The organism is Bacillus sp. BK450, from assembly GCF_004364885.1.
GTDB classification, from domain to species: domain Bacteria; phylum Bacillota; class Bacilli; order Bacillales; family Bacillaceae; genus Bacillus; species Bacillus safensis.
In genome coordinates this window covers 749,731-865,073 of the sequence record NZ_SOBQ01000002.1, presented here as the reverse complement: position 1 = coordinate 865,073, position 115,343 = coordinate 749,731, and the positions used below count along the sequence as shown (strand labels likewise).

Here is a 115,343-nt window from a genome sequence, read left to right as displayed (position 1 = left end):
AAAAAATGAGTAAGTCAAAAGGAAATGTGGTCAACCCAGATGATATCGTAGAATCTCATGGTGCGGATACATTACGACTTTATGAAATGTTCATGGGACCTTTAGATGCATCAATTGCTTGGTCTGAAACAGGACTTGATGGCGCTCGGCGTTTCCTTGATCGTGTATGGCGTCTTTTTACAAATGAAGATGGTTCACTCAGTGATAAAGTGACAGAGCAATCTGGCGGCGCATTAGAACGCAGCTATCATGAAACAGTTATGAAGGTAACGGATCATTATGAAGGCTTGCGTTTCAATACAGGAATTTCACAGTTAATGGTGTTTATCAACGATGCCTATAAGGCGGATACACTGCCGAAAGAATATGCAGAAGGCTTTGTAAAGCTTCTTTCTCCAATTGCACCGCATTTAGCAGAAGAGCTTTGGAATAAACTTGGTCATGAAGGATCTATTTCTTATGAAGCATGGCCTCAATATGATGAGTCAAAGCTTGTCGACGATGAAGTAGAAATTGTTGTACAGCTTAACGGTAAAGTAAAAGCAAAATTAACCGTTCCTGCTGATGCAACAAGGGAGCAGTTAGAAGAGCTTGCGAAAAATGATGCACGTGTAAAAGAACAGCTTGAAGGGAAAACCATTCGTAAAGTGATTGCAGTTCCTGGGAAGCTTGTCAATATTGTTGCGAACTAATGATGACACCCATCGGTATGAACCGGTGGGTGTTCTTTATTTCCCGGGACATAATTTTGTCGAAAACAAGGTGATTCCCGCATCGGTCTCGTATTTTAACAGGTGATCAAGAAAATGAGGAGTGACATCAATGGAAAAGGAAAGCAAACGTGAACAACTGCTCAGTCTGTTAGGAGAAATGCCAGAACGTCATCGCGTGGAGGCTTATACGTTAAAAATGGAAGAACGTGAATCATATGTGGTTGAAACTCTCATTCTCTCTATGAATGGTGTAGAGGAAGTCCCTGCTTATTTCGTGAAACCGAAGGATACGGTGAAAAAAAGACCCGTTGTGCTGTTCCAGCATTCACATGGCGGGAATTACGTGAATGGGAAGGAAGAGCTGTTAAAAGGTGATCATTATTTGCAAACGCCTTCATATGCAAAAGAGTTTACGTCTAAAGGATATAGTGTACTGGCCATTGATCATGCAGGGTTTGGTGAGAGAAGAGGAAGAACAGAAAGTGAAATTTTTAAGGAAATGCTTTTAACAGGAAAAGTGATGTGGGGCATGATGCTGTATGAAAGTATGTGTGCGATTGATTATTTGCTGTCTCGATCTGATGTGCTGGCGGACAGGTTAGCTGTCTTTGGGATGTCAATGGGCGGTCTTCTTTCCTGGTGGACGGCTGCACTTGATGAGAGGGTCAGTGTGTGTATTGATCTTTGTGCACAGGTGGACCATCATACATTAATTGAAACGAACAATTTGGACAGACATGGCTATTATTACTATGTACCGAGCTTGGCGAAGCATTTTACAGCAGCGGACATTCAAGAAATGATTTTTCCGAGACCGCATTTAAGCTTAGTTGGAAAACTTGATCAGCTCACGCCTGCTGAAGGCGTTGGAAGGATTCAAAAGGTATTGAATCAAACCTATCAAGCTGCTTCATTGAAAGAACGTTATCAGCTTACCCGTCTTCATGCAGGTCATTTTGAAACAGCCGCTATGCGTCACGAGGCGACACGATTTTTGAAAAAGTGGCTGTAATCAAGAAACGCTTGGACATACTACGTCAAAAGAAAGGAGGAGACAGATGAAAAAAATCACCATCATTGGCGGATGCGGTGTGATTGGACGTCTTTTAACAAAAGCGCTCTCTGCTGAGTACAGCGTCACGATTATTGATCTAACAAGCTGTGTAGAAGGAGTCATTTTAGCCGATGCAGCGAATGAACAGAATGTATATGAGGCAATTCCGCGGGATACAGATGTGATCTTGCATCTTCTAAACATGCACATGACGCATGATGTGATGGATCATGAAGAATTTGCAAAAATGACTGATATTTTTTGGAGGAGTACCTATTATATGTTTCGTTCAGCCGCGCGGCTTGGCATACGAAAAGTCATTTTTGCAAGCAGCAACCATGTGACGGATCGTTATGAAGAGGATGGACGCTCCTTACTTGGACGGCAGATTACAACTGACGATGTGCCTGCGACTAAAAATGTCTATGGCATTTTAAAGTTTGCTTCCGAACAGCTGGGACGTTTGTTCCACGATCAATCGGGAATGTCTGTCATCAATTTAAGAATTGGAACAGTTGTAACAGATGAGATGAAGGCATTGCACAAAAAGCAAAGAACAAAAAGAACTCTGCTGTCACATGAGGATCTTACAGGTATGATAAAGGCAGCGGTTGAATCGGATATTCCCTTTGGGACCTATTATGCAGTATCAGAGAATGAAGAAAAGCCGTGGTCTACTGAGAAAACGAAGCTGGAGTTAGGCTATGAACCAGATGTCAATACGACGGAAATCCTCGAAGAAAATGATCGAGCATAAGGCATAATCATGTCATGAGCTAATGATCTTATTCTTTTGTTTCATGAGCATAAAAGCACGGCTGATATGATCTATCCAGTTGGTCTGTCAAAATGATTATAGACGCTTTCTTCCCCCGTTTGTTACATTTTAATCACGATATCGTCACAGGCTGCAGCTTACTTTCAGATGGAATGATAACGCTTTCAAAGAAAGGGCGTGATGAACATAGATCGTTCTATTAAAGGCCGATTGTTCAATTTATTTAATTACTCTTTTCTACTCATGTTCGCATTAATATGTGTGCTTCCGTTCATCCATGTCATTGCCGCCTCTTTTGCAACAGTAGAAGAGGTCATCACGAAGAAATTTATCTTGTTCCCGACGACGTTTTCTCTAGAGGCATATCGATACATTTTCTCTACAGATATTGTGTATCGCAGCCTCATTGTGTCCATTCTTGTGACACTCGTTGGAACAGCTGTCAGCATGTTTTTGTCCTCGCTTATGGCATACGGGCTGTCTCGTCAGGAGCTAAAAGGCCGAAGAACACTGATGTTTCTCGTTGTTTTCACGATGCTGTTTAGCGGAGGTATGATTCCGACGTTTATTGTGGTGAAAACACTTGGTCTGCTTGATACGTATTGGTCACTTATTCTACCGGTTGCAATCAATGCGTTCAACTTAATCATTTTGAAAAACTTCTTTCAAAACATACCGGCAAGCCTTGAGGAATCAGCGAAGATGGACGGTTGTAACGATTTAGGGATTTTCTTTAAAATTGTGCTCCCACTTTCTTTGCCTGCCATTGCTACGATTTCACTTTTTTATGCCGTGACGTATTGGAATACGTACATGACTGCCATTCTGTATTTAAATGATTCAGTGAAGTGGCCGATTCAAGTGCTGCTGAGACAGATTGTCATTGTCTCAAGCGGAATGCAGGGAGATATGTCGGATATGGGCTCATCCACACCACCGCCAGACCAGACGATTAAAATGGCTGTCATTGTTGTGGCAACCATTCCGGTTCTGCTTGTCTATCCATTTATTCAAAAGCATTTCAACAAAGGGGCATTACTAGGTTCTGTAAAGGGTTAAAAAGATGGAACAACGGAGGGATCTTATGGGGAGAAAGAAATTATGGCTGATTGTGTTTGTTCTGTTATTTGCAGCAAGCGGTATTCTGTCAGCATGTTCAAGTAAAGGGGCAAACTCATCAGATGAGAAGGTTGATTTAGACAAAAAGGTAAAGCTGACATGGATGGCGATTTTGTATCATCAGCAGCCGCCGAAGGATTCCGTTTTAAAAGAGATTGAGAAGCTCACAAATACAGAGCTTGATATTACATGGGTACCTGATGCTGTGAAGGAAGATCGTTTAAATTCCGCACTTGCAGCAGGGAATTTGCCACAAATTGTGACGATTCAAGACATTAAAAATTCGTCTGCGATTAATGCGTTCAGATCAGGCATGTTCTGGGAAGTCGGTCCGTATTTAAAGGATTATCCAAATTTAAGTAAGATGAACGAACTGATTAATAAAAATGCTTCTATAGACGGTAAGCTTTATGGGATCTATAGAGAAAGACCACTTTCAAGACAAGGGATTGTCATTCGAAAGGATTGGCTTGAAAATTTAAATTTGGATACACCAAAAACATTGGATGATCTGTATGAAGTAGCCAAAGCCTTTACGGAAAAAGACCCGAATCAAAACGGAAAAGCCGATACAATTGGCTTTACGGATCGGAACGATTTAATTTATGGCGCATTTAAAACGCTTGGTTCATATGAAGGAATGCCAACAGACTGGAAAGAAGAAAACGGGAAATTCACGCCTGACTTTATGACAGATGAGTACATGAATACAATGAAATACATGAAAAAGCTGCGCGACAATGGCTATATCAACAAAGACTTCCCAGTGACAAGCAAAACACAGCAGCAGGAATTATTCTCACAAGGAAAAGCAGGTATCTATGTTGGAAATATGGTAGATGCCGTGAACTTGAGAGATGATGCGACAGATAAAAACATGAAAGTAGATATTATCAACCGAATCAAAGGCCCAGATGGCAAAGAACGTGTGTGGGCATCAGGGGGGCATAATGGCATCTTCGCATTCCCTAAAACAAGCGTGAAATCAGAGGCGGAATTAAAGCGGATTTTGGCCTTCTTTGACCGTATTGCCGAAGAAGATGTATATGGTCTCATGACGTACGGTATAGATGGCAAGCATTATAAGAAAGAAGAAGGGAATACATTTGTCAGGGAAGAAAGCCAAGTGAAAGGCTGGCAGACAGACGTACAGCCGCTTGTCAGTCTTGTAGGAATTGATAAACGTTACTTGAAAAATAAAGGGGATGCAGTTCGTTCTAAATATGAAGAGCTAGAAGAAGACAATCAAAACATCATCGTTGCCAATCCTGCTGAAAGCCTGTATTCAGAAACAGCATCAGAGCGTGGGAACGAATTGAAGAAAATCATCGATGATGCGACGTATAAGTTCATCCTTGGTGACATCAGTGAAGATCAATTTAAGAAAGATGTAGAGAAGTGGAAATCAAATGGTGGGAATAAAATCATAGAAGAATATGAAGCTTCCTTTAAAAAATCAAAATGACCAATAGGAACACCCCCGCAAAGAAAAAAAGCGGGGGTGTTTTCATTAAAAGTCGAAGTTATCTGGATCTGGACCGATACGTTTGTTTTCATTTAAGTCAGAAAGACGTTTCATATCTTCATCAGATAAGACAAAATCAAATATATCAGCGTTTTCCTTTAAACGATGTGCTTTCGTTGATTTTGGGATGGTGATGACACCTTTTTGTACATCCCAGCGCAAAATAATTTGAGCAGGTGTTTTACCGTATGTGTCTGCGAGCTCTGTGATCAGCGGGTGATGCAGCAGTTCACCCTGCATCAGCGGTGACCAAGCTTCCATTTGAATTCCATGAGAGTTCAAATACGTATAGAGTGTTTCCTGCGTTAGTTTTGGATGAAATTCTACTTGGTTGATCGCTGGTTTGATGTCTGCATCTTTTAATAGCTCGTCTAGGTGATGCGGCTGGAAGTTGCTCACTCCGATGGCTCTGACCTTTCCTTCACGATACAAGGTTTCCAGTGCACGCCAAGCTTCTTTGTATTTTCCTTCAACCGGCCAATGGATTAAATACAGATCAAGGTAGTCAAGCTGAAGCTTTTTTAAGCTTTCTTCGTATGCATTTAGAGTAGATTCATATCCTAAATCGGCATTCCACACTTTTGAGGTGACAAAGATGTCCTCACGGCGCAGTCCTGTTTCTGCTAAACCAAGCTGTATGCCTCGTCCAACACCTTCTTCATTTCCGTAAATAGCCGCTGTATCAATACTGCGATAGCCTAATTGAATGGCTGTTTTGACAGCATCAACTAATTCAGCTCCATCTTCCACCTTGAATACACCAAGGCCAAAGCCTGGCATGAGGACCCCATTGTTTAATGTTTTTGTACTTTGTAAATGTTCCATCATAAAAACTCCTTTAAATGGTTTGTGTTTGTTCTTTTTGTTCCATTTGATAGCTGATCATCGTAAGAATGGCTGCGATGAGGACCATGATGCCGCCGATCCATCCTGTATGCACAAGACCAAGTGTATCTGTCACGATGCCTCCTAAAAATGATCCAATGGCAATACCGGCATTAAAGGCAGCGATATTCATAGCTAATGCGACGTCGACCGCTCCAGGTGTGTATCTTTCTGCAAAATCAACGACAGCTACTTGCAGCCCAGGCACATTCATGAAAGCAAACAGCCCCATCAGCATGACGGTTCCAATGCCTAATACTGTGAATCCTGCAGTGAAGCTTAGGATAAACAAGATGATGCTTTGAATAATAAACATATAGATCAGTGCTTTTATTGGCTGTGCATTAGCAGCTTTTCCGCCAATGACATTTCCGGCTGCAATCGTGATTCCGTATAAAAGAAGGATCAAGGCCACAGCCCCAGGCGCAAGACCTGTCACATGCTGCAAGAGAGGAGATAGATACGTGAAGACGACAAATGTTCCTCCATACCCTGTGGCTGTAATGACAAATAAAAGCAAAATTCTTTTTGTTTTTAATAGGACAGCTTGATCCTTAAAAGATGTTTTCACACCCTGCTTTAATTGAGACGGCACAAGAAAATAGTTGGATATCAGTGCGATCAGACCAATGATCACAATCACACCAAATGATGTCCGCCAGCCGAACTCGTGACCAAGAAATGTCCCGAATGGCACACCTGTCACAGTCGCTACTGTTAAACCAGTGAACATAAAGGCAATTGCGCTTGCCCGTTTTTCTTTCACGACAAGGCTTGCAGCAATCGTAGAACCGATGGACATGAAGATTCCATGGGACAAGGCTGAAATCACCCGGCCGATTAACAGCACTGAAAAAGTCGGGGCAATGGTGGCAAGTGTATTACCAATCAAAAAGACGAGCATAATGAGCAAAAGCAATGTCTTTCTTTTCATCGTGGAAGTAAGGGAAGTCAATATAGGCGCGCCAAATGTCACACCAAGTGCATATAAAGAGACAGTCCAGCCCGCCTGACTGACGCTCACTCCAAAGTCCTCTGAGATCATTGGCAAAAGACCGACACTAATGAACTCAGTTGTTCCTATAGCAAAAGCACTAATCGCTAGTGCGAGAAGAGCAAAATGGTTTTGCTTTTTTTTCATAAGTAAGTTCACATCCTTCTGTGATGAAATTTTGATAGACGAAGCCGATCGGCAAGAGTTATTATCTAACATAGATGACGAAAAAAAAAGTACGTACTTTTTTGTAATATAGGTACTAAAAAGTGCCTGTTCGTACAAAGAGGAGTGAACATTCGATGGAAAAGAAAAAATATAATATCTCTGTGGAAGCAACGCTTGAGGTCATAGGCGGGAAGTGGAAGTGTGTGATTTTATGTCATTTGACACACGGGAAAAAACGGACGAGCGAATTGAAGCGGCTCATGCCAAACATCACACAAAAAATGCTGACGCAGCAACTGAGAGAGCTTGAAAGTGATGGGGTCATTAATCGGATTGTCTATGAACAGGTGCCGCCTAAAGTGGAATATGAATTAAGTGAATACGGACAGTCGCTCGAAAGAATTCTCAATGCGCTATGCGATTGGGGAGCAGCTCATATTGAACGTGTGTATGGAGAGCCGCTTTCCGTGCTGGAAGACAGCATCTTAAATGAACAGTTTAAATAAAAGAGTCCCGCTTTCTTGTGAGAGCGGGACTCTTTGTCTTACATGCCTTTTTTCTGGTCGCGGTATTTCCCAGGAGTAGTACCTTCCAGCTTTTTAAAGGACCGGATGAAATTTTGCGGGTTTTTATATTTCAGTTTTTCCGAAATTTCTTTGACGAACATATCGGTTTCTACTAGCCAGTTTTTAGCGACATGGTGTCTGTAGGAAGAGAGATATTCACTAAAGGAGATATCCATTTCCTTTCTGAAAATGCTGCTTAAATAATTGGGATTGTAATGCAGGCGTGTGGCGATTTCATCCAATGTGAGATCTGAGTCGAATTCTTGATGAATAATATGAATGATTTTTTCTGAGATGTTTTTGTATTGTGAGTCTTCACGTGCAGCAAGTTGGTCAATAATTGGCCGAATGATTTCATGTTTCAGCCATGCTTCTGTATCTTCAAAGGTTTTAAATTCAAAAATCGTATCATAGAGCATTTTGTTATCTTCGACTTCAAATAATTCAATGCCCAGCAAATGCATTAGCTCAATTAAATTGTTTAAAAAACGAGCGAGGGCGATATGGTATTCGTGCGGTCCTGCATTTTTAGAAAAAATGGATTGCAGGAGCACATGTAAATAGTGATCCGCCTTGCCTTGATCGCCAGCTTTCATCGCATCAAATAAATCATGTTGCAGCTGCTTTGGAAAATGGGTTTTGAACGTCTTTCCTTGCTGAATATGCTCATATAAGATAATGGACTTTTTCTCTGCTTTGAGTCTGTATTTTAAGGCTTCTTTTCCTTCAATGTAAGCATGTTTTGCCATCGTGAGTTCTTTAAACTGGCGGCTGATTCCGATGCTGATCGATAAACCAAGCTCTTCCTCGATACGCTGCTGAATGGTTTCTGCTAATTGGTTTAAATATTCAGTAAACTCTTCTGACTTTGAGTGGTTGAGGATAATCGTCGTTTGATGCTGATTGACAACGGTTGGCTGAAGGTGCTCCTCTTGCGGAATAATCTGCTCGATCAGTCCATTGATCGCAAATAAAAGCAAGTCAGCATCTTTTTTTTCATAAGGTGTTCCTTTTAATGTATCGATTTGGGTCACAAGCATGGACAAATGAGACCAGCCCTGAGGAAAGCCTAAGCTTTGGAACCGGTTGTTAACTTCTTCATCTGTCAGCTTTCCAAGCAGCAGCCGTACCATAAAGTATTGCTGTAAGTGTGTCACTTGCTGCTCAATCCGTTCCTCTAAATCATTGTTTTGATCTTTCATTTGTTTAATACTCGATTCAATCAACTCAAATTCATTTTGAAAAGGCTGTTTTTGCAAAAATGATTCATTGCGTGCAAATGACTCGTATAATAAGCGGATTGGTTTATAAAAGTGTCTAGAACCGAACCATGAAAATAGTAATGAAAGCGCTAACAAAATAGTGCAGATAATAAAGGTAATCCACCCGATTGATTTCGTTTGCTGCTTAAGTTCTGGAATAGAAACAAAGGATAGGTACGTCCATTCATTATAATCTGATTTTTGAAATGTGATTTGATAGTTGAGTTCGTCGATCTTCATATCAAATTGCCCTGATCGTTTTTCAAGTGAGAGCACATGTTTGACGATATCTTGATGTTTCAGCGATTCACCAATTTGTTCTTTGCGATTATGTAGCAGCACTTTTCCGTTTGTATCGATCACAAACATACTATCTGATTGAGAGAAGTCAGGCATGTTATCAGCAATGACGCAGCTTGGAATGCTGGCGACAGCGATTCCCTTTTTTTGAACGCTGTTCATAGGCAGTTGTTTGATTAAATTCACATTGTACTTACAAAAGGATGCTTTTCCTTCTTTTGTCGCAACAAGTGGATTATTCTCTTCAAGTGCCCAGCTGGAGTGACTTGGTATATTGAGGTAAGAGGTCAGCGCTTTTTCTTGGTCTTCGCTTGTGACATGATAAAGCCCTGAATTGTTCATGTACCAGTCTTCCATTTTACTGACGAGTGTAATATTGGAAAGATCGGTGTCGAAGGTTTGCAGGTAATTCAGTTCCTGCTGTACTTGATTATAAAGCTGGAATTGGTCTGGATTTAAAGGTTCTGCCAGTGTTTGAAGGAGAGGCGGCGAACTGACATAGTGAGTGAGAGAATGATCAACAGTTTTTAAAATATGCTCAATATTGGATTGCGTTTGTTTAACGCTGTCGAGCTTTTCATTTGAGATATTTTCAAGTGCTGTTTTTTGCGAATGCTGATAAGAAAAAATGCCGACAATGATAACAGGAATCGTACTAAGTATGAAAAAAAACGTCACAAGCTTGTAATAAAATTTATACTGCCTTCTTTTCATAAAACCCCCCATTTCAAACGAAACAATCTTTTCCCCTTAATTTATTAATCCAAAAATCTGGTAGGTTTGTCAATAATCATTTTCTGAGATTAGGATCATTTTCTTATGTTTTATGTAACGTTTTGAGTAGCATCACCTATGAAAATATGATCTGTTGATATGATTGTAGACGGATTTTTCATCCTTAAGATACAGTTAACACATGCATGAGCATGAGGGGAGGCTTTATTAATGAAAACAGAGGATGTCACTGCCAAGGGTGTGCCTGCGGCAGCTTTGAAAAGTGAAAAAAGAAAGCGCTTACTTAATCAATTGCTAAGTCAAAAATTTTTGTATTTAATGATTTTGCCGGGGCTCATTTATTTTATTGTTTTTAAATATGTGCCAATGTGGGGGCTCATCATTGCCTTTCAAGATTACCAGCCGTTTCTCGGCATTCTTGGCAGTGAGTGGGTTGGCTTCAAACACTTTATTCGATTGTTTACAGAACCAACATTTTTCATCTTATTAAAAAATACGCTGATTTTATTTGCCATGAATGTCGTGATTTTCTTTCCAATTCCGATCTTATTAGCTCTTCTTTTAAATGAAGTGAGATTGGCATTGTTTAAGAAATTTGTACAGACGATGATTTATATCCCTCACTTCATGTCATGGGTGATTGTCGTGTCCTTATCTTTTGTTTTGTTAACAGTAGATGGCGGGTTAATGAATGAATTGATTGCTTTCTTTGGAGGAGAAAAGATTAATTTCCTTCTTAGTCAGGAATGGTTTAGACCGATGTACATTTTACAGGTAATCTGGCGGGAAGCAGGATGGTCAACAATCATTTACCTTGCGGCGATTACAGCGGTAGATCCGCAGCTATATGAAGCAGCAAAAATGGATGGGGCCGGGAGACTGAGACAAATGTGGCACATCACACTTCCTGCCATTAAAAGTGTCATTGTGGTTCTGCTTATTTTAAAAATCGGTGATACGCTTGAGCTTGGCTTTGAGCATGTCTATCTATTACTGAACGCAACGAACCGGGAAGTAGCAGAGATTTTTGATACGTACGTTTATACAGCAGGTCTTAAGCAAGGACAATTCAGCTATAGTACCGCTGTTGGTTTATTTAAAGCAGCCGTTGGACTTATTTTGGTCATGCTGGCAAACCGTTTAGCGAAGAAATTTGGGGAAGAAGGTATTTATTAAAAAGGGAGATGAGGAAGAATGACTTTATCGATTGAAAAGGGATCACCGCTTGAGCATGCAGAGAAATTAGCACAAACCATTATGAAAGCGTATACACCGATTGAGCTGCCACCAGCTGGAAGATGGCATTATCATCAAGGGGTTTTCCTTTGCGGCGTCATGAAGCTATATGAGGCAACAGGGAACGAGGCGTATTTCGATTATGTGAAAAACTATGCGGACTCACTCATTGATGAGTACGGAAATTTATTATTTCGCAGGGATGAGCTTGATGCGATTCAAGCAGGACTCATTTTATTCCCTCTTTACGAACGAACGAGAGAGAAGCGGTATGTGCTGGCGGCGGAGAAGCTGCGCGGACTTTATCGTACGCTAAACCGCACGTCTGAGGGCGGATTTTGGCATAAAGACAATTATGCTTATCAAATGTGGCTCGATGGTCTCTACATGGGCGGTCCTTTTGCCTTAAAGTATGCTCAGCTTAAAGGTGAAGAGTCACTAGTGGATATGGTCATCCATCAAGAGCATCTCATGAGAAAACATACAAAAGATGAACAAACAGGTCTGTATTATCACGCGTGGGATGAACGAAAAACGATGCCATGGGCTGATCAAAAGACCGGCTGTTCCCCAGAGTTTTGGGCAAGATCGTTTGGCTGGTATGTCCTTGCATTAGCAGATATGATCGAGGATCTGCCAGGGCAGCATGAAAGGCGGAAGGTGTGGAAGGAAACGCTGACAGACATGCTGGAAAGTGTGGCAAAGTACCAGGATCAAAAGACAGGTCTCTGGCATCAAATCATTGATAAAGGAAATCACAGTGACAATTGGCTTGAAAGCTCGGGGTCGTGTTTATTCATGTACGCCATGGCAAAGGCCATGAATGAAGGGTATGTGAGCCCCCGTTATGTTGATCATGTGGTCAGAGCATATCAAGGCTTGATTCAGCATAAGACGGCTGAGAAAGAAAATGGTGATTTTACCATCCATGATATTTGTATCGGAACATCTGCGGGATTTTATGATTACTACGTTGGAAGAGAGCGTAGCACAAATGACTTGCACGGGGCAGGCGCTTTTATTATGGCGTTAACTGAGCTAGAAAAGCTGTCTGTTTTTCAAAAGGCATGAGGAGGCAAAAAAGAGCCGCCGTATGGCTCATCAGTTTCATCGCTGCCATTTGTTTATCTGCTTGTCAGGGGAAAACAAACGGGATCGATGTCCTGATTTTTTCTGATATGTCAAAGGGAATGAAAGATCAATTAGTGGAGAAGGCTTTTCAGCCGGAACAAGAGACTTATAGCGTTCACATCTTTCCGGCGATTCCTGAAAAGCTTCTTGTTGAAATTACCTCAAAAGAGGGGGACGTGATGCTTGTTCCAGAAGAAATGTTTAGAACGTATGATGATCCTGAAAGTTTTCAGCTGCTGGAAGAGATGAAAATAGGCGATCAAGCAGCAGGACCATATACGGTCGAGGACAAAAAAACAGGGAAAACGGTCGATTATGCAGTTCAAATCAATAAAGGAAAGAAAAAACTCAACGGCTATCCCTTTCAATTACACCGAGATATGGTCGCTTTCATTCCCGTGTATGCTGACAAGACGGAAGAGGCACTGTCTCTTATGAAACAGCTTCGTGAAAACCAATAGAAAATGAGGTGGGGAATGTGAAACGGGTCGTGATTTGCGGGCTGAGCCATCGTGCGTTCAATATGTTTATTCAACCGCTCACAGAGGATTTCAATGAGCATTATCGGATTACAGGGCTCCTAGATATAGATCTTCAGCGGTATACACTTTGTCAGGAGCGTTTTCCATCACTCCGGGGCGTTTCGTTTTTTCATGAAGATGCATTTGATCAGATGGTCAAAGAAACAAAACCAGATATCGTCATTGTGGCAGGCAGGGATGACACACATGTCACATATATCATGCAGGCACTTGACCATGATCTAGATGTCATCACCGAAAAGCCGATGGTGACAACAGCAAAAGACGCCAAAAAAGTGATGGAAAAAGAGGCAGAAAGTAAAGGGAAGGTCACGGTCACCTTTAATTATCGCTACAATCCTTTCCATCGAAAGGTAAAAGAACTGATTCTAGACGGGAAAATTGGAAGGGTCACATCTGTTGAACTGAGCTGGCTTATTGATACGTATCATGGTGCTAGTTATTTCAAAAGGTGGAACCGTACACGTCAATTTTCTGGCGGACTGTCCATTCATAAGTCGACGCATCATTTTGATCTGGTCAACTGGTGGATTGATCAAAAGCCGAAACAAGTATTTGCCTACGGGGCGCTGAACTATTACGGCAGCGAAAGCCCTTGGAATCCCTTGCAGGGGGAGGAAAATAGATTTTGTGGAACATGTCATGTGAAGGATATATGTCACTATGAAGCAAGGTGGAATCCGCGGGTTGAGCGCTCGAAGGTGGAGGACGACCATATTGAATCCGGTCAGGAGCAAACGCAGCAGTACTCAAACTATCGCCCGGATGCCTGCATTTTTGATCAGGAAATAGATATTGAGGATACATATGTGGCGTCAGTCGCTTATGATCAAGGGGCTCTGCTCAGCTATTCGATTCAATTCTCAGCCCCATATGAAGGCTATCGTCTGGCCATTAATGGGACGAAGGGGCGTATTGAAACAAATGAGTTTCATGTGCCATCAAGAATTCCATTTCAATTCCCAGAACAAACAATTTCTTATTACCCGATGTTTGGATCAAAGGAGACGATTGAAGTTGTAAAGCTACCAGGCGGACATGGCGGCGGAGATCCTCTGCTATTGGCTGATTTATTTATAGGAAAAGATCCATTGATTCACTATGACATCTTAGCAGGAGCAGAGGCAGGAGCTTATTCGATTGCTCTTGGGGAAGGCATGTGGCGCTCTGTCACAGAAAAACGCCCAATTGAAATCGATGAATTGTTTCATAAAGAGACGGTGTAAAGAGAAAGAGAGGAGGGGAAAGAGATGGATCATGACGGTTCAATGAGCAGAATGCTGAGGATGTGTGAGTGGGTGATGAGACTCGCCTATACGAATTTGTTATGGCTTTTGTTCACCATTCTAGGGCTTGGCGTTTTTGGCTTGATGCCCGCGACCACTGCGTTATTTTCCGTGATGAGAAAGTGGATTCAAGGTCATGAGCAAGTCAATGTATTCCGCACTTTTTGGAAGGTATTCAGGGAGGAGTTTGTACGCTCTAACATCATTGGAGTGGTGTTATTCATCATTGGAACGATTATTTATGTCGACCTTGCTTATATTTATCCGACGAGCTGGCTCTTACATGTGCTTCGCTTTGCTATATATATTTTCGGTTTTCTGTTTATTGTGAGCTTATTTTATATTTTTCCGCTGCTTGCTCATTACGATTGGAAAAAACGTCTCTATCTGAAATTCTCTCTTCTGCTTGGTATCTCATACTTGCAATATACACTCTCTATGCTTGTTTTCTCGGCTGTGCTGTTTGTTCTGTTTGCTTATTTACCGGGAATCGTGCCGTTTTTTAGTGTGAGCATACTCGCCTACGGTCATATGTGGCTGGCCTATCAAGTCTTTAAAAAGGTAGAGTTTGAAATTGAGCACGAGACAGCCGAAGTGAAAAAGCGGTTGCCGTCTTTCCTTCAATCGAAACGGGTGAATACGCAGTGAAGTGAATCATTTGCTATAATGGTGTCACCGTAATGAAAAGGAGAGATGAGAGTCGTGTCAGTGAAAGAAATTTCAATAGAAGAATTAAAACAAAAGCTGGAGCAGGAAGATGCCATTCAGCTTGTCGATGTACGTGAGGATGAAGAGGTAGCAGAAGGGATGATCCCGGAAGCTATTCACATTCGAATGGGCGATATCCCTGAGAAGCTGGATGCATTCGATCAAACGCAGGAATATTATATTATTTGCCGCTCTGGTAAACGTAGTGAAAATGTCTGCTATTACCTAGAAGATCAAGGCTACCAAGCGACAAATGTCGTTGGCGGGATGCTGGCTTGGACAGGAGAAACAAAACCGAAGCTGTAATAGAAGGCCTTTCATCTTAACGATGAAAGGTTTTTTTGTTCATATGCCTCTCTCTATGTGCATAAAGATAGAGTAGCGAGAGAAGGGAGAGTGGCATAGGTGCTAAAGGTAGCTGTATTTGATGAAGAGCATGAGAAAGATTTGCAGAGCGAAATTAATCATTTTTTAAAAGGAATGGATGACGACCAAATCATTGACATCAAGTACAATGTAGCGGTGATCTGTGAGCAGGGAGGGGAACAGCTCTACTGTTTTTCTGCACTCATTTTATATAAAAAATAGACGGCATCAAAAAAGGACCTGCTTGAAGGGTCCTTTTTCCTTGGTTAGCTGGCGTCAATATATAACCGGTGCTTGTTGCAGTGAACACATTGAAAAAGGTAGCCTTGTAAGTCTCCTCCGTTGACGAGCCATTTCTTTAAGTTCTCTTTTGTTAATCCTTCTCCGCTGCAAATGTCTTCGATATCCTCGGCGAGTTCTTCCTCTAGATGTTCAATCTCTTTCCAGCCGACATACTGAACGATTGCGCAAAATCTCTTTCTTTCTCACAAACAGGACATGTCGTATGCTCTTTTTTAATTACGTTTAATGAAACTGGATCTGGGTTGTACTTGAACGTAGGTAACGTCATATAAACCTCCATTATGTAGAAAGTGATGATTCATCACTATTTTAAAGGAATCCTTAAGCTCGCGACAATCTTAAATTGTATATATAGAAAAAAGCCGTTCGAATAAGGAACGGCTTTTTCTCGCTTGCGATTATGCTTTTTTTACTCTTGGACTTCGTGGTTTATTGACTTGATTGGTTTGTTTGATGATTCTTCGTTCATCATTTAGTGATTTATACAGCGAGACAATCATCAATATGATGACAACGGAGAACGGTAAGGCTGCGAGCTTGGCTGTATTTTGCAAGGCTTCAAGTCCCCCTGAAAATAAAAGCACAGCAGCAACAGCCGATTGGATAATGCCCCAGCTGACTTTGACACTGCCAGAAGGGTTCAATGATCCGTAGGTTGTCTGCATTCCAAGCACAAATGTAGCTGAATCAGCCGATGTAATAAAGAATACGGCGATTAAAATGAGTGCTAGAATCGATGTAATCATCGCCAGCGGATATTCATTCAGTACACCGAAGAGCATCGTTTCAGTTGAAAGACCTGCAACATCGACAATATTCTTTTGCTGTAAGTCCATCGCAGATACACCGAAAATCGAGAACCATAGGAAGACTAGGATAGAGGGAGCGACTAAGACACCCACTAAAAATTCCCGAATCGTTCGTCCGCGTGACACTCTAGCGATAAAGATCCCGACAAATGGAGCCCAAGAAATCCACCAAGCCCAATAAAAGATCGTCCATCCATTAATCCACTCTCTCTTTTCAGGATCATTTGGAGATAGACGGAAGCTCATTTGAACGATATTGGATAAGTATTGCCCAATCGAGTCAGTAAATGAATTTAAGATAAAAACAGTTGGACCTGCCAAAAGTAAGAAAAACATCAGAACAGCTGCTAATACCATATTGATATTACTTAAGTATTTAATGCCTTTTCCAATCCCGCTTAAAGCAGATGCAAGGAAAAGCACCGTCACAATGATAATAATGATCAATTGTGTGCTAAAGGCAATTGGAATATGAAAAAGATAATTCAATCCACCATTTATTTGTGCCGCACCTAATCCTAGGCTTGTTGCAACACCAACCACGGTTGCAAATACCGCAATACAATCGATGGTTTTACCGATCCATCCGTGAATTTTATTTCCTAAAACGGGCTGTAGTGTTGCACTGATTAAACCAGGTGCATCTTTTCTAAATTTAAAGTAAGCAATGCAAAGTGCAACAATGGCATAAATAGCCCATGCATGAAGCCCCCAGTGGAAAAATGTATAGCGAAGGGAATCGCGGAAGGCCTGCGCAGTTTCAGTCTCCCCTGTTGGTGACTGAATAGCATAGTGGCTGATCGGTTCAGCTGCTCCGTAAAAAACAAGACCAATTCCCATACCGGCACTAAATAGCATAGCAAACCAAGAAAATAAACCAAATTCAGGCTCTTCCCCCGGTTTTCCTAGCGTAATCTTACCGATTGGGCTGAAGATAAAGAATAGACAAAAGCCGACAAGCAGTGATACCACTAACAAGTAATACCAGCCAAAGTCATTTGTAATGTATGTTTGAATTTGATCTGTGACATTTTGCAATGTGTCTGGAGAAAACGCTCCCCACATCACGGCAACAAATGTGATCGCAATCACAATCCAAAATACACTTGATACGTTTTTCACACCATCTCACTCTCCTGTTGTTCTACACGTTTAAGCAGAGGACTTCGCTTAATATCCCCTAACTCAACTTATTTCAAACAAAAAGAGGCGAGCTTCTCACTCGACCTCTACTTTACCGTAACATGTTTTGCTTCCATTTATCAACTATCGATATGGGAAGACGATTTTTCCTCAATCCGTTTGCGAAGACGGTAGACATATTCTTTTAAACATACGGCGAAAATGGTAAACGCCAAAACAATGGCGACTTTTAACGGGGTAATGGACAGCTTCAAGAAAACAGCGGCTGTCAAACTGATAACGACCGCAAGAACAATCGGTAATGCACGTCTGATCATTGATCTCTCTCCTTTGCTTCTAGTGCAGCATTCATGCCGGCAAGCCTGCCTGTCACAAGTGCTGATGTGATATTGTAGCCGCCTGTGTAGCCATGGATGTCTAAAATTTCTCCACAGAAATAAAGACCTGGCATTTTTTTAGACGCCATTTTCTTCGGTTCAATTTCCTTCACAGAAACGCCGCCTCCTGTCACAAATGCTTTGTCCAAGGATAGCGTACCATTTGCATGCACAATAAAATGTTTGCAATCATGGGCAAATGCACGCAGTTTATCCTTGGCTAGACCAGAGAATGTGTCTTGTGGATCAATCCCGTTCCGTTCTAACAGAAACAATAAATAGCGTTCTTGCATCCAAGACTTGAGGACATTTTTAATGGCTTTCTTCGGTTCATCTTTAAGGTCACGATGAAGCTTCTGGAACAGCTCCTCGTCATTCAGCTTCGGATATAAGTCTATTTGCAGGCGGACTGTCGGTTGTTTTTTCAATTCCTTCACAACAAATCCGCTGCATCTAAGAACAGCTGGACCTGATAAACCAAAGTGAGTAAAAATCATATCCATGACATGTGTGACGACGGGTTTCCCTTTTTTATTTAAAACACTGACAGCCACACTTCTTAAAGAAAGACCTTGAAGCACTTTTTCTTTAATAAATCGTTCATCGGATGTGACCGGTACCTCTGTTGGGAAGAGCTCTGTAATGGTATGACCGGCTGCTTCTGCCCATGCATAGCCGTCACCAGTAGAGCCGGTATGCGGCACACTTTTTCCACCGACAGCAATGACGACAGACTTACTTGAAATTTTTTCATCATTATTTGTAACAATTCCAGCTGCTTGTCCGTCTTGATACAGAACTGTTTTAATTTTTTCGTTCGTTCGAATGGTGACATTGAGGGCTCGGAGCCTGGCTAGAAGGGCATCCACAACAGATTGTGCTTTGTTTGAGACAGGGAACATACGTCCATGGTCTTCTTCTTTTAGTTCAATGCCAAGGTTTTCAAAAAACGAAATAATATCCTCGTTGTTGAACTCAGAAAATGCACTATATAGAAAACGGCCGTTTCCGGGAATATGTTTGATGATTTCTTCTACTGGAAGGCGATTGGTGACGTTACAGCGTCCGCCGCCAGAAATGGCCAGCTTTCTGCCAAGTTTGTTTCCTTTGTCAATTAACAGAACAGTCGCACCGTGCTCTGCTGATGCAATCGCGGCCATCAGCCCAGAAGGTCCGCCGCCAATGACAATGACATCATAATGTTTCATGTTACATTCCTCTTTCTACTTTCAGTCATTTTTCTATTATAACGAAGATTAGGGAAGGCTGAAATATGAATTGATTGGTTTTGTGACTTCCGTATTGGATTTGTTACCTGTGTATTGAATTGATGTGGTAAAATAGTTAAGTTGAATATTCATTAGAAAAATGGTGGTTAAGCGCATGTCTAATAAACTGCTTCGTGGTACGTTGGTTTTAACGATAGGGACGTATCTCTCTCGAATTCTTGGTATGATTTATTTAATTCCATTTAGCGCAATGGTTGGAGCTACTGGTGGTGCGCTATTCCAATATGGATACAATCAGTATACGATCTTTTTAAGTATCGCTACGCTTGGTTTTCCAACAGCGGTATCAAAATTTGTTTCCAAATATAATGCGATCGGCGATTATGAGACAACAAGAAAAATGTTCAGGGCGGGTATGTCGGTCATGCTTGTCACCGGGATGATCGCCTTTTCTATTTTATATTTGTCCGCACCGATTTTTGCCAAGATTCAGCTTGGCGGATCAAATGAAACAGGCGGTTTGACTGTCGATCAAGTAGTATATGTGATTCGAATGGTCAGCTTAGGTCTTTTGGTTGTACCGATCATGAGTCTTGTACGCGGGTTCTTCCAAGGACACTCCATGATGGGACCGACAGCTGTTTCCCAAGTGATTGAACAGCTTGTCAGAATCATCTTCCTATTAACGGCGACGTTTATTATTTTAAAGGTGCTTGACGGCGGGCTTGTCATTGCTGTCGGATATGCAACATTTGCGGCTCTGATCGGTGCATTTGGCGGTTTATTCACGCTTTATTTATATTGGCTGAAGCGGAAGGACCGGCTCTTGGCCATGCAGCCGAATACAGGCGCTCACTCTGATTTATCTTATAAGCAAATGTTTACAGAGCTGTTTAGCTATGCGGCGCCGTATGTATTTGTTGGACTTGCGATTCCAATTTATTCTTATATCGATACAAACACAATTAACAGAGCGATGATTGCATCCGGACATCAGGATATTAGTACAGCGGTATTGTCCATTGTGACGTTATATTTACCGAAGGTCGTGATGATTCCTGTGTCACTTGCCACAGCGTTTGGCTTAACATTGATTCCGACGATTACGGAATTATTTACAGCACGTAATTACAAGCTGCTCAATAGACAAATTGATCAGACGATGCAAGTCATTTTATTTTTCGTGCTGCCTGCTTCATTTGGTATCTCGGCATTGGCTGGACCGGCTTATTGGTTTTTCTATCCGTCTGTTCATCCTGAGATTGGGATCTCCATTTTGTTCTGGTATGCACCTGTTGCATTATTGTTTTCTTTATTCACCATCAATGCAGCGATTCTGCAAGGGATCAACAAACAAAAATTTGCGATCGTCAGTCTTTTGTTAGGGATCATTATTAAAACGGTTCTGAACATCCCGCTGATCAGCTGGCTGCAAGGAAATGGTTCTGTATTGGCAACAGCATTAGGCTACAGTGCGTCCATCTTGTATATGTTTATCATGATTAAACGCCATGCCGGCTATTCGTTCCGCAGAATTTTCAAACGTTTTATTCTCATTGGTATTTTAACGGCGATCATGGCTGTCGTGGCATATTTGACAAGTCAGCTTGTGAACCAAGTAATTTCTTATGAAGACGGAATTTTACAAGCGGGTATCGTCATTTTGATTTCCATGATCACTGGCGGCGGTGTGTATATGTACTTGTCTTATAAGGTGGGATTACTAGAGCGTGTACTTGGCAGCCGTATGCCGAAATTTTTAAGAAAAAAGAGTTAAGAAGAGGTAGATATTCATGAGGCTTGATAAATTACTTGCTAACAGCGGCTTTGGTTCAAGAAAAGATGTGAAAAAGCTTGTCAAAGCCCGGGCGGTCACAGTGAATGGAGAAGTGGCAAAGCAGGTGAAAGATCATGTTGATCCATCAAATGATGAAGTACTCGTACACGGAGAGCGTGTAGAATATAAAGAATTCATTTACTTAATGATGAACAAGCCAGACGGGGTGATCTCGGCGACTGAAGATCTGCGGGATGAAACGGTTGTCGATTTACTTGAGCCGGAGGATATCGCAAGGGAGCCATTCCCTGTGGGGAGACTGGATAAGGATACGGTCGGTCTCCTTCTCCTCACAAATGATGGACAGCTTGCTCATCAATTACTTTCTCCAAAAAAGCATGTGCCAAAAACGTATGAAGTTCATTTGAAATATCCTTTAGGAGATCAAGACATTAAGCGTCTTGAAGAGGGCGTTGTCATCTTAGATGATTATCACACGAAGCCGGCAAAGGTGGAAGTAGATGCAAATGAAGAGGAAGATACACGCATCCGTTTGACGATTACTGAAGGGAAGTACCATCAAGTGAAGCTAATGGCGCAAGCGGTGGGAAATGAAGTGATCTTTTTAAAAAGGCTCTCGATGGGGGCTGTCTCTTTAGATGAAGAACTAGCACCCGGAGAGTACCGTGAATTGACGGATGAAGAATTAGACAGCTTAATGAATCGTGAATAACATAAGAACAAAAGAAAAGAACCGGCATATCGCCGGTTCTTCAGCGTGTAGACAAACCCTCGCATTCTTTGTCAGTCCTGCGCGCTGGTGCTCACGAATGTTAAATTCGCTCCGCGCCAGTGCTCGTTCTTCCTAGACTTCAAAGGTTTTCTATCACGCTGTAAAGAAGACAAAGGGCTAAAATAAAAATCATTTTAGCCCTTCGTCAACAATTTGCAAAAGAAAAGAACCGGCATATCGCCGGTTCTTTTTGTTATATGGACAATTCATTATACGCTTAAGATGATATTTTTACTTTTTTTCTCGTTGTTTCCCATTTGCCTCTGCTTGGACTATGAACAAGATCGTTATAGGCAAGCACGTTTAAGTCTCTTTGAATGGTTCTAGGTGTGATCCCGAATTCATCAACCAGCTCTTGTGTCGTCACAAGACCTTTCTCTTGAATGAACATATAGACTGATTTGATTCGAGTCATCATACGGTTTGTTGAAGGTTTCAAAAAACCACTCCCTATCAATAAGATCGGATGGACTTGACTAACCACAACTTACTACACTAAAACTGCAAAATAAGGACAAGCAACAATGGTAAATGTTCGTGTTTCTTAATGTTTTATTCTATTATACACGTTATTATGCATCTAGTTCCACCAAAAAGTCAACTTTACGTGTTTTTAAACTTGTCTTCATGAAATAAAATATGGTATATATCATGATTTGAATCCGGTTACAACCCAATAATGATAAGGGATACGATTGGAGCTGGCATTTTCAAATTCCGAAAAATAAACACAGAAAATTTACAAAATAAAAAATTCAGTGAAGGCAAAAAGGCACATTCCATGTGAGGATGTGCCTTTTTTGTTTCTGTTATCCTTCTAAGAAAAAGAGCTGAATGAAAAATAAGACCGCAAAGATGAGAACAAGCACATGTACTTCTCTCCATTTCCCTTTTGCCAATTTCACAAGCGGATATGAAATAAATCCAAGTGAAATTCCTGTAGAGATACTAGAAGTCAGCGGCATCGAAAGAATAACAAGGAAAGCAGGGAATGCCTCATCTAGTTCGTTCCAGCGAATGCGTGACACCGAGTTCATCATCAAGCAGCCAACAATGATTAAAACAGGTGATGTGATCGATGGTAAAGAAGAAATAGCTTGAACGAGCGGGCAAAAAAATAATGCCACAATAAACAGTGCAGCGACCGTTAAAGACGTCAGCCCAGTTCTTCCGCCAGCAGCTACTCCTGATGATGATTCAATATAAGCAGTGGTTGGGCTTGTACCAAACATAGAACCAACCGTCGTTGCAGCAGAGTCAGCGAGCAGGGCTCTGCGCACTTTTGGCAGCTGGCCATTTTTCATTAATCCCGCTTGTTCGGCAACGCCGATCATCGTGCCTGTTGTATCAAAAATCGTCACCAGTAAGAAGGAGAAGACGACAGCATACAAATGATGAGAGAACACGTCACCAAAGGCAGCGATTGGATTTGTAATCAGCATGCCTTCAGGCAGTGCAGGGATGTCCATCAGTGTTTTAGGGAAATGAAGCTGGCCGGTTGCGAGCGCAATCAATGTGGTCGCTAACATGCCGATAAACAGTGCACCATTTATTTGAAGAACCATTAAAATAACCGAAATCATTAAGCCAACAAGCGTTAAAATGACAACAGGCGAGCTTAAATTGCCAAGCTTCACAAGGTTTTCTGGATCAGCAGCGATGATCCCAGACTGACGGAGGCCGATAAATGCAATGAAAAGCCCGATTCCTGCTGTAATACCGTACTTTAAATTATCTGGAATGGCTTGAATCAGTTGTTTTCTAAGGGATGTTAACGATAAAATAATAAAGAGTATACCAGCAACAAATACCGCACTAAACGCTGTTTGATAGCTGATGCCGCCACCGCCGACAACGGTAAAGGTGAAATAGACATTTAGCCCCATGCCTGGTGCAATGGCAATCGGATAATTTGCAAATAGTGCCATCCAGAGCGTACCGACAACAGCAGCGATGATTGTTGCAGTAAAGACTTGGTCAAAAGGAATACCTGCTTTTGAAAGAATTCCCGGGTTGACGGCAACAATATAGACCATGGTAAAGAATGTCGTCATACCAGCGATGATTTCTTTCTTTATGTTGGTTTGATTTTCTTTTAACTGAAACATAAAATCCTCCATTTACGAACATTATTACAAAACAATTAATATAATATTCGTTTTAAGGGTGGATTGCAACCTTTTTTCAAGGAGGAATGGAAAAATGAATTGGGAAGCTGAAGTAATACGAAAAAAAGACGACTTGATTCAGGACACACAATCTTTTTTACAAATTGAAAGTGTCCTTGATGAAGAAGGCGGCAAAGAAGGAAAGCCATTTGGTGAAAAAGTCGATGATGCCCTCAAGTATATGCTGAAAAAAGGGGAAGACGAAGGCTTCACAGTCAAGAATGTCGACGGCTATGCAGGTCATATTGAATACGGGGAAGGCGAAGACATTGTAGGTGTGCTGTGTCATGTGGATGTGGTGCCTGCTGGCGACGGCTGGACAACCCCGCCATTTTCAGCTGACATCAGAGAAAATAAAATCTTTGCACGCGGGGCTATTGATGACAAAGGCCCAACCATGGCGGCATTTTATGCGCTGAAGATCTTAAAAGATACTGGTCTGCAGCTGTCGAAAAAAATTCGAATGATCATTGGAACAGATGAAGAAAGCGATTGGCGCTGTGTGGACCATTATTTCAAGCATGAGGCGATGCCGCAAATCGGATTTGCACCAGACGCCGATTTTCCGATTATTCATGCGGAAAAAGGGATTATTGATGCCACCCTGTCATTTACATATCAACAAACAGCGAATCATCAGCGCTATACGCTAAAGCAATTTACATCGGGTATGAGGCTCAATATGGTGCCAGATGAGGCAGCTGCTACTGTGACTTGTGCACAGGAACACGATGCTGAATTAATAAAAACAGCTTTCGAAGCCTATCTTGCTGATCATCAATTATCTGGTGAGGTAAAAAGCGCAGCGGATGGACTGCATTTTACATTAAAAGGGGTATCTGTTCATGCCATGGAGCCGGCGCATGGGACAAATGCGGGCATTCATATGGCGAATTTCTTATGCGGACACGAATTAGATGAGCAGGGACTTGCCTTTACTTCCCAAATCAACGCTTTATTTGATCAGGATACAAGAGGACAAAAGCTGGGAATTGCTTGCAAAGATGAGATTAGTGGAGATTTGACGTTGAATGTTGGGACAATCCGCTATAAACAGAATGAGGAAGCAAAGCTAGGGTTAAATGTCCGCTATCCAGTGACAGCAGACGGCAAGGACGTCAAAAAAGGAATTGAAAGCATCAAAGGTGCGGCTCTTCTAAAATTCGAAGACAGTCCTCCGCATCACGTCTCAAAAGATCATCCGCTTGTGAAAACCTTGCAGCGGGTATATGAGGAACAAACGGGAGATCCTGCAACCCTTATTGCCATTGGGGGAGGAACGTATGCGAGATCTTTAGAAGCAGGCGTTGCCTTCGGACCTTTATTTCCTGGCAGACCAGACTGCGCCCATCAAAAGGATGAATATATTGAAATTGATGACTTGCTGAGAGCAACAGCTCTTTATGCACAAGCCATGTATGAATTAGCAAAATAGAAATTGGAAAAGAGAAGAGGGGATTCAAAGTGAAAAAAATGTTCTTATGCTCTTCATTCAAAGACAGCTATTCTCTCTTATCTGACTTTGCGGGTGAATCTTTAAAAGGGAAGCGCGTGACTTTCATTCCAACGGCAAGTGCTGTAGAAGAAGTCACGCACTATGTAAAGGCAGCGAAGGAAGCCTTTCAGCAATTAGGGATGCAAATTGAGACTGTGCAGATAGATGAACAGTCTGCTGAAGAGATCGCGCAGATAATTAAACAAAATGATGTGATGTACGTTTCAGGAGGCAACACTTTTTATTTATTGCAGGAGTTAAGAAAGCATCGTCTCGATGACGTGTTGAAAGAAGAAATCAACAACGGCAAGCTGTACATCGGAGAATCTGCGGGGAGTATCATCATGGCGCCAAGCATTGAATATATCTCCCTGATGGATGATCAAAAGAAGGCGCCGGAGCTTTCATCATTTCAAGGTGTCAATGAAATAAGCTGCTATCCAGTACCGCATATGCATAATGCCTATTTAGGCGAGGCTGCGCAGCAAATCACAGAGAAGTATCAGCAGACGCTCGATTTATGTCCGCTTACTGATGAACAGGCTTTACTGATCAGAGGGGAACAGGCTGAGGTGAAATCAGTCAAAATATCTTAACCGTGAAATGAAGAAAAAGGAACAGGGATTCATTGCCCTGTTCCTTTTTTAATCTTGAAAAACATCACTTGATAAGTATCGTTCGCCCGTATCTGCTGTCATACAGATCACAATTTGATCTGCCGGCAATTGCTTGGCTGTTTCAATGGCTGCATAGCAAGCCGCCCCAGAGGATGGGCCTACTAAAATTCCTTCAAGCTTAGCAAGCTGCCGTGTGATCTGATAAGCATCTTCGTCACTTACTTGCACGATGTCATCATAGACGTGCTCGTTTAAAATATGGGGGATAAATCCTGGGCTTGTGCCAACGAGTTTATGCTTCCCAGGTTTCCCGCCAGATAAGACAGGGGAACCCTTAGGCTCTGCCACACGGATGGTTAAATGAGGGAATGCCTTTTTTAATTCCTCTCCAGTTCCTGTAATAGTACCGCCAGTTCCAGCTGTTGCGACAAAGGCTCCAAAGGGCTGTCCAAGTTGTTTCACAGCTTCCATAATTTCGACTGCTGTTGTGCCTCTATGTGCATCTGGGTTCGCTCTATTGTCAAACTGCATGGGAATAAAGCTATGAGGAATTTGAGCAGCCAGTTCCTCAGCCTTGCGGATACAGCCTGGCATTTTTTCTTCTCCTGGGGTTAAGACGACGTGCGCCCCGTATGCCTTCAAAATATTGATTCTTTCCTTTGTCATCGTATCAGGCATGACAAGGATGGCTTTGTAGCCTCTTGCGGCGGCATTCATGGCTAAACCAATCCCTGTATTCCCGCTCGTAGGCTCAATAATGGTTGTTCCTTTTGTGAGCTTCCCTTGTTTTTCTGCTTCGATGAGCATATTGTAAGCCGCGCGGTCTTTTACACTTCCGCTGGGATTAAATGATTCTAGCTTTAAGTAAACAGCCGCCGCATTTTCTGGCTGAAGCCGCTGTAATTTAACAAGCGGTGTATCGCCAATCAGCTCCGCTATATTTTGTGCAACTTTCATCAGATGACACCCTTTCTTCTCATTCCGCATTTCTTTAGTTATACTATCATCAATGGGGATTCGTAAAGTTTGTTAAAAAAGGACAGGTGATATTGTGTCAGAAAACCGTCATTATTTTATAGGGATTCACATCCCTGAACAACTTGCGCATCAAATCAAACAAGACATTGATCAAAGGAGCGGACTGTTCTTTCAAAAATGGACAGCACCACATGATTATCATGTGACCCTTATCTTTTTAGGCTCCATTCCAGAAGAGCGTTTAAAAAAGATCATCCACCTGCTTGACATCCTTTCAAATGAAGCGTCTGCATTTCCACTAGAGCTGAATGAGGTAGGGCAGTTTGGTGCGAAAGAACGCCCAAGAGTCTTTTTTGCAAAGCCTCATGAAAGTGAGCCGCTCATGCATTTAAGAGAAAAGGTAAAGGAAGCCGTCTTGTCAGCAGGACACCCTGTTGAAAAGAGACCGTTTCATCCGCATATGACGATTGCGCGCAAATGGAATGCGGATGATCCTTATGAAAAGCAAGCACCATTACGCAAAGAGCCATATGTGATGGAGGTTTCTCGTATCACTTTATTTGAAATACGTCCGAAAGAAACCCCTCGTTATCACGCAATCAAACAATTTACACTACATAAATGATTCTAGAAGTTGGAGTGAGCAGCAGATGGCGCAAATAATCAAAATTCAAGATTATATATCACGATATGAACAAGACCCGCATCACTATATCAATCAATTCAATCGGTTGAAAAAACAAAGATGGGATGAGTTAAAAAAGGCTTCAAAAGAGGAGGCGCAGCAACCGTTTGATCAAATTCTTCAACAAGCGCCAGAACAAGAGGAAGAAAAGAGAAAGAAATTCTCCTTAAAGAGAAAGCAAAAAGAAGCCGATATGAAAAAGGAACGGGACCTGAGTCTTTTTAACGAGCCGACAGATATAGAGCAAGGGGTTTTCAGAAACGTTCCTACCGATGAAACGAAGCTGATTCACTTTTTTAAGGATCATCTCTTTGAAGTGCAATTAAAATGGGCGAGTTCGACGATTTCACATATTTCAACCGTTTCCCATCATATTCGGTATGATGAAAAGCTGCGGATGCTTGCAAGGCAGCTTCCGGATTCTTATTTTGTGATGTACAAGCCGGTGCTGCTCATTCAAAAAGCTGAGATGGAATTATGTCCGATACTCATCACGCCGCTCGAAGTGATCTGTTTATCCTTCTTAGAGGCCGAGCCAGACAGCGTCTATATTGGAACGAAGGAACGTTTTTGGGAAAAACGGGCGACTGGGAAAGCTGTACAGTCTGTCTTGAATCCTTGTGCAAGCCTTTTGCGCTCTGGCACCGTCGTGTCAAAGATCTTACAGCAAAGTGGTGTAGACCTTCCTGTGAAAAAAATCCTCATCAGCCGAACCTCTTATATTGATTTACCTGAAGTTCCATATGGGATGGAGGTTATCGATAAGAAGAAGGCAGAAGAGTGGTTTGAAAAGCAGCGGAAAAATACGGCGCCGACAAAGCATCAGCAATTTAAGGCGACAAAGGCATTGCTTGCTTATGGTGAATCAGACAGCAAAAGAAGACAGGAATGGCTCGATTAAAGGCATGATGGAAGGTCACGAAAAATGACACCTGAGTGGAGCTAATATATGAATGAATGGTACTTTATCGTTAATCCAGAAGCAGGACATGGAAAAGGACTCCGCACATGGAGGAGCATAGAGAAAGAATTACAAAAGGTGGAAGTCTCTTATCGATCATTTCTCACCCAGCATGAAGGCCATGCCGAAGTTTTGGCAAGACAAATCAGTGCCATGCAGGATGACAGGCTGAAGCGCTTGATTGTTATTGGCGGTGACGGCACCATTCATGAAGTACTGAATGGCTTAAAGGAAATCGATCATGTGCAGCTTAGTTTTGTCCCTGCTGGTCATTGGAATGATGCTGCGAAGGGTCTCGGTATCCATCGTCATGATGTCCTAAAAGAAGTGAGAAAGCAAAAGAGAATGCTCACCAAAACATTTTCTCTCGGCTCCTTTCAAGATCATGCCGAAAGTCCGCAATCTGTTCTCTTTCTCAATCATATCGGTGTGGGGTTTGACGCACATGTACTGAGGAAAACGGTGCATTTTAGAGGGAAGAAGTGGCTGAAACGGCTGGGGCTTGGCTTTATCATCTATCCTCTGTCATTTCTCCATTCTTTATGGTCGTTTAAGCCCTTTGATCTTGCGCTATTTATTGAAAATGAGAAGAAAGTCTTTCGCCAAGTGTGGTTTGTGATCGTATGTAATCACCCGTATTATGGGGGAGGGCTGGAAGCAGCGCCGGAAGTGAGTGCAAGGCAGCCAGGTTTTCAAACGATGGTTGTCACAGATTTGAATCCATTCAAAGTCCTCTTGTTTCTAAGTGCAATGGTGTTTCGAAAGCACCTTGGGATGAAGGGGGTTACCCTGTTTCAGCATGAGGAAGCGTTTTTAGAAGCAGATGAAAAAATCTTATTTCACGCAGATGGAGAAGTGATCGGCGCAACGCCTGTCTTTGTAAAGGCAAGTGAACGATCCTTAAAATTACGTGCTTAAATAACTTGCGGTATATCCGCAGTCAAAGAACCGTGAAAAAAGCCTTCTTTTTCGTAAGGTTCTTGTCCTGATTTTTTAGTTTTGCTTGACGAGTATAAGAAGGTAACGATAAAATCTATAGGACGGCTATTGTTTAGCATCTCATTCTCAATAGCTGTCCTTTTTGTTTTTATGATCATATAAATAAAAAAAGAAACAGCCAATTGATCCTCAATCGGCTGAATTTTGTCGACTAAAAAAGCAAGATTTAAAATATTTTAAGAAATGATGGGTTGAAAATTGATATGAACTGGTTGGGACAAATATTAGGTAGCGAATGGCACATCTCTCCGGCTGGAGGCGCTACGGGAGATGCGTACTTCGCAACACACAATGACCAAAAGCTATTTTTAAAACGCAATACGTCACCGTTTCTTGCGGTTTTGTCAGCTGAAGGCATTGTGCCGAAGCTTGTCTGGACAAAACGGATGGAAAATGGAGATGTGATTACTGCACAGCACTGGCTGAGCGGCAGAGAGCTGAAGCCAAAGGACATGAATGATCGTCCTGTAGCAGAGCAGCTAAGAAAAATTCATACATCAAAAGAATTGCTCGATATGCTGAAACGATTAGAGAAGCACTCTCTAGACCCAGAATCCATTCTGATGCATCTGAAACAGTCCATATTAAACGAGCAAATTGATTCACAAGACATTTCGCGTGCCATCCAGTATTTAGAGAAGCATGTGGAGGCTGTCCATTTTGAGGACAAGGTCGTCTGTCATTGCGATCTCAATCATAATAATTGGCTGCTGACAGATGAAAACCAGCTTTATTTGATCGATTGGGATGGGGCGATGATTGCAGACCCAGCAATTGATCTTGGACCGCTTTTATACCATTATGTTGAGGAAGAGAACTGGGAAAGCTGGCTCTCTATGTACGGCGCCCCGCTGACGGACAATTTGCGAAAGCGTATGGCGTGGTACGTGCTCGCTGAAACCGTATCGTTTGTCGTTTGGCATAAACGAAAAGGGAATGAAAAGGCGCAAAAAGAAGTGCAAGCGGAGCTAAATGCACTCTTAAAACGGTTAAACATCCATTAAGACAGTGGAATGTTCTCGACCCACTCAGACAGATGTGATTGATGCTCCTCAATATGTGCATCAATTGAACTGACAGAGGTGCCCTTTTGGCTGTAATCATAAATATCTGTTAACAGCTGACGAATGTCAGCATCCAGATCTTCTTTTGCCAGCATTAATTGAATCACGCGTCCCACCTGTTCATATTCTGCAACAGTCCCGCAGCAATCCAGCTGGTGATCGGTTAAAATATCTTTGATTAATTGAAGCTGATGTTGACGGTTTAAACCCATACAAATGCTCCTTTCCTGCGTGTCATTTATGAGGTTAAACTGTGCATTCAGCGTCCAATTTATACATGCGGCAGACCAGCTCAAGCGAAGGGCTGGTCTTTTTATATGGACATAGAAGATGCTGTCTTGCGGGTCCTTATGTTTCATGGTATCTTGATAAAATGTAAAGAAAATAGAGGTGTATCAAATTGAGAATGCGACATAAACCATGGGCTGATGATTACTTAGCTGAGAATGCTCATATTGCTTTAGCAAGTCCCGAGCAATATAAAGGGAAATGGCATGAGCTGTTTGGAAATGATCATCCAATCCATATCGAAGTTGGGACAGGGAAAGGGAGCTTTATTGCTGGAATGGGCAAGCTTCATCCTGATATCAACTATATTGGCATTGAATTATTTAAAAGTGTTATTGTGACGGCAGTAGATAAAGTCAAAGAGACAGATGTTGAAAATGTAAAGCTTTTGAACATCAATGCTGAGACGCTGACAGATGTGTTTGCGGAAAATGAGATTGACCGGGTATATTTGAATTTCTCTGATCCGTGGCCAAAAGCAAGACACGAAAAGCGCAGATTGACGTTTAAAACCTTTTTAGAGCGATATGAACATATTCTCCGTCCAGGCGGTGAGTTACATTTCAAAACAGATAACCGCGGGTTATTTGAATATTCCTTAAAAAGTTTTTCTGCATATGGCCTTCTTTTAACGTATGTCAGTCTCGATTTACATGAAGACGGCTTAGAAGGAAACGTGATGACTGAATATGAAGAGAAATTCTCGTCTATGGGACAACCGATCTATCGATCAGAAGTCAAATTCCCAGAATAACAAGTGATATCAAGCTGGCTGCAAAGAAAAATGGCAGCCAGCTTTTTTTATGAAAAGATTGGTGCATGCGATTTTTGGCTGTATTTGCTACGATAGAAAAAGGAGGGATGACAGCAATGGAGACAATGAAAATAGGTGAAATGGAACTATTTTGGTTAAACGGGGGAGATACGCACATGGACGGCGGAGCGATGTTCGGTGTCGTGCCAAAGCCATTATGGTCAAAAAAATACCCGGTAAATGACCGCAATCAAATTGAATTACGATGTGATCCAATTCTTATTCGGTGGAAGGGTCTTCATCTGTTAGTGGATTCCGGCATCGGATCAGGGAAGCTGACAGATAAACAAAAACGCAATTACGGCGTGACAGAGGAAACCAAATTGGAAGAATCTCTGGCAGCCCTTGGCCTGCGTCCATCAAATATTGATTACGTATTGATGACACATCTGCACTTCGATCATGCCAGCGGATTAACAAAACGTGAAGGCGAAAGGCTCGTGTCTGTTTTTCAGCAGGCAACAATCATCACATCGAAAGTCGAATGGGATGAAATGAGAGCGCCGAACATTCGCTCAAGAAATACATATTGGAAAGAAAACTGGGAGGCTGTGGCAGATCAAGTGGTCACATTTGAAGAAAGCATCGAAGTGACAGAAGGCATCGAGCTGCATCATACTGGCGGACACAGCAATGGTCATAGCATTTTAACGCTCACAAGTGAGGGTGAAACAGCGATTCATTTAGCTGATATCATGCCAACACATGCTCATAAAAATCCACTTTGGGTTTTGGCATATGATGATTACCCAATGACCTCGATTCCAGCCAAGCAAAAGTGGCAGGCATTTGCAGAAGAAAAAAATGCGTGGTACTTGTTTTATCATGATGCCATTTATCGTGCTGTAAAATGGGATGAAGATGGGCAGATCACACACGAAATCAAAAGAGAAACAGGAAGATAAAAGATCATCTGTATGTTTTTTTCGCCTTTCACACAAAATAACGACAAAATGAACTTGTGAAAGGAAGAGTGCAGGTGAACCAATTTTATCGTGTACATGGTGATGTGATCGAAACACCATTAAGAGGGATGGAAGTCATGTCAGTCCCTTATTTAAACAAAGGGGTTGCATTTACAAAGGAAGAGCGGGAGGAGCTCGGGTTAAAGGGATTTCTTCCGCCTAAGGTCTTAACCTTAGAGGATCAGGCAAAGCGTGCATATGAGCAGTTCAAGGCACAGCCGGATGATCTAGGGAAAAATGTGTATTTAACATCACTTCATGATAGAAATGAAGTGCTTTTTTACAAATTACTTAATGAGCACTTGGCGGAAATGCTTCCAATTGTCTACACGCCGACTGTAGGAACGGCTATTCAGCGTTATAGCCATGAGTATCGAAAGCCAAGAGGTCTGTATTTATCGATTGATGATCTGGAAGGCATGGAGGAGATTTTTGCCTCTTATGGTGTCGATGAATCAATCGACTTAATCGTTGCAACTGATGCAGAAGGCATTTTAGGCATTGGAGACTGGGGCGTTGGCGGGATTGCCATTTCAGTTGGGAAACTTGCTGTTTATACAGCTGCAGCAGGCATTGATCCCAGCCGCGTGCTGGCAGTAGTGCTTGATGCCGGAACGAACCAGGAAAGTCTCTTGAATGATCCGCTTTATGTTGGAAATCAGCACTCCCGCGTTCGAGGAGAGCGCTATGATCAGTTCATTGATCAATATGTCGAGCTTGCCCGCGCTACTTTCCCAAACGCCCTCCTTCACTGGGAAGACTTTGGGACAAAGAATGCCCGTGCGATATTGGAAAAATATAAGGATCGTATTTGTACATTTAACGATGACATTCAAGGGACTGGCGCCGTTTCACTTGCTGCAGTGCTAGCATGTGCAAAAGCTTCGAAAGTTCCGCTGAAAGATCACCGTATTGTTATTTTTGGAGCGGGTACGGCAGGTATTGGCATAGCCGAGCAAATCCGTGATGCGATCGTCAGAGACGGAGTCAAAGAAGAGGAGTCCTACGATCATTTCTGGTGTATTGATAAAACGGGGCTGCTCACAGATGATTCACCTGACATTCAGCCATTTCAAAAGCCGTATGCAAGACGTTCTGACGAAGTAAAGGATTATGCCCGTAATGGTCCAAAGCATTCGATTGATCTATTAGAGGTCGTCAAGCAGGCGAAACCAACGATCTTAATTGGCACCTCGACTGTCGGAGGCGCTTTTACAGAGGAAATTGTAAAAGAAATGGCGTCACACGTGGAGCGCCCTGCGATTTTACCGATGTCGAATCCGACCCCTCTTTCAGAAGCAAAGCCGCAAGATCTGATCGAGTGGACTGAAGGACGTGCCCTTGTGACAACGGGAAGTCCATTTGCTCCTGTCGAGTATGGCGGTGTCACATATGAAATTGGACAAGCGAATAATGCCCTTGTCTTCCCAGGACTTGGTCTAGGCACAATTGTGTCAAAAGCCAGGTTGATGACAGACAGTATGTTTGTTGCGAGTGCTGAAGCCATTGCAAGCATGGTCAATGTTGGGAAGCCGGGTGCAGCGATGCTGCCAAGTGTCGATCAGCTTCGAACCGTTTCAGCGACAGTGGCCGTCCGTGTGGCGCAGGCAGCAATTGATGAAGGAATAGCAGAAGAAACGCCTGATGATCTTATTCAGGCTGTGCAGGACGCTATGTGGCATCCTGTGTACAAAAAAATCAAAGCCATATAAAAAAAGCTTCGCAAGGACACGTCTTTGCGAAGCTTTCTTGATCAAGCAACAGAATCAATGACATCCACGATCATGCCAGTTTTGGCATCAATCATCACTTCATACTGTTCAAGCTCGCCAAAGGCAGAGCGGGTGATGCCAGATTTGTACACATCAATCGTTTCACCATTTACGGTATACGGTTCTGGTACAGTATAAATCCAAGAGCCATCAATAGGGCCGCGCTGTTTAAAAGCAGATTTCACAATTTTTAATGCTTTTTCAGATGAGATATACGTAGGGAAAAATACTTTCTTTGCAACAATTGCAGCGGCTACGCCAATACTCGCACCAATCAGAACATGTTTTAACTTCAACGTGCTGCACCTCCGTATTGCTGTTTTTTCCATTATACAAAACTTGTCCATTGATGTTAAGGAATCCGAATACTTGAAAGCATATTCAAAATTTCTGGAGAGATACTTGGAAAACCGAAAGAATTCTTATAGTATAAAGTGAGTGTTATTTTTATAGGAATATATATGGTCATTACATAGAAACGAGGTAAACTGTAGAATGAACGAAGAAACATTGTCGCTTTTCCGAAATTTAACAGAATTACAGGGAACTCCAGGAAATGAGCACCATGTGCGTGCTTTTATGAAAAAGGAACTTGAGAAATATTCTGATGAACTCATTCAAGACCGTCTTGGCGGAGTGTTTGGCGTACGCAAGGGGCAGGAAAACGCACCGAAAATTATGGTAGCGGGTCATATGGATGAAGTCGGATTCATGGTCTCATCGATTACGAAAAACGGGATGATTCGTTTTCAAACACTTGGCGGCTGGTGGAGTCAAGTCATGCTGGCGCAGCGTGTGGACGTCCATACCGATCACGGGCCAATTCCTGGTGTCGTCTCTAGTACACCTCCTCACCTTCTGACGCCAGAACAAAAAAGCAAGCCTGTGAAGCCGTCAGATATGCTTATTGATATTGGTGCAGACAGTGAAGAAGAGGCGAAAGAGCTTGGCGTTCGTCCAGGACAGCAAATCGTTCCTGCAACGGTTTTTACGCCAATGGCGAATCCAAAAAAGATTTTAGCGAAGGCTTGGGATAACCGCTATGGCTGCGGCCTTGCAATTGAATTATTAAAAGAATTAAAAGACGAAACACTTTCATGTCAGCTGTACTCAGGAGCAACTGTTCAAGAGGAAGTAGGGCTTAGAGGGGCTGAGGTAGCTGCGAATATGATTCAGCCAGATCTTTTCTTCGCTTTAGATGCGAGTCCTGCAAACGATGTGACAGGTGACAAAACACAGTTCGGCCAGCTTGGAAAAGGTGCACTTCTGCGTATTTTTGATCGGACAATGATTACGCACCGCGGAATGAGAGACTTTGTGCTTGATACTGCTGAGACAAACAACATTCCATATCAATATTTCGTATCACCGGGTGGTACGGACGCTGGACGTGTTCATATTTCAAACCAAGGTGTGCCTTCTGCCGTCATTGGGGTTTGCGCACGCTACATTCATACAAGTCATTCTGTTTTGCATGTGGATGATTACGCAGCGGCTAAAGAGTTAATTGTCCGCCTTGTTAAAAATTGTGATCAAAGTACAGTGGATACTATTTACCAACAAGTATAAATAGAATAGAAAAAGGCTGCTTCTTCAATGAGAGCAGCCTTTTTTCTTATTGCTGTTCAAACACATAAGATAACGCCTTGATCGCTTGGTTTACGGTTTCCACAGTGATATTTGCTTTGTTTGAGAGTTCTTTTAACGGATGGTGCAGCTCTTTTGGACGGATTAAAATAAGAGGTTTCCCTTTTGCAATCGCAGCAGATGCATCCATGGCTGTGTTCCACTGTTTATATTTCTCACCAAAGCGTGCAATGACGACATCTGCTTTGTTTAATAAAATTTCAGTACGAAAATTGTTCAAATCAGAAGCTGCATCATCTTTGAAAATGGCATTCGGCTGCTCACCTAAAATATCCTCGCCGATGTTATCTGAGCGGTCATGATTCTCCATTGGACCGACATATGTCACTGGCAGCTTCAAAGATTGGCTTTTCTCCTTGATTTCATCACGCCACTGGCTATGAATTTCTCCAGCTAAATAGACAGTTAATTGCATAACGATCTCCTCCTTTTGTACAAACTTAGTAAAGGTTTGTCCTGTTTCTTTTCATGTTACACAAGAAGTGCTTGATAAAGCAAAAAAAATATGATTATGATATTCATGGTAGAGACTATTTTTCATCGTAAGAATACTACATATAATGGGAAGGACAGGCCTCTTCGTCTTTCCTATGAGAAAGCAGGAAGACGACGTTGATGACTTATTTGAAAAGAAAGGGGATCTCCCTTTCGCCAAAGGTGTATTTCATTGATGCACTTTCTTATATGGCTTTAGGTCTATTTGCTACATTAGTGGTAGGTCTGATTTTAAAAACAGCAGGCGGTCTGTTATCACTTTCTCTCATTGTGAAAATGGGTACGCTTGCTATGGGTCTGATGGGACCGGCAATTGGCGTAGCAGTTGCTTATCGCTTAAATGCTTCTCCATTAATCATTTTTGCAAGTGTTGTCTCAGGTGCCGCTGGAGCAGAGCTTGGGGGGCCTGCTGGAAGCTTTGCCGCAGCATTAATTGGTGTGGAACTCGGCAAGCTGGTCAGTGGTGAGACAAGAATTGATATTATTTTAACGCCGCTTGTCACCATTATCACTGGCTTTTTCACCGCTGCTTTCATCGGACCTGGGATTGAAGCCATGATGACAGGGCTCGGCAGGCTCATCATGTGGGGGACAGACCAAAGCCCGCTGATCATGGGCATGCTAGTAGCGACCATTGTTGGACTTGCCCTCAGTTCTCCAATCTCAAGTGCTGCACTTGCGCTTATGCTTGACTTAAGCGGAACAGCTGCTGGTGCTGCAACGATTGGCTGCTGTGCTCAAATGGTTGGCTTTGCTGCTGCAGGCTTTAGAGAAAATCGCTTTGGCGGTCTTGCGGCTGTCGGCATTGGAACGTCAAAATTGCAGCTTTCGAACATTGTGAAAAATCCCCTCATTCTGATTCCGCCGACGATTGCTGGTCTCATTCTCGCGCCAATTGGTATTATTGGCTTTGGGATGGTCAATAATGCGGCAGGAGCGGGAATGGGAACGAGCGGCCTTGTTGGACAGCTCATGACCCTGACCGTCATGGGGTTTCATCCATCTGTATTTTTGGCGATAGCTCTCTTGCATATCGTTGGCCCGGCAGTGATTAGTTTGGTAGTATCAGAATGGATGAGAAAGAAAGGCTATATACAATTCGGAGATTTAACCATACAAACTGGAGGAATGAAACATGAAAAAAATTGAATCAAACGAAGAATTACAAAAAGTGATTCAAGAAGACTTAACGGTATTGCTATTTTCAGCTGACTGGTGCCCGGACTGCACATTTATTGAGCCATTCTTGCCAGAGCTTGAAGCAAACTACCCAGAATTTGAGTACTTCTATGTTGATAGAGACAAGTTCATTGATACTTGCGCAGAGTGGGAAATTTACGGCATTCCAAGCTTTTTAGTCTTTAAAAACGGACAAGAGATTAACCGCTTTGTCAGCAAAGATCGTAAGACAAAGGAAGAGATTGAAGCATTTTTAACAGATTCTCTTTCTAAATAACGAAAGGAGAGTCTAAAACGATGGCAAAAATGACATCAAGACAGCTTGCGAATGAACTCAAAAGCCGTCTAACGAACGACAGCTGGTCACACCAGTTTGACCGGGAAAAAGATACGCTTCGTATTGAAGATAAACAAACAGGCAAAGGCATCACACTAGAGCTCCCGCCAATTATTGCAAAGTGGGAAGTAAAGCCTGATGAAACCATCGATGAGATCGTTTATTATGTGAAAGAAGCGCTGAGTGCGATGAAAGGCGAAGCGCAGCACATTTCAGGAAAAGAAAAGCAGATCTATCCAGTCATTCGTTCCACTTCCTTTCCTGAGGCATCAAGTGATGGAATTCCCCTCGTGTTTGATGAACATACAGCAGAAACGAGAATCTACTATGCACTTGATCTTGGAAGCACCTACCGATTAATTGATGAAAAGATGCTTCAAAAGGAAAACTGGACAAAAGAGCGAATCAGAGAAACCGCCAGCTTCAACGTCCGTTCGCTAGAAACTGTAGTGAAAATGGATGAAGTGGCAGGCAACCGGTTTTATTTCTTCCGTGCAAATGACGGATATGACGCCAGCAGACTTTTAAATGAATCGTTATTACAAGAATACGCGCAAAAAATAGAAGGACAAATGGCGATTTCTGTTCCCCATCAAGATGTATTCATCATTGCTGATGTTCGCAATGATTCAGGCTATGATATTTTAGGACAGATGTCGATGAGCTTCTTCGCCAGCGGTACGGTTCCGATTACCGCATTGTCATTTTTATATGATGAGGGGAAGCTTGAACCGATCTTTATACTTGCAAAAAGCAGACCAAAACAGCAGTAGAAGGGAATTTTGAAGAATGAACGTTTTTTATAATGCAGAAGGAGTAGGCGACACACTCCTTATTTCATTGAAAGATGTGACGAGAGAAGAAGTAGGTCATGAGACGTTTGGAGATGTTGTACGAATCTTCAATCAAGAAACAAAAGAAACAACAGGCTTTAATATCTTCAATGCATCCACATACATGAAAATTGAAGAAAACGGATCTGTCCCGCTTTCTGAAACCATTGTTCAAGATATCAATGAAATTTTAAACCGCAACGGTGTCAGTGAAACGTTGACTGTGGATCTATCACCAAAATTTGTTGTCGGCTATGTGAAGGAAAAAGAAAAGCATCCGAACGCAGATAAATTAAACATTTGTCAAGTTGATGTGGGCGATGAAACCTTACAAATCGTTTGCGGTGCACCAAACGTTGACCAAGGCCAATATGTCGTGGTGGCGAAGGTCGGTGCAGTGATGCCAAGCGGTATGGTCATCAAAGATGCTGAGCTTAGAGGCGTTCCATCAAGCGGCATGATCTGTTCAGCGAAAGAGTTAGATCTTCCAGACGCACCTGCTGAAAAAGGGATTCTTGTTTTAGATGGAAGCCATCAAGCTGGCGAACCCTTTAAAGCGTAACCTCCCATAAACGGGCACATAGGAGCGAAGAATGTGTTATACCAAAAGTCACTAAGTACGTACTTAGTGACTTTTTTTCATCTACAGACAGCATGAACAGCAAAAGCGGCACTTTTCTCGCTTTTCTGCATGAAAAAGCAATGGTATACTAAAAATCGCCCAAGAAAACGTAAGGGGAGTTAAAGTGAGTGATAAATGATGAGTTGGTTAGATAAATTTTTTAGTGTATTTTTAGGAGAAGAAAAGAAAGAAGAAAAAGCTGCAAGACCTGAAGAAGATCTAGCTGCACCAAAGCAGCCAGCTTTTGAACCGCATAAAGAATATAAAAAAATCGAAGATACGAAAGTGTATTATGAATATCCAAAAGGGAACTTTCGCTTTCCGCTCGTTCCAGATGAACCTCAGCGCGATGGAGTGAAGCCGGAGAGAAGACGCGCCAAACCAAGCCAGTCAAAGACCAGACAGACAACCTATCAGCCTAAACAAACGCTTCAGCCTGATATGAATAAAAAGCCATTCAAGCCAGAGCAAATTCCATCACCGATCTATGGCTATCATCAGGATATGCGTCCAAAACGGGCAGATGCAAAAGAAGAAACAGCTTCAGTTCAAAGGAAAGCAGCAGAAGAAACGGCGCAGCGTGTCACACTGTTATCAGAAGAGGCAGAGCGTGAACGGAATGTCAGACAGCAAATGAACATCCCGTCAATACAGAAAGAAAAACGTATCGAGGAAATGGCTTCAGCGTCAGCAGAAGAGAGAGCAGATAAGGAGCCAGCAGTAACCCCGCATACATTACAAGAGGAACTCGCTTATCAAGATCATGTTCAATCGACGATGGAACGTTTAACTGACGAGCCTTTCATCCAGCCAGAAGAAAACGAGCCAGAAGATCATCATGAAGCTGATTTACATAAGCAGCAAGCCGAAGTCTATCAGAAGCAGCCGGTAGAGTCTGAGCCGGAACAGGCTGTTTCTAGTGATGAAGAAGAAATAAAGGACGAGCCTGTCGATCAGTTTGAAGAGCATACTGAGGAAATAGAGACGTTGACCTTCGAAACACCGGAACCTTCGCAGCCAGCGATTGAAATGGAAGTAGACCTTCCAGCAGAAGAAGCGGCGTTAACAGAAAACATTTCAGCAGAACCGGTGGAAGAAGTAGAAGCTGATCCAATAGAAGACAAACAAGAAGAAGCGCCAGCGGCAGCATTTGAAGAAGCTGAGCCAGTCAAACATGACCTGCAGGAAGTACAGCTGGTCCAAGAAGCTGAAATTGAAGAAGATCAAGCGATGCCAGTAGAACAAGTAAGAGAGGAAAAAACTGCATCTGAACCGGCAGAAACGGTTATAGAGCAGACAGAGCAGCAAGAACAAACGCAGGAAGTCAAGAAAAAAGAACCAAAACAGACATCTCCGCAGCCACAACGCACAAGCGGTCAAACCTCTACAGTTCCTTTTAATGTCATGATGTTAAAAAGCGACCAGCGCGTGCAAGGGCAAAAGAAAGCAGCCGATACACAAGGATATGTTTTTCCAAGCCTCGCCCTTTTAGACGTACCGCCAGCTCAAAAAGAAGAGGACGGGACATGGGTGAAAGAGCGGGCTGAGCTGCTCAATGCGACACTTAAAAATTTCAATGTAAGAGCAAGTGTGGTTCATGTCACACAGGGCCCTTCTGTGACAAGGTTTGAAGTACATCCAGAACCAGGTGTCAAAGTGAACAAAATCACGAACCTGTCAGATGATATTAAACTTAGTTTGTCCGCAAAGGATATTCGAATTGAAGCCCCGATTCCAGGAAAGAACACAATCGGGATCGAAGTGCCAAACCTGCACAGTAAAATGGTGTTCTTAAGAGAAATGATCAGAAGCAGTGCGTTTAGAGACAATCCATCTCCTTTAACAGCGGCACTCGGATTAGATATTTCAGGCCAGCCTGTCGTGGTTGATCTGCAAAAAATGCCGCATGGATTAATTGCTGGAGCAACTGGTTCAGGAAAAAGTGTGTGCATTAATACGATTTTAGTGAGCTTAATGTTTAAAGCATCACCAGATGAAGTGAAAATGCTCTTAATTGACCCTAAAATGGTTGAATTAGCGCCGTATAATCACATTCCGCATCTTGTGAGTCCCGTCATTACCGATGCCAAGACAGCAACAGCTGCTCTGAAATGGGTAGTGGATGAAATGGAAAGACGCTATGAACTATTTGCACACTCTGGCGTGAGAGAAATTAAACGATTCAATGAGCTTGTGAAAGAAAAACAAATGGGTGAAAAACTGCCTTATCTCGTCGTGGTGATCGATGAGCTGGCTGATTTAATGATGGTCGCACCAAATGAAGTTGAAGAAAGCATCTGCCGAATTGCTCAAAAAGCAAGAGCATGCGGTATTCACTTATTGATTGCGACACAAAGACCGTCTGTGGATGTGATTACAGGTCTCATTAAAGCCAATATCCCAACAAGAATTGCGTTTTCTGTTTCAAGTCAGGTGGATTCAAGAACGATCATTGACATGGCAGGTGCAGAAAAGCTTCTCGGAAAAGGGGACATGCTCTTCTTAGAAAATGGCTCTGGCAAGCCGACAAGGCTTCAAGGGAACTTTGTATCAGACCGTGAGATTGATCAAGTGGTGGCACATGTGAGAAAGCAGCGCAAGCCCGTGTTCCTTTTTGAACAGGAGGAACTAATGCTGCAAGGCTCTGCGATTACAGACGAAGATGAATTGTTTATGGATGCCTGCCGTTTTGCCATCGAGCAGAATAGCGCTAGTACATCAAGTTTGCAGCGAAGATTTAGAATTGGCTACAATCGTGCAGCCAGGTTGATTGACATGATGGAGCGCGAGGGCATGATCTCTGGTGCGAAAGGCAGTAAGCCAAGAGAAGTGCTCATGACGCTGAGTGACTTAGAACAGTTGATCTAAACAAACCACTTCATTTTTTTCGTAAACATGGTATGATAGCACATAGGTGCAATTTTGTAATTGGACGCTTTTCGCATGTCTGCCAGAACGCTTTTTTATGTAAAATAAGCGGAAACAGGTGTTAGAAATGGGAAAGTTGTCGGATACTAATCATAGTTAATATTGATTAGAATAGGAAGATCGAAAAAAAATCTTTATTTGGAGCTGCGATCTGTGATCAGCTAGAGGCAAAAATCACAAGTTGCAAATTGAAATGAGCGTCATATACTGTAAGTCAGATAGACGTTTGTTGGAGGTACAATTATGACTGTTTATCATTTTGTTGGAATAAAAGGGACAGGTATGAGTCCACTGGCCCAAATTCTTCATGATACTGGGTATACTGTCCAAGGATCGGATATCGAAAAACATATCTTTACACAAAAAGCATTAGAAGAACGAAATATTAAAATTCTACCATTTGACCCTGATAATATTCAGCCAGGGATGACGGTCATCGCAGGAAATGCATTCCCTGATACACACCCTGAGATTGAACGTGCCCTTTCTGAAGGGATTCCTGTCATTCGTTACCATAAATTCCTTGGAGAATACATGGATTCATTCACAAACGTTGCGATTACTGGTGCTCATGGAAAAACATCGACAACAGGACTGCTTGCTCACGTCATGCAGGCAGCCAAACCTACTTCGTACTTAATCGGTGATGGATCTGGAATGGGGAAAGAAAACAGCGAGTATTTTGTCTTTGAAGCATGCGAATACCGCAGACACTTCCTCAGCTATCATCCAGATTATGCGATCATGACCAATATTGATTTTGATCACCCTGATTATTTCTCGGATATTGATGACGTGTTTGATGCATTTCAAAACATGGCGCTTCAAGTGAAAAAAGCGATTATTGCCTGTGGTGATGATGAGCATCTGCCAAAGATTCAAGCGAAGGTACCTGTTGTGTACTACGGTTTCAACGAAGAAAATGATTTCCAAGCTCGCAATGTTGTGAAAAATACGGAAGGCACTACATTTGATGTATTTGTACGCAATACGTTTTATGATACCTTCTACATTCCTGCCTACGGAAATCATAATGTCCTCAACTCGTTAGCTGTCATTGCATTATGTCACTATGAGTCCATTGATGTAGAGCTTATCAAAGGCGCATTAACGACATTTGGCGGTGTGAAACGACGCTTTAATGAAAAAGTGGTCGGTGAGCAGGTCTTAATTGACGATTATGCACATCATCCAACTGAAATTGAAGTCACGATTGAAGCAGCTCGCCAAAAATATCCGGACCGTGATATTGTAGCTGTCTTCCAGCCGCATACGTTCACACGTACACAGCAATTCTTAAGTGAATTTGCTGACAGTCTAAAGAAAGCCGACTATGTCTACCTTTGTGATATTTTCGGTTCAGCCCGAGAAAACATTGGGAAGCTGAGCATTGAAGATTTACGAGAAAAAATCCCGCAGGCCCAATTAATTGAGGAAGAAGATACATCTGTGCTGAAAACGCACGAAGATGCGATTCTGATCTTTATGGGAGCAGGAGACATTCAGAAATATTTGCGTGCTTATGAAAAAGTCGCTGTATAAATGCTTTAAAAAAGTGCCGTTTCACACGGCACTTTTTTTATTTTGATAAAATGTGACAAATGGGCTAATTGTGTCAACATGTGCCGCTTTTTTTCGTTCGCTGTGGACAGGAATTAGCGAATAAGTGTAGAATTATTATTCAATCGGTCATTCTAGGCGATGTTTGAATGATACAACGAGAGGGTAATGAATTGAATATGCCCGCAGCAAAGGAGGTATCAGATGATTATTATTCTATATCTAAGCGTTGCACTAATCGCAATTGCTTTCCTCATTCTTGTCATCTATTTGTCCAAAACATTAAAATCCTTACAGCTGACATTAAAGAATGTTGCATCAACTTTAGAAGGTCTTGAAGGTCAGATGCAAGGCATCACCACAGAGACAGCACAGTTGCTACATAAGACGAATCAGCTTGCTGAAGATATTCAAGACAAATCGGCAAAACTAGGCACAGTTGTGGATGCGGTGCAGGGAATTGGCGGCTCGATCAACCAATTTAATACAAGCATAAAGCAGGCAGCTGGTGCGGTTTCTTCATCCGTTGAAAGAAATCAAGAAAAAGTGACGGATGTGGTTAGCTGGAGTAACGCAGCACTTGAAATTTATAAAAAATGGAAACAGCGTAAACACCAAAAATAAACCATATTCGCATAGGAGGAATAATCATGAGCAAAGACGGAATCAATAGCAAAGACTTTTTGATCGGAACACTTATTGGTGGAATTGTTGGTGCAACAACAGCATTATTTTTAGCACCGAAGTCAGGGAAAGAGCTTCGCGATGATTTGAACACCCAAGCGAATGTTTTAAAAGAAAAAACAGATCGACTCGCAACAGATGCAAAAGAAAGAGGCACTGAATATGTGACGATTGCGAAAGATAAAACGTCTGAATTGTCTCAGCTTGTAGCAGAGCAGTCAAATCAGATTTTAGACAAAGTGAAAGACATAAAAGACCGTGCTGCTGGTAAAGCTAATCATGTGAAAAGTGAAGCAGAAGATGCGGCAGCTGATTTAGCAAGCGAAGCATCAGATGTAGCTGATGAAGCAAAAGTACGAGCACAAGAAGCAAAATCAGAAATTGAAGACGGCATCAAGGATGTCAAAGAAAAAGTAGAACAATCTACTAAAGGCTAACCCTCACTGCTCGAAGTGAAGAAGGAGAACATCATGTCAAAACAACTCATTGAAACAGAAGAACAGTTTGATCAACTAACGAATCAAGATGGGACCTTTGTCTTTTTTAAGCACAGTTTGACATGTCCGATCAGCCAAGCGGCTTTTCAACAGTTTGAAGCATTTGCGTCTGCACATGAAGACGTACCTGCGTATTTCTTACAAATTCAAAACACGAGAGAGCTTTCATCCTATGTGACGGAAAAGTCTGGAGTAAAGCATGAAAGTCCGCAGGCACTCATCTTTAGCGGTGGAAAAGTAAAATGGCATGCTTCTCACTCAAGCATTACAAAAGAAGCGCTTGAACATAATCTGTAAAAGAAAGAAACGTCAGCAGCGGCTGACGTTTTTTTTATAAAAAAGGTTTACTTGAACAAAAAGTATGCTATAATCTTACATACGATACTTTACCACTTAAAAGCGTTTGGGTAATAAAGAAAATTTTCGTGACAATTCCGAAATCTTTGTTTATAATAAACCCTATCATGCAAGAATGAAAAAATAAAAAGCGAGAGCAGGCAGAGGAAAGGATGACAAAAATGAGCAACAATGAATTAGAAAAATTGAGGCAGCAAGCAGATGAACTAAATCTTCAAATCTTAAAACTGATCAATGACAGAGGAAACATTGTCAAAGAAATTGGAAAAGCGAAAGAAGCGCAAGGTGTCAACCGTTATGATCCTGTCAGAGAGCGCACAATGCTGAACCAAATTCTTGAAGAAAATGATGGGCCATTTGAAAATTCAACGATTCAACATATTTTCAAAGAGATTTTCAAAGCAGGTCTAGAGCTTCAAGAAGATGACCACAGCAAAGCACTTCTTGTTTCTCGTAAGAAAAAACCAGAAAACACAATCGTGAATATCAATGGGGAAGCGATCGGTGATGGAAAGCAGCGTTTCATCGTTGGACCATGTGCCGTTGAAAGCTACGAGCAAGTCGCAGAAGTAGCGGCAGCAGCGAAACAGCAGGGATTAAAACTACTTCGCGGTGGCGCATTTAAACCTCGCACAAGTCCATATGATTTCCAAGGACTTGGTGTAGATGGTCTAAAGATTCTAAAGCGTGTAGCGGATGAATACGGTCTTGCTGTCATTAGTGAAATTGTCAATCCTGCTCATATTGAAGAAGCGATTGAGCATATCGATGTCATCCAAATTGGGGCACGTAACATGCAAAACTTCGAACTATTAAAAGAAGCCGGTTCCGTGAAGAAACCAGTTCTTTTAAAACGCGGTCTTGCAGCGACCATTTCAGAATTCATCAATGCAGCTGAATACATCATCGCCCAAGGAAATGATCAAATCATCCTTTGCGAGCGCGGTATCCGCACATACGAAACAGCGACAAGAAATACACTAGATATCTCGGCAGTGCCAATCTTGAAACAAGAGACACATTTACCAGTCTTCGTTGATGTGACGCATTCAACTGGACGTAGAGATCTTCTCCTTCCAACAGCAAAAGCAGCTCTTGCGATTGGAGCAGACGGTGTCATGGCAGAAGTACATCCAGATCCATCTGTTGCTCTATCTGATTCAGCGCAGCAAATGGACATTCCACAATTCGAAAAATGGTTAAATGCGTTAAGACCACTTGTCAACATTCACGCGTAATCATAGATAGAAATAGCCGCCGGATGACTGCCCGGCGGTTTTTTTATGGAAAAAATACCATGAGGATTGGGAATGAAAGGAAGAAAGCACATTGCAAGTCCAAAAAGTGCTTGTTCACAATGTTTTCATTTTTAAAATTCGATAGAATCTGCTAAGATCATTGTCATAGCTGGCGTTCTCGATGATTTTTTATGAAATATGATTCAAATTACAGGTAACAAGCTGATTAAAGTTTGTTTAATTTAGTTATAAAAAGAAAGGGAACGTTTTCATATGACAAAAAAACGTGTATAATTTCATAAAAGAATGTCATTTTGATGTAGATTGAAAAATTATGTGTCTCTTTTCATCGTTTTAATGACAAATAGGATATTATTTTCCTCGTATCTGACATGTCTCTATCCAATTGGTGAATGCTATAGATATGAAGTGTATTTGAAGGAGTGATTTATGTGAATAATGTTACAATATATGATGTAGCAAGAGAAGCAAATGTAAGTATGGCAACGGTATCACGCGTAGTAAATGGTAATCCAAACGTAAAACCAACAACAAGAAAAAAGGTGCTTGAAGCGATTGATCGCCTTGGCTATCGTCCAAATGCAGTGGCACGAGGCCTTGCAAGTAAAAAAACAACGACAGTTGGGGTCATCATCCCTGATATTTCTAGTATCTTCTATTCAGAATTAGCACGCGGTATTGAAGATATCGCCACGATGTATAAATACAACATCATTTTAAGCAACTCAGATCAAAATACGGATAAAGAGCTTCATTTGTTAAATACGATGCTTGGCAAACAAGTAGACGGAATTGTCTTTATGGGCGGAAACATCACAGATGTGCATGTGGAAGAATTTAAGCGCTCTCCTGTACCGATTGTGCTTGCAGCATCTGTTGAAGAACAGGCTCAAACACCATCTGTTAACATCAACTATGAGCAGGCGATTTATGATTCCGTTCAGCTGTTAGTTGAAAAAGGACATAAACGAATTGCGTTTGTTTCTGGTCCAATGTCAGAGCCAATTAATTCCGTGAGAAAGCTTGCAGGTTATAAGCGTGCGCTTGAAGAAGCGGGTATCGCGTTTGACGATGCACTTGTCGCTGAAGGCGATTACTCTTATGATTCTGGAATTGAAGCACTTGCTCATCTGCTTGAGCAGTCTGACAAACCGACAGCTGTTATCGCAGCTACAGATGAAATGGCGCTAGGTGTCATTCACGGAGCACAAGACAGAGGAGTCTCCATTCCTGAAGATTTAGAAGTGATTGGCTTTGATAATACAAGACTTTCTCTCATGGTGCGTCCTCAGCTGACAACAGTTGTTCAGCCGACATATGATATTGGTGCTGTTGCCATGCGACTGCTCACAAAACTGATGAACAAAGAACAAGTGGACGATCAAATTGTTGAGCTTCCGCACAGAATTGAAGAAAGACAATCAACAAAATAAAACAAAAAAAGCAGGCTTACCTTATGAGGGAAAGCCTGCTTTTTTCATGCCTTTTTCTTTTCTCTTCTAACAGGCATAAGTGCTTTTTCTACTGTTTGAGCATTTTTTTCTGTGATTTCTGCTTTTCTTGGGATCGGTGGATATAAATCGTCAGGATCTTTCCATGTAGGTGGAAGGGTAACAGGCGATTGCTTATTCCATGCCTGAATCCAGTCCTGAGGGAGCTCATCTGGCGGTGTAATGCCTTTCATCTCAAGCCAAATGCGGCTCCACGCTCTTGGAACGACGCGCCAAATATCATATCCTCCTCCGCCAACAGCGATCCACTTGCCGTCACAATATTGATGCGCAAGCTCATGAGCAAGTCTAGGAATTTCTTCATATATTTTCATGGTGGCAGATAAATGAGTTAACGGGTCATAGTAATGTGCATCTGCCCCATTTTGCGTTAAAATCACATCTGGTTTAAAAAAAGCAGCAATCTCAGTCACTGCTGTTCGGTATGCTTCGAGGAACGATTCATCTTCCGTAAATGCATCTAGCGGAATATTATAGGCGTAGCCATAGCCTTTATCGTGGCCTCTTTCCTGTACTTGTCCGGTTCCAGGGAACAAGTAGCGTCCCGTTTCATGAATGGAGACTGTACATACCTCTGGGTCGTCATAGAAGCTGAACTGGACACCATCGCCGTGATGAGCATCCGTATCAATATATAAAATTCTAGCGCCATATGTCTTTTGAATATATTGAATCGCCACAGAGCTGTCATTATAAATACAAAAGCCAGATGCACGCCCTTTGAATCCGTGGTGAAGCCCGCCGCCAAGATTGAGGGCATGCTGTGAATGACCGAGCATCACTTGATCAACCGCTGTTAATGTTCCGCCAACAAGAAGAGATGCCGCCTCATGCATGCCTGCGAACATTGGTGTATCCTCAGTGCCAAGACCGTAGCGTTCACCCTCTGCTGTAGACAGCTTTCCTTCACTTGCCCGCTGCACAGCCTGGATATAATCTGCTGTATGGACGAGCTTTAATTCCTCCAGAGTAGCCATACGCGGTGCGACGATCTCATCCTCTGTTAACGCCTTCATTTTTTGAAGAAGATCATAAGTTAAGTAGACCCGAAGCTGATTGAAGGGATGATCTTGGTTAAATTGGTACGTTTGAAAAGATGGTGAAAAAACAAAGGTCGCTTCCTTCATTTGATCGTCTGCTCCATAGGCCAGAGCACTTTATAGCCTTTTGCGCGAATCAGCTTCGTTACATGATCTGCATGAATGGTTTGAAGGCGGAAGACGAGTACTTTAGATGCCTCATTGGCATGCGGGTACACAAGCACACTCAGCAATTGAATATGCTGCTCCTTTAAAATGGCCGTAATGTCTGCGAGGCCTTCTGTCATTTGCTCGACTTCAACCTCTAAGTGCGACCCAGGCTGATCTGCACCTGTCAGTCTTACAAACGTACGAAGCAGATCTGTTTTTGTGATAATGCCTACAAGCTTGCCGCGTCTCACCACTGGAAGACAGCCAATTCCGTGCTCAAAAAAGACACTTGATATCTCCTCAACGAAATCAAGCGGGTGAGCCGTGATCGTCTCTAATACCATGATCTCTTCTACCGGCCGCTGAATAAAGAGCTTCCTTTTCTCTGTTTCAAAAATACTTGGACTGGCATTTTTAATATCCCGATCTGTCACCATCCCAATGACAGATCCTTGATCAGATACGATCGGAATATGCCGGATGTGGTGTGCACTCATTTTTTGAATGGCCTCTTCAATCGTATCGGTTTTTCGCAGCGTGATCACATCACGCTCCATAATTTGTTCAATCATCATTGTTTACCAATCCCCTTTGCCAAAAAAACGAATTGAACGTTAATACATAAAGCGCTGATGGAAGCGAAGACGATCGAAACGCTCGATCGAATCAGGACTCACATGTTTCCCAATTCTGGCCATTAAACAATTGGCTGGATGTGAGCTAATCTCTGGCTCGTCTGTTGCAAACCAGACAAGACCGCCTGCGTTCATCATTTTCTCCATCATTTTGCGGTACTCCCAAACGTTTTTCTTTGTCCCCTTTAAATCCCAATGCCAGTAATATTCAGTTGTAATGATGATGTAATTCTCCATTTGCTCATCCATCATGCTCACATCAAGCAAATGCTTGCCAAGTGAGCATCCTCTAAATGGAGGAGCGACCTCAATCGCGCCAAGCTCAATTAAATTATCCATTTTGCCCTCTGACCAGCGCTCAAGTGGATCAGGATACAAATACGTGACATAGCCTACGACAAGCTCATTCGCTCTTGCAATGATAATACGTCCTTCTGGAAGATCTGCTATTTCAACAAGTGCTTGTTTCTGTTCCTCAGGCGTGCGAAATGCCGTTAGTCCTTCATGAAACGTATAGTTCGCAAGCTCTGATGCAGGTACCGGTCCTTCAATCAGGATGGAACCTGTTTCTCGCTCAATGGTTTTTGAATAATAAGTTTTAGGATGCTCCACGTATCCACCGCCCCTAATTCTAGTGAGTCGTCTCTATTCTATCTTAAATCTTGCAATAATTAAAACGGTTTCATTAGAAGTTTTTTAAAAATTGAGAAAAAAAGTCATCTATACTATAATGGTCATTGTAAACGTATGCAAAGGGGGACTGTTTGATGAAATTGGAAACGCTACCATCAGTAAAAGGGGATTATCATTTAAATGATTATGAGCAGGCATACAAAGATTTTTCATGGGAGGAAGCTAGAAAAAACTTCTCCTGGTATGAAACAGGAAAAATAAATGCAGCCTATGAAGCGATTGACAGACATGCGGACTCGTTTCGTCAGAACAAGGTGGCGCTTCACTACAAAGATTCACAGCGGGATGAAAAGTATACGTTCAGGGATATGAAAATCAACACAAATAAAGCGGGAAATCTATTCAGAGAAAAGGCACATGTAGAAAAAGGGGATCGCGTGTTTATCTTTATGCCAAGATCACCTGAGCTCTATTTTCTTCTGCTTGGTGCAGTTAAAATTGGAGCGATCGTTGGCCCGTTATTTGAGGCATTTATGGAAGGTGCTGTCAAAGACCGTTTAGAGAATAGTGAGGCAAAGGTAATCGTGACAACACCTGATCTGCTCGAGCGAATTCCATTTGCAGAGCTTCCGAAGCTTGAATCTGTCGTCATTGTCGGCGGTGAAAACGAAGACGTCGATGGTGTGCGGACAATTCACTATGAAAAGGCGTTTGAGGAGGCAGCAAAGGAGCTTGAGATTGAATGGATGGATGAAAAAGACGGCTTCCTGCTTCATTACACATCAGGATCTACTGGTACGCCAAAAGGTGTGCTTCATGTCCATGGTGCAATGGTCCAGCAAGGCCAGACTGGTAAATGGGTGCTTGACTTGAAAGAAGATGACGTTTACTGGTGTACAGCTGATCCAGGCTGGGTTACAGGCACAGTGTACGGTATTTTTTCACCGTGGTTAAATGGGGCGACGAATGTGATTTTAGGCGGCCGGTTTAATCCTGATACGTGGTATGAAACCATTGAATCACTCGGTGTAACCGTTTGGTACAGTGCCCCGACCGCCTTTAGAATGCTCATGGGGGCAGGGGATGATCTCATTCAAAAATATGACCTCAGCTCGCTCCGTCATGTTTTAAGTGTGGGAGAGCCGCTTAATCCAGAAGTCATCCGCTGGGGAGATGCTGTTTTTGGCAAGCGAATTCACGACACTTGGTGGATGACAGAAACCGGTGCCCAGCTGATTTGTAATTATCCATGCATGGACATCAAGCCAGGCTCGATGGGAAAACCAATTCCAGGCGTAGAAGCGGCAATTGTCGATAATGCAGGAAATGAACTTCCGCCATACCGGATGGGCAACCTTGCGATTAAAAAAGGCTGGCCTTCTATGATGCATACGATCTGGAACAATCCTGAAAAATATGAATCTTACTTTATGCCGGGAGATTGGTATGTTTCAGGAGATTCAGCTTATATGGACGAAGACGGATACTTTTGGTTCCAGGGACGTGTCGATGATGTCATCATGACGTCAGGAGAGCGGGTCGGACCATTTGAGGTGGAAAGTAAACTGGTCGAACATCCAGCTATTGCGGAGGCTGGTGTCATTGGAAAGCCAGATCCGGTCCGCGGTGAAATTATTAAAGCATTTATAGCGCTTAGAAGCGGATATGAGCCGACAGATGAGCTGAAAGAAGAGATTCGTACATTTGTGAAAAAAGGACTCGCAGCACATGCGGCACCGCGAGAAATTGAGTTTAAAGACAAACTGCCGAAAACGAGAAGCGGAAAAATTATGAGACGTGTGCTAAAGGCGTGGGAGCTGAATTTACCTGCTGGCGACCTTTCGACAATGGAAGATTAAATTTTTTCATCAGTTGACTTGATATCAAAAGTGTGTTAAAAATGACATTAGTTGAATATGAAAAGGTTTTGACTGAGATTCAGTAGAATGATCTTTCCCTGTTGAAGAGAGCTGACGGATGGTGCGAGTCAGTACAAAGAGATATTCGAATTACCCTCACGAACCGCTTTTACGAAAAGGAGCATGCCCTGATTAGTGAAAGAACGGATCTGTCCGTTATCAGTGTAAGTGAAAAGACGAGATTTTTTGTCTTTTAAGCAGGGTGGTACCGCGATATATATCGTCCCTTCGTTCATTCGAAGGGGCGTTTTTTTGTTGAATTGTAAAAAAAGGAGATTTGAAAATGAGTCAATTGATGGAAGAGCTATCGTTCAGAGGATTAATTCAGCAGCAAACAGATGAAGAAGGTTTAACAAAATTATTAGCAGAAGAAAAAATCAAACTATACTCCGGCTTTGATCCGACAGCTGACAGCTTACACATTGGTCATCTATTGCCAATTTTAACATTACGCAGATTCCAAGAAGCAGGTCATCATCCGATTGCTCTTGTTGGCGGCGCAACTGGACTAATCGGCGACCCTAGCTTCAAAAAAGCGGAACGTTCACTAAATCCAGCAGAAATCGTCGAACAGTGGTCAGAAAAAATCAAAGGACAGCTGTCTCAATTTCTTGATTTTGAAGCAGGCGAGAATCCAGCCGTCATCGTGAATAACTACGACTGGATCAGCCAAATGAATGTCATCACGTTCCTTCGTGATATTGGAAAGAACTTCGGTGTAAACTTCATGCTGGCAAAAGATATCGTGAGCTCACGTATCGAAACAGGGATTTCTTACACAGAATTCAGCTACGTCATCCTGCAGTCTTTAGACTTCTTAAACCTTTACAGAAATGAAAATTGTAAGCTTCAAATTGGCGGAAGTGACCAGTGGGGAAATATCACATCTGGACTTGAGCTAATCCGTAAGTCTGAAGCAGAAGGGGCAAAAGCATTTGGTCTGACGATGCCGCTTGTCACAAAAGCAGACGGCACAAAGTTTGGTAAAACAGAAGGCGGCGCCATCTGGTTAGATAAAGAAAAAACGTCTCCATACGAGTTCTACCAATTCTGGATCAACACAGATGACCGTGATGTCGTGAAATACTTAAAATACTTTACGTTCTTATCAAAAGAAGAGATCGCATCGTACGAAGAAAAAGTGCAAACAGCACCTGAAAAGCGTGAAGCACAGCGCCGTCTAGCAGAGGAAGTGACAACACTTGTACATGGCCGTGAATCACTAGAACAGGCTGTTAACATCTCAAATGCGCTATTTAAAGGTGAGATCAAATCTCTTACAGCTGAAGAAGTGAAAGTAGGCTTTAAGGATGTTCCATCAATGGAGAAAAGCAGCACAGAAGAATTAACACTAGTCGATATCCTTGTGGAATCAAAGCTGTCTCCATCAAAGCGTCAAGCACGTGAAGATATCACAAATGGTGCTGTCTCCATTAACGGAGAGAGACAAACAGATAAAGATTATGTTCTTTCCGCTGACGACCGAATTGAAAATCAATTTACTGTTTTAAGAAGAGGGAAAAAGAAATACTTCCTCGTGACTTATAAATAAAGTATGAAACAGTAAGCATCATGGAAAAGCACCTCAAATGTTCGTATACATTGAGGTGTTTTTCTTTTTTATGTAGAAGTAGCTCATTCGTCTGCTTCTTGTTCAAGGTGTGAATCTTTGTTTGTATAAGCATGTTCTACCTTACAAATTCGGGTTGTATAGGATTCATACCAATCTTTTTTCCCCTTTTTTTGAACACGCTGATGTGCTGTATGTGCTTTCCATTCTTTGATGGCTTCTAATGAATCCCAGTAAGAGACAGTGATTCCAACACCATGTTCATCTCGTACACTTTCTATTCCAAGAAATCCATCTAGATCCTTCGCTAATTCTTCCATTTTTTGAGCAGCCGCATCGTATTGTTTCTGTTCGACATTTGTTCGTTTTGATGTGAAAATCACGGCATAATAGGGTGGTGCAGGTGTTTGAGTAAATAGCATCTAGTAGAACCTCCTTAGTCTATTGATATTATATATGAAAGAAAGAAGGTCTCGTAGTCTTTTTGTTTGAATTTAAAAAAGTCCAAGGTGCTTTTTGATTATTTATATTTTTGTAAAATCATCTCATAAACATTACCTTGTTCACTTTTCTGACATATTTTTCTTGTATAAAATAGAGTCGTATAAGATGAATAAGGGGGAATGAAAGTGATGTTTGTTAAGAAAAGGAGTTTGCAAATTCTCATTGCGCTTGCATTGGTGATTGGTTCAATGGCTTTTATCCAGCCGAAAGAGGTGAAGGCGGCTGAGCATAATCCGGTTGTGATGGTACACGGCATTGGCGGTGCCTCTTATAACTTTTTTTCTATTAAAAGTTATTTGGCCACACAAGGCTGGGATCGAAACCAATTATATGCTATCGATTTCATAGACAAAACAGGAAATAACCGCAACAATGGTCCGCGTCTATCCAGATTCGTCAAAGATGTGTTAGACAAAACGGGTGCCAAAAAAGTAGATATTGTGGCTCATAGTATGGGCGGAGCGAACACATTATACTATATTAAGAATCTAGATGGCGGCGATAAAATTGAAAACGTTGTCACAATTGGTGGAGCAAACGGACTCGTTTCAAGCAGAGCATTACCAGGCACAGATCCAAATCAAAAAATTCTTTACACATCTGTCTACAGCTCAGCTGATCTCATCGTCGTCAATAGCCTCTCTCGTTTAATTGGCGCAAGAAACGTTCTGATCCATGGTGTTGGCCATATCGGTCTATTAACCTCAAGCCAAGTGAAAGGGTATATTAAAGAAGGACTGAACGGCGGAGGACAGAATACGAATTAAAAAAACGAAAAGACAGCGGCATATGCTGTCTTTTTTGATGTCAACTGGCATATGGCAGTTAGAGATATTGAAAAGGGTGGCAAAACGATGATACAGAAACAGACCATCGTACATAGCTGAATAAAAACATGTACAAAACGTCCACCATTCCTTACACTACATGTAGTGAACGGGAATTTTTTCGGAGGTGGGCGTTTGTGAAAACGAATCAAAAGGCTTTCATTATTGTCGATGTACAAAAGGCATTCGAGCATGAAAAATGGGGAGAACGCAATAATCTAGAGGCAGAGGAGAATATTAGCCGGCTATTGACGTTTTGGAGAGAGAAGGGCTGGAAAGTGATTCATATTCAGCATACATCCGACAATCCGGACTCTGTATTTCATCCAGCAAATGAAGGGCACCTTTTCAAAGATATGGCTAAACCGCTAGAGGAAGAAACAGTGATACAAAAGAAAGTCAACAGCAGCTTTATAGGGACAAGCTTGGAGGAACAACTAAGGTCAAATCAGATTGACACGGTCGTAATTGCAGGACTCACAACACCTCACTGCGTATCAACAACCACAAGGATGAGCGGAAATCTTGGCTTTGATACGTATCTGATCTCAGATGCAACAGCCGCCTTTGGACTAACAGATCAAAACGGTACATATTTTGACCCAGATACGATCCACCGGCTCTCACTTGCCACCCTGCATGATGAATTTGCGACTGTCATGACAACAGAGCAGCTTATCGCAAAATGGACAACTCCCGAATGAACGTTTGAAAGCTCCTAGAAAGAAATCTAGGAGCTTTTTTTATGCTAAGTATATGTGTCCAACGATTGTTTTCGTTTTTTACGTGAGTAAACGAGATCAATCTCAATAAATAAAAAACTGACAAAGAATGATAAAATCAATACGCCGTCATCCCCTATCGATACATTCATTAAGTTTAAGTAAAGGACATACTTGATAGAGAGATGTAAAACGATCCAAGAACTCACCCATTCCAAAGCATAAGTGAGCCATACAGGAAGTTTAAGGAGATAAGCAAGTCCTTTTCCTATGAATAGAAGAACAGGTGACCAAAAAACGACGATAACACTCACGAACAAAGAGAAAGAGATCAAAGAAAAATACGAATCATACGTGATGGTTTCTCCAAAAAGAAAATTCACGCCTAAAACAGTGATGTATAGCAATACACTTGGAACCGAAATCACAAAGCAGATAGAAAAAAAGAGCAGGAAGATAAACAGACTTGCAGCAAATCTATTGGGCGGCTCATCTATAATCTGTTTTTTTCTTAGAAGAGAATAGGCAATCACTGATAAGGTTAAAAATAAGAATAGAATGATCGTGATACTATACATGGAACTCCCCCATCTAAGGACTATAGAAGACCATACGACTGATATGTCATCTATCATGATTGTACCAATAGAAAAAAGGCACTTCAACGAAATATTTCCTATATTTGTATATAAAAAATGAGACAGGTTTAGTTGAAGTAAGAATACAGGGGACGGTCGAGGAAAAGAGGTGATTGGAAATAGGAGGTTTCTTCCAATGATCTTATGTACAAATGTACGGCTTACTCAAAGGTGGTCTTGGCTAAATCCCCTTGAAAAGGGGTGACGCCAATGTCAAACTTTTCAAGCATTAAAACCCGAAACAAAAAACCCTAGAAATCCTTGAACAATCAAGGGATCTAGGGTTTGTTTGCTCTCTTAGAGAAGTAATGAAATTAACGAGAGTAGAACTCAACGATTAGTTGTTCGCTGATTTCAGGCGCTAATTCAGAACGCTCTGGAAGACGAGTGAAAGTTCCTTCAAGCTTTTCAGCATCGAAAGAAAGGTATTCAGGAACGAAGTTGTTTACTTCAACTGATTCTTTCACTACTGCAAGGTTTTGAGATTTCTCACGAAGAGCAATCGTTTGACCTGGTTTCACAGAGAAAGATGGGATGTCTACACGGCTTCCATCAACAAGGATGTGACCATGGTTTACTAGCTGACGCGCTTGGCGGCGAGTACGAGCAAGGCCAAGACGGTATACTAGGTTGTCAAGGCGAGTTTCAAGAAGGATCATGAAGTTTTCACCTTGTTTACCAGGAAGTTTAGCAGCTTTGTCATATAGTGTACGGAATTGACGTTCGTTGACACCGTACATGTGACGAAGCTTTTGCTTCTCTTGTAATTGTAAACCGTATTCAGAAAGTTTTTTGCGTTGTCCTGGACCATGTGGGCCTGGAGCGTAAGGGCGTTTTTCAAGTTCCTTACCTGTTCCGCTTAATGAAATGCCTAAACGGCGGGAAATCTTCCAACTTGGACCTGTATAGCGAGCCATAATGTGACTCCTCCTTATTGTTTTTATTTGTGAAAAATAAAAACCGTCTGTTCTTCCTCTTTTTCGTCATTATGTTTTCATGCATCCTCGCTCCAGCAGCAGGGAGTTACAAGATGCACCTTCATAATATAGAAGGAACAAAATGATACAAAAAAGCCGAACAAAAAGGCTGCCATATTTCACACAAACTCTATTATATGACGCTGGGTAGGAGAAGTCAACCTATTTAGAGGCAGAGGTGACGTTCTCCATTATATAAAGAAACATAAAAAAGCAGACAATGTGCCTGCTTTTTCAAAATGATTACGCATCCGTAGAGACAGATAACGCCTGTTGGAGAATGTCTGTAAATTGAATAAGATAGGTCTCATCTACTTCACTGAAGCGGTCTTTCACAGGGCTGTCAATATCGAGTACCCCAATGATCTGTCCATTGACCTTGAGCGGAATGACTATTTCAGATTGCGATGCGGCATCACAGGCAATATGCCCAGGGAATGCATGGACATCAGCGATACGCTGCACTTCACCTGTCGCAAAGGCTGTACCGCAAACACCTTTTCCAGAAGGGATGCGCACACATGCAGGCAGTCCGTTAAATGGTCCAAGCACAAGCTCGCCGCCCTTTGCTAAATAAAACCCTGCCCAATTGACTTCAGGAAGTGAGTGATAGAGTAGCGCAGCTGCATTTGCCAAGTTGGCAATCAGATCAGGTTCACCATCTGTAATGGCTTCTACCTGTTTGACGAGCAATTGATAGTCTTTTGAAGGATCGCCAGACTGTTTTTCGACATGAAACATGAAAATCTCCTACTTTCTATCTTAAAAATACATAACTTGCGTTTCGCATGTGGGATTTGTCGAGCAATTGTAAAAGGAACTTCTGCCTTCATCTTGAAGTATGTACACATGAAGAGGGGTGAGCGGATGAAAACATCAACAACTGTGCAGACAAAAGACCGTATTATGGATGCTGCCATCAGACTTTTTAACCAAAAAGGATTTTCTGGAACCTCTGTCCGTGAGATTGCGAAGGAAGCAAACGTCAACGTTGCCCACATTTCTTATTACTTTCAAGGAAAAGGAGGGCTGCTTGAGCAGCTCGTATCCGATTTTTATGAAGGCTACATTCACATGATTGAATCACATCTCCATCACATGGAAACTCGTCATGCAAAAGAATGCTTACTACATGTGGTTTTTGATATTTTATCTTATCAGCACAAGCACCGTCAATTAACCCGTTTCGTTTATCGGGAGGTGACAATTGATTCGACACTCATCAGAGAAATCATGTCGACATATTTAACAAAAGAAAAGTATTTGTTTCAGCTTATCATTGAAAAAGGAAAAAGCACCCATGTTATTTGTGAGCAGCTGTCACTCGCATCCTTTATGATTCAGCTAAAATCACTTCTCATGATGCCATATTTACAGCCGCAATATTTAACAGAGGTGCTTTATTTGAACCCAAGTGAGCCGTATTTCTATCAAATGTACTTTAAGGAGCTGAGCCGCTCGCTTCATTATCTGTTAGAACCAAAAGAGCCGGCACTAGATTCTCATCTAAACCTCATGATGTCCTCGAATTGATCATACGCATATCCGAGATCTTCCGCTTGATGGGCATCAGAGCCGAATATGAGCGGAATTTTTTTCTTTTTTGCAAGGTCAATCATCCATTGATCTAAATAGATACTTCTGGCATATGTTTTACGAAGACCTGATGTATTAAAATCTAAGGACATGCCTTTTTTTGCCGTTTCTTCAAGGCAAAGGGTGACCTTTTGACAAAGTTCAGGTGACATTTCATATGGAAAAAGCTGTTTGAATTTCTGGACAAGGGTGATATGACCGATTCTCTTTGGCTTATATTGGCCTAAAGATGATAGAATAGAGGAATGAATTTGGTCATAGTAGCTTTGGTAGACCTGTTCGATGCTGCCATAGATGCTTATTAGCTGCTGGAAGGCATGCTCGTCAAAATCAAGGCAAATATAATCATCGCCAGCAGGAAGAAAGTGAACAGATAAAATGGCGTCGTCTAGTTCTGGACCGTAGCAGTCTAAAAAGGTTCTTGTTTCCTCTTCATACGCTTTGATATAGTCAACCTCAAGCCCAGTTTTTACTATTAATTGCCCTTTGTATTCTTGTTTCAGCTGAGCCAGTTTTGTTATATACGCTTCAAGGTCTTGGAGCTTCATGGCACTATCCTGCTCAGGTGTTGGATCTTGAAACGATGGAGGCAGCGGGGCATGCTCGGTAAAGGTTATGGAATCAAATCCCTTTTTGATGGCTTTTTCAATATAAGAATGAAAAGGATCAAGCGAGCCGTGCGGGCAAAACGGTGTATGTAGATGTGCATCTTGTTTCAGCATGTCGTCACCTCTTGTCGATTTTTTGAAAAACGTGATGTTTATCAGCGAAAATAATGAAAAATCATGACCAAAAATGCTGGTTACATGGTATCATAATAACAATGAAAACGACAGCTTCCGCATACATAAAAGCAGGTCACATTGATACGTGTGATCAAATGATAGAAAGCGCACAAATACTTTCTTGAAAAAACATACATAAAACCGTGAATGGATGGTATTGGAAAACATACGATCCTGCTTATAAAAAACAAATGCAAAGCGGACACGAAAGGGTTCTCAGGTCTACTCGGGACACTTTTACCCTGACATCACTTAGATCACAACAAGGGGGCTCATTATGGAGTTTATCATCGGTTTAATTGTCATTTTGCTTGCTTTGTTTTCAGTCGGTTATTTCCTGCGAAAAAATATATATAAAGAGATTGACCGATTGGAAGCATGGAAAATTGAAATTTTAAACAGATCAATTGTAGAAGAAATTTCAAAAATCAAACATTTAAAAATGACCGGAGAAACAGAGCAATTTTTTGAAAGATGGCGTGCAGAGTGGGACGATATCGTCACAGCCCATCTTCCAAAGGTAGAGGAGCTATTATATGATGCAGAAGAGTATTCTGATAAATATCGATTCTCCAAAGCCAAGCAGGTTCTAACGCACATTGAGGACTTGCTGAGTGCTGCTGATTCGAACATTGAAGACATTTTAAAAGAGATTGCAGACCTTGTCACAAGCGAGGAGCAAAATCGCAAGGACATTGAAAAGGTCAAAGAACAATATCAAACAGTTCGAAAAAATCTGCTTGCGTACAGCCATTTATACGGCACCCTTTATGACAAAATGGAACAGGACTTAGACGAGGCATGGGAAGGGATCAAGCAGTACGAGGAAGAGACAGAAAACGGCAACTATATGAAAGCAAGAAAGATTTTGCTTGAACAAGACCGCAGACTCGATCAGCTTCAACTGTATATCAATGATGTACCGAAGCTCATTGCAGACTGCAAACAAACCGTACCAGGCCAGCTGACGAAGCTGAAAGACGGATATAAAGAAATGACAGACAAAGGCTACAAACTCGAGCACATCCAGATCACTAAAGAGCTTGAGAACTTAAACAAACAGTTAACTCGTGCGGAAAAACTGCTGATTGATGAACTCAATTTGGATGAGGCATCAAGCATTCTGCAAATGATTGATGATGCCATTCAGACGCTGTATGATCAGCTGGAAGCGGAAGTAGAAGCAGGTCAGGAAATCAAGAGCAAAATGCCTGAGCTGACGGAAGCATTTGAAAAGCTCGAGCAGGATCACACCCAAACAAAGGCAGAAACAGCTCTTGTAAAAGAAAGCTACAAACTGACAGCCGGAGAGCTTGATCAACAGAAGGCGTTCGAAAAACGCTTAGAAGAAATTGAAAAGCTCATGAAACAAATCCGCGAGAAGCTTGATCGTGACCATGTCGCATATTCATTATTAATGGATGAGATCAATCAGCTTGAGACCTTTATCGATGAAGCAAAAGCATTGCATGATGCGTTTAAAGATCATCTTCAATCATTAAGAAAAGAAGAGCTGCAAGCGAGAGAAACACTGGCTGAGCTTAAAACGATGCTGACAGATACAGTGCGTCAGCTGCAAAAAAGCAATATTCCAGGTGTACCTGCTGACATGAAAGAGCAGGCTGAAAAGGCGCAGGAGATGATTCAGCAAGTGCAGCAGCAGCTGGAGAACCTGCCGCTCAACATGCCAGCCGTGAATGGGCAATTAAAAGAAGCCTCTGACACAGTGAGAAATGTTGTGGATGAGACGGAAGAAATGCTCACTAAAGTGGATCAAATTGAACGAATCATTCAATACGGCAATCGTTTTAGAAGCCAAAATCATATTCTTTCAGAACAATTAAAAGAGGCAGAGAGAAGATTTTATGCGTACGATTATAGCGGTTCATTTGATGTAGCAGCAGCTGCAGTGGAAAAAGCATCACCTGGAGCCGTTCAGAAGCTATTAGCTCAGCAAGAAAAAGAATATCAGCATCAATAAAAAAAGCTGAAGTCCATTAATAGGACTTCAGCTTTTTTTGTATTATGACGCCTGTTTCTGGCGTTCTTCTGAAGCAGAAGAAGTGAAAAGTGAGATCAGGAATCCAATGACAACTCCAAGTATCGCAGGGACAAGCCAGCCAATGCCAAGATCATAAAAAGGCAGCACTGTTTGGAAGATGTCTTTTACTGGACCGATTGGAAGTTTTGCTGCTGCTAAGCCGTCAAATAAGCTGACGCACCCTGTTAAAATTAACGAGAGAACATATACGGGTCTTCTATGTCCAAGCCATTTATCAGCAAGTGATAGAACGATGATCACAATGGCCAGCGGATAAATCGCTGTTAAGACTGGAACAGAGAAAGCAACAATATGAGCAAGTCCAAAGTTAGAAATAATGAAACTAAATAATGTAACAAGTGTCACGACCATTTTATAAGAAAGCTTAGGAAGTAACTTTGAGAAATACTCTCCGCATGATGTGACAAGACCGATACTTGTTGTTAAACAAGCGACTGTAATAGCAGCTCCTAACACAATATTTCCTAGACTGCCGAAAAGGAATTGAGAAGACTGAGCTAAAATTTTGCTTCCATCTCCAACGAATCCAATGGCATGTGTACTAGAAGCACCCAGATACGCAAGTGACAGGTAAACGAAGGTTAATCCAGCAGCTGCAATCAAACCTGCTTTGATACAAGCAGAAGCCAGTGCCTTTTTACTTGTCACACCGCGTCCTTTAATGGCGTTGATGACAACAATTCCAAATACAATAGAAGCAAGAGCATCCATTGTTTTATAGCCCTCTAGAAATCCTTTGAAAAATGACCCGTTGCTGTAAGAGACATCAGGTGTGCCAATGACGCCCATCGGCGTTAGAATGGCTTTGACAATAATAATGAAAATAATTGTAAATTTAATCGGTGTTAACACTTTCCCTACACGATCCACAATCTTCGTTGGATTTAGAGCAAGATAATAAGTAATACCAAAAAAGACAAGTGTGAATATAAGAAGTGAGAGCCAAGCTGGTACACCTGCTAAAAAGGGTAATGCACCAATTTCATATGAAACCGTTCCTGTACGAGGAATAGCGAAAAGCGGCCCGATAGATAAATATAAAATGACGGTAAACGCTGTTCCAAAAGCCGGGTGGGCTTTATCAGCTAATCCTTTCGCATCTCGACCTGTTAAAGCGATCGCAATAATCCCTAGAAGAGGTAAACCGACGCCTGTTAATAAAAATCCGCCCATTGCTTTCCACACATTTTGCCCAGCATATTGTCCAAGTTCTGGTGGATAAATCATGTTACCGGCGCCGAAGAATAGAGCAAACAGCATAAAACCTATGATAATCGTATCTTTCGTCGACAAAGTTGCCTTCATTGCATTTAAAGCCTCCATTGTTATGTTGAAATATTCTGTTAATTACTTGCTAAGTAACCGTTCATCATTAACATTCACTAATTATAAAGGATGTACGCCTGATGTCAACATGTGTTTTCATACAAAAGTCATGAATTTTTCTATTTTAGTATATGAAGAACAATAAAAAACATCCCCTTCCACAGAAGAAGAGGATGTTTTGGTTCACGATAACTAGGAGGCGAGCTGTTTCGGCGGACTGGTAAACATGGAAATAAGTAAACCAATCACAGCACCGAGAATAGCTGGTATTATCCAGCCAATCCCTAAATCGTAAAACGGAACGATTTCACCTAAGATCTTAGGCAAGCCGCCTAGATTGACTTTGGCTGCTAATAATCCATCAATGATGGCGAAGAAACCAGTAAAGATGAGAGATACGATATAAATGATTCTTCTACCGTTAATCCAGCGGTCAAGGAATGACAATAAAATAATGACAATGGCCAATGGATAGATGGTCACAAGAACTGGAACAGATAGAGAAATAATTTGTGCCAATCCAAGGTTTGCAACCAGTGTACTAAATAAAGAAACAATTAGAACGACTGTACGGTACGAAAAGCTAGGGAAAAGCTTTGAAAAATATTCCCCGCAAGATGAAATAAGTCCAACACTCGTCGTTAAACAAGCAAATAAAATGGCTGCGCCAAGAACAATGTTACCAGCAGAACCGAATAAAAAGTTGGCAGAAAGTGAAAGAAGCTTGCCACCTTCATTGGCTCCAACCATGCCCGTCGCATCAGGGCTTGAAGCACCGACATAAGCAAGTGAAATGTACACGAGTGCCAGTCCAATAGCAGCCACGAATCCTGCTTTAATACAAGCTGCTGCAAGAGATTTACGCTCCGTAATGCCTCTGTCTTTAACGGCTGTTACCACGACGATCCCAAAAACGATAGAAGCAAGAGCATCCATTGTTTTATAGCCTTCTAAAAAGCCAGTGAAGAGCGGGTTTGCTTTATATGTTGCATCAGGAGCACCGATCATTCCCATTGGCGTAGCAATGGCTTTAATGACAATAATGGCAATAACCGTTAATAAGATCGGTGTTAAAATTTTACCAATTCGATCAACCAGCTTTGAAGGATTTAACGCGAGCAGATATGAAATGGCGAAAAACACAACGGTAAAGATGAATAGCGGTACCCATGAAGTAGATTGGGCACTTGACAGGAAAGGAGCTAATCCTATCTCATACGAAACCGTACCTGTTCTCGGAATAGCGAAAAATGGTCCAATGGACAAATACAGAATGACGGTGAAAATGGTGCCAAATTTAGGATGAGCTTTATCAGCAAGGCCTTTTGCACCGGTACCTGTCAGTGCGACTGCAATTACCCCTAGAAGCGGAAGACCTACTCCTGTGAGTAAAAATCCACCAATGGCGAGCCATACATTCTCACCAGCATATTGTCCAAGAACAGGTGGGAAAATCATATTTCCTGCGCCAAAGAATAATGCAAAAAGCATTAGACCAATGGCTAGCGTCTCTTTTATGCTTAAACTATTTTTCAAAATAGTCCCTCCTCAATCTCAATCAGTGTAGTGTGTCAAATTAAAATATTCTGACAATTTAAATGTTTATGTGACAATTGCACTATGGATGATATAGTGAAAATGAAAAGTTGTCAACTGCCATTTTCAGAAAATTCTCTGTCTGACTTCATTATGGTAACATATAAATGCATTTATTTTTTAAGCTTTTTGTAAGGAGTTACAATATGATCTATCTTGATAATAGTGCAACAACCAAACCTTATCCAGATGTTTTACAAGTATATCAGCAAGTGAGTGAGCGTTATTTTGGAAATCCATCTTCACTTCATCAGCTCGGAATAGATGCAAGCCGGCTGTTAAATGAAACGAGAAAACAAATGCTTCACTACACGGGCTTGAAACAATATGAGATTATTTTTACTTCTGGTGCAACAGAAGCGAATAACATTGCCATTAAAGGAGCAGCACTTGCCAAAATGAACCGGGGCAAGCATATTGTGACCACAGAAATAGAGCATCCTTCTGTTATTGAATCGTTTGAACAGCTGAAGGCGTTATTTGGCTTTGACATCTCCTATATTCAAGTAAATGAGCATGGCCATGCAGATATGACGCATTTAAAAGAAGTGCTTCGCCCTGATACAGTGCTTGTCAGCATGATGCACGTCAATAACGAAACCGGTGCTATCCAGCCGATTGAAAAAGCTGCTAGCATCATTCGTGAGCATGCCGAAAACGCACTTTTTCATGTCGACGGGGTGCAGGGAATGTGCAAGGTCGCACTCAATAAACAGCTGGATGTAGACCTTTTGACGATGTCAGGCCATAAAATTCATGGATTAAAAGGCACAGGCGCACTCTTTTTAAAGAAAGATGTCACTCTCGCCCCTTTCATTACTGGGGGAGAGCAGGAATTAGGGCTTCGTTCAGGTACTGAAAACCCTGCTGGAGCTGTCAGCTTAGCAAAAGCCATGAAACAATCATTTGAACAGCTTGACAAGCATCATGATGAGATGCTGAACTTAAAAACGCAGCTGCAAAAACAGCTTGGAGAGATAGAAGGTATTGTGATAAATACACCGAGGGCGCAAAGTGCGCCGCACATTATGAATTTTTCAGTACCTGGTATTCAAATTGAGGTCCTCCTCCATATGCTTGAAAAAGAAGGCATATATGTTTCTACAACCTCTGCCTGCTCAGCCAAGAAAAAAGAGCCAAGCCGTGTACTGCTGGCAATGGGAAAACCAGAAGAAATAGCCAAAAGCAGTATGAGAATCAGCTTGACGTATGGACAAGGACCAGAGCTTGCAACGCAAATCATCACATCGATCGCACAAAGTGTGAAAAAATTAAAAGGAATGAGATAACAGCATGAAATATGATCATATTTTAGTCCGTTTTGGTGAAATCTCAACAAAAGGGAAGAATAGAAAGAAATTTATTGAAAAACTAAGACAGCACATTCGGTTCGTCTTAAAGGATTTTGAAGCATTAAAACTTGCATCTGATAGAGACCGCATCACGATTATGCTGAACGGAGAAGACCCTGAACCGATTTCAGAACAGCTCAAAAGTGTATTTGGTATTCAGAGCTTTAGTCTTGCGGTTAAATGCGAGACGAATCTAGATGCGATTAAAGAAGCGGCACTAACAGCAGTACAGGAAGTGTATGAACAAGGAAATACATTTAAAGTCTCAACGAAACGCTCTTATAAACAATTTGAACTTGATTCAAATGAAATGAACCGTGAAATTGGCGGACATGTTCTAAAGAATACGGAGAACTTAACGGTCAATGTGAAACAGCCGGATGTGCATTTACGTATCGAAATCAGAGAGCAAGCAACGTACATTACATTTAAAGATGTCAAAGGTGCAGGCGGCCTGCCGGTTGGTTCTAGCGGAAGAGCGATGCTCATGCTTTCAGGCGGCTTTGACAGCCCAGTTGCCGGCTATCAAGCAATGAAACGCGGAATTGAAATCGAAGCTGTGCATTTCTTTAGCCCGCCGTATACAAGTGAACGTGCCAAACAAAAGGTCATTGATCTTGCAGAATGCCTGGCAGCATATGGAGGCAAAGTGAAGCTTCACATCGTACCTTTTACAAAAATTCAAGAGCTGATCCATAAACAAGTACCTGAAAACTATACAATGACATCAACAAGAAGAATGATGCTGAAAATAGCTGACAAAATAAGAGAAAAGCGCGATGCCCTTGCGATTATTACCGGAGAAAGCCTTGGTCAAGTGGCAAGCCAGACGCTTGAAAGCATGTATGCTATTAACCATGTGACCAATACACCAATCATCCGCCCGCTCATTGCTGTCGATAAAAATGACATTATTGATGAAGCGAGACGAATTGGCACATACGATACAAGCATTCAGCCTTTCGAGGATTGCTGTACGATTTTTACGCCGCCGTCTCCTAAAACAAAACCAAAGCTTGAGAAGGTAGAACGCTACGAAAGCTTTGCTGATTTCGAGCCGATGCTGGACGAGGCAGTAGAGCAAATTGAAACAATTATTGTAACAAATGAAAAGAAAGCAGCAGACGAATTCGCTGATTTATTCTAAAACGAAAATTTCATAATAATTACCATAAAATCAATCGCATGAAGTCATGTGTTTCTACACATTCTATATTCACAAGGAGGTGAGAACACATGGCTCAACAAAACAGACAAAGCAGTTCTAACCAATTACTAGTACCAGGCGCTGCACAAGCTATCGACCAAATGAAGTACGAAATCGCTTCTGAATTTGGTGTAAACCTTGGTGCAGAAACTACATCTCGCGCTAACGGATCAGTTGGTGGAGAAATCACTAAGCGTCTTGTATCTTACGCTCAACAACATATGGGTGGCGGATCTTTCTAAGACACACAATTTAAAAGCTATGGCTTATGAGCGGGATGATTCCCGCTCTTTTCTTTTTGTACATATAAATAGTTAGAATATTTTTAAAAAAGAAGACGAATTTAAAAAATTATGGCATAATACTAGGAGTAGGTCCTAATTCAAGCATTTTTCAGTTATGAGTGTTAGAATAGGTAAATTGAAACATGTTTCGTTTCATAAGAAAGAGGCTAAAAGGAGCTGTACCATGAAAAGAGAAGACTTAATTGCACCAGAACAATATAACTTAGTCAGTGAGATTGAAGCGTTCAGTCATGACAAGGAGAAAATGGCCCTGCACTGGCAGGATGGCAATGGCCACGAAGCACATGTGACGTATGCAGCATTAGTGGAAGAGGCAAATAAAATTGGACATGTTTTATTAAAAGCAGGCTTCAAAAAAGGCGATAAAATTATTGTGATGGTGCCGCGCATGCTCGAGGCATACAGCATTTATTTAGCAATTTTGAAAACAGGAATGGTTGTGATTCCTTGTTCTGAAATGCTGCGCGCGAAAGATTTAGATTACCGAATTGAACACGCAGAAGCAAAAGGAGCGATCGTCTACTCTTCATTCATTCAATCGTTCGACGGAACCAAACAGCCAAACGATTTTAAAACATTCTCAATCGGCGAAAATGATCATGGCTGGACAAACATTCTAGCGCAAAAGGAAGAGCAATCAAACGAACTTGAATTGGCAGAGACAAAGCGCACAGACATGGCGTTTTTATCCTATACATCAGGTACAACAGGGAACCCTAAAGGGGTTGTTCATACACACGGATGGGCGTATGCACATTTACGCACAGCTGCCAAAGCATGGCTCTCCATTAATGAAGGAGATAAAGTATGGGCGACAGCAGGACCAGGCTGGCAAAAATGGGTGTGGAGCCCCCTCTTATCTGTGTTAGGCAGTGGAGCAGAAGGCTTTGTATATGGAGGGAAATTCAATCCAAATACATACTTAGAGCTGCTTCAAAATAATGAAATCAATGTCCTATGCTGTACACCGACAGAATACCGCTTTATGGCAAAAGTAGATGATTTAAGTCAGTACGAGCTGCCGAAGCTGCATAGTGCTGTTTCTGCGGGAGAGCCGCTGAACCGTGAAGTCATTGATACATTCAAAAAGCATTTCGATATAGAAGTACGAGACGGCTATGGCCAAACTGAAAGCACACTGCTCGTAGGGGTGTTAAAAGGAATGGATATCAAGCCAGGCAGTATGGGAAAACCAACCCCTGGCAACGAAGTAGATATCATTGATGAGGATGGAAACGTCTGCGCACCTGGAGAAATTGGTGACATTGCGGTCCATCTTGAAACGCCGGCTTTATTTAAGGAATACTATAAAGACGAAGAGCGTACAAAAGCGCAGCGCCGCGGAAATTACTTTATTACGGGTGACCGCGCGAAAAAAGACGAAGATGGGTACTTCTGGTTTGAAAGCCGCAGAGATGACATCATTGTCAGCTCAGGCTATACAATTGGACCGTTTGAAGTAGAAGATGCACTGATCAAGCATCCAGCAGTGAAGGAATGTGCAGTTGTGGCGAGCCCAGATGAAATCAGAGGATCAATCGTCAAAGCTTACGTCGTCCTTCGTGATGGAACTGCGCAAAGTGATGAACTGATCAAAGAGCTGCAAACACATGTGAAAAACACAACAGCACCGTACAAATACCCAAGAGAAATCGAATTCATTGACGAACTGCCAAAAACTCCGTCAGCGAAAATTCGCCGTGTAGAGCTGAGAGAAAGAGAGCTTGCACGAAAAGGTCAATAATAAAGAAGCGAGAAGCGTTCGGATGGAAGCATCCGGCGCTTTTTTTGTACGGAAAATGAAATTCGTTGAAAGCAGGCAGGAGGCTTTGTGTTAAAATATGTAGGAATTTCTGAAAAAGGAGAATGTTAGTAGATGTCCATTGCGATCATTCATGGAATTGTGCTTGCCTTTGGTCTCATTTTACCTTTGGGCGCTCAAAATGTATTTGTATTTCAACAAGGAGCGCTGCAGCCTCGATTATATCGGGCAATGCCTGTCGTCATCACGGCTGCTCTTTGTGACACACTTTTAATTGCTTTAGCTGTCATAGGTGTTTCTGTTGTGGTGTTTACCATTCCAGTGCTGCAAATCGGTCTTTATATCATTGGTTTTTGTTTTTTAGTATATATGGGATGGTCTGTATGGAACACAAGCTCATCATCAGGTGATCAAGAGAAGCAGAAATTAATGCCTGCAAGAAAACAAATTGTATTTGCCTGTTCAGTTTCTCTTTTAAATCCCCATGCGATTCTCGATACAATTGGTGTCATTGGTACGAATTCGCTGCAATATAGCGGGGCAGAAAAGCTGGCGTTTACACTTGCCTGTATCATCGTGTCCTGGTTATGGTTTATGGGGCTCGCCCTTTTAGGAAAGATGTTAGGAAAGTTAGATACAAACGGCAAATGGATGAACCGTATCAATAAGGCTTCGGCGGTCATGATCTGGCTGGTAGCGTTATACATTGCGTATCAATTGATTGTGTAAGGTACATAGAGAATCAAACAAAGAAGCGTTTGGACGTAATGATCCAGCGCTTTTTTTGTGTATTGGACAGGCTTTCCAGCCAGTGTCAGTACGATCTTAAGAGGTAAATCAGATGCAATTGCCTAAAGGAAATGATAAAGAGTAGGCTTTATGCTACATTATCACTAGTGGGTTTTATTGGTAATTTAGTCTATTACATTATTTTCCTTGAAAGATTATAATCTTTATTAAATTTACTAAAGGAGTCTATTGATGAAGATAAGAAAAATGTTTTGTGTGTTATTGTTCATATCACTTTTATTCGGACAATATCCTGTTGGAAACGCTGTTACCGTAAAGGAGGACGAGCCTTTTAAAAAGATACAAAATGATAAAGCAGCAGAAAAACTCATAAAAAAGGCAAAAAAAAGCTCTCAATTTTTAGAGGCAAAAGAATTAGCCCAAAAGAAAGGATATCTATTAAATGGAGAAAGTGCAGCTGTTCATTTGAAAGCTGCTAAAACGGATGTTGTTTATTTTTATCTGAAAAAAAAGAAGTCAGATAATCAGCTGCTTAACAATGTTTCCTTCATTTCAGTTTCACTGAGCCAAATAAAAGCTCACTATATTCAACTTGCGGAATACGATGAGAAAGGGAATTTGCACTCATATTTCTTTCAAAATGGAAAATTGAAAAATAAGTTCCATATCAACCAAAAAGGGGAGTTTTTAAAAGGATCTTTTACCTATGGTGAAAATGATGTAAAGCAAGATATGATGGAATTAAATAAAAAAATTGTCCAAATAGATGATTCGGAAATTCAAACGAGTTTTAATTGGAACAAGTTTTGGGACTGCTTAAAAAAGAAAAGCGGTCCGAATGAATCTCTTCCATTACGTTCAATGGTTCTAGGAGCGTGTTATTATATTTGTTTTACGGGACCTGCTAGCTGTATTGCATGCGCAGTGATTAATGGAGGTATATCAGCGGGATTGGCCGGTTATTGTGTGAAAAAAGTTTGGTGAATTGGGGGGATTTAGAATGGCTCATAAAGAACAGCGTAAAGGAGTAGTTCTTGCTGTTTTAGATACGTTAACATTTGGAATACCAGTGTTGCTATGGAATTTATATAAGAATACGAATAAAACATTGAAATTAATGATCCCGATCATTCCGATTGTTGGTTTCATAACGTATCTTTTAGCATCCCTTCACTAATAAGATAAAAAATCCTTAGTATGAGCGTAACGCTCATGCTTTTTTCATTTATTTCAGAAACGCCAGCTCTTCATATATTGAGATAAGTCACTTTTCTTCTAATTTGATCCTGTTCTGTTTTAAAATGTCATTGAGGCGGGGTCATTTATCCTCGTCATTTGAAAAGGGGGATATGGATGAAGAAAACATTGTTTAAAGATGCAGCTCTCTTAACATTGGATCCAACTGTAGGTTTTCTTGAAAAGGGAGATTTATTAATTGAAGGGAAACATATTTTAGAAGTTAGGCCTTCAATTGAAGTAAGTGATGCAGACATCGTTGATGCATCTGATATGGTCATCATGCCAGGTCTTGTAGATACACATCGGCATGTGTGGCAGTCTGTCATCCGGGGGATAGGAACAGATTGGTCTTTGCAGACATATTTGAGCAAAATCTATTATGGCAGCTATGGAGCGATGAGACGCCCATCCGACGATCGAATCGCCAATTATTTAGGGGCATTAGAAGCTTTAGATGCAGGTGTGACCACGTTTTTAGACTGGACGATGATCAATTCATTGGATCATACAGAAGAGCTCATTGGAGGATTAAAAGATGCGGGCATACGAGCTGTTTTTGCTTTTGGTTCTTCTGGAGATGCTGAGTATTGGGATAGAGAGAGTACGCTCACTAATATGGAGGACGCAGCACGTGTGAAAAAAGCGCATTTTCAATCATCAGATCAGCTTTTAACAATGGGACTTGCGATTCGTGGTCCAGAGTTTTCTTCATGGGAGACGTCGGTATTTGAAATTGAAACAGCCCGGTCTCTAGATGCTCTATGTAGTATGCACATCGGCTTTGGGAATTGGGGAGCGGAGGATCGATCGATTGAGCGGCTTCATAAAGCAGGGTTACTCGGACCGGATTTGAACATGGTGCATATTAATGCAATTGATGCGGATCAAATGAAGATGCTGGCAGACAGCGGAAGCTCTATATCCATTACCCCTGAAATTGAAATGATGATGGGTCACGGTTATCCTGTCACAGGACTTGCGATTGAACAAGGTGTTCTTCCAACGCTCGGTGTAGACGTAGTGACAGCGACAGGAGGAGATTTGTTTGCCCAAATGAAATTCGGGCTTCAAGCAGAGCGCGCGATCCAAAATCAATCGTTGTTAATGGATGGGATCATGCCGGGGCCTGAACTTGGGCTGTCTGCTCATCAAATGCTTGAGGCTGCGACGATCAATGGGGCTCGTGCATTACAGCTCGATCATAAAATTGGGTCGCTTACACCTGGGAAAGAAGCTGATTTCATCCTAATCGACCGGACAAGCATGAATCTTCTGCCGATGACAGATCCGGCTGGCGCGGTTGTCCAAACGGCACACCCTTCAAATGTTGATTCTGTTTATGTGGCTGGGAAAGCAGTGAAACGAAACGGAAAGCTTGTTGATGTGAACCTAGAAGAGGTCAAACGAAAAGCTTATGCAGCAAGAGATCATATTTTATCACACAAGTTTGAATCGACACCTTCGTAAATAAAATAACCCCATAGGCGATGCCTATGGGGAATTGTTTACAAGGATTCTTTGATGACCTTTTTATAATATTGGACAGACAGGAATCCGAAGACAGAATAGAGGGCAGTGTAAATCGACATGACGATAAGCATTGGAGTCCACAATTCTCCGCCGAACAAAAACCAGCCTGATTGTACAGCAAAGTAGCTGTGCAGCAATCCGATGATGAGCGGAATCCCAAAGTTAAACAGCTGTTTAAGCCGGATGCCTTTTAATAGATCCTTCTCAGTAAAACCAAGCTTACGCAAGATCGTGTAGGAGCTTTGTTCCTCTTCACTTTCATTCATTTGTTTAAAGTATAAAATACAGCCTGATGTGACAAGGAAGCTGAGACCTAAAAATCCGACCACAAACATCATTAGTCCTATTGTTTGTTTTTGCTGCTGAGCTGAAGCTAATTGAGACATGCTGTTGTCACTTAGTTTTAAAGATGTAAACACGCGATTTGCTTGTTCAAGATTTTGATCATCTTTTATATTGACTGCGTTATATTGGCTATTCTCAAGCTGCAGCTTTGGATCTTTCTGTTTGTCGAGCTGCTCAAAAACATGTTGACTCACGACGGCAACAGGCAGACCGCCAAAAGTGAAGTTGTAAGAAATGAGATAATCTTTCTTCATATCCATGACTTTCAAATCAACAGGCTCCTTGAGGAGAAGCTTCACATCGCCTGAGCTTTGAATCGGCATGAATTTCCTTAAGAGATCACTGTAGCCGCTTAAAATAACTTCGTTGTTCTCTACATGAATATTTGGTGCGTTTTTCTCACTGATCACAGGCAGTGTCAATACGCCTGGTTCATTATTCACACTTTTTAACTCTGAATCCATGATTTTTTTCGCATCAAATTTCGCTTGAATCACTTTGACCTGCTTTTGATCATAAGCAATATGTTTGTCAGAAAGTGCACGAGTGAAGGTGGCTGCTTCTTTTTCTGAGCCCATGACGAAATGAGCTGGAATTTGCTGCTCAGCGGTTTTTTCTGCTGAGTAATAGGAAATGTAGCTAAGAGCCAGCAAACCGATGGCCAGTGCAGATACGGTTGTAATAATCGTTAAAAGCAGTGCATTTGATTTTAGCCTGAACATAATGGATGACAAAGATAACACTTCATGAATGGCGAGATAGCCATTTTTTCTTTTACGTACGATATTGGCAATGAAAGAAACAGAGCCTTTATAAAAAAGAAAGGTACCGATGATGACAGAGGCTAGAATATAAATCATGGCTAAAAGTAACTCAAACATCGACGTATATGAGCCGGTAAAAAGCTTAGAAGAAATATAATAGCCTGAGCTGATCAAGACAATACCGAAAACCCCAATGATGATTTCAAACACAGAGATCTTTTTCACACGCTGTTCTGTCGAAGATGTTGTTCTAAACAAAGATAAAATCGTCTGTTTTTTAATAAAACGCCTATTTCTCAGCATAATCAATCCATAGATAATGAAAAAGACAATAAGTGTTTGCAGAAGGGCCATGCCTGAAAAATGCAGATTGGCGATGGCGTTAACACCAGTCACTTTAAATAACACCATTAGCATCAGCTTTGAACCGATAAAGCCGGCAATGATGCCGATAACCATGGCTGTCACGTACAGGATAAAGTTTTCTGCATTGAGCAGCCTGGCAATTTTTTGTTTCGTCATGCCGATGAGCTGCAGGAGACCTATTTCTTTTCCTCTGCGTTTAATAAAAATGCTATTCGCATAGAGCAGGAAAATACCGACGATCGCAATGAGCAGAACCGAAGCGGCTTTAATTGAAGCGCCGCCTTTAATGGAGCCTTTTACACCATCAAGTGCTGGCGAGTACTGCAAGGTGACAAAGGAAAAATAGAGCGCGACACTAAACACGAGAGCAAACACATATAAATAGTAATTCTTCAAATTTTTCTTCAAGTTACGAAAGATGAGCTGATTAATGTTCATGCTTCACACCGCCTAAGACACCTTGCGTTTTCATAATATCCTCGAAAAACATTTTTCTTTCTAAAGCGCCTTTATTCAACTGTGTATAAATCTGTCCATCCTTGATAAAAATGACGCGGCTTGAATAGCTGGCTGCGACAGGATCATGAGTTACCATCACAATGGTCGCTTTTCGTTTACGGTTGAAATCTTGCAGTTTGTTGAGCAGGTCAGATGCCGATTTGGAATCAAGTGCCCCTGTAGGTTCATCAGCGAAAATAAGACTTGGTTCATGAATAAAGGCACGAACCGCCGATGTCCGCTGCTTTTGTCCGCCAGAGAGTTCGTTCGGGTATTTGTCTCTTAGTTCATAAATGCCCATGTCTTCTGCAAGCTGTTGAAAACGTTCAAAAGCTTCTTTTTTTGGCGTTTTGGAGATGGATAAAGGCAAAAGAATATTTTCTTTGACCGTGAGTGTATCAAGTAAGTTATAATCCTGAAAAACAAAGCCAAGCTGCTTTTTTCTAAATTCCGCAAGCTGCTGATCCTTCATTTGCGTCATCTCAGCATCTGCAATACGAATGGATCCGCTGGATACATGATCGATAGAGGACAATACGTTCAGAAGGGTTGTTTTCCCCGAGCCTGATGGCCCCATGATACTGACAAATTCCCCGGCTTCAATGGTTAAATCAATACCGCTGAGCACCTCTTGTTTGTTGAATTTATTTCCATAGCTTTTATAAATTTTACGAGCTTCTAAAATGTTCATTTGCTGAACCCCTTTTTCTTTTAATTGATATCTCTAGTATAAAAAGAAGGCTGCCAAACGTCCTTCGATTTGGCGAACAAAACAGACGAGCATGTGACATTGTTGTCACATGCTCGCAATATGAACAAAATCATTCTTTTTCGGAAAGATGAAGGTGAAGGTTGTACCTTGATCTATCGTGGAGTTGACCTCGATCGTTATATGAAGAGCGTCTGCTCCTTTTTTCGTTAAATAGAGCCCCATTCCTGTTGAGGCGGTGTCATTGTGATGTCTAGTTGAGGTAAAGCCTTTTTCAAAAATACGAGAGATGTCTCTTGGATCAATTCCTCTGCCTTGATCTGTGATCGTCAGCATGACTTGGTCATTTATTTGCTTGCTTTCAATGACAATATCGGAAGAATGGCTGTATTTGACTGCATTTGTGAGTACCTGTCTGATCATAAAGGATAACCATTTTATATCACTTAATACGGTGCGTTCCTCCAGCGCCAGCTCAAAGCCGATTCCTTTTTGCATACACCATGATTGGAGCGCTTTGATTTCTTTCGCTATGATGCTTTGCAGGTCCAGCTTTTCAATGAATAAATCATTTTCGATATGACGTACTCTGCTTTGGTGCAGCTGGGCATCAAGTAATAAATGTATTCTGAGCCACTCATACGTCATATTTGATTTCAGCTGCTGATCTGTTAAGCGGTCAATCATTAAGCGCATCGCTGTAAGCGGTGTTTTGACCTCATGTATCCAAGAGAGCAATTCATCTTTTTCTTCTTCGAGAGCGATTTTCTGCTCTGCTGCCATCTGCCGGTAGCGTGCAATTTGTTCTGACGTTGCATCATGGATGAGCTGCTCAAATGGGGAAGAGGGGGTTAGCCGTATTTGATGTTCAATGTCATCATCCCATTCTTTCAACCTCTCATAATAAGCCGTTTCTTTTCGGTATCGGAGAAAGAGAAAGACAATCATGAGAAACGTAGACAATAGCACAATATAAAAAAGAGAAGCGATTGGAATGGTCGTATCCAAATAAGCAACAAACAGAATGAGGAGCTGCAAACTAAGAAAGAAAAGAATCCAGCTTCTTCGTTCTTTTAAAAATGCTTGCAGCATCATTGATCATCCTTTTCCTTTGCAAGATAGCCTTGACCCACTTTTGTCTCAATGAAGGCGCCAAGGGAGATCTCGTCTAGTTTTTTTCTGAGGCGGTTGACGTTTACAGTCAGTGTATTGTCACTGACAAAACGTTCATCCTCCCACAATGCTTGAATGAGTGATTCACGGCTGACGATATGATTTTTATGCTGAATCAGTTCCTTGAGAATAAATAACTCATTTTTTGTTAATTCAACCTCACCATGATCATTTGTTACGGTATTTTTTTCTAGGTCAATCGCAGCGCCGCACCATACCTTTAGGCTGGCCGGTTCTGCACTATAATCATGCACGCGGCGAAGAACAGCACTTATTTTGGCAATGAGCACGTCAAAATGGAAGGGCTTTTGCACAAAATCATCGGCACCGAGCTGCATTGACATGACCATATCAGCTGGATGGTCTCTTGAGGAGAGGAAGATGATTGGAACATTTGAATGATGTCGAATCATCCGGCACCAGTGAAAGCCATCGTATTTTGGCAGCTGTATATCTATAATGACAAGATCAGGCTGGACAGACGTGAATTCCTGCAGCACCTGATGGAAATCTTGAATCCCATAGACATCATAGGACCAGTTAACTAGACGTTCTTTGATTTCCTGGAAGAGGGTTGTATCATCTTCAATTAGTAAAATCTTAAACAAAATCAGCACCACACTTTTTGTATTCGCTTGTTGTCATTGTAGCGGAAAAAAGGTCCTGCCGCTAGAAGCAGACATGAAAAAAGCAAGGGAAGAGATCCCTTGCTTCAGCTTATTTACCTAAAAAGTGCTTTTTAAAGAATGATAGTTGGAATTCGAGTGTAAGTGGGTCATTAAAATAGAATTCCTCTGCATTGGCTTCATACACACGATGTTTTTTGACAGCTGGGATGGACTTGTAAATTTCACTATTTTGATAGGAATTGTCCATTTCGCTGTTTTTACTAATAATCATATAGTCTCCAGCAAATTCAGGAATGACTTCCTGTGAAACTGCGTAGTAGCCGGCTTTTAATGCTTTTTCTTTCACTTTCTCAGGCATTTTCAGTTTCATTGCTTGATAGAGAATTTCTGTTCCGCGGCCCCATGCATCTCCAAAAACGTAAAGATCTTTTGTGCCGCTTTCAAAGACAGAAACTGTTGCATCTTTTCCGATTTTTGCTTTGATTTCTTTTCCAGCTTCAGCTGCGCGTTTTTTGAAATCTTTTACCCAAGCTTTTGCTTCTTTTTCTTTGTTTAAAACTTTTCCAATTTCAATGTGCTGCTGAAGGTAATCCACTTTGTTATACGTAAACAAAACGGTTGGTGCGATTTTTTTGAGTTTTTCTACATTTTTAGTATTGCTTAAGCCAATGATGACATCAGGCTTTAGCTTCATGATTTTCTCTACATTTGCATCAGATACTTCTTCCACATTTTTTAATTTCTTTTGGAAACGCGGATTCTTTTTGGACCAAGAGTCAACGCCGACAAGGTTCACACCAAGTGACATGACATTCCCTGTGTAAGAACCGAGCACAACAACACGTTTTGGATGCGCTGGCAGCTTCACAGGTCCATTTTCAGATTGATATGTAATTTTGTCTGATGATGCTGATTGATTTCCTTTATTTGAGGAAGAGCTGCTGCTATTGCCACATGCGCTCAATGCAAGTACAAAAATGAGCATCAGAGGGAACAATATTTTCTTCATGAATGTAGACTCCTTTGAAATCGGCGCATAAGCCGGATATTGGTTGTATTAGTGATAATGATAATTATTATCACTTGGATATCATATCATAGGACTGTAGGCTGTTGTCAATGACATTTTGATAGCTGGTAATAAAAAATAAAGGGGGGATTTTCAATAAAAAAAGATCAAGGCAGCATGTGTCCTGATCTTTTTTCTTATTTAAACCAGCCTTTTTCTTTTGAGCGTGTAATGGCTTCGATGCGGTTTTTCACTTCCAGCTTATCTAAAATAATGGAAATGTAGTTCCGGACAGTGCCGCTTTTGATGCTGAGTTCTTTTGCAATTTCTTTTGTGTTTTTACCGTCTGCGACGAGTTCAAGGACCGATTTCTCTCGCTCCGTTAAAGGATTTTCATCACTATATAAGTCTTCCATCAATTCAGGGGCATACACCTTTTTCCCTTTCATCACACTGCGAATCGCACTTGCCAGCTCCTCGCTTGGACTGTCTTTCAGCATGTAGCCGCTGACGCCCGCTTTTAGCGCCCTTTGGAAATAACCGGAGCGGGCAAAGGTCGTTAAAATAATGATTTTCACATCTGATCCTTTGAGCTCTTCTGCTGCATCGAGTCCGGATTTTCCCGGCATTTCAATATCCATTAAGCAAATATCAACAGGATGTGTTTTGGCAAAATTGATGGCATCTTGGCCATTTGTACCTTTCCCAACAACCTTCATATCGTCTTCTAAATCGAGAAGTGAACCGAGTGCACCAAGCAGCATTTGCTGATCTTCCGCGATAAAGATGTTGATCATTTCATTCCCTCCTTTTCTTTTGCTGCTGAATCATTTGGAATGCTCATAATGAGCTTTGTCCCGTCCTTTGTTTCAATCCGCAGGCGGCCATTTGCAAATTCCAATCTTTCTCTTATTCCTAAAAGGCCGTGACCCTTCGTTTGAGAGGATGGATAGTCGCCTTTAAATGTTCCGTCATCCTCAACGGTGATGATGGCTTCCTTTGACTTTTGGTGAATGGTGATTTTACAAACCGTTGCATCACTATGTTTGACGACATTCGTCACCGCCTCTTTGATGCACATGCTCACAATGTTTTCGTTCAGAAGTGAGATGTGTTTCGGTGCTTCCTTTTCATCATAAATCAATTCAATTCCAGCTGCTTCGAGAATTTGCTCGATGTTCGACATTTCATCTTTGATTCGGATGCCTTTCATGGAGGAAACAATCTTCCGCACTTCATTGAGAGACGTTCTGGCGGTCTGCTGGACGCTTTTGAGTTCGGCACGAGCCTGTTCAGGGTCTTTATACACGAGTTTACGGGCAAGATCACTTTTTAAACCGATCAAAGAAAGCTTTTGTCCAAGGGTGTCATGCAGGTCGCGTGCAATGCGCTGCCTTTCTTCAAGTTTCACAAGATCTGCAATCCGTTCATTGGCATATTCTAATTTCTCCTCAAGCCGTTCACGTTCCTTCCTGCTCCGAATGCTGAGAGGAAGAAGAATGGCACTAATCAGAGTGATGACGACAAAAGGAATTTGTGTGAGAAACCAGCCCTTTTTTAAGATCAAACTAAAGTTCACTGCCACGGCGGCACTCGCCAAGTGGATATAGTACAAGATATAAAAGGGAACTTTTCGTTTAATATGTCCGTTAAAATAGGCGATGCAAAAAGCGAAATAAATATAGCTGTAGAGCATCACATAACCAGTTGAAATACCGATCAATAATAGGCCAAAGACATATAATGACCAGCCTTTTGCAACAAAGGCAAAACGATACACAGCGAAAAAGACGACGTTCAAAATAATGCCGATCACAATACCTAAAGTCGAAGGTGTCTTAAGGATAAAATAGAAGGGCAGGATGAAAAAAATGGCCCATATATAGGGGGAAATCCCATGCAATTTTTGAAGTTTAAACTGTTTTTTCATCCGTGTGCCACCTTTTTTCGTTTTTCATTGTTTTTCCTTACTTTATCAAATTCAGCCTATTGGTGCATCCTGTAAATGACAACAAGCTCCTTCTCGTGTAAGAAAGAGCCTGCGCCGATTATGCATTTTTCTTGAGAATGTCTCCTTTGATAACAGGAACGTTCATCTTCTTAGCTTGCCGTGCTTCTCTAAACGTCACAAATGCTTTCGTTTCCTCATCCCACAGTCTAAATTTCATCGACTCAAGGCTTGTTTTCAACGTGATGGTCGGGACATTTTGCAGCGGTTCACTTTGGTCATGGGCATGCTCTAAAAGATAATTCGGTACTCTTGGGCTTAAATGATGGACATGATGGTAGCCGATATTACCTGTCAACCATTGAAGAAGCTTTGGCAATTTGTAAAAGGAGCTTCCTTCAACAGCTGCCTGCACATAGTTCCAATGCTCATCTGCTTCAAAATAAGAGTCCTCAAACGTATGCTGTACATAAAACAACCATACACCGATAGATCCTGAGATCAGGAAGATCGGACCTTGAACAAGCAGGAATTCCTGCCAGCCAAAAAGGAGACATGTTGCGGCTGCTAACGCAATGATGCTCACGTTTGTGAAATACGTGTTCCAACGCTCTTTTTTACGAGCATTTTTGACGTTGAAACGGTTTTTTAAGAGAAAAACAAAGATCGGTCCTAAAATAAACATCACAAAAGGGTTACGATAAAATCTGTAGCGAAATTTCGTCCATGCTGATGCTTCTTGATATTCTTTGACTGTTAGGAGCCAAATGTCGCCAGTACCTCGTTTGTCTAAATTACTGCTTGTGGCATGGTGAATTGAATGATCTCGTTGCCATTGAAGATAAGGGAAAAGGGTGAGTACGCCCGTTAAAAAACCGAACAGGTGATTCAGCGGCTTCTGTTTAAAAAAGGATTGATGGCAGCAGTCGTGAAAAATAATAAAGACACGCACTAAAAAACCAGCTGCAATAACCGCGAAAAAGAGGGTTAAAAGGTAGGAGATATTCAGGCTATAATAGGCAAGAAACCAAAGCCCTAAAAATGGAATGAATGTATTAAAGAGTTGAATGATACTTTTTTTCGAATCAGCACCAGAGAATTGACCCACTTGTTTTCTTAAAGTAGCTTGCTGCTGTGTGTTTGTTGAAGTCGTCATGAACGTTCAAGTCCTTTCCGTTTCTTTCTACTTCAAAGTATAGAAGGAAAGGTGTCATGCTCATAGTAGCACCCATCATGTATTCAATATGACATTTGTCATGTTTGTCATCAAAAAGGCTGATGGGATACGGTTTTGAGCTTATTTCAATATAAAAATAAAAAAAAGTAAAGGCGCTGGGCCCTCACTTTTTATGAACGTGCTTCATGTACTTTTAACTGCTTGCCTTTAATGGTTGTGTGGCGCATGGCATTCAGCACAAGAGGGCCTTTGCCGTTTAAAATATCTACATATGTTTTTGTGTCTTGGATCGTAATAATCCCAATGTCATCGAATGCAACGCCTTCTATTTTGGCAATGGTCCCAACAAAATCAACAGCCCGCAGCTTCTTTTTCTTTCCGCCGTTAAAATAAAGCTTCATAATATCCTTCTCAACGCCTGCCTGTTTATTTTCCTTTTGAATAGGCGTTTCAATCTTTTCTTCAAAGCTTTCTACATGCTTTTCTGCTTCTTCCTTTGTCGGATAAGGCTGAGTTTGAAAGTCTATGCCGGCATCCTGCTTTAATTCATCAATGAGCGGTTTTGCATTCTTTGTCATAAACGCAATCGTTTTCCCGCTTTTTCCCGCTCTGCCTGTTCTGCCAGTCCGGTGAATATAGCGCTCTTTTTCATAAGGAAGATCATAATGAATGACATGTGTCATATCACTGACATCAATTCCCCGGGCTGCTATATCTGTTGCGATCAGATAACGGAATTCACCTTTTTTAAATTCATCCATCACATCAAAGCGGTCTTCCTGTCTCATACCGCCATGAATTTTGTCACAGGGCACATCCCATTCGTCCAGCTTCAGCGTGAGTTCATTCACCCTGTCTTGTGTATTACAGAAAATAATGCAGCTATCTGGATTTTCAATGACGATCGTACGCTGAAGAAGGGAGAATTTCGATTCTTCTTCCGTTTCAATGACGGTGTGGGTGATTTGCTGTACAGACGTTTCTTCACGTGCAATCTCAATGATTTTGGGTGATTGTAAAAACTGTTCGCTCAATTTTTTCATATCATCAGACATTGTCGCTGAAAACAGCATCGACATGCGCTTTGCCGGCAGATACTGAATAATAGAAGAGACTTGATCGATAAATCCCATGTTCAGCATCTCATCCGCTTCATCTAACACGAAAAATTTGAGATTTTCTAAAGAAAGGGTGCCTTTCTCAAGGTGATCCAAAATGCGGCCTGGTGTCCCGCACACAATATGGTTTTTCTGTGAAAGCTCTACTTTCTGCGCTTGAAAAGAGGCTTTTCCATAAATGGCTGCGGCTTTGATTCGTTTGAATCGCCCAAGGCTTGTGAGGTCTTGTTTGACCTGCATGGCGAGTTCTCGTGTCGGAACGAGGATGAGGGCTTGAGGTTTATTTTCAGCCCAATCAACCATTTCACAAATCGGCAGACCATAGGCTGCAGTCTTGCCGCTGCCAGTCTGAGATTTGACGATTAAATCCTGCTTTGAAAAAGCAACGGATAATGTCTCGTGCTGAACGGGTGTAGGTGTATGGAAGCGAAGCGCTTCTAACGCTTGTTTCAATTCATCACTTAATGGATATTGATCAAAATGTTGTAATGTCATCGTGTTCTCCTTTTCGTACATTCATACTTGTGACATCATACCATAACCATGGCCGTGAATGAAAAGACATAAAAAAAGCCCCGTAAAGGAGCTTTCAGCGCGCGGACAAATCTCAAAGGAATCTGCGTTTTACTTTTTCCCAGTAAGAGTTGTCTTTTAATTTCACCGTTTTAATGACTTTTCCTGAAAGGCCAATGTCAATTTGTTTGACGTGTTTTGTGCCGAGCGCTTCGTTATCAAGCCCGATAATTGGATGATCGTTTCCATCCTGCACTACCTTGAGCGTCAGTTTGCGGTCACTGCTCAAGATGAAAGGAGCGCCTAATGTACGGTACGAGTTGTTATTCAGCGATGCAAGCTCTGTGACTTGCATACAAGGAAGCATCGGATCAACCACGGCGCCGCTCACGGATTTATTGTAAGCCGTTGAACCAGTCGGAGTGGAAATAATCATGCCATCGCCTCTAAAAGTTTCAAAGTGGAAATCATCTATATACACATCGATCACAAATGTTTTAATAATGCTGGAACGGATCGACAGTTCATTTAAGCAATGGAACTGGTTTGTGCTGTCAACGCTTACATCGATGATCGGATATTTTCTCACTTCAAGCTGTTCAGTGTTCATGGCATCAATCATTTTATCAAAATGCTCTAACGAGAAATCGCAGTATAGGTGCGTATTCTCTGATTTTGATACCCCTACATACAAGCAGTCATCCCGGAAGTTTGTTTTACGTACTGCTTGAAGAAATGTGCCATCCCCGCCAATTGAAGCAATAATATGGGCATCCTCTGCACGCTTGACGACGTGAAAGCCCTGATCGGTAGCGAGCTTCTCGAGAGAAGAAATGTGTCCATCCAATTCATGATCTTTTTTGTAAAAGAAAAATACATTGCGACGATTGTCTGTCATTGACGTTCTCCCCTTTGCTGTCAAAAATAATTTTCAATGATAAAGGGCTTACATGAAAACCCTTGCTCACATTTTACACTTTTTTCATATGAAAGTAAAAACTTTAGAAGGAACCGTCTGATGACCGGATTGCTTTATGAGAAATGAGTCGATGTGAGTGATTTGAAATGGCTGAATTCTGAGCATAATTGAATAGCCGTTTTCTCATGAAAGAATGGTTTAGGTGTTTCGTTGCGGTGAAGATCTAGCCTATTAGGTGCAGGGAGAGGATAAAAAAGCCAATTTTTCGTCATGCGCATGTTTAAGTAGACGATGTAAAGTTGATCGTTATTTAAGAGAGGTGCTATCATATGCCTACATGAAATGTAAAAAAACCACAATTCCTGTGAAACATTTCTTGTGGGCATTCGTATGAATGAAGTGAGATAAAAAGGAGGAGAAAAAGATGAATGCGAAAAGATGGGTAGCGCTAATTATTGCACTTGGTGTTTTCGGATTTTCAATTGTGATTAGTGTCACGATGGCCTTGTTCGATAGCTTCAATGACAATAAAATGAGCTATCAATTCGGGGATGAAATAGAAGAGAAGGTACTAGAGAATGGCAGCGGTGCAGGCAAGATTGCTGTTCTTGAGATTAATGGAACCATTCAAGATAATGGCGGCGCATCGAGCCTATTAGGCGGAGAAGGTTATGATCATCGTGCATTCCTCAAGGAACTAGATAAGGCGAAAGAGGATGCTTCTGTAAAAGGTGTACTTCTGCGCGTAAACTCTCCTGGCGGCGGTGTCTATGAAAGTGCTGAAATACATAAAAAATTAGAAGAAGTGAAAAAAGCGAAGAAGCCGATTTACGTATCTATGGGTTCAATGGCAGCTTCTGGCGGCTACTACGTGTCAACTCCAGCGAAGAAAATCTTTGCTTCACCTGAAACATTAACAGGGTCGTTAGGGGTCATCATGCAAAGCTTGAATTATTCTAAGCTCGCAGATAATCTGGGTATTAAGTATGAAACGATTAAGAGCGGGAAATTCAAAGATATCATGTCTCCAAACCGTGATATGACAAAAGATGAGCGCAACATCATGCAAAGCATGGTCGATAACTCTTATGAAGGATTTGTCAAAGTAATCTCGGAAGGACGCGGCATGTCAAAACAGGAAGTCAAGAAAATTGCCGACGGCCGGGTATATGACGGGACACAGGCAAAATCGAACGGATTAGTCGATGAGCTTGGGTATTATGAAGATGCATTAAAAGCGATGAAGAAAAATGAAAAAGGCTTAAAAGGAGCAACAGTGGTCAGCTATTCTCAAAGCTTTGGCTGGAACTCTCTTTTTAACATGAGTGCAAGCAAGCTCTTTAAAAGCGAAATTGATTTTTTGAATTTAAAAGAAACACTGGCTGGCTCAAATGGGTCTAAACCGATGTATCTCTATTCAAAATAAAGGAGGGATCATAGATGGATTCTACATTCGATGAAGTAAGCGAAAGCCGCAGCCAAGAGGAAGAATCGAAGCCGGCCTTTGTGAAGCGCGCTTCAATTGAAGCACAGGCGTTTGCAGGTTTTTGGATTAGATTTTGGGCATTTATTCTTGATTGGCTCGTCGTCTGGGGTGTAAACCATTTGACGGTTTCTCCAATCTTTAGTCTGTTTGGCTGGTCCAAAGGAGGGGGATGGTTTTCTCCATTTTCCGTCACAACGACGATTGTATTCCTCCTTTATTTCGCCATCATGACGAAAATCTTTCAACAAACACTTGGCAAGATGGTGTTTGGAATTAAAGTGGTCTCACTTCAGCCTGAGAAGAAGCTGGCATGGGATGTTATTTTCTTTAGAGAGATTGTGGGGCGCTACATTAATACGATCTTTATTCTCTATGCTATCGTTGGGTTCTCACCGAAAAAGCAAGGGGTTCATGATTACTTTGCCGATACGGTGGTCGTCCATGAACATTTATATGAAAAAACAGAATCAAACGTATAATCAGAGGAGTTTGGCCGGGTACCGGTCAAACTCTTTTTTGTTGATTGGGTATAAAATCCAGAATGAGAGCCATAATCGTAGGGGAAGCATCATTTGTTATGGAGGAAGTGAGCACAGTGCTTTACGTTTGGATCGCAGCGTTTTTGTTTCTTGTGATCTTGTTGATTTTCATGAAAGTAACCATTTCGCTGGACTATTCGCATACAAACGACAATGACCACATTGCACTGAAGGTCATCACCTTATATGGATTGGTCAGACTCAAAAAAGATATTCCGATGGTGAGGGTCAATCCAGAAGACCAAACGATTGATATTCGTGAAAAGAAAATGGAAAGCGCTAAAAACCCTGATCACGAAAAAGAATCGATGCATAAAAAAGTAGGAAAGCGTGATATGAAGCAAATCCTTCATCAAATGGAGCGCATCACAAAAGAGATTGTCGATTTAAACCGGATCATGCGCAAGTTCTTCATTCACATAAAGGTTGTCTCATTTCACTGGTCGACATGGATCGGCTTTCATGACGCCGCTTTAACAGGTGTAGCAGCCGGCGGTGTGTGGTCAGTGAAAGGAGCACTGCTTGCCTTTATGCAGGAGCATCTCACCTTTAAGCATAAACCGGTGTATGAAGTCATTCCGGCCTTTCAGCACAATGTGTCACAGACTCAGTTTACATGTATAGCATATTTTCGTATTGGACATGCTATGCTTGCAGCCATTCGTTTACTTGTCCATTGGTTAAAAGGAAGAAAGGCGAGAAAAAGTGCCTCTCTTCAAGCAACGAAGAATGAATCATCTGTTTAAGGAGGAACCCGAAAATGGCAGATCATCCAATCCAAGGTCTCATGAAGACAGCGATGGAAAACTTAAAAGAAATGATAGATGTGAATACAATCATCGGCGATCCAGTCGAAACCCCTGACGGCAGTGTCATTCTCACTGTGTCAAAGGTTGGTTTTGGATTTGCAGCCGGCGGCAGTGAATTTAACGGGAACCAAAAGAAAGAAAAACGTTCTGATGAACAGGAACGAAAAGAGCCGAGACTCCCATTTGGCGGCGGAAGCGGCGGCGGGGTGTCGATTACACCAATCGCCTTCTTAATTGTAGGAACAAACGGAGTTCGAATGCTTCATTTGGATGAACACACACATCTGCTCGATAAAATATTGGATTCTGCTCCTCAAGCAATTGAACGTCTTCAGCACATGTTTAAGAAGGATGAGCGGGAGCACCGTCACAAAGAACGAAAACTAGATGACATAGACCTTTAAAAAGTTAGCTGCGCTGCAGTTAACTTTTTTTGCAAAAGGGACGATTAGGCTTTGCAGTTTTTTGCTTTCTCTACTATGATAGAACCATACATTTGAAAAGGGAGGAATTGTTTTGGCATCGATCACATTTAAAGGAAGTCCTGTCACGCTTGTAGGAAATGAAGTAAAAGTAGGCGAGCAGGCTCCTGATTTTACGGTATTAACGAACTCACTTGGAGAAGTTTCACTTTCTGATTTAGCAGGAAAAGTGACGATCATCTCAGTGATTCCTTCTATTGATACAGGTGTGTGTGACGCACAAACAAGACGTTTCAATGAAGAGGCAGCCGGTTTAGGTCCGGTCAATATTTATACGATTAGTGCAGACCTTCCATTTGCACAAGCACGCTGGTGCGGAGCAAACGGAATTGAAAATGTCGAAACATTATCTGATCACAGAGATATGTCATTTGGTGAAGCATTCGGAGTGTATATGAAAGAATTGCGTTTATTGGCACGCGCAGTCTTTGTATTAGACCCTAACGGAAAAGTGGTTTACACTGAATACGTAAGTGAAGCAACGAATCACCCAAATTATGAAAAAGCCATTGAAGCTGCAAAATCACTGTTATAAAAGCAGCATCGACAAGAGCTCCGGCTTCATCCTGGGGCTCTTTTCAATGAGAACATATAGCTTTTAACAAAGCGAGGAGAGAAAAGCATTGCAGAAAGATCAAGTAAGTACTATTTTTGAACTGCTCGATACAGCTTCTATTCGATTAAAAAAGGAACAGAGCATTTCCTATATTGAAGCATTGGCAGAAGCAGGAGAAGCCTTTTTCCAAGCAAATGATCGAAACGGTTTATTAAAGGATTTAATAGAAAAGGCAGATTTTGCTTCTTATGATCATGAGCAGATTCGTAAAGCGTTTCAGCTCGCCGTATTGAAAGGTCAAAAGGATATTTCTCATCCAAATCGCCAGATGACACCAGATACGATTGGACTGTTTGTCAGCTATTTGGTGAATAAATTTTTAGACGGTCAAAAAGAGCTTGTAGTCTTTGATCCAGCAGCGGGAACAGGAAACTTACTTCTTGCTGTTTTAAATAATCTCACTGCAGAAACAAAACGCGGCTTTGCGTCTGAAATTGATGATGTGCTCATTAAAATTGCTTGGGCCCAGGCGAATTTAGAGGAGAAAGAAGTTGAGCTTTTCCACCAGGACAGTCTTGAGCCGCTTCTGATCTCACCGGCAGATGTCACTGTATGCAGTCTCCCAGTGGGCTATTATCCAAATGATGAGCGTGCAGCAGACTTTGAATTAAAGGCAAAAGAAGGACATGCCTTTGCCCATTATTTATTCATTGAACAAAGCCTTCGCTACACAAAAGAAGGCGGCTTCTTATTCTTCATCATTCCAAATGATTTGTTTGAAGGAAAAGAGAGCGTACAATTAAAGGATTTCATCAAAGATCATGCGTATATGAATGCATTAATTCAGCTGCCAGTGTCCATGTTTAAGGATAAAAAACACGCCAAAAGCTTATTTGTGATGCAAAAGAAAAAAGAAGGGCTGAAAGCACCAAAACGAATGCTGTTTGCCAATCTTCCATCTTTCTCACAGAAGGAAGCAATGGTCGGTGTGATGAGAAAATTAGACCAGTGGTTTATAGAAGAAAAAGAAACAAAAGAATAGCCAGAGTGATTTCTGGCTATTTCAGCGTGTAGACAAACCCTCGCATTCGCCCGCAGGTCTGCGCTCCGGTGCTCGCCCTTCCTAGAGCTGCAAAGGTTTTCTATCACGCTGAAAAGAAAACAAAGAGCTAAAATAAAAATCATTTTAGCTCTTTGTCAATAATCTGGATATTTCACTATTCAGAAAATAACGACTTATTGATGTAAGCGATAACAGTTTGAAGGTGCACTTGAAATGCAAAGTTTTCAATGTTTAAATGAAAAAGTCAGATATTTTTCGGACTTATCGTTAAACTATAAAAGACCCGTCAAACAGGTTGAATATAGCACCGGAAAAAACGTGAAACCTTATATAACAACTGAGTAAAAGGAGCGACAGTAATGTCCAAAATTATTGCAATCAACGCAGGAAGCTCATCTCTTAAATTCCAATTGTTCGACATGCCAGAAGAAACCGTTTTAACAAAAGGGCTTGTTGAAAGAATCGGAATGGACAACAGTATCTTCACGATTTCTGTAGATGGAGAAAAGAAAACAGAAGTGACAGATATTCCAGATCACGCAGTAGCGGTCAAAATGCTGCTTGAAAAACTAACTGAATTTCACATCATCAAAGACTTTAATGAAATTGATGGCGTAGGACACCGCGTTGTTCACGGCGGAGAGAAATTCAGCGATTCTGTTCTTTTAACTGATGAAGTGATCAATGACATTGATCAGCTTTCAGAGCTTGCACCACTTCACAATCCTGCAAACGTTGTAGGAATCAAAGCATTCAAACAAATTCTGCCTGACGTACCAGCGGTTGCTGTGTTCGATACCGCATTCCACCAAACTATGCCAGAGCAGTCTTACCTATACAGCCTTCCGTACGACTACTACAAAAACTTTGGTATTCGTAAATACGGATTCCACGGGACAAGCCACAAGTTCGTTACAGAGCGTGCAGCAGAGCTATTAGGCCGTCCGCTAGAAGAGCTTCGTCTGATTTCTTGCCACCTTGGAAATGGTGCGAGTATTGCAGCAGTCGAAGGCGGAAAATCAATCGATACATCTATGGGCTTTACACCACTTGCAGGTGTTGCAATGGGTACACGTTCTGGTAACATTGACCCTGCCCTTATTCCATTTATTATGGAAAAAACAGGACATACTGCTGAAGAAGTGCTTTCTACTTTGAATAAGAAGAGTGGTCTTTTAGGTGTGTCTGGTCTGTCAAGTGACCTTCGTGATATCGAAGAAGCAACAGAAGAAGGAAACGACCGTGCAGAAGTTGCTCTTGATATTTTTGCGAGCCGTATTCATAAATATATCGGTTCTTATGCAGCAAGAATGAATGGCGTAGATGCGATCATCTTCACAGCTGGAATCGGTGAAAACAGTTCAGAAGTAAGAGCACGTGTACTTCGTGGTCTAGAATTCATGGGCGTTTACTGGGATCCTTCCTTAAACAATATGAGAGGCGAAGAAGCATTCATCAGTTACCCGCACTCTCCTGTAAAAGTGATCGTCATCCCTACAAACGAAGAAGTAATGATTGCAAGAGACGTTATGCGTTTAGCGTAATCAAGTTTGAAAAGCTCTTTTCCAATAAGGAAAAGAGCTTTTTTCTGTTAAAAGCAGCATGCTATAATGTTGTCCAATATGAAGCAAAAGGGAGCGGTGCGAAAGATGAGCGTGACAGAACATAAACGTGAGGCGAAAGAAAGGCTTTATGTGAAAGTCATTACGGTCAGTGATACAAGAACGAAAGATACAGATAAAAGCGGCCGTCTGATGATTGATTTGGTCAAAGAACAGGGACATCTTGTTCTTGCATACGATATTGTAAAAGATGATATAGGATCGATTCAAGACGCTGTGCTCGAAGGAACAAGCGAACCGAAAATAGATGCCGTCTTGTTAAATGGCGGAACAGGGATTGCCGCAAGGGATGTGACCATTGAAGCGATCACTCCTCTTTTTTCCAAGGAACTGCCTGGCTTTGGTGAAATCTTCCGCATGCTCAGTTATACAGAAGACATAGGTTCAGCTGCTATTTTATCCAGGGCAACGGCAGGGGTCGTCAATCAAAAGGCTGTCTTTGCCACGCCGGGATCTACCGGAGCCGTTCGTTTAGCCATGACCAAACTCGTGATTCCAGAGCTTCCTCATGTCTTACGAGAGCTTGAAAAGGATCAAAAATAGCCCAAAATGACTCTGCCAAGAAAATTTGGCAGAGTTTTTTTCATAAAGGGGTTGAAAAAACAATTTTTCCTTGTTACAGTGTATACATACTAAATGCATGTTTATAAATTAAAACTTATTTTTATGCAAAAAACATTCACAGAATCAAAACAAGCGAGAGGAGCTTTTCAATCATGTCACAAAATAAAAAAGTCGTATTAGCATATTCCGGAGGTCTTGATACCTCTGTTGCAGTTAAATGGTTACAAGAGCAAGGATACGAAGTCGTTGCTTGCTGCCTGGACGTAGGTGAAGGAAAAGATTTAGCATTCGTTCAACAAAAAGCACTTCAAGTCGGAGCGGTTCAATCATACATGATTGACGCAAAAGAAGAATTTGCTGAAGAGTTTGCACTCACTGCATTACAAGCACACACAATGTATGAAGGGAAATATCCACTAGTATCTGCACTATCGCGTCCGCTTATTGCAAAAAAATTAGTGGAAGTAGCAGAAAAAGAAAATGCAGTAGCAGTTGCTCATGGATGTACTGGAAAAGGGAACGACCAAGTTCGTTTTGAAGTATCCATTAAAGCATTGAATCCAGACCTAGAAGTTCTTGCACCAGTGCGTGAATGGAAATGGTCTCGTGATGAAGAAATCGATTATGCACAAAAACACGGTATTCCAATTCCGATTAACTTAGACAGCCCATATTCAATCGACCAAAACCTTTGGGGCAGAAGCAACGAATGTGGCATTTTAGAAGATCCTTGGGCTGCGCCGCCAGAAGGTGCATACGATCTGACAAATCCACTTGAAAAAACGCCTGACACACCTGAAATCATTGAAATCACGTTTGAAAAAGGAAAACCGACAGCCATTGACGGTATCCAGTATTCATTATCTGATCTCATCCTTCATTTAAATGAAGTCGCTGGACAGCATGGTGTTGGCAGAATCGATCACGTTGAAAACCGTCTTGTCGGCATCAAATCTCGTGAAGTGTACGAATGCCCAGGTGCTGTCACACTTCTAAAAGCGCATAAAGAGCTTGAAGACTTAACGCTAGTCAAAGAAGTCGCTCACTTTAAACCAATCGTTGAACAAAAAATGGCTGAATTAATATACAACGGCTTATGGTTCTCACCGCTTAAAGAAGCACTAGATGCATTCTTACAAGAAACACAGCAGAACGTAACAGGTGTTGTACGTGTGAAACTATTTAAAGGTCATGCCATTGTAGAAGGACGTAAATCACCATATTCACTTTATGATGAAAATCTAGCAACATATACAAAAGCAGATGAATTCGATCATGATGCAGCTGTAGGATTTATTAATCTTTGGGGCTTACCGACAAAAGTAAACAGCATCGTGAATAAAAAGGAGCAGGTTAAAGCATGAAAAAGCTTTGGGGAGGCCGATTTCAAAAAACACCAGAAAAATGGGTCGATGAGTTTGGCGCGTCCATTCATTTCGACAAACAATTAGTCAAAGAAGATCTGACCGGCTCCCTTGCTCATGCAAGTATGCTGAATAAATGCGGTATCCTCGATGATGAGGAAGCCGCTGCCATCAAAGACGGGCTGAATACGCTCATGAAAAAGGCAGAGGCGGATGAACTGGAATTCTCAGTGGATTATGAGGACATTCATTTAAACCTTGAAAAAATGCTCATTGATGAGATTGGTCCGCTTGGCGGCAAATTGCACACAGCGAGAAGCCGGAATGATCAGGTCGCAACTGATATGCACTTATATTTGAATAACCAAGTCGAGCATATCATTGAACTGATCTCTTCCTTTCAAACAGTGCTTGTAGAAAAGGCAGAACAGCACGTTGAAACGATTTTTCCAGGATATACACACCTGCAGCGTGCACAGCCTATTTCGTTTGCCCATCATATGCTCGCCTATTTCTGGATGCTTGAGCGTGACAAAGCGCGTTTCCAAGATTCATTAAAGCGAATTAACGTGTCGCCGCTTGGATGCGGTGCGTTAGCAGGAACGACATTCCCGATTGATCGTGAATATACAGCAGAGCAGCTTGGCTTTGACCACATTTACGAAAACAGCCTCGATGGTGTGAGTGACCGGGACTTCATTTTAGAGTTTTTGTCTAATAGCAGTCTTGTGATGATGCACCTCTCACGTTTTTGTGAGGAAATCATTTTATGGTGCTCGCAAGAATTCAAATTCATTGAACTCGATGATACGTATGCAACAGGCAGCAGCATGATGCCGCAGAAGAAAAACCCGGATATGGCTGAATTAATCCGCGGGAAAACAGGCCGTGTGTATGGCAACCTGATGGGGCTTCTCACGATTATGAAAGGCTTGCCGCTTACGTATAACAAAGACCTTCAAGAAGATAAAGAAGGCATGTTTGATACAGTGAAAACCATCGCTGGCAGCCTGCAAATCTTCACAGGCATGATCCAAACGATGACAGTGAACGAAGATGTCATGAAAAAGGCAACAAAAGAAGATTTCTCAAATGCGACAGAAGTGGCAGACTACCTTGCGAAAAAAGGCATGCCATTCCGTGAAGCACACGAAATCGTTGGAAAGCTTGTGTATACATGTATTCAAAAAGGCATCTATCTAAGTGATCTTTCTTTTGAAACATTCACAGAAGCAAGCGATCTTTTTGAACAAGACATTTACACTGTTCTTGATCCATATGTTGCGGTTGAAAAAAGAACAAGTGCAGGCGGAACTGGATTCAAACAAATTCAGCTCGCTTTAGAAAAAGCAAAAGCCTGCCTGGCATAACTTATCAAGACCATTCGTTTATACGGATGGTTTTTTTGTCATGGAAAAAGGAGATTGATGATCATTGGAGAAATGAAAGCATACCTGCGTCAAGCAGAAGAGGGAGTGACAGCAGATCATGAAGAAAACGCTTGAGGCTTTGTTTCATCAACCACTCGTATCAGTGAAAACGTTAGGAGAACAATATGACGGACGGGCTAATGATGTGTGGCTGATCTCCTTACAAGATAAAACGGAATATGTAGTCAAATCTCCTAAAACTGCAAGAGAAGAAAGTGAATTTGTTTCTGGGATCAAATTGATCTATGGAGTAGATGACCGCACTGTAGAAGAGCATATCGATCAAATCAATCAAAAGCTGTCTCATACGAATTCCTTTCATATTCCAAAAGTTGTTCGTAAAGTGAAGAAGGCAGGGAGACATTTTTATGTAATGGAAAAAGTAGAAGGAACACCTTGTACATCTTTTGAGGGACGTTCATCAGACTTTTATAAGGATTATGGGAGGAAACTAGCACATCTTCATTCATATCGTACTGACTTTTTTGGTGCAGTCTACGGAGCTGAAAAGAAGCATTTGAGAGAATTCCATGCTGTGTTAAAAAAGGCTGTATCCAAACTCATAGGCCGCTATTACGCTGATCAGCAAGAATTTCACTGTTATGCAGAAATTGTGCTGCAAAAGATTGAAAAGCTAAAGCCCCCTGATTCAGCAAGTCTCATTTTAATTGATTTAGATCCGTCTCAATATATTGAAAAAGATGATCAAGTGACGAGTTTAGTTGATACAGAATATGTCGTATATGGACCAGCTGCGTTTGATTTTATTGCATTGGAATACCTTTTGACGAAAGAAGCTGCCCACAATGTTCAATTGGGCTATGAAGAGATTTGCCCGCTTCCTCGTGATCTTCATGAGGTGAAAGAGTGCTATCGTTTTGTTTCTCTGCTGCTCGATATCCATGGCTCATGGGATTTGAAAATGTGGATGAATCACCCTATATTGTTTGACTCATATCGATAAAGGGTTCATAAGTGCGCCAGATGCCGGTTTATAGTAAAGTAAAGATAACAAAAGAAACACGTGAACTTGCAACCTTTGCTTTAGGAGGAGATTGTGTGCGACACGCATTAATAACAGCGGGTTCTAAAGGACTTGGCCGGAAAGTTACCGAGTCTTTACTGAATATGGGGTATTCTGTGACAGTGAATTATCGAAGTGATGATGAAGCTGTCCGGCAGATGAAAGCAGAATTACACCAGTACGAAGATAAGCTTCAATTTGTCCAAGGTGATGTGACAAAAAAAGAAGATTTAAAAAACATGGTAGAGCTGGCAGCAGAGCGATTTGGACGGATTGATGCCTTGATTAACAATGCCGGTCCTTATATTTTTGAACGAAAAAAACTCGCGGATTACTCTGAAGATGAATGGTATCAAATGATAGAAGGCAACCTATCAGCAGTATTCCATTTGTTCCGAATGGTCATCCCAACGATGAGAAAACAAGGCTTTGGCCGCATTATCACTTATGGCTTCCAAGGTGCAGACCATGCGCCAGGCTGGATGCACAGATCAGCCTTTGGAGCGGCAAAAGTGGGCCTTGCGTCATTGACGAAAACCATTGCGATTGAAGAAGCCGAAAATGGCATCACTGCTAATATGGTTTGTCCAGGCAAAATCGTTGGAGACATGAAAGAATCGACAATAGAGAAAGCCCGTCAAATCAAAGACGATGAAACGCCGATAGGCAGGTCTGGCACTGGTGAGGATATAGGACGCATCATTTCATTTCTATGCGATGACCGTTCAGATCTCATTACAGGGACCGTCATTGAAGCAACAGGTGGTCTTAACGTGATTCACAGGCATTAAGTTTTTCAGCTTTTTATAGAGGGAATAAATGATATGAGATCAAAATTGAAAGGTGGATATACTACATGAAAGCTACATATCATGGACATTCAGTTGTACACATTGAAACAAACGGATATCATATTTGGATTGATCCATTTTTAAATGGAAATAAGCACACAGAGATCAAACCGCAAGATGTGAAAGCGGATGTCATTTTACTGACACATGGACATGGAGATCACCTTGGTGACACCATTGAAATTGCTAAAAATAATGACGCTCTCGTCGTTGCACCAAATGAGCTTGCCGTTTATTTAAGCTGGCAAGGGGTGAAAACGCACCCGCTTCATATTGGCGGCGGACGTGAGTTTGAATTTGGTAAAGTGAAGCTCACGCAAGCGTTTCATGGTTCAGCTGTCATTGATGAAGAAACGAAAACAATTACGTATACAGGGATGCCATCAGGTATTTTATTTACCGCAGAGGGTAAAACAATTTATCATGCAGGAGACACTGCACTCTTTTCAGATATGAAACTGGTCGGTGAACTGAATCATATTGAGCTCGCATTCCTTCCAATTGGTGATAACTTCACAATGGGACCGGAAGATGCAAGAATCGCAGCAGAATGGCTGCGGGCAAAACAGGTCGTTCCGATTCACTACAGCACATTCCCGCCAATTGAACAGGATCCGCATGCATTTGCAGACAGCCTGCATGGCGGCGTCGGTCATGTGTTAAACAGCGGGGAATCAATCGACATTTAATCCTCATATGAAAAAAGCTGGCACACAAATGCCGGCTTTTTTTATTTGCCTTCATCTGCCGAAAGAAAAGACAAATTGCTATTAAAAGCATCCTGCCCTTATAATGAAACATAGATGAAAACGCTGAAAACAAAAAGGGTGAACGGGATTGGCGACAAAGCATGAGCAAATTTTATCGTATATTGATTCATTAGATGTCGGAGAGAAAATTTCTGTCCGGCGCATAGCGAAAGAAATGAAAGTGAGTGAAGGTACCGCTTACCGGGCCATCAAAGATGCTGAAAATAAAGGATTCGTCAGTACCATTGAACGAGTCGGCACCATTCGAATTGAACAAAAGAAAAAAGAAAATATTGAAAAACTCACATATGCAGAAGTGGTCAATGTTATTGATGGTCAGGTCCTTGGAGGACGCGCCGGCTTACATAAAACGTTAAATAAATTTGTTATCGGAGCGATGGAGCTGGACGCAATGATGCGCTATACGGCTGCTGGCAACCTGCTCATCGTTGGAAACCGGATCAATGCCCATAGGCAGGCATTAGAGGCAGGGGCGGCTGTGCTGGTCACAGGCGGATTCTCAACAGATGATGAAATCATTCAGCTCGCAGATGAGCTGGAGCTGCCGATATTATCGACAAGCTACGATACATTTACCGTCGCGGCTCTCATTAACAGAGCCATTTATGACCAATTAATTAAAAAAGAAATTGTGCTTGTAGAAGATATTTTAACGCCGATTGAACGCACCGTGTATTTATCACCAGAGGATAAGCTTGAAAAATGGTATGAAAAGAATTATGAAACTGGCCACGGCCGTTTCCCGGTCGCAGATGATCAAATGAAGATTCACGGAATCCTTACCTCAAAGGATATTGCGGGGCATGACCGCTCCACACCGATAGAAAAAGTGATGACGAAAAATCCGCTGACGGTCATTGGCAAGACATCTGTCGCCTCTGCTGCACAAATGATGGTGTGGGAAGGCATTGAGGTGCTGCCAGTTGTGGATGATCATGCGAAGCTGATCGGTATGATCAGCCGTCAGGATGTGCTCAAGGCGCTCCAAATGATTCAAAAGCAGCCGCAGGTCGGAGAAAAGCTGGATGATGTTGTCTCAAGAGGATTTAAAGAAGCCGATACAGAGAAACCAAAAGCGGATGCGGTTTATCAATACGAGGTTACCCCGCAAATGACGAACCAGCTTGGAAATATTTCATATGGGGTGTTCACACAAATTTTAATCGAATCAGCCAACCGCTTCTTAAAATCTCATAAAAAGGGCGAACTGATCGTCGAGAGTCTCTCTGTCTATTTCTTAAAACCGGTCCAAATGGAATCCACCATCCAGATTAAGCCGAATATTTTAGAAGTAGGACGCAAGTTTGGAAAGCTGGAAGTGGAGGTTTATCACCAATCGAATATCGTAGGCAAAGCGATGCTGATGGTGCAGCTGATGGAAAGAGGATAATGATAAAAAGGGCGAACTCATGTCGCCCCTTTCCTTATTACGCGTGATCTTTTTCGCCTTCTTTTAAAAAGAGCGGAAGGTAATGCTTGTAGGCTTTATACCCTGCCCACGTACTGCCGATACCGACAGCAACAAAAATAAATCCGATGACAAATGCGAGTGACGAGCGGTTTAAAAATAATTGATTCACACCGAAGAGCAGGACAAAGCAGCCAAGGGCCATACTGGATTTCGCCGACCAGAATTTTTTCTCGACTGGCCGGTTCGTACGGACATTTTTTGCTTTGTAGTATAAATAAAACATGGCAGAACAAATAATAAACACAATCAAAACAAGCATGTGCCAAGCCTCCATTGTAAGTGGTTACAACCCTATTTTAAACGTAAATAGGCTTGCTTACTAGAATAAATTGTCTATTCCTCACTTTTCCGTCACGATAGATTATGATTTAATAATAAAAAGAGTATCGCATGAGAAGGAGTTTTTATGAAAAAAGAACTGATTAGAACCATATCATTATATGACACCATCATCATCCATAGACATGTAAGACCAGATCCTGATGCGTATGGATCGCAGTGCGGCCTTACGGAAATCTTGCGTGCCACCTATCCAGAAAAAAATATTTATGCGACAGGAACGCCTGAGCCATCCCTTTCATTTTTATATGAACTCGATGAGGTACCAGATGACGTGTATAAAGGGGCCCTTGTCATTGTCTGTGACACGGCCAATCAAGCAAGAATCGATGATCAGCGCTATTTAATGGGCGATAAGCTGATGAAAATCGACCATCACCCGAATGAAGATCCTTATGGTGATTTGCTTTGGGTGGATACAGAGGCAAGCTCTGTGAGCGAGATGATTTATGAATTGTACTTAGAGGGGAAAGAAGAAGGATATCAGCTGAATACAAAGGCAGCTGAATTGATCTATGCCGGCATTGTAGGAGACACAGGCCGCTTCCTTTTCCCAAACACAACGAAAAAGACACTCAAATATGCAGGGGAGCTTATCGAATATCCATTTTCATCTTCAGATCTTTTCAATCAATTGTATGAGACAGATTTGAATGTCGTGAAATTAAATGGCTATATTTTTCAACATATTTCTTTGTCAGAGAACGGGGTTGCATCTGTTTTCATTAAGCGTGAAATTTTGGAATCGTTCCAAACAACAGCGCAGCAGGCCTCACAGCTTGTTGGGACACTAGGAAATATTGCAGGCATTAAGGCATGGGTCTTTTTTGTGGAAGAAAACGATCAGATTCGTGTGAGATTCCGCTCTAAAGGCGTCGTCATTAACACCATTGCGAAAAAATATCATGGAGGCGGCCACCCGCTTGCAGCCGGTGCGTCCATTTATGATTGGGCAGTAGCAGATGAGATTTTGCGTGATTTAGAGGAAGTATGTAAATCATCATCATAAGAGAGGAGGGATATGAAGTCCCTTCTCTCTTTTTTGTCATGGAGAAAAGGGTTATTTGCATACAGGAATAAACCAGCAGCCGATGTCTGTTGAATCTTCATAGGCTTGGAGATTTTGATGCTTTAATTCTTTTTTAATTAAATGAGCCATCATTTCTGTCTCAGCATAAGCACACATGCCGTCTTTGATCCGGCTTGCTTTGTCTCGTGCCATTTGACGATAGCTGTAAACCTCCATTGTCCTCACCTCTTTCTATTTAAGATCTCGTTCTACTTTTAGTGTATAAAAATGAAGCGTGAAAAGAAATCATTGAGGGCAGAAATTCATAAAAATTCCACAACCTCTTTATTCAGCAAATGAAATACGTACTTCAAGTGAAAGCTTCGTATAAATTGTCAGCTCTGTCACTTTCGCGCGATATGCCTTTTCCCGAATGGTATATTCTTTATTTTCCACTGTCCGTTTTAGTAATTCCTTTGTTTTATAGACACTTTCAATATCTTTTGTAATGACTTCTGAGATATCCTCCTTGACCTGATCTTCAAACTTTAGCGTATCTGGCTCTGGGATTTTATATTGCTCACGATTCACGAGATGAACATCTACGCTTTGGATCAGCAGCCGCTTCTTATTATCCTCATTTAACTTATGCAAATCTTCCCGATAGAGTGTGATTTGTTCTTTCAGACTGTCCATATGATGCTGCTGGCTTCTCAGCAGTGTCACTTGCTTTTCCTGAAAGGTTCCGTATGTAAAGAGAAAAATAAGCCAGCTTATAATCGCACCAAACATCATTCCTGCAAAAAAACGCTGCCAGCCTGGGCGTTTATACAGCTCCGGCACCCTCATGATGACACATGCTCCTGGGTGAGCCACGTAATAATGAGATACCCTGTTTGTGCACCGCCCATGGCAGAGATAATTAATAAAATCTGCTTGAAAATATCACGTGTGTTTCCTTCGAAAATGCCTCGTTCAAAGCTATAAACAGCATCAAATGTTCCGCCGATAGCGGCGACAAGCGCCCAAATCTTTAAACGGTTGGCAAGACTAGTAATAATGGATAAAGGCGGCTGACCAGATAAATAAGCACCAACACCGCCTATGATAGCACCACCCAAAATGACCCCAAGGGCGATAAAGTAACAGCTGATAAAATTCGGAATAAAAGCTTCCTTCACATCCATTTTGTCCACCTCACTCTATTCAATATATGGCGTGTTCTGGACAAGTATGAACGGACAGAAAAGAAAGAACATTTGTTTCTCATCGCATCGCGTTTTATAATGAAAGAATGACTTTAGACGAAAGGAGTGGATTAAGCATGTCTTATGTTCATCTTCAGGTCCACAGTGGATACAGCTTGTTAAGCAGTGCAGCTAAAGTAAAGGAGCTTGTGCTGAAAGCAAAAGAACTTGGCTGCAAGGCGCTCGCTCTTACCGATGACCATGTGATGTATGGCACGGTTGAATTTTATAAGGAATGTAAAAAACATGGCATCAAGCCGGTTATCGGTTTAACAGCTTCTGTCTTCATAGATGAACAAGAGACAGAGGCTTATCCCTTGGTACTCCTTGCAAAAAACAATGAAGGCTATCAAAACCTAATCAAAATCAGCAGTGTGCTGAAATCAAAATCAAAAGCCGGATTGAAAGAGAAATGGCTCAAAAGCTATCACCGCGGTCTCATTGCCATCACACCAGGCGCATCTGGGTATATTGAAACGCTTTTGCAGCATGATCAGTTAGAAGAAGCGCGTGAAGCCGCTAAACAATTGAAGCATATATTCGGCGAGGGACATGTGTATATCTCACTTCAGCCATTTCAGCAGGACGAATCGCTCGCCGGCAAACTGTGGGACGTCTCACAAAGTACAGACATTCCTCTTGTTGCGACGGGTGATGTTCACTATATCAATCGAGAAGACAAAATGGCTTATACGTGCTTAAAAGCGATCAAAGCAGGTAAGCAGCTTTCAGAGATAGAGGAAGACCGAGGAGAAAAGCATTTCAGATCCTTTGAAGAAATGTTGGAATGGTATAGAGATAATCAAGAGCTGCTGACAAGAACGGTGGAGATTGCAAACCGCTGTGAAGTTGATTTAAATCTTGGGCAGACAAAACTCCCATCTTACCCGACTCCTGATCAATCAACAGCAGATCAGTTTTTACGCAGAATGTGCGCAGAAGGGATGAAGCAAAGAAAGCTTGCTTCGAATGACATGTATGTCAAAAGGCTTGAATATGAGCTGAGCATTATCCAAAAAATGAATTTCAGTGATTATTTTCTCATTGTGTGGGATTTTATGAAATATGCGCATGACAAAGGGATTGTCACAGGCCCTGGACGGGGATCAGCAGCGGGTTCACTTGTTGCATACGTTCTGTTTATTACGGATGTCGATCCGCTCCGTCACGGTCTTTTATTTGAGCGTTTCTTAAATCCAGAGCGAATCAGCATGCCAGATATTGATATTGATTTCCCCGACACGAGAAGAGATGAAATCATTTCTTATGTAAAAGACAAATACGGAGATATGCATGTGGCGCAAATTGTCACGTTTGGAACACTGGCAGCAAAAGCTGCTTTAAGGGATGTTGGACGTGTGATGGGAATTGATTCAAAGGCAGCGGACCGTCTTGCCAAGCTGATTCCATCAAAGCCAGGAACGACGCTGAAAGAAGCGGTGACTGCATCTTCTGAATTAAAAACGATGCTTCAGCAATCCGATGAGCTTCGAAAGGTCTTCCAAACTGCTTTAAAGGTAGAAGGCTTGCCAAGACACACCTCGACACATGCAGCTGGCGTTGTGCTGAGCGAGGAGCCGCTGACAGAGGTCGTTCCGATTCAAGACGGCCATGAAGGTGTGTATTTAACGCAGTATGCGATGAATTATTTAGAAGATCTCGGACTTTTAAAGATGGATTTCTTAGGACTCAGAAATTTAACATTAATTGAATCCATTAAAAACCAGATTGAAAGACAGGAAAACGTCCACATTAACTTTAGTGACATTTCATATGAGGATCAAAAAACGTTTGAATTGTTATCCGCGGGAGATACAACTGGAATATTCCAGCTTGAATCACAGGGGATGCGTCAGGTGCTGAGGCGCCTGAAGCCGTCTAGTTTAGAAGATATCGTGGCGGTCAATGCCCTCTATCGTCCAGGTCCAATGGAAAATATCCCGCTTTTTATCGACCGAAAGCATGGCAGAGTCAAGGTCTCCTATCCTCATCCTGATTTGTATGACATATTAAAGGATACATATGGGGTCATCGTCTATCAGGAGCAAATCATGCTGATTGCAGCGAAGATGGCCGGTTTTCAGCTGGGCGAGGCAGATCTATTAAGAAGAGCTGTTTCAAAGAAAGATAAAAAGGTCCTTGATGAAGAGCGAAGCCATTTTGTTGAAGGATGCCTAAAAAAGGAGTATCCTGTTAACATTGCAAATGACGTTTATGACTTAATCGTCAAATTTGCAAACTATGGTTTTAATAGAAGCCATGCTGTTGCATATAGCATGATTGGCTTTCAGCTTGCTTATTTAAAAGCGCATTATCCGTTATATTTTATGTGCGGTCTTTTAACGAGTGTAATTGGAAATGAAGACAAAATTGCTCAATATTTCTATGAGGCGAAGGAAAAAGGGATATCTGTGTTGAAGCCTTCTATTAATAAGAGTGAGTTTCCATTTACGGTTGAAAAAGGGGAGATCCGCTACAGCTTAAGAGCGATTAAAAATGTCGGAGTGTCAGCTGTAAAGGATATATACAGAGCAAGACAGGAAAAGCCGTTTGAAGATTTATTTGATTTTTGCGCAAGAGTATCACCAAAGAGTGTCAACCGAAAAACGATTGAAGCGCTCATTTTTTCAGGGGCGATGGATGAATTTTATCCCAATCGTGCTTCGTTATTAGCATCGATAGATATTGCGTTAGACCACGTGTCATTTTTAAATCCAGAGGATCAGCTGGACTTTCTTGGGGATACAACCTTCTCCATTAAGCCAAAATATGCGGAGATAGAAGAAATGCCGCTTGTTGATCTCCTGCAATTTGAAAAAGAGGCACTCGGGTTATATTTATCAAATCATCCAGTACAAGCGTACCGAGACCGCTTAAGAGAGAATGGTGCAGTGGAAATCATCAGACTTTCTTCCTATATTAAGCGTAAAATCTCAATGGGTGGTCTTTTGACAAAAGTGAAATCGATTCGGACAAAAAATGGACAATCGATGGCATTTGTTACATTTGGGGATGAAACGGGAGAAATGGAAGGCGTCGTCTTTCCAGAGCAATTTAGAAAGCTGTCCCCCTTACTTGAGGAGGGCAACATGCTTTATGTTGAAGGCAGAGTAGAGGTCAGAAATGACAGCAGTCAAATCATCGTGCAAGAAGCTGCTTTGCTGGAAGAGATGGACGTAAAAAGAAAAGAGTCTGTCTACATTCGTGTGAAAGAAGAGAATCATACGCAGGAGCTGCTAGAGCAAGTAAAACGAATCCTTTCGATGCACAGCGGAGAAGCAGATGTCTATTTGTATTATGAGAAGCAAAAAAAGACGATGAGACTTCCAGATGCATACAAAGTTCATGCAGATCATGCTGTGATTTTCCAGTTAAAAGAGCTGCTCGGTGAACAAAATGTTGTGATTAAATGATGACAAATCGCCTAAATATGTTTTACAAATTCACCTATTGTGTTATCATTTTAAAGATTCTGTGTATTTAAAACTGCCAGTATGTGCTTATCAATTTAGCAAATCATTAAATCATTTTCCACTTGAAGGAGTGTTCATCACATGTCATTAAGAGAAGAAGCATTACATATGCACAAAGAGAATCAAGGCAAACTCGAATCAAAATCAAAAGTACAAGTGAAAAATGCGAAAGACTTGAGCTTGGCTTATTCACCTGGTGTTGCAGAACCATGTAAAGATATTTATGACGACACAAGCAAAGTGTATGATTATACAATGAAAGGCAATATGGTCGCTGTTGTCACAGACGGAAGCGCTGTTTTAGGACTTGGAAATATCGGTGCAGAAGCATCTCTTCCAGTAATGGAAGGGAAAGCTGTATTATTCAAAAGTTTTGCAGGCGTAGATGCCTTCCCAATCGCGCTTGCAACGAACGATGTAGACAAAATCGTTGAAACAGTGAAGCTTCTTGAGCCGACTTTTGGCGGTGTGAACCTTGAAGATATTGCAGCTCCTAACTGCTTTATCATCGAAGAGCGCTTGAAAAAAGAGACAAACATTCCAGTTTTCCACGATGATCAGCACGGAACAGCGATTGTGACAGTAGCAGGACTTGTGAATGCACTGAAGCTATCTGGAAAATCCATGTCTTCAATTAAAGTAGTGGCAAACGGCGCCGGAGCAGCAGGAATTGCGATTATCAAGCTTCTTTATCATTTCGGTGTACGTGATATCATTATGTGTGATACGAAAGGTGCTATTTACGAAGGCCGCCCGAACGGTATGAATGCAGTGAAAAACGAAGTAGCTAAATTCACGAACCAAGACCGTAAAGAAGGTTCATTAGAAGAGGTCATTGAAGGCGCAGATGTCTTTATCGGGGTTTCTGTGGCAGGCGCTTTAACAAAAGAAATGGTTGGAAAAATGGCAAAAGATCCTGTCATCTTTGCTATGGCTAATCCAAATCCAGAGATCATGCCAGAAGATGCACATGCAGCAGGAGCAAGTGTTGTAGGAACTGGCCGTTCTGACTTCCCGAACCAAGTGAACAACGTACTGGCATTCCCAGGAATTTTCCGCGGAGCATTAGATGTACGTGCAACTCACATTAACGAAGAAATGAAAATCGCAGCTGTTGAAGCGATTGCGTCTCTTGTTTCAGATGAAGAATTGTCAGCTGAATATGTCATTCCTGCACCATTTGATGCACGCGTAGCACCAGCGGTAGCAAAAGCGGTGGCAAAAGCAGCAATGGAAACTGGCGTTGCAAGAATCAAGGTCGACCCAGAAGCTGTCGCTGAAAAAACAAGAAAATTAACGATTATTGGCGAATAATCAACTGGAAAAGTGTGCACGTTCTTTCTGAAACTGGAGAAAAACGTGCACCATTTCCTCTCTTACGCGAAAATTTTTTCATCCGGAATGAGATTTTTTTGTAGACGTTCACAATTCAAACACATCAACTGCTCAGCGCCCCAAACACATACTCATTTCTCATCAATTCCCCACTGAAAAAATTGAATGAAGGATGACAGCGTTTGACAAAAAAAGTACAATAGTTTCGGTACAGTTATGACATGTCCTATAATAGTGGATGTGCGTGTAAAGAAAAAACCCTTCAAAAAGGGAGGTAGTCATTTGTCAATCAAGAATATTTTCAGTAAAAAGAAAAAATATGCATCTGTACCCTCTGAACAGGCAAGTCAAGATGTGCCTGAAGGCATCATGACCAAATGTCCGCAATGTAAAAAAATAATGCTCACCAAAGAACTAGATAAAAATTTACGTGTTTGTATGAATTGCGGCAGACATTTGCAAATGAATGCAAAACAGCGTATTGAAAGCCTTGTAGATGAAGGCACATTTGAAGAATTTAACGGGCACCTCATTTCATCAAACCCGCTCGGTTTCCCAGGCTACGAAGAAAAGCTTGAGAAAGACAGAGAAAAAACATCTTTGAATGAAGCCATTGTCACTGGTAAAGGTGAAATTGAAGGCCAAAGTGCTGTGATTGCTGTCATGGATGCCACGTTCCGTATGGGCAGCATGGGATCCGTTGTTGGTGAAAAGATCACGCTGGCGATCGAGAAAGCAAAAGCGGACAAGGTGCCATTTATTATCTTTACTGCTTCTGGCGGAGCGAGAATGCAAGAGGGAATTCTCAGTCTCATGCAGATGGCAAAAACAAGTTCAGCATTAAAACTGTTCAGCGAGGATCAAGGTTTGATTATCTCTGTGATGACGAACCCAACAACTGGCGGTGTATCAGCTAGTTTTGCGTCTCTCGGTGATTACAATTTTGCAGAACCTGGTGCTTTAATTGGTTTTGCAGGCCGCAGAATCATTGAACAAACGATTCGTGAAGACCTGCCAGAGGACTTCCAGACGGCTGAATTTTTAATGAAGCATGGACAGCTTGATGCTGTGATCCATCGTGCAGAAATGAAAGAAACACTAGGCCGAATCTTAGCACTACACAGCACAGGAGGTGAACGAGAGTGGCTGGAGAACTAGAATTTGAAAAACCTGTCATTGAACTTCGAGCGAAAATTGATGAACTGAAAAAGTTCACACAAAACTCAGAAATGGATTTAAGTGCAGAAATTGAGCGCCTTGAAACACGTCTGAGCAAGCTTGAAGCAGACATTTATACAAATTTAAAGCCGTGGGACAGAGTGCAGATTGCTCGGCATGCGATGCGCCCAACAACTCTCGATTACATTCAAGAGCTGTTTGACAACTTTTTCGAATGTCACGGTGACCGTTTTTATGGTGATGATGAAGCGATCGTTGGAGGAATTGCCACGTTTAAAGGGCTTCCTGTCACGGTTATTGGCCATCAGCGCGGTAAAGATACAAAAGAAAACTTGCGCCGTAATTTCGGAATGCCTCATCCAGAAGGCTACCGTAAAGCGCTGCGCTTGATGAAACAAGCAGATAAATTTAATCGCCCGATCATTTGCTTTATTGATACAAAAGGAGCTTATCCTGGTAAAGCGGCTGAAGAGCGCGGACAAAGTGAAGCAATTGCGAAAAACCTATTCGAAATGGCAGGACTTCGTGTACCGGTTGTCTGTATTGTCATTGGAGAAGGCGGAAGCGGTGGTGCACTAGGCTTAGGCGTAGGAAACCACCTATTCATGCTAGAAAACTCAACATATTCAGTGATTTCACCTGAAGGTGCAGCAGCACTGCTCTGGAAGGACTCATCACTTGCGAAAAAAGCTGCAGAATCAATGAAAATTACCGCTCCAGACCTAAAAGAATTAGATATTATAGATGATGTTATTAAAGAAGTGCAAGGTGGAGCACATCGAGACGTGAAACAACAAGCAGCTTACATGGAAAAAACATTAAAACAGTCACTTACATCTTTGCTCAAACTAACGCCTGAAGAACTAGTCGAACAAAGATATGAAAAATACAAAGCAATCGGGAAAGTCTCGATTGAAAATCAATATATTGGGGTAAACTAAATAAACGTACAGCCTTTTTGGCTGGCGTTTATTTTTTTCATCTTTTTTCATGAAAACCGTCTTCATGTAAGCGCTATTTGAAAATAATTTTCTTTTGTTTTCATAAAATTTGAAACGTCTATAAACCTTGATATGACAAGGTTTATAGCACCTGCCTTTACAGATTTCAGAGAGATTTGCTTTCATGACGTTCTTAACTTTTGTTTAAAAACGGTTTATTTAATTGTATAATAAGTACGGTTTTAGAAATTCGTATTGAAAACATCCAAATTTGCTCATGATTGTTTTCAAGCAGTGGAAATGGTATGTTTAATTCATATATGGTCTCTGAGGTGAAAAAGATGAAGCGTATAGGAGTTTTAACAAGCGGTGGGGATTCCCCAGGAATGAATGCAGCTGTGCGCGCAGTTGTAAGGAAAGCAATTTACCATAATGTTGAAGTTTACGGTATTTATAATGGATATTCAGGTCTAATTAACGGTAAAATTGAGAAACTCGAAATAGGTTCAGTAGGCGATATCATTCATCGTGGAGGAACAAAACTTTACACGGCAAGATGTCCTGAATTCAAGACAGTTGAAGGTCGTGAAAAGGGAATTGAAAACTTAAAAAAATTCGGTATTGAAGGACTTGTAGTCATTGGTGGAGACGGGTCATTTATGGGAGCGAAGAAATTAACAGAGCTCGGTTTTCCATGTGTAGGTGTTCCAGGCACGATTGACAACGATATTCCAGGTACTGATTTCACTATTGGCTTTGATACAGCACTGAATACTGTCATTGATGCCATTGATAAAATTCGTGATACAGCCACATCTCATGAACGTACATACGTAGTGGAAGTAATGGGAAGACATGCTGGTGATATTGCCCTTTGGTCAGGACTTGCAGGCGGAGCCGAATCTATTTTGATTCCTGAAGCAGACTATGACATGGACGAAATTATTGCTAGGTTAAGAAGAGGTCACGAACGCGGCAAGAAGCATAGTATCATCATCGTTGCAGAAGGCGTAGGCAGCGGTGTTGAATTTGGTAAGCGGATTGAAGAGGAGACAAGCCTTGAAACACGTGTATCTGTCTTAGGGCATATTCAGCGCGGAGGTTCTCCGAGTGCGTTTGACCGTGTACTGGCAAGCCGTTTAGGAGCATATGCAGTCGAGCTTCTTCTTGAAGGACAAGGCGGACGCTGTGTAGGCATTCAAAGCAATGAACTCGTTCATCACGATATTTTAGAAATCTTAGATAAAAAACATACAGTCGATAAAAATATGTACCGACTTTCACAAGAGCTCTCTATATAAAACGAGAAGACCTTAGGAGGAACAGTAATGAGAAAGACAAAAATCGTTTGTACAATCGGTCCAGCAAGTGAAAGCATTGAAAAGCTGACTGAATTGATTGAAGCAGGAATGAATGTAGCCAGACTAAACTTCTCCCATGGAGATTTTGAAGAGCATGGTGCACGCATTGAAAACATACGTAAAGCAGGTAAAACATTAGGCAAGGACATTGCGATCCTTCTAGATACAAAAGGTCCAGAGATCCGTACACGTACAGTTGAAAACGGCTCAATTGAGCTAGTCGCTGGTGCTGATCTTATCGTGAGTATGGAAGACATTGTTGGAAATACGGAAAAAATTAGTGTGACATACGAAGATTTAATTCATGATGTAGAAGTAGGTTCAACGATTCTATTAGATGATGGTCTGATTGGTTTAGAAGTAAAAGAAATTAACAAGGACCGCAAAGAAATCGTCACTAAAGTCATGAATACAGGCACGCTCAAAAACAAAAAAGGCGTCAACATCCCTGGCGTCAGTGTGAACCTGCCAGGTATTACAGAAAAGGATGCCAATGATATTCTGTTTGGAATTGAACAAGGCGTCGATTTCATCGCAGCTTCTTTTGTGAGACGAGCTTCTGATGTTCTTGAAATTCGTGAGCTTCTTGAAAAGAACAATGCGACTGATATTCAAATCATCCCTAAGATTGAAAACCAAGAGGGTGTTGATAACATCGACGAGATCCTTGAGGTATCTGACGGTTTAATGGTTGCGCGTGGAGATCTTGGTGTAGAGATCCCGGCAGAAGAAGTACCGCTTGTTCAAAAAATGCTGATCAAAAAATGCAATCGTTTAGGCAAGCCTGTCATCACAGCGACTCAAATGCTGGACAGCATGCAGCGTAACCCTCGTCCAACTCGTGCGGAAGCAAGTGACGTGGCAAATGCTATTTTTGACGGTACAGATGCGATTATGCTTTCTGGTGAAACAGCAGCAGGAACATATCCAGTAGAAGCCGTACAAACAATGCATAACATTGCATCACGTTCAGAAGAAGCACTAAATTATAAAGCCATTCTTTCTCGCAGAAGCGAAGAAGTAGAAGTCAGTATTACAGACGCGATCGGTCAATCTGTTGCACATACAGCAATGAAGCTTGATGTAGCAGCGATTGTGACACCGACGGAAAGCGGACATACAGCAAGAATGATTTCAAAATATAGACCAAAAGCACCAATCGTAGCAGTTACTGCAAACGAATCAGTTGCGAGAAAGCTATCTCTTGTATTCGGTGTATTTGCAAAGAGCGGCTCAAAAACGACGTCTACTGATGAAATGCTTGAGAATGCAGTAGAGAAGTCTATTGAAACAGGCTATGTAAGACACGGCGATTTAATTGTGATTACAGCCGGTGTGCCAGTTGGTGAAACAGGTACGACGAACTTAATGAAAGTATATGTTGTCGGTGACATTATTGCGAAAGGTCAAGGGATTGGCCGTAAATCTGCATTTGGACCGGTTGTCATTGCACAAAGCGGAAAAGAAGCAGAAGAAAAAATGTACGATGGTGCGATCCTAGTTGCAAACTGCACAGATCGTGATATGATGGGAGCTTTAGAAAAAGCATCTGCCCTTATCACAGAAGAAGGCGGTTTAACAAGCCATGCAGCAGTTGTTGGACTAAGCCTCGGCATTCCAGTGATTGTTGGTCTTGACAGCGCCACGACACTTTTAAAAGAAGGCGAAGAGATTACAGTAGATCCAGCACGCGGAGCGATCTACAAAGGCCGTGCGAGCGTCCTTTAAATCATCCAAGAGGGGAGTTGTCTGACTCCTCTCTTTTTTTATGTTACACTAAAAAAAGTAAACAGCTTTCGATGAAAGATACCCCATGAGGTGATATGGTTGAAGAAATATTTTCTACTATTATTAATTCTGTTCCCTGCGGTGGAAATTAGTTTATTTTTAATCTCAAGTAAAATTATTGGCATTTTGCCAACGATGCTGCTCATCGTGCTGACAAGTGCCTTAGGTGCTTATTTTGCAAGAAAACAAGGTATAGAAGCCTTCCAAAAAGTGCAGCGAGATTTGCAATATGGAAAGATGCCAGGGGGAGCGATTGTCGATGGTTTTTGCATTCTAATCGGCGGTCTGCTGCTGCTCATACCAGGCTTCTTATCGGATCTCATTGGGGCTTTGCTGCTCATTCCGGTGACGAGAAAGGGAATCAAGCCGCTCTTTGAACGCTGGCTTAGAAACATGTCTAATCGTAACCGCTACACGATCATTCGTTAAAGAGACCTTCAGGCTGAAGGTCTCTTTTATTTTTGCATGCCATACCGAATGTACTCATAAATATCTCTGAAAACTCCTGCATTACGGAACGCCTGCCACACGACAAGTGAGGCAGGGCCAATCACAAGTCCTAAGAAACCAAACCATTTTAACCCGACAAATAGCGCTACAAGCGTTGCTAAAGGATTAAGTCCGATGGATTTGCTTAAGACTTTTGGCTCTGATATTTGTCTTTGAATGAGGACGACAATATACAAAATGCCCAGTCCAATGGCGAGGGAAAGATTTCCTGTCATAGCAGAATAAATGATCCACGGTAGAAAAACAGTACCGCTCCCGATATATGGAAGTAAATCGACGAGCCCAATACATAAAGCAATCACAAGGGCGTGCTCAACTTTTAAAATGATGAGTCCAATCAATACAATACCAATCGTCATGGCCACAAGCAGGAGCTGGGCTTTCATAAAGCCAGTAATGGCTTTTTTGATTTCAGATAAAATGGCGCGTGTATGCTGCATCCATTTTGCGGGAAAGATACGTGAGCCATATGTTTTTAACGTAAACCAATCCTTCGTGATAAAAAAAGTTGCGAGAGCAGAAAATAACAGAGTGGCTGCTGCATCAGGCAAAAGACCTAAAAACGCTGGAATAAGCTCGAGTGTTTTCGAAAGAAAAGTCCCGATTTTTGCGGCCGCTTCATCACCGAGTGCTTGAATTTGTCCCAAAATCGATTCCTTTTGACCTGCTTGAAGCGTATTAAATTGGGCCGTCATATCATGATATAAAGGCAGAATCTTGTCAGTGAAAAATTGCTCAACAATACCAATCATTTGATCAAGATGGCGGGGCAGCACCTTTGCCAAATAAGCACTTCCTGAAATGATTTCCGCTACTAAAAGCGTCATTAACCCGGCAGCTGCGACTAAAAAGAGCAAGAGCACAATGACCACAACAAATCCTCTCGGCATTCCGGTGATCTCTTCGATTTTGCATACGGCAGGATGAATTAAACAAGACACAATAAGGGCGATCCAAAAAGGATATAAAAACGGAAAAGACTGATATAAAAAGACAACAGCAAAAACAGCAATGCTGATCATCATCAAACTTCGCAGAAAAATGGCCACATAGGCGTGATTCACACAATCCCCTCCAAAAAAACAAGCATGTCCGATACTTCATTTTATTCAAAAAGATTAGTAATATGAAAAGGTCGCAATAAAAAGAAAGAAAGGAGCGGCGTATGTTTACTCAAGCAAATTTATTTTTGGTACTTTTACTCGTTATTGCACTTATTGCTAAAAACAATTCGTTAATTGTAGCGGTATCTGTGCTGATCGCAATTAAGCTGATTGGCCTGGATCAAAAAATTTTCCCGGTTCTCCAATCTAAAGGCATTAATTGGGGAGTCACCGTTATTACCATTGCTGTGCTGGTCCCGATTGCAACAGGTGACATTGGATTTAAGCAGCTTGGAGAAGCGATGAAATCTTCCTATGCTTGGATAGCTCTTGGAGCGGGTATATTAGTAGCATTAATTGCAAAAAACGGGATTGTGCTACTCGAAAATGATCCGCATATTACGGCAGCGCTTGTGTTTGGTACCATTTTGGCAGTCAGCTTATTTAAAGGTGTGGCTGTTGGGCCGCTCATCGGGGCAGGAATCGCTTATTTGGCGATGCAGGCTGTGAAATTTTTCAGCGGGTGAAAAGAGAGTGGTTCCTGCCACTTTCTTTTTTAAATTTTTTCTTGCGTGAGCTTTTGCAAAAAAACATAATTAAATATATTAAAAGAAGTAAAATCCCTTTATTCCATGCCTGATATGGGAGACTGGAAAAAAAAATATCAAAAAAAATTATAGTTAAACATTTAACAAATGTCTGATTATTGTTTATAATGGGAATAGGCTTAATTTTGAACTCATTGATCACACAAGAGATATGAGGCTATAAGCGCTCTAACCGTATAGGTAAATGTAAGCATTTTCTTTTCTGAGCCTGTTATCTTATTCGGATTGGATAGCGCTTTCAAAAAGTGAGAATTCTGCAACGAAGGGGAATCTTTTTAAAAAGGGGAGATTGAACATGACAGCAACAAGAGGTCTTGAAGGTATCGTGGCAACAACTTCATCCGTAAGCTCAATTATTGATGATACTCTTACTTATGTAGGGTACAATATCGATGATTTAACTGAAAAAGCTACATTCGAAGAAATTGTCTACCTGTTATGGCACTTAAAGCTGCCGAATGAGCAGGAGCTGAGTGAATTAAAACAGCAGCTCAATGAAAATGCTCAGATTCCGCAAGAAATCATTGAGCATTTTAAATCTTATTCGCTCGATGGGGTTCATCCAATGTCTGCGATTCGTACAGCAGTATCCTTACTAGGTTTACTCGATGACGAATCAGAGATTATGGACAAAGAAGCGAATTACAGAAAGGCGATTCGCTTACAGGCGAAAATTTCTGGACTAGTCGCTGCGTTTTCACGTATTCGCAAGGGACTTGAGCCTGTACAGCCAAAAGAAGAATACAGCTATGCTGCAAACTTCTTGTATATGCTAAATGGCGAAGAGCCGTCACCAGTAGAAATTGAAGCCATTGATAAGGCACTTATTCTACATGCGGATCATGAATTAAACGCATCGACATTTACAGCACGTGTATGTGTTGCTACACTATCAGATATCTACTCTGGTGTAACAGCGGCGATCGGTGCGCTGAAAGGACCGCTTCATGGCGGCGCTAATGAAGGCGTGATGAAGATGCTTTCAGAAATTGGCGAAGTTGAAAACGTAGATTCCTATATTCATGGTAAGCTAGAGAAGAAAGAAAAAATTATGGGCTTTGGCCACCGCGTATACCGTCAAGGTGACCCGCGTGCAAAGCATCTAAAAGAAATGAGTCAGCGTTTAACAAACCTCACTGGCGAGCCGAAATGGTATGAAATGTCTGTTCGCGCAGAGGAAATCGTGACATCAGAGAAAAATCTTCCACCAAATGTTGATTTTTATTCTGCATCTGTATATCACAGTCTTGGGATTGATCATGACTTGTTTACACCAATTTTCGTGATCAGCCGATTCTCTGGATGGATTGCTCACATTCTAGAGCAATATGACAACAACCGACTCATCCGTCCAAGAGCTGACTACATTGGACCTGATCTTCAAACCTTTGTTCCGATCAGTGAAAGAGACTAATGTTTATAGAATAAGCGGGGGCTGATTTCAAAAGGCCAATCAGCCTCCATATCAACAAAAAAACGAATCACGTGAAAAACTTTTTTGCTTGCAGACATCAAGCCAAGAAGTTTCAAATATTCACTACATAACCTGGGAGGTAATATCATTGTCACAAGGCGAAAAAATTACAGTTACTGGCGGCGTATTGAATGTACC

Annotated in this window: 114 protein-coding genes and 1 other annotated feature (2 of these 115 only partly in view); of the genes, 75 read left to right on the top strand and 39 right to left on the bottom strand. The window is 41.7% G+C overall.

All coding sequences use genetic code 11. The features are described 5' to 3' along the window. The 5 genes from leuS to EV579_RS09605 form a co-directional block, all read left to right on the top strand. A protein-coding gene (leuS, locus tag EV579_RS09625; protein ID WP_133744329.1) for a leucine--tRNA ligase crosses the window boundary here: on the top strand, positions 1 to 692 show its final stretch. Its footprint begins 1,723 nt before the window's first position; 692 of the gene's 2,415 nt are visible here — the last part of the coding sequence; its start codon lies beyond the left edge, outside the window; its stop codon occupies positions 690 to 692. Positions 693 to 822: 130 nt separating this feature from the next. After that, positions 823 to 1,725, top strand: coding sequence for a dienelactone hydrolase family protein (locus tag EV579_RS09620; RefSeq protein ID WP_024424892.1), 903 nt, complete (start codon positions 823 to 825; stop codon positions 1,723 to 1,725). Positions 1,726 to 1,771: 46 nt separating this feature from the next. Next, a complete protein-coding gene (locus EV579_RS09615) occupies positions 1,772 to 2,524 on the top strand; it encodes an NAD-dependent epimerase/dehydratase family protein (RefSeq protein WP_024424891.1) in 753 nt (250 codons plus the stop codon). A gap of 219 nt (positions 2,525 to 2,743) precedes the next feature. Beyond that, on the top strand, positions 2,744 to 3,604 hold the full coding sequence (locus tag EV579_RS09610; protein ID WP_087976618.1) for a carbohydrate ABC transporter permease: 861 nt from the start codon (positions 2,744 to 2,746) through the stop codon (positions 3,602 to 3,604). 25 nt (positions 3,605 to 3,629) lie between these two features. Then, positions 3,630 to 5,129, top strand: coding sequence for an extracellular solute-binding protein (locus EV579_RS09605; protein ID WP_024424889.1), 1,500 nt, complete (start codon positions 3,630 to 3,632; stop codon positions 5,127 to 5,129). Positions 5,130 to 5,174: 45 nt separating this feature from the next. Here the strand turns inward: EV579_RS09605 and EV579_RS09600 are convergent, their stop codons facing one another. Together EV579_RS09600 and EV579_RS09595 are read right to left on the bottom strand one after the other, a co-directional pair. Then, entirely contained in the window at positions 5,175 to 6,017 is an 843-nt protein-coding gene (locus EV579_RS09600) for an aldo/keto reductase (protein ID WP_024426204.1), read from the bottom strand. A gap of 10 nt (positions 6,018 to 6,027) precedes the next feature. Further along, a complete protein-coding gene (locus EV579_RS09595) occupies positions 6,028 to 7,215 on the bottom strand; it encodes an MFS transporter (RefSeq protein ID WP_346266198.1) in 1,188 nt (395 codons plus the stop codon). A gap of 155 nt (positions 7,216 to 7,370) precedes the next feature. Here EV579_RS09595 and EV579_RS09590 point away from each other — a divergent pair, with 155 nt between their 5' ends. Further along, positions 7,371 to 7,742 (top strand): winged helix-turn-helix transcriptional regulator, encoded by a 372-nt coding sequence (locus tag EV579_RS09590; protein ID WP_003217763.1) that lies wholly within the window; start codon positions 7,371 to 7,373, stop codon positions 7,740 to 7,742. 38 nt (positions 7,743 to 7,780) lie between these two features. Here the strand turns inward: EV579_RS09590 and EV579_RS09585 are convergent, their stop codons facing one another. Further along, a complete protein-coding gene (locus EV579_RS09585) occupies positions 7,781 to 10,078 on the bottom strand; it encodes a helix-turn-helix domain-containing protein (RefSeq protein ID WP_133744327.1) in 2,298 nt (765 codons plus the stop codon). 231 nt (positions 10,079 to 10,309) lie between these two features. On the opposite strand from EV579_RS09585, the gene EV579_RS09580 reads away from it, so the two are divergent. The 7 genes from EV579_RS09580 to EV579_RS09550 all read left to right on the top strand — a co-directional run bounded on the left by EV579_RS09580 (position 10,310) and on the right by EV579_RS09550 (position 15,590). Beyond that, on the top strand, positions 10,310 to 11,275 hold the full coding sequence (locus tag EV579_RS09580) for an ABC transporter permease (protein WP_024424886.1): 966 nt from the start codon (positions 10,310 to 10,312) through the stop codon (positions 11,273 to 11,275). An 18-nt stretch (positions 11,276 to 11,293) separates the two neighbouring features. Next, entirely contained in the window at positions 11,294 to 12,406 is a 1,113-nt protein-coding gene (locus EV579_RS09575) for a glycoside hydrolase family 88/105 protein (RefSeq protein WP_133744326.1), read from the top strand. Continuing rightward, positions 12,403 to 12,927: a hypothetical protein gene (locus EV579_RS09570; RefSeq protein ID WP_024424885.1), complete on the top strand. Its 525-nt coding sequence runs from the start codon at positions 12,403 to 12,405 to the stop codon at positions 12,925 to 12,927. The genes EV579_RS09575 and EV579_RS09570 overlap by 4 nt, the downstream gene beginning before the upstream one ends. 17 nt (positions 12,928 to 12,944) lie before the next feature. Further along, positions 12,945 to 14,234: a Gfo/Idh/MocA family protein gene (locus EV579_RS09565; protein ID WP_133744325.1), complete on the top strand. Its 1,290-nt coding sequence runs from the start codon at positions 12,945 to 12,947 to the stop codon at positions 14,232 to 14,234. A gap of 24 nt (positions 14,235 to 14,258) precedes the next feature. After that, complete coding sequence (locus EV579_RS09560) at positions 14,259 to 14,942, top strand: YesL family protein (protein ID WP_133744324.1); 684 nt, start codon at positions 14,259 to 14,261, stop codon at positions 14,940 to 14,942. 54 nt (positions 14,943 to 14,996) lie between these two features. Beyond that, on the top strand, positions 14,997 to 15,308 hold the full coding sequence (locus EV579_RS09555) for a rhodanese-like domain-containing protein (protein ID WP_024424882.1): 312 nt from the start codon (positions 14,997 to 14,999) through the stop codon (positions 15,306 to 15,308). Positions 15,309 to 15,407: 99 nt separating this feature from the next. Continuing rightward, positions 15,408 to 15,590, top strand: a complete 183-nt coding sequence (locus EV579_RS09550) for a sporulation protein Cse60 (protein ID WP_024424881.1) — start codon at positions 15,408 to 15,410, stop codon at positions 15,588 to 15,590. 44 nt (positions 15,591 to 15,634) lie between these two features. Here the strand turns inward: EV579_RS09550 and EV579_RS19150 are convergent, their stop codons facing one another. The 5 genes from EV579_RS19150 to EV579_RS09530 form a co-directional block, all read right to left on the bottom strand. Beyond that, complete coding sequence (locus EV579_RS19150) at positions 15,635 to 15,805, bottom strand: CbrC family protein (RefSeq protein WP_243837406.1); 171 nt, start codon at positions 15,803 to 15,805, stop codon at positions 15,635 to 15,637. Further along, positions 15,793 to 15,939 (bottom strand): CbrC family protein, encoded by a 147-nt coding sequence (locus EV579_RS19145; protein WP_243837400.1) that lies wholly within the window; start codon positions 15,937 to 15,939, stop codon positions 15,793 to 15,795. The genes EV579_RS19150 and EV579_RS19145 overlap by 13 nt, the downstream gene beginning before the upstream one ends. A 130-nt stretch (positions 15,940 to 16,069) precedes the next feature. Beyond that, complete coding sequence (opuD, locus tag EV579_RS09540) at positions 16,070 to 17,602, bottom strand: glycine betaine transporter OpuD (protein WP_133744323.1); 1,533 nt, start codon at positions 17,600 to 17,602, stop codon at positions 16,070 to 16,072. Between the two features lie 140 nt (positions 17,603 to 17,742). After that, positions 17,743 to 17,940 (bottom strand): hypothetical protein, encoded by a 198-nt coding sequence (locus EV579_RS09535; RefSeq protein WP_024424878.1) that lies wholly within the window; start codon positions 17,938 to 17,940, stop codon positions 17,743 to 17,745. Then, a complete protein-coding gene (locus EV579_RS09530) occupies positions 17,937 to 19,208 on the bottom strand; it encodes a BaiN/RdsA family NAD(P)/FAD-dependent oxidoreductase (RefSeq protein ID WP_133744322.1) in 1,272 nt (423 codons plus the stop codon). The genes EV579_RS09535 and EV579_RS09530 overlap by 4 nt, the downstream gene beginning before the upstream one ends. 175 nt (positions 19,209 to 19,383) lie before the next feature. Here EV579_RS09530 and EV579_RS09525 point away from each other — a divergent pair, with 175 nt between their 5' ends. Together EV579_RS09525 and EV579_RS09520 are read left to right on the top strand one after the other, a co-directional pair. After that, complete coding sequence (locus EV579_RS09525; RefSeq protein ID WP_025092401.1) at positions 19,384 to 21,006, top strand: putative polysaccharide biosynthesis protein; 1,623 nt, start codon at positions 19,384 to 19,386, stop codon at positions 21,004 to 21,006. Positions 21,007 to 21,022: 16 nt separating this feature from the next. Then, the gene (locus tag EV579_RS09520) at positions 21,023 to 21,739 is read left to right on the top strand and encodes a pseudouridine synthase (protein ID WP_073978721.1); all 717 of its coding nucleotides are present in this window, start codon (positions 21,023 to 21,025) and stop codon (positions 21,737 to 21,739) included. Between the two features lie 277 nt (positions 21,740 to 22,016). Here the strand turns inward: EV579_RS09520 and EV579_RS09515 are convergent, their stop codons facing one another. Next, the gene (locus tag EV579_RS09515; protein WP_008356419.1) at positions 22,017 to 22,238 is read right to left on the bottom strand and encodes a DeoR family transcriptional regulator; all 222 of its coding nucleotides are present in this window, start codon (positions 22,236 to 22,238) and stop codon (positions 22,017 to 22,019) included. 370 nt (positions 22,239 to 22,608) lie between these two features. Next, positions 22,609 to 23,907 carry an NCS2 family permease gene (locus EV579_RS09510; protein WP_133744321.1) on the bottom strand — a complete coding sequence of 433 codons (1,299 nt, stop codon included), beginning with the start codon at positions 23,905 to 23,907 and terminating at the stop codon, positions 22,609 to 22,611. Positions 23,908 to 24,001: 94 nt separating this feature from the next. Between EV579_RS09510 and pepV the strand changes: the two genes are divergently transcribed. Both pepV and EV579_RS09500 read left to right on the top strand, forming a co-directional pair. Continuing rightward, positions 24,002 to 25,402, top strand: a complete 1,401-nt coding sequence (gene pepV / locus EV579_RS09505) for a dipeptidase PepV (RefSeq protein ID WP_133744320.1) — start codon at positions 24,002 to 24,004, stop codon at positions 25,400 to 25,402. Between the two features lie 29 nt (positions 25,403 to 25,431). Beyond that, positions 25,432 to 26,058, top strand: a complete 627-nt coding sequence (locus EV579_RS09500; protein WP_133744319.1) for a Type 1 glutamine amidotransferase-like domain-containing protein — start codon at positions 25,432 to 25,434, stop codon at positions 26,056 to 26,058. A gap of 48 nt (positions 26,059 to 26,106) precedes the next feature. Here EV579_RS09500 and cysK read toward each other — a convergent pair whose 3' ends face one another. Then, a complete protein-coding gene (cysK, locus tag EV579_RS09495; RefSeq protein ID WP_133744318.1) occupies positions 26,107 to 27,036 on the bottom strand; it encodes a cysteine synthase A in 930 nt (309 codons plus the stop codon). A gap of 94 nt (positions 27,037 to 27,130) precedes the next feature. On the opposite strand from cysK, the gene thpR reads away from it, so the two are divergent. From thpR to EV579_RS09475, 4 genes are all read left to right on the top strand, one after another. Continuing rightward, positions 27,131 to 27,682, top strand: coding sequence for an RNA 2',3'-cyclic phosphodiesterase (gene thpR, locus EV579_RS09490; RefSeq protein ID WP_133744317.1), 552 nt, complete (start codon positions 27,131 to 27,133; stop codon positions 27,680 to 27,682). A gap of 25 nt (positions 27,683 to 27,707) precedes the next feature. Beyond that, on the top strand, positions 27,708 to 28,643 hold the full coding sequence (locus EV579_RS09485) for a hypothetical protein (protein WP_044332394.1): 936 nt from the start codon (positions 27,708 to 27,710) through the stop codon (positions 28,641 to 28,643). Between the two features lie 48 nt (positions 28,644 to 28,691). After that, entirely contained in the window at positions 28,692 to 29,621 is a 930-nt protein-coding gene (locus tag EV579_RS09480) for a YegS/Rv2252/BmrU family lipid kinase (protein ID WP_133744316.1), read from the top strand. 284 nt (positions 29,622 to 29,905) lie between these two features. Next, positions 29,906 to 30,706 carry a phosphotransferase family protein gene (locus EV579_RS09475; protein ID WP_024424868.1) on the top strand — a complete coding sequence of 267 codons (801 nt, stop codon included), beginning with the start codon at positions 29,906 to 29,908 and terminating at the stop codon, positions 30,704 to 30,706. On the opposite strand, the gene EV579_RS09470 is transcribed toward EV579_RS09475, so the two are convergent. Beyond that, complete coding sequence (locus EV579_RS09470) at positions 30,703 to 30,978, bottom strand: YtzH-like family protein (RefSeq protein ID WP_024424867.1); 276 nt, start codon at positions 30,976 to 30,978, stop codon at positions 30,703 to 30,705. The two genes, EV579_RS09475 and EV579_RS09470, sit on opposite strands and share 4 nt — an antisense overlap. Before the next feature lie 188 nt (positions 30,979 to 31,166). Here EV579_RS09470 and trmB point away from each other — a divergent pair, with 188 nt between their 5' ends. From trmB to EV579_RS09455, 3 genes are all read left to right on the top strand, one after another. After that, complete coding sequence (trmB, locus tag EV579_RS09465) at positions 31,167 to 31,808, top strand: tRNA (guanosine(46)-N7)-methyltransferase TrmB (protein WP_133744315.1); 642 nt, start codon at positions 31,167 to 31,169, stop codon at positions 31,806 to 31,808. Between the two features lie 116 nt (positions 31,809 to 31,924). Then, the gene (locus EV579_RS09460; protein WP_133744314.1) at positions 31,925 to 32,773 is read left to right on the top strand and encodes a YtnP family quorum-quenching lactonase; all 849 of its coding nucleotides are present in this window, start codon (positions 31,925 to 31,927) and stop codon (positions 32,771 to 32,773) included. 74 nt (positions 32,774 to 32,847) lie between these two features. Then, positions 32,848 to 34,545 (top strand): NAD-dependent malic enzyme, encoded by a 1,698-nt coding sequence (locus EV579_RS09455; RefSeq protein ID WP_073207028.1) that lies wholly within the window; start codon positions 32,848 to 32,850, stop codon positions 34,543 to 34,545. Between the two features lie 41 nt (positions 34,546 to 34,586). On the opposite strand, the gene EV579_RS09450 is transcribed toward EV579_RS09455, so the two are convergent. Next, the gene (locus tag EV579_RS09450) at positions 34,587 to 34,901 is read right to left on the bottom strand and encodes a PepSY domain-containing protein (RefSeq protein WP_003217759.1); all 315 of its coding nucleotides are present in this window, start codon (positions 34,899 to 34,901) and stop codon (positions 34,587 to 34,589) included. A gap of 199 nt (positions 34,902 to 35,100) precedes the next feature. Here EV579_RS09450 and EV579_RS09445 point away from each other — a divergent pair, with 199 nt between their 5' ends. Then, a complete protein-coding gene (locus EV579_RS09445; RefSeq protein WP_024426183.1) occupies positions 35,101 to 36,174 on the top strand; it encodes a M42 family metallopeptidase in 1,074 nt (357 codons plus the stop codon). A 46-nt stretch (positions 36,175 to 36,220) separates the two neighbouring features. Here the strand turns inward: EV579_RS09445 and EV579_RS09440 are convergent, their stop codons facing one another. After that, the gene (locus EV579_RS09440) at positions 36,221 to 36,667 is read right to left on the bottom strand and encodes a YtoQ family protein (RefSeq protein ID WP_133744313.1); all 447 of its coding nucleotides are present in this window, start codon (positions 36,665 to 36,667) and stop codon (positions 36,221 to 36,223) included. Between the two features lie 200 nt (positions 36,668 to 36,867). On the opposite strand from EV579_RS09440, the gene EV579_RS09435 reads away from it, so the two are divergent. From EV579_RS09435 to ccpA, 11 genes are all read left to right on the top strand, one after another. Next, the gene (locus tag EV579_RS09435; RefSeq protein ID WP_024426181.1) at positions 36,868 to 37,896 is read left to right on the top strand and encodes a PTS sugar transporter subunit IIC; all 1,029 of its coding nucleotides are present in this window, start codon (positions 36,868 to 36,870) and stop codon (positions 37,894 to 37,896) included. After that, a complete protein-coding gene (locus tag EV579_RS09430) occupies positions 37,883 to 38,203 on the top strand; it encodes a thioredoxin family protein (RefSeq protein WP_024424860.1) in 321 nt (106 codons plus the stop codon). Before EV579_RS09435 ends, EV579_RS09430 begins: the two co-directional genes overlap by 14 nt. A 20-nt stretch (positions 38,204 to 38,223) precedes the next feature. Further along, on the top strand, positions 38,224 to 39,036 hold the full coding sequence (locus EV579_RS09425) for a DUF1444 domain-containing protein (protein WP_024426180.1): 813 nt from the start codon (positions 38,224 to 38,226) through the stop codon (positions 39,034 to 39,036). A 16-nt stretch (positions 39,037 to 39,052) separates the two neighbouring features. Beyond that, a complete protein-coding gene (gene ytpR / locus EV579_RS09420) occupies positions 39,053 to 39,658 on the top strand; it encodes a YtpR family tRNA-binding protein (RefSeq protein WP_024424858.1) in 606 nt (201 codons plus the stop codon). A gap of 195 nt (positions 39,659 to 39,853) precedes the next feature. Beyond that, the gene (locus tag EV579_RS09415) at positions 39,854 to 42,586 is read left to right on the top strand and encodes a DNA translocase FtsK (RefSeq protein WP_133744312.1); all 2,733 of its coding nucleotides are present in this window, start codon (positions 39,854 to 39,856) and stop codon (positions 42,584 to 42,586) included. 303 nt (positions 42,587 to 42,889) lie between these two features. Next, entirely contained in the window at positions 42,890 to 44,188 is a 1,299-nt protein-coding gene (gene murC / locus EV579_RS09410; RefSeq protein WP_025092288.1) for a UDP-N-acetylmuramate--L-alanine ligase, read from the top strand. A gap of 222 nt (positions 44,189 to 44,410) precedes the next feature. After that, positions 44,411 to 44,830, top strand: a complete 420-nt coding sequence (locus tag EV579_RS09405; RefSeq protein ID WP_012010919.1) for a DUF948 domain-containing protein — start codon at positions 44,411 to 44,413, stop codon at positions 44,828 to 44,830. 26 nt (positions 44,831 to 44,856) lie between these two features. Continuing rightward, entirely contained in the window at positions 44,857 to 45,327 is a 471-nt protein-coding gene (locus tag EV579_RS09400; protein WP_060697648.1) for a YtxH domain-containing protein, read from the top strand. Positions 45,328 to 45,360: 33 nt separating this feature from the next. Beyond that, the gene (gene ytxJ, locus EV579_RS09395) at positions 45,361 to 45,684 is read left to right on the top strand and encodes a bacillithiol system redox-active protein YtxJ (RefSeq protein ID WP_024424853.1); all 324 of its coding nucleotides are present in this window, start codon (positions 45,361 to 45,363) and stop codon (positions 45,682 to 45,684) included. Between the two features lie 221 nt (positions 45,685 to 45,905). Then, positions 45,906 to 46,982, top strand: a complete 1,077-nt coding sequence (locus EV579_RS09390; protein WP_133744311.1) for a bifunctional 3-deoxy-7-phosphoheptulonate synthase/chorismate mutase — start codon at positions 45,906 to 45,908, stop codon at positions 46,980 to 46,982. 452 nt (positions 46,983 to 47,434) lie between these two features. Further along, on the top strand, positions 47,435 to 48,436 hold the full coding sequence (gene ccpA / locus EV579_RS09385) for a catabolite control protein A (protein WP_024424851.1): 1,002 nt from the start codon (positions 47,435 to 47,437) through the stop codon (positions 48,434 to 48,436). A gap of 44 nt (positions 48,437 to 48,480) precedes the next feature. Here the strand turns inward: ccpA and EV579_RS09380 are convergent, their stop codons facing one another. Genes EV579_RS09380 through EV579_RS09370 form a run of 3 tightly spaced genes read right to left on the bottom strand, consistent with a single transcriptional unit; the run spans position 48,481 to position 50,951 of the window. Next, positions 48,481 to 49,641 carry an acetoin utilization protein AcuC gene (locus EV579_RS09380; protein WP_024424850.1) on the bottom strand — a complete coding sequence of 387 codons (1,161 nt, stop codon included), beginning with the start codon at positions 49,639 to 49,641 and terminating at the stop codon, positions 48,481 to 48,483. Then, positions 49,638 to 50,279, bottom strand: coding sequence for a CBS and ACT domain-containing protein (locus EV579_RS09375; protein ID WP_024424849.1), 642 nt, complete (start codon positions 50,277 to 50,279; stop codon positions 49,638 to 49,640). Before EV579_RS09375 ends, EV579_RS09380 begins: the two co-directional genes overlap by 4 nt. A 39-nt stretch (positions 50,280 to 50,318) precedes the next feature. Beyond that, entirely contained in the window at positions 50,319 to 50,951 is a 633-nt protein-coding gene (locus tag EV579_RS09370) for a GNAT family N-acetyltransferase (protein ID WP_024424848.1), read from the bottom strand. 155 nt (positions 50,952 to 51,106) lie between these two features. Between EV579_RS09370 and acsA the strand changes: the two genes are divergently transcribed. Together acsA and tyrS are read left to right on the top strand one after the other, a co-directional pair. Further along, on the top strand, positions 51,107 to 52,831 hold the full coding sequence (acsA, locus tag EV579_RS09365) for an acetate--CoA ligase (RefSeq protein ID WP_024426174.1): 1,725 nt from the start codon (positions 51,107 to 51,109) through the stop codon (positions 52,829 to 52,831). Between the two features lie 59 nt (positions 52,832 to 52,890). Further along, positions 52,891 to 53,122: a binding site (T-box leader), on the top strand. Positions 53,123 to 53,174: 52 nt separating this feature from the next. Continuing rightward, positions 53,175 to 54,443: a tyrosine--tRNA ligase gene (gene tyrS, locus EV579_RS09360; RefSeq protein WP_024424846.1), complete on the top strand. Its 1,269-nt coding sequence runs from the start codon at positions 53,175 to 53,177 to the stop codon at positions 54,441 to 54,443. Positions 54,444 to 54,526: 83 nt separating this feature from the next. Here the strand turns inward: tyrS and EV579_RS09355 are convergent, their stop codons facing one another. Beyond that, positions 54,527 to 54,883, bottom strand: coding sequence for an antibiotic biosynthesis monooxygenase family protein (locus tag EV579_RS09355; protein ID WP_122631869.1), 357 nt, complete (start codon positions 54,881 to 54,883; stop codon positions 54,527 to 54,529). A 207-nt stretch (positions 54,884 to 55,090) separates the two neighbouring features. On the opposite strand from EV579_RS09355, the gene EV579_RS09350 reads away from it, so the two are divergent. Both EV579_RS09350 and EV579_RS09345 read left to right on the top strand, forming a co-directional pair. Continuing rightward, entirely contained in the window at positions 55,091 to 55,732 is a 642-nt protein-coding gene (locus EV579_RS09350; RefSeq protein ID WP_024424844.1) for an esterase/lipase family protein, read from the top strand. Positions 55,733 to 55,929: 197 nt separating this feature from the next. Continuing rightward, positions 55,930 to 56,496, top strand: a complete 567-nt coding sequence (locus tag EV579_RS09345) for a cysteine hydrolase family protein (RefSeq protein WP_133744310.1) — start codon at positions 55,930 to 55,932, stop codon at positions 56,494 to 56,496. 44 nt (positions 56,497 to 56,540) lie between these two features. On the opposite strand, the gene EV579_RS09340 is transcribed toward EV579_RS09345, so the two are convergent. The 3 genes from EV579_RS09340 to EV579_RS09330 form a co-directional block, all read right to left on the bottom strand. Then, a complete protein-coding gene (locus tag EV579_RS09340; protein ID WP_133744309.1) occupies positions 56,541 to 57,092 on the bottom strand; it encodes a hypothetical protein in 552 nt (183 codons plus the stop codon). Positions 57,093 to 57,466: 374 nt separating this feature from the next. Then, positions 57,467 to 58,069: a 30S ribosomal protein S4 gene (gene rpsD, locus EV579_RS09335; protein ID WP_024424838.1), complete on the bottom strand. Its 603-nt coding sequence runs from the start codon at positions 58,067 to 58,069 to the stop codon at positions 57,467 to 57,469. 303 nt (positions 58,070 to 58,372) lie between these two features. Then, positions 58,373 to 58,870 (bottom strand): GAF domain-containing protein, encoded by a 498-nt coding sequence (locus tag EV579_RS09330; RefSeq protein ID WP_024424837.1) that lies wholly within the window; start codon positions 58,868 to 58,870, stop codon positions 58,373 to 58,375. A gap of 126 nt (positions 58,871 to 58,996) precedes the next feature. Here EV579_RS09330 and refZ point away from each other — a divergent pair, with 126 nt between their 5' ends. Next, positions 58,997 to 59,662: a forespore capture DNA-binding protein RefZ gene (refZ, locus tag EV579_RS09325; RefSeq protein ID WP_024426169.1), complete on the top strand. Its 666-nt coding sequence runs from the start codon at positions 58,997 to 58,999 to the stop codon at positions 59,660 to 59,662. On the opposite strand, the gene hisJ is transcribed toward refZ, so the two are convergent. Next, positions 59,632 to 60,447 carry a histidinol-phosphatase HisJ gene (hisJ, locus tag EV579_RS09320; protein ID WP_133744308.1) on the bottom strand — a complete coding sequence of 272 codons (816 nt, stop codon included), beginning with the start codon at positions 60,445 to 60,447 and terminating at the stop codon, positions 59,632 to 59,634. The two genes, refZ and hisJ, sit on opposite strands and share 31 nt — an antisense overlap. Positions 60,448 to 60,787: 340 nt before the next feature. Between hisJ and ezrA the strand changes: the two genes are divergently transcribed. After that, positions 60,788 to 62,491, top strand: a complete 1,704-nt coding sequence (gene ezrA, locus EV579_RS09315; RefSeq protein WP_133744307.1) for a septation ring formation regulator EzrA — start codon at positions 60,788 to 60,790, stop codon at positions 62,489 to 62,491. A 42-nt stretch (positions 62,492 to 62,533) separates the two neighbouring features. Here the strand turns inward: ezrA and brnQ (EV579_RS09310) are convergent, their stop codons facing one another. Together brnQ (EV579_RS09310) and brnQ (EV579_RS09305) are read right to left on the bottom strand one after the other, a co-directional pair. Then, complete coding sequence (brnQ, locus tag EV579_RS09310) at positions 62,534 to 63,877, bottom strand: branched-chain amino acid transport system II carrier protein (RefSeq protein ID WP_133744306.1); 1,344 nt, start codon at positions 63,875 to 63,877, stop codon at positions 62,534 to 62,536. Positions 63,878 to 64,090: 213 nt separating this feature from the next. Then, positions 64,091 to 65,434, bottom strand: a complete 1,344-nt coding sequence (gene brnQ, locus EV579_RS09305; RefSeq protein ID WP_122631875.1) for a branched-chain amino acid transport system II carrier protein — start codon at positions 65,432 to 65,434, stop codon at positions 64,091 to 64,093. Between the two features lie 206 nt (positions 65,435 to 65,640). Here brnQ (EV579_RS09305) and EV579_RS09300 point away from each other — a divergent pair, with 206 nt between their 5' ends. From EV579_RS09300 to EV579_RS09270, 8 genes are all read left to right on the top strand, one after another. Further along, a complete protein-coding gene (locus EV579_RS09300; RefSeq protein WP_133744305.1) occupies positions 65,641 to 66,783 on the top strand; it encodes a cysteine desulfurase family protein in 1,143 nt (380 codons plus the stop codon). 4 nt (positions 66,784 to 66,787) lie between these two features. Further along, a complete protein-coding gene (thiI, locus tag EV579_RS09295; protein ID WP_133744304.1) occupies positions 66,788 to 67,993 on the top strand; it encodes a tRNA uracil 4-sulfurtransferase ThiI in 1,206 nt (401 codons plus the stop codon). Positions 67,994 to 68,082: 89 nt separating this feature from the next. After that, a complete protein-coding gene (locus EV579_RS09290) occupies positions 68,083 to 68,295 on the top strand; it encodes an alpha/beta-type small acid-soluble spore protein (RefSeq protein WP_024424829.1) in 213 nt (70 codons plus the stop codon). A gap of 226 nt (positions 68,296 to 68,521) precedes the next feature. Continuing rightward, positions 68,522 to 70,102 carry an acyl-CoA synthetase MbcS gene (gene mbcS / locus EV579_RS09285; protein ID WP_122631878.1) on the top strand — a complete coding sequence of 527 codons (1,581 nt, stop codon included), beginning with the start codon at positions 68,522 to 68,524 and terminating at the stop codon, positions 70,100 to 70,102. Between the two features lie 132 nt (positions 70,103 to 70,234). After that, positions 70,235 to 70,849: a LysE/ArgO family amino acid transporter gene (locus EV579_RS09280; protein ID WP_034624225.1), complete on the top strand. Its 615-nt coding sequence runs from the start codon at positions 70,235 to 70,237 to the stop codon at positions 70,847 to 70,849. Positions 70,850 to 71,101: 252 nt separating this feature from the next. Beyond that, the gene (locus EV579_RS09275) at positions 71,102 to 71,854 is read left to right on the top strand and encodes a hypothetical protein (RefSeq protein ID WP_133744303.1); all 753 of its coding nucleotides are present in this window, start codon (positions 71,102 to 71,104) and stop codon (positions 71,852 to 71,854) included. Between the two features lie 16 nt (positions 71,855 to 71,870). Beyond that, positions 71,871 to 72,047 carry a hypothetical protein gene (locus EV579_RS18985; RefSeq protein WP_166644691.1) on the top strand — a complete coding sequence of 59 codons (177 nt, stop codon included), beginning with the start codon at positions 71,871 to 71,873 and terminating at the stop codon, positions 72,045 to 72,047. Between the two features lie 176 nt (positions 72,048 to 72,223). Then, positions 72,224 to 73,576, top strand: a complete 1,353-nt coding sequence (locus tag EV579_RS09270) for an amidohydrolase family protein (RefSeq protein ID WP_133744302.1) — start codon at positions 72,224 to 72,226, stop codon at positions 73,574 to 73,576. A 38-nt stretch (positions 73,577 to 73,614) separates the two neighbouring features. Here EV579_RS09270 and EV579_RS09265 read toward each other — a convergent pair whose 3' ends face one another. From EV579_RS09265 to EV579_RS09220, 10 genes are all read right to left on the bottom strand, one after another. Further along, entirely contained in the window at positions 73,615 to 75,552 is a 1,938-nt protein-coding gene (locus tag EV579_RS09265) for an ABC transporter permease (protein WP_133744301.1), read from the bottom strand. Then, positions 75,542 to 76,303: an ABC transporter ATP-binding protein gene (locus EV579_RS09260; RefSeq protein ID WP_024426158.1), complete on the bottom strand. Its 762-nt coding sequence runs from the start codon at positions 76,301 to 76,303 to the stop codon at positions 75,542 to 75,544. Before EV579_RS09260 ends, EV579_RS09265 begins: the two co-directional genes overlap by 11 nt. Before the next feature lie 105 nt (positions 76,304 to 76,408). Further along, complete coding sequence (locus tag EV579_RS09255) at positions 76,409 to 77,413, bottom strand: sensor histidine kinase (RefSeq protein WP_133744300.1); 1,005 nt, start codon at positions 77,411 to 77,413, stop codon at positions 76,409 to 76,411. Beyond that, a complete protein-coding gene (locus tag EV579_RS09250) occupies positions 77,413 to 78,102 on the bottom strand; it encodes a response regulator transcription factor (protein ID WP_103132367.1) in 690 nt (229 codons plus the stop codon). Before EV579_RS09250 ends, EV579_RS09255 begins: the two co-directional genes overlap by 1 nt. Positions 78,103 to 78,211: 109 nt before the next feature. Beyond that, entirely contained in the window at positions 78,212 to 79,132 is a 921-nt protein-coding gene (locus EV579_RS09245; protein ID WP_024424819.1) for an iron-hydroxamate ABC transporter substrate-binding protein, read from the bottom strand. Positions 79,133 to 79,329: 197 nt separating this feature from the next. Then, complete coding sequence (locus EV579_RS09240) at positions 79,330 to 79,929, bottom strand: response regulator transcription factor (RefSeq protein ID WP_133744299.1); 600 nt, start codon at positions 79,927 to 79,929, stop codon at positions 79,330 to 79,332. Next, on the bottom strand, positions 79,926 to 81,062 hold the full coding sequence (locus EV579_RS09235) for a sensor histidine kinase (RefSeq protein ID WP_024424817.1): 1,137 nt from the start codon (positions 81,060 to 81,062) through the stop codon (positions 79,926 to 79,928). Before EV579_RS09235 ends, EV579_RS09240 begins: the two co-directional genes overlap by 4 nt. Before the next feature lie 118 nt (positions 81,063 to 81,180). Continuing rightward, complete coding sequence (desA, locus tag EV579_RS09230) at positions 81,181 to 82,236, bottom strand: Delta(5) desaturase DesA (protein ID WP_034624211.1); 1,056 nt, start codon at positions 82,234 to 82,236, stop codon at positions 81,181 to 81,183. 191 nt (positions 82,237 to 82,427) lie between these two features. Then, positions 82,428 to 83,870, bottom strand: a complete 1,443-nt coding sequence (locus tag EV579_RS09225; protein WP_133744298.1) for a DEAD/DEAH box helicase — start codon at positions 83,868 to 83,870, stop codon at positions 82,428 to 82,430. 112 nt (positions 83,871 to 83,982) lie between these two features. Beyond that, positions 83,983 to 84,786 carry an NAD kinase gene (locus EV579_RS09220; protein WP_024424814.1) on the bottom strand — a complete coding sequence of 268 codons (804 nt, stop codon included), beginning with the start codon at positions 84,784 to 84,786 and terminating at the stop codon, positions 83,983 to 83,985. Positions 84,787 to 85,231: 445 nt separating this feature from the next. Here EV579_RS09220 and sppA point away from each other — a divergent pair, with 445 nt between their 5' ends. The 14 genes from sppA to EV579_RS09150 all read left to right on the top strand — a co-directional run bounded on the left by sppA (position 85,232) and on the right by EV579_RS09150 (position 98,757). After that, complete coding sequence (gene sppA, locus EV579_RS09215) at positions 85,232 to 86,233, top strand: signal peptide peptidase SppA (protein WP_024424813.1); 1,002 nt, start codon at positions 85,232 to 85,234, stop codon at positions 86,231 to 86,233. Between the two features lie 14 nt (positions 86,234 to 86,247). Beyond that, the gene (locus EV579_RS09210; RefSeq protein ID WP_024424812.1) at positions 86,248 to 86,772 is read left to right on the top strand and encodes an RDD family protein; all 525 of its coding nucleotides are present in this window, start codon (positions 86,248 to 86,250) and stop codon (positions 86,770 to 86,772) included. 98 nt (positions 86,773 to 86,870) lie between these two features. Further along, complete coding sequence (locus tag EV579_RS09205; RefSeq protein WP_101676765.1) at positions 86,871 to 87,578, top strand: DUF2953 domain-containing protein; 708 nt, start codon at positions 86,871 to 86,873, stop codon at positions 87,576 to 87,578. A 14-nt stretch (positions 87,579 to 87,592) separates the two neighbouring features. Next, positions 87,593 to 88,045 carry a GerW family sporulation protein gene (ytfJ, locus tag EV579_RS09200; RefSeq protein ID WP_007501733.1) on the top strand — a complete coding sequence of 151 codons (453 nt, stop codon included), beginning with the start codon at positions 87,593 to 87,595 and terminating at the stop codon, positions 88,043 to 88,045. A 112-nt stretch (positions 88,046 to 88,157) separates the two neighbouring features. Next, complete coding sequence (gene tpx / locus EV579_RS09195) at positions 88,158 to 88,658, top strand: thiol peroxidase (RefSeq protein WP_024424810.1); 501 nt, start codon at positions 88,158 to 88,160, stop codon at positions 88,656 to 88,658. An 88-nt stretch (positions 88,659 to 88,746) separates the two neighbouring features. Then, positions 88,747 to 89,721 (top strand): class I SAM-dependent methyltransferase, encoded by a 975-nt coding sequence (locus tag EV579_RS09190; protein ID WP_133744297.1) that lies wholly within the window; start codon positions 88,747 to 88,749, stop codon positions 89,719 to 89,721. A gap of 380 nt (positions 89,722 to 90,101) precedes the next feature. Then, positions 90,102 to 91,286: an acetate kinase gene (locus EV579_RS09185; RefSeq protein WP_024424808.1), complete on the top strand. Its 1,185-nt coding sequence runs from the start codon at positions 90,102 to 90,104 to the stop codon at positions 91,284 to 91,286. Positions 91,287 to 91,391: 105 nt separating this feature from the next. Continuing rightward, positions 91,392 to 91,907 carry a MogA/MoaB family molybdenum cofactor biosynthesis protein gene (locus EV579_RS09180; RefSeq protein WP_056768188.1) on the top strand — a complete coding sequence of 172 codons (516 nt, stop codon included), beginning with the start codon at positions 91,392 to 91,394 and terminating at the stop codon, positions 91,905 to 91,907. 173 nt (positions 91,908 to 92,080) lie between these two features. Beyond that, positions 92,081 to 93,292 carry an argininosuccinate synthase gene (locus tag EV579_RS09175; RefSeq protein ID WP_024424806.1) on the top strand — a complete coding sequence of 404 codons (1,212 nt, stop codon included), beginning with the start codon at positions 92,081 to 92,083 and terminating at the stop codon, positions 93,290 to 93,292. Continuing rightward, positions 93,289 to 94,662 (top strand): argininosuccinate lyase, encoded by a 1,374-nt coding sequence (gene argH, locus EV579_RS09170; RefSeq protein WP_024426149.1) that lies wholly within the window; start codon positions 93,289 to 93,291, stop codon positions 94,660 to 94,662. Before EV579_RS09175 ends, argH begins: the two co-directional genes overlap by 4 nt. 118 nt (positions 94,663 to 94,780) lie before the next feature. Beyond that, positions 94,781 to 95,686 (top strand): aminoglycoside phosphotransferase family protein, encoded by a 906-nt coding sequence (locus tag EV579_RS09165; protein ID WP_133744296.1) that lies wholly within the window; start codon positions 94,781 to 94,783, stop codon positions 95,684 to 95,686. 95 nt (positions 95,687 to 95,781) lie between these two features. After that, positions 95,782 to 96,537 carry an SDR family oxidoreductase gene (locus EV579_RS09160; protein ID WP_133744295.1) on the top strand — a complete coding sequence of 252 codons (756 nt, stop codon included), beginning with the start codon at positions 95,782 to 95,784 and terminating at the stop codon, positions 96,535 to 96,537. Between the two features lie 65 nt (positions 96,538 to 96,602). Then, positions 96,603 to 97,286 carry a metal-dependent hydrolase gene (locus EV579_RS09155; protein WP_133744294.1) on the top strand — a complete coding sequence of 228 codons (684 nt, stop codon included), beginning with the start codon at positions 96,603 to 96,605 and terminating at the stop codon, positions 97,284 to 97,286. Between the two features lie 148 nt (positions 97,287 to 97,434). Continuing rightward, positions 97,435 to 98,757, top strand: a complete 1,323-nt coding sequence (locus tag EV579_RS09150) for a CBS domain-containing protein (protein ID WP_024424801.1) — start codon at positions 97,435 to 97,437, stop codon at positions 98,755 to 98,757. 37 nt (positions 98,758 to 98,794) lie between these two features. On the opposite strand, the gene EV579_RS09145 is transcribed toward EV579_RS09150, so the two are convergent. Continuing rightward, complete coding sequence (locus tag EV579_RS09145) at positions 98,795 to 99,097, bottom strand: YtpI family protein (protein WP_003216665.1); 303 nt, start codon at positions 99,095 to 99,097, stop codon at positions 98,795 to 98,797. Between the two features lie 147 nt (positions 99,098 to 99,244). Between EV579_RS09145 and EV579_RS09140 the strand changes: the two genes are divergently transcribed. Continuing rightward, positions 99,245 to 100,186 (top strand): DHH family phosphoesterase, encoded by a 942-nt coding sequence (locus EV579_RS09140; RefSeq protein ID WP_024424800.1) that lies wholly within the window; start codon positions 99,245 to 99,247, stop codon positions 100,184 to 100,186. Between the two features lie 51 nt (positions 100,187 to 100,237). Here the strand turns inward: EV579_RS09140 and EV579_RS09135 are convergent, their stop codons facing one another. The 3 genes from EV579_RS09135 to ytrH all read right to left on the bottom strand — a co-directional run bounded on the left by EV579_RS09135 (position 100,238) and on the right by ytrH (position 101,373). Further along, positions 100,238 to 100,423, bottom strand: coding sequence for a YtzJ family protein (locus tag EV579_RS09135; RefSeq protein WP_003216400.1), 186 nt, complete (start codon positions 100,421 to 100,423; stop codon positions 100,238 to 100,240). A gap of 108 nt (positions 100,424 to 100,531) precedes the next feature. Next, positions 100,532 to 101,035: a sporulation membrane protein YtrI gene (gene ytrI, locus EV579_RS09130; protein ID WP_024424799.1), complete on the bottom strand. Its 504-nt coding sequence runs from the start codon at positions 101,033 to 101,035 to the stop codon at positions 100,532 to 100,534. Then, positions 101,032 to 101,373: a sporulation membrane protein YtrH gene (gene ytrH, locus EV579_RS09125; protein WP_024424798.1), complete on the bottom strand. Its 342-nt coding sequence runs from the start codon at positions 101,371 to 101,373 to the stop codon at positions 101,032 to 101,034. Before ytrH ends, ytrI begins: the two co-directional genes overlap by 4 nt. A 137-nt stretch (positions 101,374 to 101,510) precedes the next feature. On the opposite strand from ytrH, the gene dnaE reads away from it, so the two are divergent. The 7 genes from dnaE to EV579_RS09090 all read left to right on the top strand — a co-directional run bounded on the left by dnaE (position 101,511) and on the right by EV579_RS09090 (position 111,939). Further along, positions 101,511 to 104,846, top strand: coding sequence for a DNA polymerase III subunit alpha (gene dnaE / locus EV579_RS09120; RefSeq protein ID WP_133744293.1), 3,336 nt, complete (start codon positions 101,511 to 101,513; stop codon positions 104,844 to 104,846). Positions 104,847 to 104,987: 141 nt separating this feature from the next. Beyond that, a complete protein-coding gene (ystJ, locus tag EV579_RS09115) occupies positions 104,988 to 106,220 on the top strand; it encodes an NADP-dependent malic enzyme (RefSeq protein WP_025092260.1) in 1,233 nt (410 codons plus the stop codon). A 303-nt stretch (positions 106,221 to 106,523) separates the two neighbouring features. Then, on the top strand, positions 106,524 to 107,399 hold the full coding sequence (gene accD / locus EV579_RS09110; protein ID WP_024424796.1) for an acetyl-CoA carboxylase, carboxyltransferase subunit beta: 876 nt from the start codon (positions 106,524 to 106,526) through the stop codon (positions 107,397 to 107,399). Further along, on the top strand, positions 107,384 to 108,361 hold the full coding sequence (gene accA / locus EV579_RS09105; protein WP_024424795.1) for an acetyl-CoA carboxylase carboxyl transferase subunit alpha: 978 nt from the start codon (positions 107,384 to 107,386) through the stop codon (positions 108,359 to 108,361). Before accD ends, accA begins: the two co-directional genes overlap by 16 nt. Positions 108,362 to 108,702: 341 nt before the next feature. Then, entirely contained in the window at positions 108,703 to 109,662 is a 960-nt protein-coding gene (gene pfkA / locus EV579_RS09100) for a 6-phosphofructokinase (RefSeq protein ID WP_024424794.1), read from the top strand. 27 nt (positions 109,663 to 109,689) lie between these two features. Next, positions 109,690 to 111,450, top strand: coding sequence for a pyruvate kinase (gene pyk, locus EV579_RS09095; RefSeq protein WP_024426143.1), 1,761 nt, complete (start codon positions 109,690 to 109,692; stop codon positions 111,448 to 111,450). 99 nt (positions 111,451 to 111,549) lie between these two features. Then, positions 111,550 to 111,939 carry an FxsA family protein gene (locus EV579_RS09090; RefSeq protein WP_024424793.1) on the top strand — a complete coding sequence of 130 codons (390 nt, stop codon included), beginning with the start codon at positions 111,550 to 111,552 and terminating at the stop codon, positions 111,937 to 111,939. A gap of 26 nt (positions 111,940 to 111,965) precedes the next feature. Here the strand turns inward: EV579_RS09090 and ytvI are convergent, their stop codons facing one another. Next, entirely contained in the window at positions 111,966 to 113,084 is a 1,119-nt protein-coding gene (gene ytvI / locus EV579_RS09085) for a sporulation integral membrane protein YtvI (RefSeq protein WP_041115023.1), read from the bottom strand. A 101-nt stretch (positions 113,085 to 113,185) separates the two neighbouring features. On the opposite strand from ytvI, the gene EV579_RS09080 reads away from it, so the two are divergent. The 3 genes from EV579_RS09080 to icd form a co-directional block, all read left to right on the top strand. After that, a complete protein-coding gene (locus EV579_RS09080; RefSeq protein ID WP_024424791.1) occupies positions 113,186 to 113,650 on the top strand; it encodes a DUF441 domain-containing protein in 465 nt (154 codons plus the stop codon). Positions 113,651 to 114,026: 376 nt separating this feature from the next. Beyond that, positions 114,027 to 115,145: a citrate synthase gene (gene citZ / locus EV579_RS09075; RefSeq protein WP_024424790.1), complete on the top strand. Its 1,119-nt coding sequence runs from the start codon at positions 114,027 to 114,029 to the stop codon at positions 115,143 to 115,145. A 148-nt stretch (positions 115,146 to 115,293) separates the two neighbouring features. Then, on the top strand, positions 115,294 to 115,343 hold the beginning of the coding sequence (gene icd, locus EV579_RS09070; protein ID WP_024424789.1) for an NADP-dependent isocitrate dehydrogenase. It continues 1,222 nt past the right edge of the window; 50 of the gene's 1,272 nt are visible here — the first part of the coding sequence; the start codon lies at positions 115,294 to 115,296; its stop codon lies off the right edge, out of view.

Excerpts from the sequence above, each read along its gene's own strand:
- EV579_RS09210 (WP_024424812.1), top strand. The coding sequence starts at position 86,248 with ATGGATTCTACATTCGATGAAGTAAGCGAAAGCCGCAGCCAAGAGGAA.
- brnQ (WP_133744306.1), bottom strand. The coding sequence starts at position 63,877 with ATGAAGGCAACTTTGTCGACGAAAGATACGATTATCATAGGTTTTATG.
- tyrS (WP_024424846.1), top strand. The coding sequence starts at position 53,175 with ATGAGTCAATTGATGGAAGAGCTATCGTTCAGAGGATTAATTCAGCAG.
- EV579_RS18985 (WP_166644691.1), top strand. The coding sequence starts at position 71,871 with ATGGCTCATAAAGAACAGCGTAAAGGAGTAGTTCTTGCTGTTTTAGAT.
- ytxJ (WP_024424853.1), top strand. The coding sequence starts at position 45,361 with ATGTCAAAACAACTCATTGAAACAGAAGAACAGTTTGATCAACTAACG.
- EV579_RS09570 (WP_024424885.1), top strand. The coding sequence starts at position 12,403 with ATGAGGAGGCAAAAAAGAGCCGCCGTATGGCTCATCAGTTTCATCGCT.
- EV579_RS09405 (WP_012010919.1), top strand. The coding sequence starts at position 44,411 with ATGATTATTATTCTATATCTAAGCGTTGCACTAATCGCAATTGCTTTC.
- EV579_RS09440 (WP_133744313.1), bottom strand. The coding sequence starts at position 36,667 with ATGCAATTAACTGTCTATTTAGCTGGAGAAATTCATAGCCAGTGGCGT.
- EV579_RS09175 (WP_024424806.1), top strand. The coding sequence starts at position 92,081 with ATGTCACAAAATAAAAAAGTCGTATTAGCATATTCCGGAGGTCTTGAT.
- citZ (WP_024424790.1), top strand. The coding sequence starts at position 114,027 with ATGACAGCAACAAGAGGTCTTGAAGGTATCGTGGCAACAACTTCATCC.
- EV579_RS09425 (WP_024426180.1), top strand. The coding sequence starts at position 38,224 with ATGGCAAAAATGACATCAAGACAGCTTGCGAATGAACTCAAAAGCCGT.
- EV579_RS09595 (WP_346266198.1), bottom strand. The coding sequence starts at position 7,215 with ATGAAAAAAAAGCAAAACCATTTTGCTCTTCTCGCACTAGCGATTAGT.
- EV579_RS09240 (WP_133744299.1), bottom strand. The coding sequence starts at position 79,929 with ATGATCAACATCTTTATCGCGGAAGATCAGCAAATGCTGCTTGGTGCA.
- EV579_RS09380 (WP_024424850.1), bottom strand. The coding sequence starts at position 49,641 with ATGAAGGAAGCGACCTTTGTTTTTTCACCATCTTTTCAAACGTACCAA.
- murC (WP_025092288.1), top strand. The coding sequence starts at position 42,890 with ATGACTGTTTATCATTTTGTTGGAATAAAAGGGACAGGTATGAGTCCA.
- EV579_RS09485 (WP_044332394.1), top strand. The coding sequence starts at position 27,708 with ATGGCGCAAATAATCAAAATTCAAGATTATATATCACGATATGAACAA.
- pyk (WP_024426143.1), top strand. The coding sequence starts at position 109,690 with ATGAGAAAGACAAAAATCGTTTGTACAATCGGTCCAGCAAGTGAAAGC.
- EV579_RS09185 (WP_024424808.1), top strand. The coding sequence starts at position 90,102 with ATGTCCAAAATTATTGCAATCAACGCAGGAAGCTCATCTCTTAAATTC.
- EV579_RS09430 (WP_024424860.1), top strand. The coding sequence starts at position 37,883 with ATGAAAAAAATTGAATCAAACGAAGAATTACAAAAAGTGATTCAAGAA.
- EV579_RS09375 (WP_024424849.1), bottom strand. The coding sequence starts at position 50,279 with ATGATGATTGAACAAATTATGGAGCGTGATGTGATCACGCTGCGAAAA.
- hisJ (WP_133744308.1), bottom strand. The coding sequence starts at position 60,447 with ATGCTGAAACAAGATGCACATCTACATACACCGTTTTGCCCGCACGGC.
- desA (WP_034624211.1), bottom strand. The coding sequence starts at position 82,236 with ATGACGACTTCAACAAACACACAGCAGCAAGCTACTTTAAGAAAACAA.
- EV579_RS09300 (WP_133744305.1), top strand. The coding sequence starts at position 65,641 with ATGATCTATCTTGATAATAGTGCAACAACCAAACCTTATCCAGATGTT.
- EV579_RS09530 (WP_133744322.1), bottom strand. The coding sequence starts at position 19,208 with ATGAAACATTATGATGTCATTGTCATTGGCGGCGGACCTTCTGGGCTG.
- argH (WP_024426149.1), top strand. The coding sequence starts at position 93,289 with ATGAAAAAGCTTTGGGGAGGCCGATTTCAAAAAACACCAGAAAAATGG.
- EV579_RS09415 (WP_133744312.1), top strand. The coding sequence starts at position 39,854 with ATGATGAGTTGGTTAGATAAATTTTTTAGTGTATTTTTAGGAGAAGAA.
- EV579_RS09400 (WP_060697648.1), top strand. The coding sequence starts at position 44,857 with ATGAGCAAAGACGGAATCAATAGCAAAGACTTTTTGATCGGAACACTT.
- EV579_RS09180 (WP_056768188.1), top strand. The coding sequence starts at position 91,392 with ATGAGCGTGACAGAACATAAACGTGAGGCGAAAGAAAGGCTTTATGTG.
- EV579_RS09620 (WP_024424892.1), top strand. The coding sequence starts at position 823 with ATGGAAAAGGAAAGCAAACGTGAACAACTGCTCAGTCTGTTAGGAGAA.
- EV579_RS09575 (WP_133744326.1), top strand. The coding sequence starts at position 11,294 with ATGACTTTATCGATTGAAAAGGGATCACCGCTTGAGCATGCAGAGAAA.
- EV579_RS09155 (WP_133744294.1), top strand. The coding sequence starts at position 96,603 with ATGAAAGCTACATATCATGGACATTCAGTTGTACACATTGAAACAAAC.
- pfkA (WP_024424794.1), top strand. The coding sequence starts at position 108,703 with ATGAAGCGTATAGGAGTTTTAACAAGCGGTGGGGATTCCCCAGGAATG.
- thiI (WP_133744304.1), top strand. The coding sequence starts at position 66,788 with ATGAAATATGATCATATTTTAGTCCGTTTTGGTGAAATCTCAACAAAA.
- dnaE (WP_133744293.1), top strand. The coding sequence starts at position 101,511 with ATGTCTTATGTTCATCTTCAGGTCCACAGTGGATACAGCTTGTTAAGC.
- EV579_RS09260 (WP_024426158.1), bottom strand. The coding sequence starts at position 76,303 with ATGAACATTTTAGAAGCTCGTAAAATTTATAAAAGCTATGGAAATAAA.
- ystJ (WP_025092260.1), top strand. The coding sequence starts at position 104,988 with ATGTCATTAAGAGAAGAAGCATTACATATGCACAAAGAGAATCAAGGC.
- EV579_RS09615 (WP_024424891.1), top strand. The coding sequence starts at position 1,772 with ATGAAAAAAATCACCATCATTGGCGGATGCGGTGTGATTGGACGTCTT.
- ytfJ (WP_007501733.1), top strand. The coding sequence starts at position 87,593 with ATGGCAGATCATCCAATCCAAGGTCTCATGAAGACAGCGATGGAAAAC.
- sppA (WP_024424813.1), top strand. The coding sequence starts at position 85,232 with ATGAATGCGAAAAGATGGGTAGCGCTAATTATTGCACTTGGTGTTTTC.
- EV579_RS09205 (WP_101676765.1), top strand. The coding sequence starts at position 86,871 with ATGGAGGAAGTGAGCACAGTGCTTTACGTTTGGATCGCAGCGTTTTTG.
- EV579_RS09080 (WP_024424791.1), top strand. The coding sequence starts at position 113,186 with ATGTTTACTCAAGCAAATTTATTTTTGGTACTTTTACTCGTTATTGCA.
- pepV (WP_133744320.1), top strand. The coding sequence starts at position 24,002 with ATGAATTGGGAAGCTGAAGTAATACGAAAAAAAGACGACTTGATTCAG.
- EV579_RS09145 (WP_003216665.1), bottom strand. The coding sequence starts at position 99,097 with ATGCTTGTTTTGATTGTGTTTATTATTTGTTCTGCCATGTTTTATTTA.
- EV579_RS09135 (WP_003216400.1), bottom strand. The coding sequence starts at position 100,423 with ATGGAGGTTTACAGCTATCGTCAAATGGCACGAGACAAAGCAAGCCGG.
- refZ (WP_024426169.1), top strand. The coding sequence starts at position 58,997 with ATGAAAACATCAACAACTGTGCAGACAAAAGACCGTATTATGGATGCT.
- EV579_RS09520 (WP_073978721.1), top strand. The coding sequence starts at position 21,023 with ATGAGGCTTGATAAATTACTTGCTAACAGCGGCTTTGGTTCAAGAAAA.
- EV579_RS09460 (WP_133744314.1), top strand. The coding sequence starts at position 31,925 with ATGGAGACAATGAAAATAGGTGAAATGGAACTATTTTGGTTAAACGGG.
- EV579_RS09445 (WP_024426183.1), top strand. The coding sequence starts at position 35,101 with ATGAACGAAGAAACATTGTCGCTTTTCCGAAATTTAACAGAATTACAG.
- EV579_RS09470 (WP_024424867.1), bottom strand. The coding sequence starts at position 30,978 with ATGGGTTTAAACCGTCAACATCAGCTTCAATTAATCAAAGATATTTTA.
- EV579_RS09330 (WP_024424837.1), bottom strand. The coding sequence starts at position 58,870 with ATGTTTCATGTCGAAAAACAGTCTGGCGATCCTTCAAAAGACTATCAA.
- EV579_RS09255 (WP_133744300.1), bottom strand. The coding sequence starts at position 77,413 with ATGCTGCAAGCATTTTTAAAAGAACGAAGAAGCTGGATTCTTTTCTTT.
- EV579_RS09340 (WP_133744309.1), bottom strand. The coding sequence starts at position 57,092 with ATGTATAGTATCACGATCATTCTATTCTTATTTTTAACCTTATCAGTG.
- EV579_RS09475 (WP_024424868.1), top strand. The coding sequence starts at position 29,906 with ATGAACTGGTTGGGACAAATATTAGGTAGCGAATGGCACATCTCTCCG.
- ytrI (WP_024424799.1), bottom strand. The coding sequence starts at position 101,035 with ATGAGGGTGCCGGAGCTGTATAAACGCCCAGGCTGGCAGCGTTTTTTT.
- EV579_RS09290 (WP_024424829.1), top strand. The coding sequence starts at position 68,083 with ATGGCTCAACAAAACAGACAAAGCAGTTCTAACCAATTACTAGTACCA.
- EV579_RS09585 (WP_133744327.1), bottom strand. The coding sequence starts at position 10,078 with ATGAAAAGAAGGCAGTATAAATTTTATTACAAGCTTGTGACGTTTTTT.
- ytrH (WP_024424798.1), bottom strand. The coding sequence starts at position 101,373 with ATGGATGTGAAGGAAGCTTTTATTCCGAATTTTATCAGCTGTTACTTT.
- EV579_RS09280 (WP_034624225.1), top strand. The coding sequence starts at position 70,235 with ATGTCCATTGCGATCATTCATGGAATTGTGCTTGCCTTTGGTCTCATT.
- cysK (WP_133744318.1), bottom strand. The coding sequence starts at position 27,036 with ATGAAAGTTGCACAAAATATAGCGGAGCTGATTGGCGATACACCGCTT.
- EV579_RS19145 (WP_243837400.1), bottom strand. The coding sequence starts at position 15,939 with ATGACGTTACCTACGTTCAAGTACAACCCAGATCCAGTTTCATTAAAC.
- EV579_RS09605 (WP_024424889.1), top strand. The coding sequence starts at position 3,630 with ATGGGGAGAAAGAAATTATGGCTGATTGTGTTTGTTCTGTTATTTGCA.
- EV579_RS09235 (WP_024424817.1), bottom strand. The coding sequence starts at position 81,062 with ATGAAAAAACAGTTTAAACTTCAAAAATTGCATGGGATTTCCCCCTAT.
- EV579_RS09390 (WP_133744311.1), top strand. The coding sequence starts at position 45,906 with ATGAGCAACAATGAATTAGAAAAATTGAGGCAGCAAGCAGATGAACTA.
- rpsD (WP_024424838.1), bottom strand. The coding sequence starts at position 58,069 with ATGGCTCGCTATACAGGTCCAAGTTGGAAGATTTCCCGCCGTTTAGGC.
- ytpR (WP_024424858.1), top strand. The coding sequence starts at position 39,053 with ATGAACGTTTTTTATAATGCAGAAGGAGTAGGCGACACACTCCTTATT.
- EV579_RS09525 (WP_025092401.1), top strand. The coding sequence starts at position 19,384 with ATGTCTAATAAACTGCTTCGTGGTACGTTGGTTTTAACGATAGGGACG.
- EV579_RS09435 (WP_024426181.1), top strand. The coding sequence starts at position 36,868 with ATGACTTATTTGAAAAGAAAGGGGATCTCCCTTTCGCCAAAGGTGTAT.
- EV579_RS09590 (WP_003217763.1), top strand. The coding sequence starts at position 7,371 with ATGGAAAAGAAAAAATATAATATCTCTGTGGAAGCAACGCTTGAGGTC.
- EV579_RS09165 (WP_133744296.1), top strand. The coding sequence starts at position 94,781 with ATGAAGAAAACGCTTGAGGCTTTGTTTCATCAACCACTCGTATCAGTG.
- EV579_RS09225 (WP_133744298.1), bottom strand. The coding sequence starts at position 83,870 with ATGACATTACAACATTTTGATCAATATCCATTAAGTGATGAATTGAAA.
- EV579_RS09480 (WP_133744316.1), top strand. The coding sequence starts at position 28,692 with ATGAATGAATGGTACTTTATCGTTAATCCAGAAGCAGGACATGGAAAA.
- ezrA (WP_133744307.1), top strand. The coding sequence starts at position 60,788 with ATGGAGTTTATCATCGGTTTAATTGTCATTTTGCTTGCTTTGTTTTCA.
- EV579_RS09275 (WP_133744303.1), top strand. The coding sequence starts at position 71,102 with ATGAAGATAAGAAAAATGTTTTGTGTGTTATTGTTCATATCACTTTTA.
- EV579_RS09220 (WP_024424814.1), bottom strand. The coding sequence starts at position 84,786 with ATGACAGACAATCGTCGCAATGTATTTTTCTTTTACAAAAAAGATCAT.
- EV579_RS09245 (WP_024424819.1), bottom strand. The coding sequence starts at position 79,132 with ATGAAGAAAATATTGTTCCCTCTGATGCTCATTTTTGTACTTGCATTG.
- EV579_RS09600 (WP_024426204.1), bottom strand. The coding sequence starts at position 6,017 with ATGATGGAACATTTACAAAGTACAAAAACATTAAACAATGGGGTCCTC.
- EV579_RS09270 (WP_133744302.1), top strand. The coding sequence starts at position 72,224 with ATGAAGAAAACATTGTTTAAAGATGCAGCTCTCTTAACATTGGATCCA.
- EV579_RS09140 (WP_024424800.1), top strand. The coding sequence starts at position 99,245 with ATGAAAAAAGAACTGATTAGAACCATATCATTATATGACACCATCATC.
- EV579_RS09535 (WP_024424878.1), bottom strand. The coding sequence starts at position 17,940 with ATGATCAGACGTGCATTACCGATTGTTCTTGCGGTCGTTATCAGTTTG.
- acsA (WP_024426174.1), top strand. The coding sequence starts at position 51,107 with ATGAAATTGGAAACGCTACCATCAGTAAAAGGGGATTATCATTTAAAT.
- EV579_RS09510 (WP_133744321.1), bottom strand. The coding sequence starts at position 23,907 with ATGTTTCAGTTAAAAGAAAATCAAACCAACATAAAGAAAGAAATCATC.
- EV579_RS09265 (WP_133744301.1), bottom strand. The coding sequence starts at position 75,552 with ATGAACATTAATCAGCTCATCTTTCGTAACTTGAAGAAAAATTTGAAG.
- EV579_RS09560 (WP_133744324.1), top strand. The coding sequence starts at position 14,259 with ATGGATCATGACGGTTCAATGAGCAGAATGCTGAGGATGTGTGAGTGG.
- mbcS (WP_122631878.1), top strand. The coding sequence starts at position 68,522 with ATGAAAAGAGAAGACTTAATTGCACCAGAACAATATAACTTAGTCAGT.
- EV579_RS09580 (WP_024424886.1), top strand. The coding sequence starts at position 10,310 with ATGAAAACAGAGGATGTCACTGCCAAGGGTGTGCCTGCGGCAGCTTTG.
- EV579_RS09355 (WP_122631869.1), bottom strand. The coding sequence starts at position 54,883 with ATGCTATTTACTCAAACACCTGCACCACCCTATTATGCCGTGATTTTC.